106 protein-coding genes, 2 tRNA genes and 3 pseudogenes (2 of these 111 running past the window's edge) are annotated in these 113235 nt (G+C 70.7%); 22 read left to right on the plus strand and 89 right to left on the minus strand.

The window, feature by feature from the left end; translation table 11 throughout:
- The 9 genes and pseudogenes from IE239_RS19615 to IE239_RS19655 form a co-directional block, all read right to left on the minus strand.
- On the minus strand, positions 1-689 hold the 5' portion of the coding sequence (locus IE239_RS19615; RefSeq protein WP_190150675.1) for a GMC oxidoreductase. 1099 nt of this gene lie to the left of the window's left edge; the window shows 689 of its 1788 coding nt (coding positions 1-689); the start codon lies at positions 687-689; the stop codon falls past the left edge of the window.
- 29 nt (positions 690-718) lie between these two features.
- Entirely contained in the window at positions 719-2344 is a 1626-nt protein-coding gene (locus IE239_RS19620) for a succinic semialdehyde dehydrogenase (RefSeq protein ID WP_190150676.1), read from the minus strand.
- A 239-nt stretch (positions 2345-2583) separates the two neighbouring features.
- Positions 2584-3462, minus strand: a pseudogene (locus IE239_RS19625) (serine/threonine-protein kinase); the annotation flags it as partial.
- A 78-nt stretch (positions 3463-3540) separates the two neighbouring features.
- Positions 3541-5206, minus strand: a pseudogene (locus tag IE239_RS19630) (serine/threonine-protein kinase).
- Between the two features lie 50 nt (positions 5207-5256).
- Positions 5257-6897 carry a serine/threonine-protein kinase gene (locus tag IE239_RS19635; RefSeq protein ID WP_190150678.1) on the minus strand — a complete coding sequence of 547 codons (1641 nt, stop codon included), beginning with the start codon at positions 6895-6897 and terminating at the stop codon, positions 5257-5259.
- 76 nt (positions 6898-6973) lie between these two features.
- Positions 6974-8764: a serine/threonine-protein kinase gene (locus IE239_RS19640; protein ID WP_190150768.1), complete on the minus strand. Its 1791-nt coding sequence runs from the start codon at positions 8762-8764 to the stop codon at positions 6974-6976.
- A gap of 159 nt (positions 8765-8923) precedes the next feature.
- Positions 8924-11692, minus strand: a complete 2769-nt coding sequence (locus IE239_RS19645; protein ID WP_229878196.1) for a serine/threonine kinase C-terminal domain-containing protein — start codon at positions 11690-11692, stop codon at positions 8924-8926.
- Positions 11693-11867: 175 nt separating this feature from the next.
- Complete coding sequence (locus IE239_RS19650; protein WP_190150680.1) at positions 11868-14027, minus strand: serine/threonine-protein kinase; 2160 nt, start codon at positions 14025-14027, stop codon at positions 11868-11870.
- 489 nt (positions 14028-14516) lie between these two features.
- A complete protein-coding gene (locus tag IE239_RS19655) occupies positions 14517-16223 on the minus strand; it encodes a glycerol-3-phosphate dehydrogenase/oxidase (RefSeq protein WP_190150681.1) in 1707 nt (568 codons plus the stop codon).
- A gap of 397 nt (positions 16224-16620) precedes the next feature.
- On the opposite strand from IE239_RS19655, the gene IE239_RS19660 reads away from it, so the two are divergent.
- Positions 16621-17829 carry a nucleotide sugar dehydrogenase gene (locus tag IE239_RS19660; RefSeq protein WP_190150682.1) on the plus strand — a complete coding sequence of 403 codons (1209 nt, stop codon included), beginning with the start codon at positions 16621-16623 and terminating at the stop codon, positions 17827-17829.
- A gap of 57 nt (positions 17830-17886) precedes the next feature.
- Here IE239_RS19660 and IE239_RS19665 read toward each other — a convergent pair whose 3' ends face one another.
- The 4 genes from IE239_RS19665 to IE239_RS19680 all read right to left on the minus strand — a co-directional run bounded on the left by IE239_RS19665 (position 17887) and on the right by IE239_RS19680 (position 22387).
- Complete coding sequence (locus IE239_RS19665) at positions 17887-19011, minus strand: GuaB3 family IMP dehydrogenase-related protein (protein WP_190150683.1); 1125 nt, start codon at positions 19009-19011, stop codon at positions 17887-17889.
- 118 nt (positions 19012-19129) lie between these two features.
- Positions 19130-20632 (minus strand): IMP dehydrogenase, encoded by a 1503-nt coding sequence (guaB, locus tag IE239_RS19670; RefSeq protein WP_190150684.1) that lies wholly within the window; start codon positions 20630-20632, stop codon positions 19130-19132.
- Positions 20633-20787: 155 nt separating this feature from the next.
- On the minus strand, positions 20788-21375 hold the full coding sequence (locus tag IE239_RS19675) for a sigma-70 family RNA polymerase sigma factor (protein WP_107448788.1): 588 nt from the start codon (positions 21373-21375) through the stop codon (positions 20788-20790).
- Between the two features lie 400 nt (positions 21376-21775).
- A complete protein-coding gene (locus IE239_RS19680) occupies positions 21776-22387 on the minus strand; it encodes a response regulator transcription factor (protein ID WP_003948568.1) in 612 nt (203 codons plus the stop codon).
- A 380-nt stretch (positions 22388-22767) separates the two neighbouring features.
- Between IE239_RS19680 and IE239_RS19685 the strand changes: the two genes are divergently transcribed.
- On the plus strand, positions 22768-23097 hold the full coding sequence (locus IE239_RS19685) for a WhiB family transcriptional regulator (protein ID WP_109003076.1): 330 nt from the start codon (positions 22768-22770) through the stop codon (positions 23095-23097).
- A gap of 152 nt (positions 23098-23249) precedes the next feature.
- Here the strand turns inward: IE239_RS19685 and IE239_RS19690 are convergent, their stop codons facing one another.
- Entirely contained in the window at positions 23250-24170 is a 921-nt protein-coding gene (locus IE239_RS19690; protein WP_190150685.1) for a LysR family transcriptional regulator, read from the minus strand.
- Positions 24171-24250: 80 nt separating this feature from the next.
- Between IE239_RS19690 and IE239_RS19695 the strand changes: the two genes are divergently transcribed.
- From IE239_RS19695 to IE239_RS19705, 3 genes are all read left to right on the plus strand, one after another.
- Positions 24251-24919 (plus strand): MOSC domain-containing protein, encoded by a 669-nt coding sequence (locus IE239_RS19695; RefSeq protein ID WP_190150686.1) that lies wholly within the window; start codon positions 24251-24253, stop codon positions 24917-24919.
- A gap of 96 nt (positions 24920-25015) precedes the next feature.
- Entirely contained in the window at positions 25016-25789 is a 774-nt protein-coding gene (locus IE239_RS19700; protein WP_190150687.1) for an SDR family NAD(P)-dependent oxidoreductase, read from the plus strand.
- A gap of 89 nt (positions 25790-25878) precedes the next feature.
- Positions 25879-26586, plus strand: coding sequence for an ester cyclase (locus IE239_RS19705; protein ID WP_190150688.1), 708 nt, complete (start codon positions 25879-25881; stop codon positions 26584-26586).
- Positions 26587-26688: 102 nt separating this feature from the next.
- Here IE239_RS19705 and groL read toward each other — a convergent pair whose 3' ends face one another.
- From groL to IE239_RS19725, 4 genes are all read right to left on the minus strand, one after another.
- Positions 26689-28314 carry a chaperonin GroEL gene (groL, locus tag IE239_RS19710; protein ID WP_190150689.1) on the minus strand — a complete coding sequence of 542 codons (1626 nt, stop codon included), beginning with the start codon at positions 28312-28314 and terminating at the stop codon, positions 26689-26691.
- A 112-nt stretch (positions 28315-28426) separates the two neighbouring features.
- The gene (groES, locus tag IE239_RS19715) at positions 28427-28735 is read right to left on the minus strand and encodes a co-chaperone GroES (protein WP_020132158.1); all 309 of its coding nucleotides are present in this window, start codon (positions 28733-28735) and stop codon (positions 28427-28429) included.
- 364 nt (positions 28736-29099) lie between these two features.
- A complete protein-coding gene (locus IE239_RS19720) occupies positions 29100-29897 on the minus strand; it encodes a polysaccharide deacetylase family protein (RefSeq protein ID WP_229878197.1) in 798 nt (265 codons plus the stop codon).
- Positions 29894-30952: a polysaccharide deacetylase family protein gene (locus IE239_RS19725; protein WP_190150691.1), complete on the minus strand. Its 1059-nt coding sequence runs from the start codon at positions 30950-30952 to the stop codon at positions 29894-29896. Before IE239_RS19725 ends, IE239_RS19720 begins: the two co-directional genes overlap by 4 nt.
- Before the next feature lie 183 nt (positions 30953-31135).
- Here IE239_RS19725 and IE239_RS19730 point away from each other — a divergent pair, with 183 nt between their 5' ends.
- Positions 31136-32335: a class I SAM-dependent methyltransferase gene (locus IE239_RS19730; protein WP_190150692.1), complete on the plus strand. Its 1200-nt coding sequence runs from the start codon at positions 31136-31138 to the stop codon at positions 32333-32335.
- On the opposite strand, the gene IE239_RS19735 is transcribed toward IE239_RS19730, so the two are convergent.
- The 4 genes from IE239_RS19735 to IE239_RS19750 all read right to left on the minus strand — a co-directional run bounded on the left by IE239_RS19735 (position 32313) and on the right by IE239_RS19750 (position 37750).
- Positions 32313-34364 carry a cell wall-binding repeat-containing protein gene (locus IE239_RS19735; protein ID WP_229878198.1) on the minus strand — a complete coding sequence of 684 codons (2052 nt, stop codon included), beginning with the start codon at positions 34362-34364 and terminating at the stop codon, positions 32313-32315. The two genes, IE239_RS19730 and IE239_RS19735, sit on opposite strands and share 23 nt — an antisense overlap.
- Before the next feature lie 288 nt (positions 34365-34652).
- Entirely contained in the window at positions 34653-35996 is a 1344-nt protein-coding gene (locus IE239_RS19740) for an RNA polymerase sigma factor (protein ID WP_190150693.1), read from the minus strand.
- A 44-nt stretch (positions 35997-36040) separates the two neighbouring features.
- The gene (locus IE239_RS19745) at positions 36041-36397 is read right to left on the minus strand and encodes a YciI family protein (RefSeq protein ID WP_190150694.1); all 357 of its coding nucleotides are present in this window, start codon (positions 36395-36397) and stop codon (positions 36041-36043) included.
- Between the two features lie 210 nt (positions 36398-36607).
- The gene (locus tag IE239_RS19750) at positions 36608-37750 is read right to left on the minus strand and encodes a LacI family DNA-binding transcriptional regulator (RefSeq protein ID WP_229878199.1); all 1143 of its coding nucleotides are present in this window, start codon (positions 37748-37750) and stop codon (positions 36608-36610) included.
- Positions 37751-37910: 160 nt separating this feature from the next.
- Here IE239_RS19750 and IE239_RS19755 point away from each other — a divergent pair, with 160 nt between their 5' ends.
- Both IE239_RS19755 and IE239_RS19760 read left to right on the plus strand, forming a co-directional pair.
- On the plus strand, positions 37911-40220 hold the full coding sequence (locus IE239_RS19755) for a beta-xylosidase/alpha-l-arabinosidase (RefSeq protein WP_190150695.1): 2310 nt from the start codon (positions 37911-37913) through the stop codon (positions 40218-40220).
- A 151-nt stretch (positions 40221-40371) separates the two neighbouring features.
- Positions 40372-41379, plus strand: a complete 1008-nt coding sequence (locus tag IE239_RS19760; protein ID WP_190150696.1) for a peptidoglycan-binding domain-containing protein — start codon at positions 40372-40374, stop codon at positions 41377-41379.
- A 60-nt stretch (positions 41380-41439) separates the two neighbouring features.
- On the opposite strand, the gene IE239_RS19765 is transcribed toward IE239_RS19760, so the two are convergent.
- The 4 genes from IE239_RS19765 to tsaB are packed head-to-tail and all read right to left on the minus strand — an operon-like array spanning position 41440 to position 44008.
- Positions 41440-41703, minus strand: a complete 264-nt coding sequence (locus IE239_RS19765; protein ID WP_190150697.1) for a hypothetical protein — start codon at positions 41701-41703, stop codon at positions 41440-41442.
- Positions 41704-41713: 10 nt separating this feature from the next.
- Positions 41714-42811 (minus strand): tRNA (adenosine(37)-N6)-threonylcarbamoyltransferase complex transferase subunit TsaD, encoded by a 1098-nt coding sequence (gene tsaD, locus IE239_RS19770; protein WP_190150698.1) that lies wholly within the window; start codon positions 42809-42811, stop codon positions 41714-41716.
- Positions 42804-43313 carry a ribosomal protein S18-alanine N-acetyltransferase gene (gene rimI, locus IE239_RS19775; protein ID WP_190150770.1) on the minus strand — a complete coding sequence of 170 codons (510 nt, stop codon included), beginning with the start codon at positions 43311-43313 and terminating at the stop codon, positions 42804-42806. Before rimI ends, tsaD begins: the two co-directional genes overlap by 8 nt.
- A gap of 41 nt (positions 43314-43354) precedes the next feature.
- Positions 43355-44008: a tRNA (adenosine(37)-N6)-threonylcarbamoyltransferase complex dimerization subunit type 1 TsaB gene (gene tsaB, locus IE239_RS19780; RefSeq protein ID WP_190150699.1), complete on the minus strand. Its 654-nt coding sequence runs from the start codon at positions 44006-44008 to the stop codon at positions 43355-43357.
- A 111-nt stretch (positions 44009-44119) separates the two neighbouring features.
- Between tsaB and IE239_RS19785 the strand changes: the two genes are divergently transcribed.
- Positions 44120-44665 carry a hypothetical protein gene (locus IE239_RS19785; protein WP_190150700.1) on the plus strand — a complete coding sequence of 182 codons (546 nt, stop codon included), beginning with the start codon at positions 44120-44122 and terminating at the stop codon, positions 44663-44665.
- 64 nt (positions 44666-44729) lie between these two features.
- Here IE239_RS19785 and IE239_RS19790 read toward each other — a convergent pair whose 3' ends face one another.
- The 6 genes from IE239_RS19790 to IE239_RS19815 all read right to left on the minus strand — a co-directional run bounded on the left by IE239_RS19790 (position 44730) and on the right by IE239_RS19815 (position 50241).
- A complete protein-coding gene (locus IE239_RS19790) occupies positions 44730-44903 on the minus strand; it encodes a hypothetical protein (protein WP_190150701.1) in 174 nt (57 codons plus the stop codon).
- Between the two features lie 173 nt (positions 44904-45076).
- Entirely contained in the window at positions 45077-45610 is a 534-nt protein-coding gene (tsaE, locus tag IE239_RS19795) for a tRNA (adenosine(37)-N6)-threonylcarbamoyltransferase complex ATPase subunit type 1 TsaE (RefSeq protein WP_190150702.1), read from the minus strand.
- Positions 45576-46850: an alpha/beta fold hydrolase gene (locus IE239_RS19800; RefSeq protein WP_190150703.1), complete on the minus strand. Its 1275-nt coding sequence runs from the start codon at positions 46848-46850 to the stop codon at positions 45576-45578. The genes tsaE and IE239_RS19800 overlap by 35 nt, the downstream gene beginning before the upstream one ends.
- 87 nt (positions 46851-46937) lie before the next feature.
- A complete protein-coding gene (alr, locus tag IE239_RS19805; protein ID WP_190150704.1) occupies positions 46938-48101 on the minus strand; it encodes an alanine racemase in 1164 nt (387 codons plus the stop codon).
- Between the two features lie 204 nt (positions 48102-48305).
- Positions 48306-49760, minus strand: a complete 1455-nt coding sequence (locus IE239_RS19810; protein ID WP_190150705.1) for an NAD(P)H-hydrate dehydratase — start codon at positions 49758-49760, stop codon at positions 48306-48308.
- Between the two features lie 109 nt (positions 49761-49869).
- Positions 49870-50241 (minus strand): holo-ACP synthase, encoded by a 372-nt coding sequence (locus IE239_RS19815; RefSeq protein ID WP_190150706.1) that lies wholly within the window; start codon positions 50239-50241, stop codon positions 49870-49872.
- A 147-nt stretch (positions 50242-50388) separates the two neighbouring features.
- Here IE239_RS19815 and IE239_RS19820 point away from each other — a divergent pair, with 147 nt between their 5' ends.
- Both IE239_RS19820 and IE239_RS19825 read left to right on the plus strand, forming a co-directional pair.
- A complete protein-coding gene (locus IE239_RS19820) occupies positions 50389-51375 on the plus strand; it encodes a hypothetical protein (RefSeq protein WP_190150707.1) in 987 nt (328 codons plus the stop codon).
- The gene (locus IE239_RS19825; RefSeq protein ID WP_190150708.1) at positions 51372-53147 is read left to right on the plus strand and encodes a M16 family metallopeptidase; all 1776 of its coding nucleotides are present in this window, start codon (positions 51372-51374) and stop codon (positions 53145-53147) included. The genes IE239_RS19820 and IE239_RS19825 overlap by 4 nt, the downstream gene beginning before the upstream one ends.
- A 154-nt stretch (positions 53148-53301) precedes the next feature.
- On the opposite strand, the gene glmS is transcribed toward IE239_RS19825, so the two are convergent.
- Positions 53302-55149 carry a glutamine--fructose-6-phosphate transaminase (isomerizing) gene (glmS, locus tag IE239_RS19830; RefSeq protein ID WP_190150709.1) on the minus strand — a complete coding sequence of 616 codons (1848 nt, stop codon included), beginning with the start codon at positions 55147-55149 and terminating at the stop codon, positions 53302-53304.
- A gap of 179 nt (positions 55150-55328) precedes the next feature.
- Here glmS and coaA point away from each other — a divergent pair, with 179 nt between their 5' ends.
- The 4 genes from coaA (at position 55329) to IE239_RS19850 (ending at position 60436) form a co-directional block, all read left to right on the plus strand.
- Positions 55329-56318 (plus strand): type I pantothenate kinase, encoded by a 990-nt coding sequence (gene coaA / locus IE239_RS19835; RefSeq protein WP_373308123.1) that lies wholly within the window; start codon positions 55329-55331, stop codon positions 56316-56318.
- Positions 56319-56403: 85 nt separating this feature from the next.
- The gene (locus tag IE239_RS19840) at positions 56404-56784 is read left to right on the plus strand and encodes an effector-associated constant component EACC1 (protein ID WP_190150710.1); all 381 of its coding nucleotides are present in this window, start codon (positions 56404-56406) and stop codon (positions 56782-56784) included.
- A 6-nt stretch (positions 56785-56790) separates the two neighbouring features.
- Complete coding sequence (locus IE239_RS19845) at positions 56791-59472, plus strand: caspase, EACC1-associated type (RefSeq protein ID WP_190150711.1); 2682 nt, start codon at positions 56791-56793, stop codon at positions 59470-59472.
- A 25-nt stretch (positions 59473-59497) separates the two neighbouring features.
- Positions 59498-60436 (plus strand): DUF389 domain-containing protein, encoded by a 939-nt coding sequence (locus tag IE239_RS19850; RefSeq protein WP_190150712.1) that lies wholly within the window; start codon positions 59498-59500, stop codon positions 60434-60436.
- 236 nt (positions 60437-60672) lie between these two features.
- On the opposite strand, the gene glmM is transcribed toward IE239_RS19850, so the two are convergent.
- The 3 genes from glmM to rplM all read right to left on the minus strand — a co-directional run bounded on the left by glmM (position 60673) and on the right by rplM (position 63356).
- Complete coding sequence (gene glmM, locus IE239_RS19855; protein ID WP_190150713.1) at positions 60673-62031, minus strand: phosphoglucosamine mutase; 1359 nt, start codon at positions 62029-62031, stop codon at positions 60673-60675.
- A 317-nt stretch (positions 62032-62348) separates the two neighbouring features.
- The gene (gene rpsI / locus IE239_RS19860; RefSeq protein WP_190150714.1) at positions 62349-62870 is read right to left on the minus strand and encodes a 30S ribosomal protein S9; all 522 of its coding nucleotides are present in this window, start codon (positions 62868-62870) and stop codon (positions 62349-62351) included.
- Positions 62871-62912: 42 nt separating this feature from the next.
- A complete protein-coding gene (gene rplM, locus IE239_RS19865) occupies positions 62913-63356 on the minus strand; it encodes a 50S ribosomal protein L13 (protein WP_020132189.1) in 444 nt (147 codons plus the stop codon).
- A gap of 436 nt (positions 63357-63792) precedes the next feature.
- Between rplM and IE239_RS19870 the strand changes: the two genes are divergently transcribed.
- Positions 63793-64671 (plus strand): hypothetical protein, encoded by an 879-nt coding sequence (locus IE239_RS19870; RefSeq protein WP_190150715.1) that lies wholly within the window; start codon positions 63793-63795, stop codon positions 64669-64671.
- A 55-nt stretch (positions 64672-64726) separates the two neighbouring features.
- Here the strand turns inward: IE239_RS19870 and truA are convergent, their stop codons facing one another.
- From truA to rpsJ, 32 genes and pseudogenes are all read right to left on the minus strand, one after another.
- The gene (gene truA / locus IE239_RS19875; protein ID WP_190150716.1) at positions 64727-65584 is read right to left on the minus strand and encodes a tRNA pseudouridine(38-40) synthase TruA; all 858 of its coding nucleotides are present in this window, start codon (positions 65582-65584) and stop codon (positions 64727-64729) included.
- 140 nt (positions 65585-65724) lie between these two features.
- Positions 65725-66234 carry a 50S ribosomal protein L17 gene (gene rplQ / locus IE239_RS19880; protein ID WP_190150717.1) on the minus strand — a complete coding sequence of 170 codons (510 nt, stop codon included), beginning with the start codon at positions 66232-66234 and terminating at the stop codon, positions 65725-65727.
- A 202-nt stretch (positions 66235-66436) separates the two neighbouring features.
- Positions 66437-67459, minus strand: coding sequence for a DNA-directed RNA polymerase subunit alpha (locus IE239_RS19885; RefSeq protein WP_003966937.1), 1023 nt, complete (start codon positions 67457-67459; stop codon positions 66437-66439).
- 223 nt (positions 67460-67682) lie between these two features.
- A complete protein-coding gene (gene rpsK, locus IE239_RS19890) occupies positions 67683-68087 on the minus strand; it encodes a 30S ribosomal protein S11 (protein WP_010354218.1) in 405 nt (134 codons plus the stop codon).
- A gap of 70 nt (positions 68088-68157) precedes the next feature.
- Complete coding sequence (gene rpsM / locus IE239_RS19895) at positions 68158-68538, minus strand: 30S ribosomal protein S13 (RefSeq protein ID WP_020132619.1); 381 nt, start codon at positions 68536-68538, stop codon at positions 68158-68160.
- Positions 68539-68757: 219 nt separating this feature from the next.
- Positions 68758-68871, minus strand: a complete 114-nt coding sequence (gene rpmJ, locus IE239_RS19900; protein WP_003998809.1) for a 50S ribosomal protein L36 — start codon at positions 68869-68871, stop codon at positions 68758-68760.
- Between the two features lie 73 nt (positions 68872-68944).
- A complete protein-coding gene (infA, locus tag IE239_RS19905; protein ID WP_003948620.1) occupies positions 68945-69166 on the minus strand; it encodes a translation initiation factor IF-1 in 222 nt (73 codons plus the stop codon).
- 306 nt (positions 69167-69472) lie between these two features.
- Positions 69473-69631 (minus strand): annotated as a pseudogene (locus tag IE239_RS19910) (type I methionyl aminopeptidase); the annotation flags it as partial.
- A gap of 106 nt (positions 69632-69737) precedes the next feature.
- Entirely contained in the window at positions 69738-70574 is an 837-nt protein-coding gene (gene map / locus IE239_RS19915; RefSeq protein ID WP_190150718.1) for a type I methionyl aminopeptidase, read from the minus strand.
- A 370-nt stretch (positions 70575-70944) separates the two neighbouring features.
- Positions 70945-71607: an adenylate kinase gene (locus IE239_RS19920; RefSeq protein WP_190150719.1), complete on the minus strand. Its 663-nt coding sequence runs from the start codon at positions 71605-71607 to the stop codon at positions 70945-70947.
- On the minus strand, positions 71607-72920 hold the full coding sequence (secY, locus tag IE239_RS19925) for a preprotein translocase subunit SecY (protein ID WP_190150720.1): 1314 nt from the start codon (positions 72918-72920) through the stop codon (positions 71607-71609). Before secY ends, IE239_RS19920 begins: the two co-directional genes overlap by 1 nt.
- A 259-nt stretch (positions 72921-73179) precedes the next feature.
- Positions 73180-73635 (minus strand): 50S ribosomal protein L15, encoded by a 456-nt coding sequence (rplO, locus tag IE239_RS19930; RefSeq protein ID WP_190150721.1) that lies wholly within the window; start codon positions 73633-73635, stop codon positions 73180-73182.
- Positions 73636-73637: 2 nt separating this feature from the next.
- A complete protein-coding gene (rpmD, locus tag IE239_RS19935; protein ID WP_060901490.1) occupies positions 73638-73820 on the minus strand; it encodes a 50S ribosomal protein L30 in 183 nt (60 codons plus the stop codon).
- Entirely contained in the window at positions 73820-74428 is a 609-nt protein-coding gene (rpsE, locus tag IE239_RS19940) for a 30S ribosomal protein S5 (protein WP_013001409.1), read from the minus strand. Before rpsE ends, rpmD begins: the two co-directional genes overlap by 1 nt.
- A 41-nt stretch (positions 74429-74469) precedes the next feature.
- The gene (gene rplR, locus IE239_RS19945) at positions 74470-74853 is read right to left on the minus strand and encodes a 50S ribosomal protein L18 (protein WP_079660410.1); all 384 of its coding nucleotides are present in this window, start codon (positions 74851-74853) and stop codon (positions 74470-74472) included.
- Between the two features lie 3 nt (positions 74854-74856).
- Positions 74857-75396 carry a 50S ribosomal protein L6 gene (gene rplF / locus IE239_RS19950; protein ID WP_099969705.1) on the minus strand — a complete coding sequence of 180 codons (540 nt, stop codon included), beginning with the start codon at positions 75394-75396 and terminating at the stop codon, positions 74857-74859.
- Positions 75397-75420: 24 nt separating this feature from the next.
- Positions 75421-75819, minus strand: coding sequence for a 30S ribosomal protein S8 (rpsH, locus tag IE239_RS19955; RefSeq protein ID WP_013001411.1), 399 nt, complete (start codon positions 75817-75819; stop codon positions 75421-75423).
- A gap of 208 nt (positions 75820-76027) precedes the next feature.
- Complete coding sequence (locus IE239_RS19960; RefSeq protein WP_030890724.1) at positions 76028-76213, minus strand: type Z 30S ribosomal protein S14; 186 nt, start codon at positions 76211-76213, stop codon at positions 76028-76030.
- A gap of 5 nt (positions 76214-76218) precedes the next feature.
- The gene (rplE, locus tag IE239_RS19965; protein ID WP_030788262.1) at positions 76219-76776 is read right to left on the minus strand and encodes a 50S ribosomal protein L5; all 558 of its coding nucleotides are present in this window, start codon (positions 76774-76776) and stop codon (positions 76219-76221) included.
- A complete protein-coding gene (gene rplX / locus IE239_RS19970) occupies positions 76776-77099 on the minus strand; it encodes a 50S ribosomal protein L24 (RefSeq protein ID WP_030039760.1) in 324 nt (107 codons plus the stop codon). Before rplX ends, rplE begins: the two co-directional genes overlap by 1 nt.
- Positions 77100-77101: 2 nt before the next feature.
- Positions 77102-77470: a 50S ribosomal protein L14 gene (gene rplN / locus IE239_RS19975; protein ID WP_003998823.1), complete on the minus strand. Its 369-nt coding sequence runs from the start codon at positions 77468-77470 to the stop codon at positions 77102-77104.
- A 239-nt stretch (positions 77471-77709) separates the two neighbouring features.
- Positions 77710-78000: a 30S ribosomal protein S17 gene (gene rpsQ / locus IE239_RS19980; protein WP_069770397.1), complete on the minus strand. Its 291-nt coding sequence runs from the start codon at positions 77998-78000 to the stop codon at positions 77710-77712.
- Positions 78000-78224, minus strand: a complete 225-nt coding sequence (rpmC, locus tag IE239_RS19985) for a 50S ribosomal protein L29 (RefSeq protein ID WP_003998824.1) — start codon at positions 78222-78224, stop codon at positions 78000-78002. Before rpmC ends, rpsQ begins: the two co-directional genes overlap by 1 nt.
- On the minus strand, positions 78224-78643 hold the full coding sequence (rplP, locus tag IE239_RS19990; protein ID WP_006140905.1) for a 50S ribosomal protein L16: 420 nt from the start codon (positions 78641-78643) through the stop codon (positions 78224-78226). Before rplP ends, rpmC begins: the two co-directional genes overlap by 1 nt.
- A gap of 5 nt (positions 78644-78648) precedes the next feature.
- Positions 78649-79485: a 30S ribosomal protein S3 gene (gene rpsC, locus IE239_RS19995; protein WP_057584676.1), complete on the minus strand. Its 837-nt coding sequence runs from the start codon at positions 79483-79485 to the stop codon at positions 78649-78651.
- Positions 79485-79832, minus strand: coding sequence for a 50S ribosomal protein L22 (gene rplV, locus IE239_RS20000; RefSeq protein ID WP_003974262.1), 348 nt, complete (start codon positions 79830-79832; stop codon positions 79485-79487). The genes rpsC and rplV overlap by 1 nt, the downstream gene beginning before the upstream one ends.
- A gap of 41 nt (positions 79833-79873) precedes the next feature.
- Positions 79874-80155 carry a 30S ribosomal protein S19 gene (gene rpsS / locus IE239_RS20005; protein WP_069770399.1) on the minus strand — a complete coding sequence of 94 codons (282 nt, stop codon included), beginning with the start codon at positions 80153-80155 and terminating at the stop codon, positions 79874-79876.
- Between the two features lie 12 nt (positions 80156-80167).
- Entirely contained in the window at positions 80168-81004 is an 837-nt protein-coding gene (rplB, locus tag IE239_RS20010; protein ID WP_007494772.1) for a 50S ribosomal protein L2, read from the minus strand.
- 40 nt (positions 81005-81044) lie between these two features.
- Positions 81045-81464, minus strand: coding sequence for a 50S ribosomal protein L23 (gene rplW / locus IE239_RS20015; RefSeq protein ID WP_057584678.1), 420 nt, complete (start codon positions 81462-81464; stop codon positions 81045-81047).
- Complete coding sequence (rplD, locus tag IE239_RS20020) at positions 81464-82123, minus strand: 50S ribosomal protein L4 (protein ID WP_069770401.1); 660 nt, start codon at positions 82121-82123, stop codon at positions 81464-81466. The genes rplW and rplD overlap by 1 nt, the downstream gene beginning before the upstream one ends.
- Before the next feature lie 8 nt (positions 82124-82131).
- Positions 82132-82776, minus strand: coding sequence for a 50S ribosomal protein L3 (rplC, locus tag IE239_RS20025; RefSeq protein WP_069770402.1), 645 nt, complete (start codon positions 82774-82776; stop codon positions 82132-82134).
- 17 nt (positions 82777-82793) lie between these two features.
- Positions 82794-83102, minus strand: a complete 309-nt coding sequence (gene rpsJ / locus IE239_RS20030) for a 30S ribosomal protein S10 (RefSeq protein ID WP_003948644.1) — start codon at positions 83100-83102, stop codon at positions 82794-82796.
- Positions 83103-84028: 926 nt separating this feature from the next.
- Here rpsJ and IE239_RS20035 point away from each other — a divergent pair.
- From IE239_RS20035 to IE239_RS20045, 3 genes are all read left to right on the plus strand, one after another.
- Positions 84029-84499, plus strand: a complete 471-nt coding sequence (locus IE239_RS20035; RefSeq protein WP_190150722.1) for a hypothetical protein — start codon at positions 84029-84031, stop codon at positions 84497-84499.
- A complete protein-coding gene (locus IE239_RS20040; protein WP_190150723.1) occupies positions 84492-85178 on the plus strand; it encodes a toxin glutamine deamidase domain-containing protein in 687 nt (228 codons plus the stop codon). Before IE239_RS20035 ends, IE239_RS20040 begins: the two co-directional genes overlap by 8 nt.
- 275 nt (positions 85179-85453) lie before the next feature.
- Positions 85454-85921: a hypothetical protein gene (locus IE239_RS20045; RefSeq protein WP_190150724.1), complete on the plus strand. Its 468-nt coding sequence runs from the start codon at positions 85454-85456 to the stop codon at positions 85919-85921.
- Positions 85922-86020: 99 nt separating this feature from the next.
- Here the strand turns inward: IE239_RS20045 and tuf are convergent, their stop codons facing one another.
- The 5 genes from tuf to IE239_RS20070 form a co-directional block, all read right to left on the minus strand.
- On the minus strand, positions 86021-87214 hold the full coding sequence (tuf, locus tag IE239_RS20050; RefSeq protein ID WP_057584687.1) for an elongation factor Tu: 1194 nt from the start codon (positions 87212-87214) through the stop codon (positions 86021-86023).
- Between the two features lie 164 nt (positions 87215-87378).
- Positions 87379-89505 (minus strand): elongation factor G, encoded by a 2127-nt coding sequence (gene fusA / locus IE239_RS20055; protein WP_190150725.1) that lies wholly within the window; start codon positions 89503-89505, stop codon positions 87379-87381.
- Between the two features lie 39 nt (positions 89506-89544).
- Positions 89545-90015 (minus strand): 30S ribosomal protein S7, encoded by a 471-nt coding sequence (rpsG, locus tag IE239_RS20060; RefSeq protein WP_020132641.1) that lies wholly within the window; start codon positions 90013-90015, stop codon positions 89545-89547.
- Positions 90016-90018: 3 nt separating this feature from the next.
- The gene (gene rpsL, locus IE239_RS20065) at positions 90019-90390 is read right to left on the minus strand and encodes a 30S ribosomal protein S12 (RefSeq protein WP_003948652.1); all 372 of its coding nucleotides are present in this window, start codon (positions 90388-90390) and stop codon (positions 90019-90021) included.
- A 256-nt stretch (positions 90391-90646) separates the two neighbouring features.
- Positions 90647-91702 carry a glycosyltransferase family 2 protein gene (locus tag IE239_RS20070; RefSeq protein WP_190150772.1) on the minus strand — a complete coding sequence of 352 codons (1056 nt, stop codon included), beginning with the start codon at positions 91700-91702 and terminating at the stop codon, positions 90647-90649.
- Positions 91703-91899: 197 nt separating this feature from the next.
- On the opposite strand from IE239_RS20070, the gene IE239_RS20075 reads away from it, so the two are divergent.
- Positions 91900-93177, plus strand: coding sequence for a putative hexosyltransferase (locus IE239_RS20075; RefSeq protein ID WP_190150726.1), 1278 nt, complete (start codon positions 91900-91902; stop codon positions 93175-93177).
- Positions 93178-93440: 263 nt separating this feature from the next.
- Here the strand turns inward: IE239_RS20075 and IE239_RS20080 are convergent, their stop codons facing one another.
- The 11 genes from IE239_RS20080 to IE239_RS20130 all read right to left on the minus strand — a co-directional run bounded on the left by IE239_RS20080 (position 93441) and on the right by IE239_RS20130 (position 107766).
- Entirely contained in the window at positions 93441-97340 is a 3900-nt protein-coding gene (locus IE239_RS20080) for a DNA-directed RNA polymerase subunit beta' (protein ID WP_190150727.1), read from the minus strand.
- A gap of 110 nt (positions 97341-97450) precedes the next feature.
- Positions 97451-100936 carry a DNA-directed RNA polymerase subunit beta gene (gene rpoB / locus IE239_RS20085; RefSeq protein WP_190150728.1) on the minus strand — a complete coding sequence of 1162 codons (3486 nt, stop codon included), beginning with the start codon at positions 100934-100936 and terminating at the stop codon, positions 97451-97453.
- Between the two features lie 576 nt (positions 100937-101512).
- A complete protein-coding gene (gene rplL / locus IE239_RS20090) occupies positions 101513-101893 on the minus strand; it encodes a 50S ribosomal protein L7/L12 (protein ID WP_190150729.1) in 381 nt (126 codons plus the stop codon).
- Positions 101894-102018: 125 nt separating this feature from the next.
- Positions 102019-102549 (minus strand): 50S ribosomal protein L10, encoded by a 531-nt coding sequence (gene rplJ, locus IE239_RS20095; RefSeq protein WP_069770411.1) that lies wholly within the window; start codon positions 102547-102549, stop codon positions 102019-102021.
- Positions 102550-102834: 285 nt separating this feature from the next.
- Positions 102835-103662, minus strand: a complete 828-nt coding sequence (locus IE239_RS20100) for an SCO4651 family lipoprotein (RefSeq protein ID WP_190150730.1) — start codon at positions 103660-103662, stop codon at positions 102835-102837.
- A gap of 172 nt (positions 103663-103834) precedes the next feature.
- Entirely contained in the window at positions 103835-104800 is a 966-nt protein-coding gene (locus IE239_RS20105; protein ID WP_190150731.1) for an SCO4651 family lipoprotein, read from the minus strand.
- Positions 104801-104944: 144 nt separating this feature from the next.
- Positions 104945-105670, minus strand: coding sequence for a 50S ribosomal protein L1 (gene rplA, locus IE239_RS20110; RefSeq protein WP_189925263.1), 726 nt, complete (start codon positions 105668-105670; stop codon positions 104945-104947).
- 80 nt (positions 105671-105750) lie between these two features.
- The gene (rplK, locus tag IE239_RS20115) at positions 105751-106185 is read right to left on the minus strand and encodes a 50S ribosomal protein L11 (protein WP_005481290.1); all 435 of its coding nucleotides are present in this window, start codon (positions 106183-106185) and stop codon (positions 105751-105753) included.
- 171 nt (positions 106186-106356) lie between these two features.
- A complete protein-coding gene (nusG, locus tag IE239_RS20120) occupies positions 106357-107211 on the minus strand; it encodes a transcription termination/antitermination protein NusG (RefSeq protein WP_190150732.1) in 855 nt (284 codons plus the stop codon).
- Between the two features lie 80 nt (positions 107212-107291).
- The gene (gene secE / locus IE239_RS20125) at positions 107292-107579 is read right to left on the minus strand and encodes a preprotein translocase subunit SecE (RefSeq protein WP_190150733.1); all 288 of its coding nucleotides are present in this window, start codon (positions 107577-107579) and stop codon (positions 107292-107294) included.
- 114 nt (positions 107580-107693) lie between these two features.
- Positions 107694-107766 (minus strand) — tRNA-Trp (locus tag IE239_RS20130).
- Between the two features lie 260 nt (positions 107767-108026).
- Between IE239_RS20130 and IE239_RS20135 the strand changes: the two genes are divergently transcribed.
- The gene (locus IE239_RS20135; RefSeq protein WP_190150734.1) at positions 108027-109253 is read left to right on the plus strand and encodes a pyridoxal phosphate-dependent aminotransferase; all 1227 of its coding nucleotides are present in this window, start codon (positions 108027-108029) and stop codon (positions 109251-109253) included.
- A 137-nt stretch (positions 109254-109390) separates the two neighbouring features.
- Entirely contained in the window at positions 109391-110422 is a 1032-nt protein-coding gene (locus IE239_RS20140) for an adenosine deaminase (protein WP_190150735.1), read from the plus strand.
- Between the two features lie 140 nt (positions 110423-110562).
- On the opposite strand, the gene IE239_RS20145 is transcribed toward IE239_RS20140, so the two are convergent.
- The 5 genes from IE239_RS20145 to IE239_RS20165 all read right to left on the minus strand — a co-directional run.
- A complete protein-coding gene (locus tag IE239_RS20145) occupies positions 110563-111618 on the minus strand; it encodes a UDP-N-acetylmuramate dehydrogenase (protein WP_190150736.1) in 1056 nt (351 codons plus the stop codon).
- Between the two features lie 245 nt (positions 111619-111863).
- Positions 111864-112292 carry a MaoC family dehydratase gene (locus IE239_RS20150; RefSeq protein WP_190150737.1) on the minus strand — a complete coding sequence of 143 codons (429 nt, stop codon included), beginning with the start codon at positions 112290-112292 and terminating at the stop codon, positions 111864-111866.
- Between the two features lie 8 nt (positions 112293-112300).
- A complete protein-coding gene (locus IE239_RS20155; RefSeq protein ID WP_190150738.1) occupies positions 112301-112783 on the minus strand; it encodes a MaoC family dehydratase N-terminal domain-containing protein in 483 nt (160 codons plus the stop codon).
- A gap of 134 nt (positions 112784-112917) precedes the next feature.
- Positions 112918-113082, minus strand: a complete 165-nt coding sequence (gene rpmG / locus IE239_RS20160; RefSeq protein WP_003948671.1) for a 50S ribosomal protein L33 — start codon at positions 113080-113082, stop codon at positions 112918-112920.
- An 88-nt stretch (positions 113083-113170) separates the two neighbouring features.
- Positions 113171-113235 (minus strand) — tRNA-Met (locus IE239_RS20165) (it continues 8 nt past the right edge of the window).

Raw genomic sequence — 113235 nt, forward strand, 5'->3', positions numbered from 1 at the left:
CCCGCCTTCTCGGCGAGGTGCAGGTAGTTCTCGTTGAGGGTGTTCTTGGCCCCGTGCCGGCAGCCGGTCATGCACTCGCCGCACTCGAGGCAGGCCTTGCGGGCCGGTCCCGCGCCGCCGAAGTAGGGGTCGGCGACCTGCTCCCCCGGCCTGGCCTTCGCCGTGCCGTCGGCGTCCTCGCCGTCGCCGAAGAACACCCCGACCGGCGCCGGATGGAAGGTGTCGCCGACGCCCATCCGTTCCGCGGCCGCCTTCAGATGCACGTCGGAGGGGGTCGTCGTCGGGTTGAGCCGTACGCCCAGCATGCGGCGCGCCTGGTCGTAGTAGGGCGTGAGCTCCTGCTGCCAGTCGGTGATGTCCCGCCACTGGGGGTCGTCGAAGAAGGGCTTCGGCGGGACGTAGAGGGTGTTGGCGTAGTTGAGCGAGCCGCCGCCCACACCCGCGCCGGCCAGGACCATGACGTCGCCCAGCAGATGGATGCGCTGGATGCCGTAGAGGCCGAGCCTGGGGGCCCAGAGGTAGTTCTTCAGGTCCCAGGAGTTCCTGGGGAGCGACTCCGGGGTGAAGCGGCGGCCGGCCTCCAGGACACCGACGGTGTAACCCTTCTCCGTCAGGCGCAGGGCGGTCACGGAACCGCCGAAGCCGGATCCGACGACGATGACGTCGTAGTCGTAGGCGTCCTGGGACACGTGCTCTCCTCGTCGAGAACGGGTGGGATTCAGCGCAACCTCAGTGCCTTCATCACCTTCAGGCTGGTGCTCATGAACCGGGCGTACTTCTCGTCGTCCATGCCGAGGGCGGGCGCCATCGGCAGGAGGCGCTGCTGGGCCACCGTCTGGGCCTCGGTGTATTTGAGGATGCCCTCGGAGCCGTGGCGGCGGCCGAGCCCGGAGTCCTTCATGCCGCCCATCGGGGACTGGACGCTGCCGTAGGCCGAGGCGTAGCCCTCGTTCACGTTCACCGTGCCGGCCCGCACCCGGGAGGCGACCTCCCGGCCGCGGCGGCCGTCCTTCGTCCACACCGACGAGTTCAGGCCGTACGGCGTGGAGTTGGCCAGCTCGATCGCCTCGTCGTCGGTCGCGAAGCGGTAGATCGAGACGACCGGGCCGAAGGTCTCCTCGGTGCACACCGACATCGGCTCCGTGACGCCGTCGAGGATGGTCGGCTCGAAGAAGTACGGGCCGACGTCGGGGCGTGCGACGCCGCCGGCGACGACCTTCGCGCCCTTGGCCACGGCCTCCTCGACGTGCCGGGTCACCGTCTCCAGCTGGCGTTCGCCGACCAGGGAGCCCATGTCGGCGCCGTAGGCCAGCGAGGTGCCGAGGCGCATGGCCCGGGTCCGGGCGGCGAAGCGCTCGACGAAGGCGTCCGCTATCGACTCGTGGACGTACAGCCGCTCGATGGAGATGCAGAGCTGACCGGCCGAGGAGAAGCAGGCGCGCACGGCGCCGGCCGCGGCCTTCTCCACGTCGGCGTCCTCCAGGACCAGCATGGCGTTCTTGCCGCCGAGCTCGAGGGAGACGCCGACGAGCCGGGCGGCGGCGCCCTGGGCGACCTCGCGGCCGGTGCGGGTGGAGCCGGTGAAGGAGACGTAGTCGGCGTGCCGGACGACCTCGGGGCCGACGACGGGACCCTCGCCCAGGACGACCTGGAAGACGTCGGCGGGCAGACCGGCCTCGACGAGCAGGTCACGGGCCCACAGGGCGGTCAGGCAGGTCTCCGTGTCGGGCTTCATGACGACGGCGTTGCCCGCGACGAACGCCGGCAGCGCGTCGCCCACCGACAGCTCCAGCGGGTAGTTCCACGGGGCGATCTGGCCCACGACCCCGCGCGGGTGGCGCAGCTCGGTGACCTTCGTGAGGGTCGGCATGGCCCCGGCGTGCCGCTTGGGGCGCAGATAGGCGGGAGCCTTGCGGCCGTAGTGGCGGGCGGCCACGGCGACGGCCTGCACCTCCTCGTGGGCGTGCAGACGGGCCTTGCCGGTCTCCAGCTGGATGAGGTCGAGCACCTCGGCCTGGCGTTCCAGCACCAGGTCGTGGAAGCGGAGCAGGACGGCGGCGCGTTCCCGGACCGGCGTCTTCGCCCAGACCGTCTGGGCGGCGCGGGCCGACTCGTAGGCCTTGAGTACGTCCTCGGGGGTGGACTCGGGCAGGTCGGCGAGCTTCTCGCCGGTGAACGGCGTGTGGTTGGCCGTCCGGCCCGAGCCGGTCACGCCCTTGGTGAGCTGGGCGACCAGCTCCGGGGTCACCACGTCGGCGGCGGTGCGGACGCCGGTGGGGGTGGGGGCGAGGGGGTTCGTGCCGGTCTTTGCCGGTGCCTTCTCCGGGGCCTGCGAGTCCGTCATGAGGCGCAGGGTATGACGTGCGGAGGACTTTGGGTACCCGCCGGTAATAGAGATTCACCGGCCGCACACATGACGCCAGCGTTCACTGGCAACAAACCCGCTGATCAGGGCATCGGGCCCGGCGCTCACCGGTGATTTCCGCCACGCGCGATCTCCGGACGGTTGTCGTCGGGGGCGGCCCGCGGGCCCTACCTGGACTCCGCGGGGCAGGGCGACGCCGAGCGGTCCAGGTCGGCGCGGGCCGCTTCCAGGGCGGTCGCGGTGTCCTCCGGGGTGGGCCGGTGTTCCGGGTCGCGGCGCAGGAGACCCTGGAGGAGGGGGGCGAGCGGGCCGGCGCGTTCCGGCTCGGGCGGCTCCGCGGCGAAGACCGCGGCGGGCGTGGACTGCGGCGGCGTCCCGTGGAACGGGGAGCGGCCCTCGACGGCCGTGTACAGCAGGACGCCGAGGGACCACAGGTCGGAGGCGGGGCCCGCGCCTCGTCCGGATCTCCGCTCGGGCGCGATGAAGTCCGGGGAGCCGACGCCGTCGCCGGCCGCGGTCCTGGATCCCTCACCCGGGACGTGCGCGATGCCGAAGTCCGTGACGACGACCCGGCCGCGGGGGCGTCCCCGCCCGGGCTGGGCAGGGAGCGGGGGGATGCCGAGCAGCACGTTGGCCGGCTTCAGGTCCCGGTGGACGATGCCGACGGCGTGCGCGGCGCGCAGCGCGCCCAGGACGGCGAGGCCGACCCGCGCGGCCTCGGCGGGGTCGAGCGGGCCGCGCCGCAGCGTCTCGCGCAGGGACTCACCGTCGATCAGCTCCATGACGATCCAGGGCAGCCCGCCCTCGACGTCCGTCCCCTCCTCCATCACCACGTCGTGGATCGTGACGGCACAGGGGTGGTCGACGCGGGCGGCGGCACGGGCCTCCCGCTGGAGGCGGTGGGCCGCGCGACGGTAGGGCTCGTCACCGGGCCTGCCCGGCAACCAGGGCTTTTTGACGGCTACCTGACCGCCTGTCAGCTCATCCCGGCCCCGCCACACGGTGCCGGAGCCGCCGGATCCGATGCGGTCGAGCAGCCGGTAACGGCCGTCCAGTATCCGGCCTTCGGCGTCTCCGGGATCCCCGTCGTTGCTCATGCCTCCATGACTACCACGATCACCGGTCAACTCCCGTCGATTCCAGGGCAGTCAGCAGCGTCCGGAGGGCGGTTCACGCTAGGGCCGGTCGATCTCCAGGTGGTCGATCGCCGTGCGGGCCACCTCACGGCCGCGCGAGGTGAAGTCGCCCTTGCCGGGGTAGCCGACCATCAGCTTGTACATGTCGCCGCCGGTGGACCTGTAGTACAGGATCTCCAGCTCGCGCGGGGCCGGTTGCCGGCTGTCGTCGGTGGTGTACACGACCGTGTTGCCGGCGGCCTTGCGGCCGTGCAAGGTCACGTTGGGGTCCGTGCTGGTCCGCGGTCCCTTCGGCATGTTGAGCCGGTAGCTCCCGGTCTCCTTGAAGTCGCCGTTGTCGGCGTACATCTCGGCCGCCGCGGAGTCCTTGATCTCGTGAGCCGCGTCCTCCGCCCGGCGGTCGACCTGCAGGACGACCGAGATCGCGCCGCTCGGGTCGGTGTAGCTCACCCAGTGCTCGTCGGCGGGGGCCTCCTTGGCGGGTTCGCCGCGCACATAGCCGACGGGCACCGCGAGCGTCGCGGTGACCTCCTTCTCGTGCTCGGTCTTCCACCCGTCCGGGAGCGGTCCGGCGAAGGGGTCGGCGACCACCAGAAACGTCGCAGCCGCCGCGGCCACGACGGCGGCGCCCAGCCCGGTCCACGCCCTGCGGCCCCACCGGCGCCGGGCCCGGGAGCCCGCGGCGAGCGCGACGGGCCGGTCGGCCTGCGGGGCGGGCGGGTTCGCGGCGGCCTCCAGCAGGGCCCGCACCCGGGCGGCCGTCGGGCGGCGCGCCGGGTCCTTCTGCAGCAGCCCGTCGACGACCTCGGCCAGCGCGCCCTGGGCCGCGGCGGGCGGCGCGGGGGCCGCGTGCAGGACCGACTGGAGGGTGGCCGGCGTGTTGCTGCGGCGGAACGGCGAGACGCCCTCGGTCGCCGCGTACAGCACCACGCCCAGGGACCACAGGTCCGCGGCCGGGCCGGGGCGCTGCCCCAGCACCCGCTCGGGGGCGATGTACTCGGGCGAGCCGACGAAGCCGCCGGTGTCGGTCAGACTGGTCTCGCCCTCGATCTGCGCGATGCCGAAGTCGGTGAGGACGATCCGGCCGTGGCGGCCGAGAAGGATGTTGTCCGGCTTGACGTCCCGGTGCAGGACGCCCGCCGCGTGCGCCGCCTCCAGCGCGCCGAGCACCTCCAGGCCGACACGGGCCGCCTCACGCGCGCCGAGCGTGCCCTCCTGGAGGACGTCGCCGAGCGAGCGCCCCGTGCACCAGCTCCATCACGATCCACGGACGTCCGTCCACGACCGCGACGTCGTGCACCTCGACCACGGCCGGATGGTCGAGGCGGGCCGCGGCCCGAGCCTCACGGCGCATCCGCTCGAAGGCGTTGGCGCGTTCGCGTTCCGGAAGCCGGTCGGGCACGCGGGGCTCCTTGACGGCTACCTCGCGGTCCATCGTCTCGTCCTTGGCGCGCCACACCGTGCCCATGCCGCCGTGCCCGAGCTTGGCCAGCAGCCGGTAACGCCCGGCGACGAGCCCCCCGACGCCCGCCTCAGGCAAGACCTCAGGCACCGCCTCCGGCTCCGGCTCGAGCTCCGGCTCCGGCTCCGGCTCCGGTGTGCGGACCACGGGCTGCGGAGGCACGGCCGCCTGCGGGTTCGGTGGTCGCAGAACAAAACTCGTCGTGTCATCGGACTCGTGGCCGACGCCCCCGTGGTGGCTCATGGTCCATCCATATCGCGCCAGGCAGGCCGGATTCCACTGGTGGCGTGCAACTACCGTGTCACGAACGTGTCGACCGCGACGTCGAAGTACTCGCGCGCCTCGCGCACCTTCCCCACCGGCGCCGACACCCACACGTCGTAGAGCCGTCCGCCCTCCTCCCAGCACAGGTCGTACGTGTGCCGGGGACCCTCCGCCGCGCTGAAGCCGTCCCAGGTGAACTGCCAGAGGGCGGCGGGCCGTCCGCTGTGGACCGTCTCGGTGACCTGGCCGTCGTGGTAGCCCGGGTTGGTGTCCGAGCCCTTGGCGGCCGCCCGCTCCATCACGGCGAGCGGGCCGTCCGGCCCCGCGACGGACACCTTCACCCCGAGGCGGAAGACCTGCCCCGGAGACATGAAGAACACCCGCTCCCCCTGCGGCACGCGCGTGAAGTCCTCCGGCACGGCGAGCGCGAACCCGCCCGGGTCGTCGGCCACGCGGTAGCCGGACGGGGCGGACGGCGTGCCGGTCTCCGGGCGGGAGGAAGCCGGCAGCGCGGCGGGGGCGGTGCCGGGGACCGCCGTCGGAGAGGGCCTGGGACTCGCCGACGGGCTCGGCGCGCCGCTCGGGCGCGGCCGGCCCGGCGTGGCGCTCGCCGACGCCGACGCCGCCGAAGCCGAGGCCTTGGGCGCACGCCCCGGGTCGCCGTCCCCGTTGAGCAGCAGCGCCGCCGCCGACACGCCCGCCCCTGCCATGGCGGCCACCAGCAGCGCGGCCACCAGCACCCCGCGCGTGGAACGCTCTTGGGCCGCTGCGTCCGGGCGGGGCAGATCCGCCTGGGTCGGGGTGTAGGCGCTCGGCTCCGGCGGCGGCGTGCGCCCGGTCTCCACGAAGGCGCGCAGCAGCCGTTCCGCCTCCGTCACGCCCAGCCGTCTCTCCGGATCGCGCTCCAGCAGCCCCCGCACGACGGGCAGGAGGGGAGCGGCCTGCGGGGGCGTGCGGATCTCGGCGAACACGACGGCGTGCAGGATGCCGCCCAACGAGTCCCGCCGGAACGGGGATTCGCCGCTCAGCGCCGTGCACAGCAGCGCGCCCAGCGACCACAGGTCGGACTCCGCGCCCGTGCGCGATCCGGACATCCGCTCCGGAGCGGTGTACTCGGGCGAGCCGACGAACGAGCCGGTCTCGGTCAGCGTGGTGGCGCCTGCGATCTGCGCGATCCCGAAGTCGGTGAGGACGACGCGGTCGCTGTCGCGTTCCAGCAGGACGTTCGCGGGTTTGACGTCCCGGTGCAGGACCCCGGCCGTGTGCGCGGCGCACAGCGCGCCGAGCAGGGCGAGGGCGATCCGGGCCGCCTCCTTCGGCTCGAGCGGGCCCTCGGCGGCGATCCGGTCGGCGAGCGAACCTCCGTCGATCAACTCCATCACGATGCAGGGGCGTTCGCCGTCCTCGACGACGTCGTGCACGACGATGATGTGCGGATGGCTGAGCTGGGCGACCGCGCGGGCCTCGCGCAGGACGCGGTCGCGGCGACCGCGCGCCTCCTCGGCGGTGAGCGCGTCGTCCTGGATCAGCTCCTTCACGGCGACACGCCGTCCCAGCAGCTGGTCCGTGGCCCGCCACACGACCCCCATGCCGCCGCGCCCGAGCCTCGCCTCGAGCCGGTAACGGCCCGCGACGACCCGTACGGCGTCCCCGCCCCCCTCGGTCCCCATGGGGCCCATCATGCCCCACCGGAGGCCACGCCTCCGGGGCGTGGTCCGGCCAACTGCCGGGCCCCGCCCGCGGACGCTACGAACCCGGCTCGCGCCAGCTCTGCAGCACCGACCTGAACTGCTTGAGCGTCGCCGCCCAGTCCTTCGCGGGGGAGGACATGTAGACGACGTACTCGGAGCCGTCGCGGGCGACGTACGTCTCCTCGATCGCACGGCGCGGCCCGGGGAACTCGGTGTCCTTCGCCAGCGCGGTCCAGCTGTACTCCCACTCGGAACCGTCGCGGTCGCGGTAGAGGTTCTTCTCCAGGGTGACCCGCTCGTAGTCGACGAGTCGCCCGAGCTGCTGTTCGAGGTCGAGCTGGTGGGCGTAGGGGTCGTCGAAGTCGGGGGACTTGTCGAGGGCGATGCGCACGAAGTGCTCGCCGCCGTCGGGGGTGTAGTCGATCTGCTGGAGATCGCCGTCGTCCTGGTACACCTCCCGCTTCCAGCCCTTGGGCAGCGCGAGCCCGAAGCCCAGCGGGTCGTTGATCTTCTCCCAGGTGTCGGGCGCCGCGCCCTGCCCGCCGGAGGAGCCGGTGGACGTCGGGCTCGGCGAGGCGGACGGCGAGGGCGACGGCGATCCGGACCCGGTGTTCCGCCCCCGGCCCGCGTCCCACTTCTGCAGCCCGATCGCCGTGCCCCCGCCGACCAGCGCGGCCACGACGACCACCAGCGCCGTCGTGCGCAGCCGGCGACGACGACGGGGCGGCCGTCCGTCCGCGGCGGACGGCGGGAACGGCACGGACGGCGTGTACGGCACGGACGGCGTGTACGGCCCCGAGGGCGTGTACGGCCCCGACGGGCCCGGACCGGCGTGCGCGGGGCCCACGACGGTCGGGTGGGTCACGGGATGGACGGACGTCGGCGTCCGGGGCACGGACGGCACGTACGAGGTGGGAGGCGTGGCGGGGGACGTCGGGTGCGCTCCGGAGGGCGGCCCGGCGGGAGGACCTCCCGTGGCCCGGTCCGGCTCCCCGAACCGGGTCGGCACAACGGTCTCCGCCGTTTCGGGGCGCCGTCCGTCGGCGGCCTCGGCCAGAAGGCGCTCGGCCTCCTCGGTGGTGGGGCGCGCGGCCGGGTCCTTGCGCAGCAGGGCGGTGATGACGGGGCCGAGCGGCCCGGCGTGGCGCGGGTCGGCGGCCTCCTCCTCGACGACGGCCTGCATCGTGGTCAGCGGCGAGGTGCGGCGGAACGGCGACCGCCCCTCCGCCGCCGTGTACAGCGTCGCGCCCAGCGCCCACAGGTCGGAGGACGGGCCCGGGTCATGGCCGCGCACCCGCTCGGGGGCCAGGTAGTCGACGGAGCCGACGACCTCTCCGGTGCGCGTGATGGTCGTGTCGCCGTCGATCTGGGCGATGCCGAAGTCGGTGAGGAGGACGCGGCCGTCCTCGGAGAGGAGCACGTTGCCCGGCTTGACGTCACGGTGCAGCACGCCGGCGGAGTGCGCGGCGCGCAGAGCGCGCAGCACCCACAGGCCGATCCGGGCGGCCTCCGCGGGCTCGACGCGCCCGTCCTCCTTGACGGCGTCGGCCAGCGAGCGGCCCTCGACGAGTTCCATCACGATCCATGGACGGCCGTCGTGTTCGAGCACGTCATGAACGGTGACCACGGCGGAGTGGTTGATCCGCGCGGCCGCACGGGCCTCCGCCCGGGTCCGCGCCAGCAGGACCGCCCGGTCGCCCTCCGCAACGTAGAGAGCGGCCGTCAGCTCCTTGATGGCGACCGCCCGGTGCAGCAGCTCGTCGTGGGCACGCCACACCCGGCCCATGCCGCCGCTCCCGATGGCGTCGGCGAGCCGGTAGCGCCCCGCGAGGAGCCGGCCCTGCATCTGATTCACGTTGCCCCGCAATGTTCTTGACAGGGGCCAGAGTAAAGACCGGGCCGCCCGCGCGGAACCACGGGGGTGCCACGGAGACAGCACTGTGACGGTTGTCGCTTCCCGTTCCGCGCGGCAACCCCGAAGCGGCCGGACGGGTCCGGGCGGTCGTCAGCCGGTGTACTGGTAGGTGGCCGACGCCTGCTCGAACAGCCGGGAGACCTCGTCCCGTTCGGCCTCCGGGCCCCGCACCTGAACGATGTGGTACCGCCCGGCGATGAGGATGGCGAGGTTGCGGACGTACAGCTCGCGCCCGCCCGCGCCGGTCCAGGTGAACTGGCCCTCGGCCATGGTCCGGGAGCCCACGGTCGTGGTGCGCAGCCCGGAGGCCGTCGCCCAGCTGGAGTCCCGGTAGGGCTGGAGTTCGCTCTCCTTCTCCCGCTGATAGACCATCGGGTCGTTCCCGCCGGACGACGTGCTGTCGCGTCCCGGAACGACGATCAGCTCGAAGCTCCCGTGCGAGTACACGACCTGGCCGCGGCCGTTCTTCGGCGCGCGGCCCCAGCCGTCGGCCACGGCGATCTGGAAGCCGGCGGCGTCCTTGCGCAGGGTGAAGCCGTCGGCGACGCCCCCGCCGGACCCGCCGGTCTGCGTCTGGGTGGCCTCCGCCGACGAGGAGCCCGAGGCGGGGCCGGAGGGGCCCGGCGAGGTCTGGTCGGGACGGGGTTCGCTGCTCGCGTCGGGGGCCTGGCCGGACGTCGCGCCGGAGGTCCCCGTGCCCCGGGCGTCCGTGCCGGACGCGCCGTCGTCACCCGCCTTGGGCATGAACAGCACGGCGTACGCGACGGCCGCGGCCAGCGCCAGCAGGATCAGCACGAGCAGCGTCCGGCCCAGACTCCGGGGCGAGCCGTCCGTCTCCGGCCGGCCCCGCTTGTGCCGTCCGTGCGTGGCGGGCAGTCCGGCGCGCCGCCGGCGCACCAGCTCGCCCTTGCGGCGCACGATCGGCAGCCGACGAGGGTCCACGGGCGGGGCGGCGACGACATGCGTCCCCGCCTCCGGCTCCGGCGCGGACCGCACCAGCGAGCGCAGCCAGCCCCGCAGCTCCTCGAAGTCGAGTCGCTCGGTGGGGTCCTGACGCAGCAACGACTCCACGACCGGCCGGAGCGGCCCGCATTCCTCGGCGAAGGCGGGCGGTTCGGCGCACACCATCTGCACCAGCTCGGCCGTCGACTCCTCCGGGTACGGGGCATGCCCCTGCACGGCCCGGAAGAGCAGCGCGCCCAGCGCCCACAGATCGGTGGCGGGACCGATCGGCGCGGCCAACTGCCAGTTCTCGTGCACCGGTCCGGCCTGCTCGGGCGCCCACCGCTCGGTGACCGGTCCGACGACGGCCATCCTGGCCTGCCTCGCCCGCTCGGCGGCGAGCGCGGTGCCGGGCCCGCGCCGGGGGCCGCCGCCGGAGGCGCCGGCCGCGAGCTCGTCCCAACGGACCCCGGCCCGCTCCTCGCCCGCCGCGGCACGGCCCGGCCGGCCCTGGTACGGGCCTTGGTGCTGCCCTTGGCCCAGCCCCGGCCCCTGGCCGGGCACGGGGGCCTGGGCGCCGGGGACCTGCGGGCCGGGCACGGGGGTGAGCGAGGCGTGCGACGTCGGGGCAGCGCCCTGCTGCGGAAAACCGGGGGCGTGGGGGGAGTGCAGTGCGGGGGTGTGCGGTCCGGGGGCGTGCGGTCCGGGGCCGGGCACGCCCTGGACTCCGTAGGGGTCGGCGATCCGGCCGGACGGGTCGCCTCCCGCGGTCCCGTGCCCGCCGTCGCCCGGGGTGCGGGCGCCGGGCAGGGCCGCGCGTCCGTTCTGCTGAGCCTCCTGGGCCTCCTGCACCCGCGCCGCCGCCCGGGCCCCGGCGCGGTACGCGGCTATCGCGCCCGCCCGCGCGGCACGGATGTCCCCGCCGGTCTCCGTGGACGCCCTGCGGGCCACCGCCCCGGACGCCCCGCCGCCGGCGGACGGCTCACCCGCCGCCACGGGCAACGCGCCCGTGCCCCGTGCCTCGATGGCAGCCCGCCGAGCCGCCTCGGGATCCACCGCCCCGGCATCGAGTCCGCCGCCGGGTCCGCCCGGTCCGACGGAACCGCGCGGACCTGCCGGACCTGCCGGACCTGCCGGGCCGAAGGCGCCCTGGCCGCCCGGCTGCGACCGGGGCGCGGAAGCCCCTTGCCCCGCATGCGCGTCATGGCCGCCGAAGCCGCTTCCGCCGCTCTCCGCGCCACTTCGGTCCGTGGCGTCCGGCGCGCCCGGCAGCGGGTCCGGGGCCGGCACCGGGTCGTACCCGCACAGCGCCTCTTCCGCCGCGCCGACCGCGAGGCCGCTCAGCATGACCCTCCCGTCGTCGCAGACGAGGACCGTGCGGGCGGTGATGTTGCGGTGCACCCAGCCATGGGCGTGCAGCACCCGCAGTGCCATGAGCACGTCGGAGGCGACCTCGGCGGCCCGGTACGGCGTCAGCGGCTTCTCGGCGAGCAGCGCCGACAGCGGCCGCGCGGCCACCAGTTCGCTCACTATCCACAGCGAGCCGCCCTCGGCGAACACGTCGAAGACCTGGTCGAGCCGAGGGTGGTCGGGAATGCTCGCCGTCGCCTGGGCCGCCTCCATCGCCCGCCGTACGACGGGGTCGGCGGGCCGTCGGGTCCCCGCGCCGGCCCCCGCACCCGTGCCCCGGCCGACGGGTCGCCGGGCGTTGCGCTCGCGTGCCGTGAACCCCTCGGGCAGACCCTCCGCGTCGAGCACCTCGGCCTCGACGACCTCCGGCAACGGCACCTGGCGGACCAGGACTTCCTGCCCGCTGTAGGTGTCGAAGGCGCGGGACTCGGTGAGTTCGTACTCGTCCGAGGGCGGCAACGGCAGGCGGTAGCGGTCGACGAGTACCCGACCCGCGTAGTCGTCCACGTTGCCTCCCCCGGCCGCCCGGTCGGTCAAATCCGTTCGTCCTGCGTGCCGTTACAGCCGGATCCGGCCGTATAGCCGGATGCGTACGGTCCGCAGCCATTCACGATACGTGCCGCAGGCAACCCGCAAAGAGAGGATGCGGGATCTGCCCCCGAACCCGGCCGTCGGGCGACGGCTACTTCTTCGGCATGAAGGTGCCCGTGAGCGTCTTCCACGTGCTCTGCCGCAGTCCGGTCTCCCAGGCGGCGGACTTCGCGGTGTACATCAACGCGTACCCGAGATGGTCGTTCACGACGAACCCGCGGTCGACGGTGCGGTACGCCGTCCCGTCGTCCGTGTAGGTGAACTCCCAGTCGGCCGTGTTCCAGCCGCGGTAGTCCACCTGCACGATGCGGATCTTCTTGTACTGCGAGCGCGTCATGTAGCGCTCCTGGTTCTTCCAGTCGGCGACGGCGTCGCCCTTGGGCGTGGTCGTCCAGGCGATGAGCAGTTTCTGCCCGTCGGGGCCGGTGAAACGGTCGCCCGCGGTGTCCGAGGTCTTGTACTTCCACCCCTCGGGCAGCCCGATCGAGTAGCCCTGGGCGCCCTTGTGCGTCGTCACCGCCTTTCCTTCACCGCCGGGGCTGACGCCGGCCCCGGCGCCTCCGGCCACCGCGGTGTCACCGGGGGCGGAACCGGACCCGGTCGCGGAGGGCGACTTCGACCCGTCCGTGCGGGTCCCGCCGCTCTCGTCCTCCTTGGTGCCGACGTTCGGGCTCCCGGTGGCGACCGTCCCGCCGCCGCCCTTCGCCCCGCTCGTCTTGTCGTCACCGCCGAGCGTGAGGGCCAGCACGGTACCGAGCACCGCGAGCAGCACCACCGCGGCGATGATCACCAGCGTCCGCTTGGGCACCACGTCGGTCAGCGGCGCCCTGGGCACGGGGCGCGGCGGCAGGTCCGGCGGCGTCATGACGGGCCACCCCGAACTCCGCACGGCGCCGCCGCCCTGCGCCCCCGCACCGGAACCCGCGCCGGAAGCGGAACCCACGGCGGAACCCGGTCCCGACGGCGAGGCGGAGACGACGCTCGGCCCGTTCCCGGAGCGGGCCGCCGGCACGGACGCGGACGACGCCGCTGATCCGGCCGCCACCCCCGACACCGGCCCGGACGCCGGCCTGCTCGTCGGCGCCGAGGCCGCTCTGGGCTGGACGGCCGGCGGGACGGCGGCCGAAGCGGCGGCGCCGGAACCCCGGACCGCACCGTCCTTCTGCGCCTCACCCGCGCTCACCGAACCGGAGGCGCCGGTCACGCCCGTCGACTTGGAGCGGGAGGCGGCCGCCGAAGTGGCCGCCCCCGCCGCGACGGCGGCCTTGCGCACGGACCGGAACGCCCCGCGCAGCTTCGGCTCCGCGCCCGAGGAGCTCCCCTTGCCCGCGGAAGCGTCGGGCTGCGCGGGCAGCGGGACGACCTTCGTCGCGTCCGCCGGCTCGGCAGGGCCGGGCTCGGGCGCGTGGAGCACCGCGTCGAGCATCGTCCGCGCACCGGCGTCGTCGAGCCTGCGCGCGGGATCCTTGGTGAGCAGACCGTAGATGACGTCCTTCAGCGGACCCGCGTTCTTCGGCTCCTCCAACTGCTCGGTCATCACGGCCGTGAGCGTGGCGATCGCGGAGCCCTTGTCGTACGGCGGCGAACCCTCGACCGACGCGTACAGCAGACCGCCGAGCGACCACAGGTCGGCCGCCGGCCCCGGCTTGTGCCCACGGGCCCGCTCCGGCGAGATGTACGAGGGCGCTCCGACCAGCATGCCGGTGGAGGTGATCGACGGGTCGCCCTCCACCTGGGCGATGCCGAAGTCGGTGAGCACCACCCGGCCGTCCTCGGCGATCAGCACGTTCGACGGCTTCACGTCGCGGTGCAGGATGCCCTCACGGTGTGCCGACCGCAGCACGTCGAGGATGGCCAGCCCGACCTCCGCCGCCCGCTTCGGCTTGAGCACGCCGTCCTCGCGGATGACCTCGGCGAGCGACTTGCCCTCGACGAGCTCCATCACGATCCACGGCCGGTCGTCCTCCTCGACCACGTCGAAGACCGTCACCGCGCTGTTGTTGCGGATCCGCGCGATGGCCTTGGCCTCGCGCAACGTCCGCGTGATAAGCCGGCGCTTCTCGTCCTCGTCGATGTTCCCCGGGAACCGCAGCTCCTTGACGGCGACCGTGCGTCCGAGGGTCTCATCCTCGGCGCGCCACACCGTCCCCATGCCGCCGCGGCCGAGTACGTCTCCCAGCCGGTACCGCCCGGCGAGGAGACGTGCGCTCTTGTCCTGACGGGGTGTTCCCGCCCGCTCCGCCTCCGACATGCGTCCCCTCATGCAACCCGCCCTGACAGAGCCTTCATTGTCCCTCACCCGACAAGTGCCCCACGCCCCGGGTGCCCCTCATCACCTCCCGGTCACACTCCACAGGTGACGCATTCCGGCCAGAAGGTGCACCACGCCCCGACCGAAGAGAGCGACGAGGAGGGCGAATCCATGACGCCTTGCGCGGCCGGGCCGGGCGGCCGGGTCGCCCTCACGTTCCGGGCGGACCCGACGGCGATCGCCGCGCCTGACCTCGAACCGGCCCTGCCCGCAGCCGAGTTCCGTCCTCGCACCCGTACAACGAGCCGGCCCCGAACAGAGATCCCGGCACGCGACACCCGTTCGAGTGAATCGCTCCGGAGGGAATCCCAGGAATCACCGGCACGGCGTACGACGGAAGCTGGAACGTCCGAGCGCCGAGAGCTCAGAACCTCACAGTGCCAGAGCGTTCAAAGCCCCAGAGCCTCAAGTTGCCAGAGCGTCAGAGCGTCAGAGCGGCACGATGTCCGGGGCGCCCAGGCGCGCCGCGTCCGCCGTCAGGTCGTCGGGCTGGCGCTGGGACTCGCGCTCGGCCTCGACCCGCTTCTCGTAGTGCTCGACCTCGCGTTCGACGCGGCTCTTGTCCCAGCCCAGGACCGGCGCCATCAGCTCGGCCGCCTCCCGGGCGCTGCGGGTGCCCCGGTCGAACGTCTCGATGGAGATGCGCGTACGGCGCGTCAGGACGTCGTCCAGATGCCGCGCACCCTCGTGCGAGGCGGCGTAGACGATCTCGGCGCGCAGGTAGTCGTCGGCGAACTGGAGCGGCTCGCCCAGCGACGGATCCGCGACGATGAGGTCCAGCACCTCCTCCGCCATCGAGCCGAACCGGTTGAGCAGATGCTCGACCCGCACGACGTGCAGACCCGTCCGCGCCGCGATGCGCGCCCGCGCGTTCCACAACACCCGGTAGCCCTCCGCGCCCAGCAGCGGCACGTCCTCCGTGACGCAGTCGGCCACCCGCTGGTCGAGTCCGCGGACCGCCTCGTCGACGGCGTCCTTCGCCATCACCCGGTACGTCGTGTACTTGCCGCCCGCCACGACCACCAGTCCCGGCACCGGGTGCGCGACGGTGTGCTCGCGGGACAGCTTGCTGGTGGCGTCCGACTCGCCGGCCAGCAGCGGCCGCAGGCCCGCGTACACGCCCTCGACGTCGTCCCTGGTCAGCGGTATCGCGAGCACCGAGTTCACATGTTCCAGGAGGTAGTCGATGTCGGCGCTGGAGGCGGCCGGGTGCGCCTTGTCGAGGTCCCAGTCGGTGTCGGTCGTGCCGACGATCCAGTGCCGGCCCCAGGGGATCACGAACAGCACCGACTTCTCGGTGCGCAGGATGAGCCCCGTGGAGGAGCTGATGCGGTCCCGGGGGACCACGAGATGGATGCCCTTGGAGGCGCGGACGTGGAACTGGCCGCGTTCCCCGACCATCGCCTGGGTGTCGTCGGTCCACACGCCGGTGGCGTTGACGATCTGCCGGGCGCGGACCTCGTACTCCCCGCCCGCCTCGACGTCCTGGACCCGCGCGCCGACGACCCGTTCGCCCTCGCGGAGGAAGCCCGTCACCCGCGCGCGGTTGGCCGCCTTGGCCCCGTAGGACACCGCGGTGCGCACCAGGGTGGCGACGAAACGGGCGTCGTCCATCTGGGCGTCGTAGTACTGCAACGCGCCGACCAGCGCGTCCTTCTTCAAGGCGGGTGCGACGCGCAGGGCGTGGCGGCGACTCAGATGACGGTGCGTCGGCAGGCCCCGGCCGTGCCCGCGGGCCATGGACATCGCGTCGTAGAGCGCGACGCCCGACCCTGCGTAGAGCCGCTCCCAGCCCTTGTGCTGGAGGGGGTACAGGAAGGGCACCGGCTTCACGAGGTGCGGAGCGAGCCGCTCCAGCAGCAGGCCGCGCTCCTTGAGCGCCTCCCGCACGAGGGCGAAGTCCAGCATCTCCAGATAGCGCAGACCGCCGTGGACCAGTTTGCTCGACCTGCTCGACGTGCCCGAGGCCCAGTCGCGCGCCTCGACCAGTCCCGTGGACAGGCCGCGCGTCACGGCGTCCAGGGCGGTGCCCGCGCCGACCACGCCGCTGCCCACCACCAGTACGTCCAGCTCGCGCTCGGCCATGGCCGCCAGTGACTCTGCTCGTTGTGCCGGCCCCAGTGTCGCTGTCCTCACCGCTGCCTCCCGCTGTCGGTCGCGCCGGCCGCACCCCGTCAGGGCGAGACCCGGTCCGTAACCCTCATGCCCAAATTCTGACCTTGATGCCCGACATCAGCCACCACACATCCCCAGCCTGTGGACGACCCGCGCCGGACCTGAACCGGCCCGCCGGGAGAACATCCTCCTCACACCGCCGGCCGCAGACGCCGGGCGGGCGGAAAGGAGCGGCAGAGACGGCGGAAACCGCAGGTCCCAGGGGCGGCCCGTCCGGGCGACACGGCCGGGCCAACACGACCGATCAATCCCACATAACGGTCATATTTACTCCTAGTCTGACATTGCGCTCGCCCATCCTGTCCACCGGGCTTGCGCACCTGTCCCACCTCGGTTACTGGGAAGGACGGCATACGTCATGCCCGCAGATCTCGCCGTCATCGGACTCGGCCCGCTCGGCCTGCCCCTGGCCCAGGCCGCCGTCGCCGCCGGCATCCCCACCGTCGGCTACCGCACCGGCCCCGAGGCCGGCTCTCTCAGCCCCGCCGAACTGCGCCGGATGCTCTCGGGGGGTTTCCGGTCCGCCACCGACCCGGCCGAACTGGGGCGGGTGCGGACCGCCGTCATCTGTGCCCCGACCCCGCGCGACGCGGACGGCGGCCTCGACCTGAGCCAGGTGGAAGCCGCCGCCCGAACCCTCGCCGGGCACCTGCGCCCCCACACCACGGTGATCCTGGAGTCGCCGGTGCACCCCGGGGCGACCGAGGCGTTCCTGCGGCCGCTGCTGGAGGAGACGTCGGGTCTGCGCGCGGGCCGCGACTTCCACCTCGCCTACTCCCCCAGCCGGGTCGACCCCGGCAGCCGCGCCTTCACCCCGGCGAACACCCCGAAGGTCATCGGCGGGCTCACCCCCGCCTGCACCGAGTCCGCCGCCGCCTTCTACAGCCGTCTGACCGACAAGGTGGTACGCGCGCGTGGTCTGCGCGAAGCCGAAACGGTGCAGCTCCTGGAGACCAACTTCCGGCACGTCAACATCGCCCTCGTCAACGAGATGGCCGTCCTCTGCCACGACCTGGGCGTCGACCTGTGGGACGTCGTGCGCTGCGCCGAGACCAAACCCTTCGGCTTCGAGGCCTTCCGCCCGGGCCCCGGCGTCGGCGGCCACTCGGTCCCCCTGGACCGCACCGGCCACCCCGGCAGCCCCCTGCGCATGGTCGAACTGGCCCAGCAGGTCAACAGCCGCATGCCCCGCTACGTCGTCCAGCGTGCCGCCGCCCTCCTCAACGAGCACGGCAAATCGGCCCGGGGCGCGCGCGTGCTGCTGCTCGGGGTCACCTACAAGCCCGATCTCGCCGACCAGCAGAACACCCCGGCGCGCGAGATCGCGATCCGCCTCATGGAGCTCGGCGCGGCCGTCAGCTACCACGACCCGCACGTGCCGTCCTGGAGCGTGCTGCACCGCCCGGTGCCCCGCGCCGACTCCCTCTACGAGGCTGCCGCCGACGCCGATCTCACGATCCTGCTCCAGCAGCACCGCACGTACGACCTGCAGGGCCTGTCGGTGAAGGCGCAGCTGCTGCTGGACACCCGGGGAGCCACCCCCACGGGAGCGGCGCACCGTCTGTGAACCGGGGCGCGCACAACGCCCCCGGTTCACAGGGTCAGGTCCTGCGGGTCTCCGGGGCTACCGGCGGTGTACCGAGTCCGCCACCGTGACCTCGACGCGCTGGAACTCCTTGAGCTCGCTGTAGCCGGTGGTGGCCATGGCGCGGCGCAGGGCGCCGAAGAAGTTCATCGAGCCGTCGGGCGTGTGCGAGGGGCCCGTGAGGACCTCCTCGATGGTTCCGACCGTGCCGAGGTCGACCTTCTTGCCGCGCGGCAGCTCCTCGTTGACGGCCTCCATGCCCCAGTGGTGGCCACGCCCCGGCGCGTCGGTGGCGCGGGCGAGCGGGGAGCCCATCATCACCGAGTCGGCGCCGCAGGCGATCGCCTTGGGCAGGTCGCCGGACCAGCCGACGCCGCCGTCCGCGATCACGTGCACATAGCGGCCGCCCGACTCGTCCATGTAGTCGCGGCGGGCCGCGGCCACGTCGGCGACAGCCGTCGCCATCGGCACCTGGATGCCCAGCACGTTGCGCGTGGTGTGCGCCGCGCCGCCGCCGAAGCCGACCAGGACGCCCGCCGCACCCGTGCGCATCAGGTGCAGCGCCGCGGTGTAGGTGGCGCAGCCGCCGACGATCACCGGGACGTCGAGCTCGTAGATGAACTGCTTCAGGTTCAGCGGCTCGTGCGAGCCCGAGACGTGCTCCGCGGAGACGGTCGTGCCGCGGATGACGAAGATGTCCACGCCCGCGTCGACGACGGCCTTGGAGAACTGGGCCGTGCGCTGCGGGGAGAGCGCGGCGGCGGTGACCACGCCCGAGTCGCGCACCTCCTTGAGGCGCTGCCCGATCAGCTCTTCCTTGATGGGGGCGGCGTAGATCTCCTGGAGGCGACGGGTGGCCGCGTCCACGGGCAGGCTCACGATCTCGTCGAGCAGCGGCTGCGGGTCCTCGTGGCGGGTCCACAGGCCTTCGAGGTTCAGTACGCCCAGGCCCCCCAGCTCGCCGATGCGGATCGCGGTGGCCGGGGAGACGACCGAGTCCATGGGAGCCGCCAGGAAGGGCAGCTCGAAGCGGTAGGCGTCGATCTGCCAGGCGATCGAGACCTCCTTCGGGTCCCGCGTACGGCGGCTGGGGACGACGGCGATGTCGTCGAAGGCATACGCCCGGCGGCCGCGCTTGCCGCGCCCGATCTCGATCTCAGTCACGTCTGTGGCCTTTCCCTGATGCGTTCAGCGTCTTCCAGTATCGCCGACAGGTACGACGAGGGCGGCCCCGGATGCCCCGGGACCGCCCTCGTCGCGGTGTCTCACGCGCGCGGAACGCCTACTTGCTGCTGTAGTTCGGCGCCTCGACCGTCATCTGGATGTCGTGCGGGTGGCTCTCCTTGAGGCCCGCGGAAGTGATCCGCACGAAGCGGCCCTTGCTCTCCATCTCCGCGATGGTGGCGGCGCCCACGTAGCCCATCGTCTGGCGCAGACCGCCGACGAGCTGGTGCAGGACGTTGCCGAGCGGGCCGCGGTAGGGCACCTGGCCCTCGATGCCCTCGGGCACGAGCTTGTCGTCGGCCGCGACCTCCGCCTGGAAGTAGCGGTCCTTGGAGTACGACCTGGCCTGGCCGCGCGACTGCATGGCGCCCAGCGAGCCCATGCCGCGGTACGACTTGAACTGCTTGCCGTTGATGAACTGCAGCTCGCCCGGCGACTCCTCGCAGCCCGCGAGAAGGCTGCCCAGCATCACCGTGTCGGCGCCGGCGGCGAGCGCCTTGCCGATGTCGCCGGAGTACTGCAGGCCGCCGTCGCCGATCAGCGGGATGCCCGCCGGGCGGGCGGCGAGGGAGGCCTCGTAGATGGCGGTGACCTGCGGGACGCCGATGCCGGCGACCACGCGCGTGGTGCAGATCGAGCCGGGCCCGACGCCGACCTTGATGCCGTCGACGCCGGCGTCGATCAGGGCCTGGGCGCCGTCACGGGTGGCGACGTTGCCGCCGATCACGTCGACGCGCACGCTCGACTTGATCTTCGACATCCAGCTGAGCGCGTTGCTGTTGTGACCGTGCGAGGTGTCGACGACCAGGAAGTCCACGCCGGCGTCGGCGAGCGCCTGGGCGCGCTCCAGCGCCTCGGGGCTGGCGCCGACCGCGGCGCCGACGAGCAGCCGGCCCTCGGCGTCCTTGGCGGCCAGCGGGTACTTCTCGGCCTTGACGAAGTCCTTGACCGTGATGAGGCCCTTGAGGGCGCCCGACTCGTCGACCAGGGGAAGCTTCTCGATCTTGTGCCGGCGCAGCAGCTCCATGGCCTCGACGCCGGAGATGCCCACCTTGCCGGTGACCAGGGGCATCGGGGTCATGACCTCGCGCACCTGGCGCGAACGGTCGGTCTCGAAGGCCATGTCACGGTTGGTGACGATGCCGAGCAGCTTGCCGCCGCCGTCGGTGACCGGCACACCGCTGATGCGGAACTTGGCGCACAGCGCGTCGGCCTCGGCCAGCGTCGCGTCCGGGTGCACCGTGATCGGGTCGGTGACCATGCCGGACTCGGAGCGCTTCACCAGGTCTACCTGGTTGACCTGGTCCTCGATGGAGAGGTTGCGGTGCAACACGCCGACGCCGCCCTGGCGGGCCATCGCGATCGCCATGCGGGACTCGGTCACCTTGTCCATCGCCGCCGAGAGCAGCGGGATGTTGACCCGGACGTTGCGGGAGATGCGGGACGAGGTGTCGACCGCGTTGGGGAGCACCTCGGATGCGCCCGGCAGCAGCAGCACGTCGTCGTAGGTCAGCCCGAGGGTCGCGAATTTTCCGGGCACTCCGTCGACGTTGGCAGTCATGACACCTTCCCCAAATGGCCTTGATCGGTGCGGATGTCCATGCTAACGGGAAGCGCACCGCCCGAATTCCACGGTCGCGGGTGAGCTCGGGCTTCGTATGTTCGTACGGAAACGGCGGCCGGGCTGTTCAGCGGGGGCGCGGCCACCGGCATTCGTCACTGCTCGGCGAGCGCCCGCAGTCTGCTGAGCGCCCGGTGCTGGGCCACTCGGACCGCTCCGGGTGACATTCCCAACATCTGGCCGGTCTCCTCGGCGGTGAGCCCCACCGCGATGCGCAGCAGGAGCAGTTCACGCTGGTTCTCGGGCAGGTTGGCCATGAGTTTCTTCGCCCACTCGGCGTCGCTGCTGAGGAGAGCGCGCTCCTCGGGGCCGAGCGAGTCGTCCGGCCGTTCGGGCATCTCGTCGGAGGGGACCGCCGTCGAGCCGGGGTGACGCATCGCGGCCCGTTGCAGGTCAGCGACCTTGTGGGCGGCGATGGCGAAGACGAAGGCCTCGAAGGGCCTGCCGGTGTCCCGGTAGCGGGGCAGGGCGAGCAGGACCGCGACGCAGACCTCCTGGGCGAGGTCCTCCACGAAGTGGCGGGCGTCGCCGGGCAGCCGGGACAGCCGGGTGCGGCAGTAACGAAGAGCCAGCGGATGGACGTGGGCCAGCAGGTCGTGGGTGGCCTGCTCGTCGCCGTCCACCGCGCGATGGACGAGTGCCCCGATCGTTCCCACGGCAGCGACCGCCTCGTCATCGCGCATCGGTCCATGGTGCACTGCGGCCGGACCGGCCGTGGCACCGTGCCCTTCGTTGTGCACCGAAGCGTTATGAGCAGGTGCGCCGGCACTCATCCCCTGCGCCCTCCCCTTCCGCTCGACCGACTCGTCCCCGAGGAACTCCACACCTCAAGGATGCGGCATCCGCGGCGAAACAAGCAGCGGGCGCCTGCCGGGACCCTGTGCGGCTCCCGCCCGCCGCGCGGCGCCGGGACATCTCGGCCGGTCCCCGGACCGCCTCTGAGCAGGGAGGTTCGCCCATGAGCCCGCTCTCCTCGATGAATGGCGGATGTCACCCGGAACCGGTGCGATCCGCCGGACGGCCCAGGCCCGTCCTGCCCCGGAACGGTCCGGGGCCGCGGGCCGGGCGGGCGGCGGGGTGGCCCTAGCGGACGAGTCCCCACCGGAAGCCGAGCGCCACCGCGTGCGCGCGGTCCGAGGCGCCGAGCTTCTTGAACAGCCGTCGGGCGTGCGTCTTGACGGTGTCCTCGGAGAGGAACAGCTCACGGCCGATCTCCGCGTTGGAGCGACCGTGGCTCATGCCTTCGAGGACCTGGATCTCCCGCGCGGTGAGCGTGGGGGCCGCGCCCATCTCGGCCGACCGCAGCCGGCGCGGGGCGAGCCGCCAGGTCGGGTCGGCGAGCGCCTGGGTGACGGTCGCGCGCAGCTCCGCGCGCGAGGCGTCCTTGTGCAGATAGCCGCGGGCGCCGGCGGCGACCGCGAGGGCGACGCCGTCGAGGTCCTCGGCGACGGTCAGCATGATGATGCGTGCCCCCGGATCGGCGGACAGCAGCCGCCGTACGGTCTCGACGCCGCCCAGACCGGGCATGCGTACGTCCATCAGAATCAGGTCCGAGCGGTCGGCGCCCCAGCGGCGGAGCACTTCCTCGCCGTTGGCTGCCGTCGTCACGCGCTCGACGCCGGGCACGGTCGCGACCGCGCGGCGGAGCGCCTCTCGGGCAAGCGGGGAGTCGTCGCAGACGAGGACGGAAGTCATGGCCGCCCTCCGCAGCTGATGCGCGTCACCTTGTGCCTCCAGGCTGGTACGAATCGTCACCTGTGCGGTCGACCGTCTCGGACGCCTGCCCGAGCGTTTTGTTTTTCCAACCGCCACCACACTCTCAACGACGGTCACTCGAAAGAGTTACGGGGCCGCGTGCATTCTTCGGCACTCTACGTGAGGAGCCGGACACAGAGCAGTCAGCCACACGGTCCCCCGGGCTTTCCCCATCACCCCCGCCCCGTTTGGCCCTATTTCTTCCCATTCACTGGTGTCTGAGGCTAGATTCGCAATGAGTCATATTTTCATCTCCTTAGATCGTAGTTGTACGGTCGTGGACACCGTATCCGCTCAGAACGGCTACAAGGGGTCACGCAATGGCAGATTTCTCCCGCCTTCCCGGACCGAACGCGGACCTGTGGGACTGGCAGCTCCTGGCTGCCTGCCGCGGAGTGGACAGTTCGCTCTTCTTCCATCCGGAGGGTGAGCGCGGGGCGGCTCGGAGCGCTCGAGAGAACTCGGCCAAGGAGGTCTGCATGAGGTGCCCGGTCCGCGCCCAGTGCGCGGCGCACGCCCTGGCGGTTCGAGAGCCGTACGGGGTGTGGGGCGGGTTGACCGAGGACGAGCGCGAGGAGCTCATGGGAAGGGCGCGCAACCGCCTGGTGTCGGCGTCGTCGGGGGCGAGAGACGCCGCTTCGAACACATGAAGGAACGTTTCTGCGGAGAAAGCGGCCGAAAAGAGGTCGGCCGACCGGGAACGAGCGAATCGGAGGGCGCACGCGAGTGCCCTCCGATTTCTGTGCCCGGGGTCAGCGCCGATTTCTGTGCCCGGGGTCAGCGGCGCGTTCTGTGCCCGGGGTCAGCGCCGCGCCGCGCGTTCCAGGTGCTCCAGCGTCGCCGTCACGGCCGGCACCTGGGCCAGGTCCGGCAGGGTGAGGGCGACGATCTCGCGGCGCACCGCCGGTTCCAGCGCGACCGCTCGGGCGCCCCGGGGCCGCACCGACTCGACGGCGAGCCCGGGCAGGACGGCGACGCCGAGGCCGGCGCCCACCAGGCCGACCACCGCCGGGTAGTCGTCGGTCGCGAAGTCGATACGGGGCGTGAAGCCCGCGCGTTCGCACACCTGCACCAACTGGCCGCGGCAGCGGGGGCAGCCGGCGATCCACGGCTCGGCGGCGAGATCGTCGATGGCGACGGCCTCCACGCGCGCGAGGCGGTGCCGCTCGGGCACGAGGGCGACCAGGCGGTCCGTCAGCAGCGGGCGCACGACCAGGTCGTCCCACTCGCCCTCGCCCGGGCCCGCCGGGGCGCCGTCGCCCGTGGCGCGCTCGTAGCGGAAGGCAAGGGCGATGTCGCAGTCCCCCTCCCGGAGCAGCTCGACCGAGCGCGGCGGCTCGGCCTCCTCCAGGGAGACCCGGGTGCCGGGGTGTGCGGCGCGCAGCGCGGCGAGGGCGGTGGGCACGAGGGTGGAGCTGCCGCTCGGGAAGGAGACCAGACGGACCCGGCCCGCGCGCAGCCCCGCGATCGCGGCGACCTCCTCCTCGGCCGCCGTCAGCCCGGACAGGATCCCGGCCGCGTGCCGGACGAGGGCCTCGCCCGCCTGGGTCAGCCGCGTCTCGCGGCCGCTGCGGACCAGCAGGGGCGTGCCGACGGAGGCCTCCAGGGCCTTCATCTGCTGGCTGACGGCGGGCTGGGTGCAGCCCAGTTCCCGCCCGGCCGCCGAGAAGGAGCCGGTGGCGGCCACGGCGCGCAGCACGCGGAGATGACGGGCCTCGATCATCCGTCGAGCATAAGGGAACCTTGGGCGGCCGGGCGAATAATGCATGGACACTTTGATGTCAGGTCGCCTACCTTGCCGTCATGAGGCTTCTGTCCGTCAACCTGGGCCGCCCGAAGGCCGTTCCGTACACCGGTCAGCCGCAGGGGCTGACCGGTATCGACAAGCGGCCGGTCGAGGGGGCCGTACGGGTCTCGGCACCCGGCCCGAAGGGGGTCGGCGCGAGCGGTCTGGCGGGGGACGCGGTGTGCGAGCTGCGTCATCACGGCGGCGACGACCAGGCGGTGTACGCGGTCGCGCGCGAGGACCTCGACGCGTGGGAGGGCGAGCTGGGGCGCACGCTGGGCAACGGCGTGTTCGGCGAGAACCTCACCACGGCGGGCCTCGACGTGTCGGGCGCGCGGATCGGCGAGCGCTGGCGGATCGGCTCCGACGTGGTGCTGGAGGTGACCGCCGGCCGGATACCGTGCCTGACCTTCCAGGGGCACCTGGGCGAGAAGCAGTGGGTGAAGCGGTTCACGCGGAAGGCGGCGACGGGCGCGTACCTGCGGGTGATCGTTCCCGGCGACGTCCGCGCGGGGGACGCGGTGGAGATCGTCCATGTGCCGGACCACGACGTGACGGCCCGGATGCAGTTCCAGGCCGTCACCACGCACCGGGAGCTGCTGCCCCTGCTGCTCGCGGCCGGTGAGGCCCTGCATTCGGAGACGCTGGCCGCGGCCCGGAAGTACGTGGCGGAGCACGGAGGCTGAGCCGTCCTCACGGAAGGGCCGCTCACGGGGCCTTCACCTTCGGGAGGCCACGTGCAGAGAGCTGATCTCCGCACCGCGGGTCACTAACCTTGCGCCATGACAACGGCTCTGATTACGGGTTCGACCGCGGGCATCGGCGCCGCGTTCGCGCGCAGACTGGCGGCGGACGGGCACGATCTCGTCCTCGTGGCACGGGACACCAAGCGGCTGCGCGAGCAGGCGACCGAGTTGCACGACCGGCACGGCATCGAGGCGGAGGTGCTCACCGCCGACCTCGCCACGGACGAGGGCATCGAGGCGGTGGCCGCCCGGCTCGGGGACCGCAAGAACCCCGTGGACCTGCTGGTCAACAACGCCGGTTTCGGCAACAAGGGCCGCTTCCTCGACGTGTCCATGGCCGACGAGCTGAAGATGCTCAAGGTGCACTGCGAGGCGGTGCTGCGGCTGACGTCCGCGGCGACGGCGGTGATGCGCGAGCGCGGGCGCGGCGGGGTCGTCAACGTGGCGTCCGTGGCGGCGTTCGTGCCGCGCGGGACCTACGGGGCGTCCAAGGCGTGGGTCGTGCAGTTCACGCAGGGCGCGGCGAAGGACCTGGCGGGCAGCGGCGTGCGGCTGATGGCGCTGTGCCCGGGTTTCGTGCGCACCGAGTTCCACGAGCGGGCCGGGATGGGCACGGACAACATCCCGGGCTGGATGTGGCTGGACGCGGACAAGCTGGTCGCGGCGGCGCTGCACGATCTGGCGCGTGGGAAGTCGCTGTCGGTGCCCGACCCGCGCTACAAGGCGCTGATGGGTCTGGTGAAGGTGACGCCCCGGTCGCTGCTGGGCGGGATCAGCTCGAAGACGGGCCGCAGGTACGGGCCGCAGTGACGGGGGCGGCGCTGAACAGGTGACGTGGGCGCTCCGGTGGGAGGATGGGCGGGAGGCGACCGGGACCCAGGGGGGCCGGAGGCGACGTCATGACGTTCGTACAGCTCATCGACTGCAGGACCAGCCGGTTCGACGAGATGGACCGGCTGATGGACACATGGGTCGAGCGGACCCGGGGGAAGCGGACCGCGACCCACGCGGTGGTCGCCAAGGACCGCTCCGACGACTCGCACTTCATCGAGATCGTGGAGTTCCCCTCGTACGAGGAGGCGATGCGCAACTCCAACCTCCCGGAGACCGGCAAGGTCTTCCAGGAACTGGTCGCCCTGTGCGACGAGATGCCGACGTTCACGGATCTCGACGTCGTACGGGACGAGCAGTTGTACGCGCGGACGGCACGGCTGTTCTTCGACACGATCGGCGCGCGCGGCGAGCTGCCGCCGCTCGACGGACTGATCGCCGAGGATTACCACGACCACGATCCGGCCAACCCGCAGGACACCATGGGGATGGACGCGATGCGTCGGGCGATCGAGGAGTGGCGCGGCGGCTTCGACTACGCCTTCACGCTCGAAGACCAGATCGCCCAGGGCGACCGGGTGTGCAACCGCTGGACCTGGCGCGGCGCCCACAAGGGCGACTTCATGGGGATCCCGGCCACCGGCAGGACGGTCACGATGACCGGGACGACGGTCTTCCGGTGCCGGGAGGACGGGAAGATCGTCGAGGCCTGGTGGCAGTACGACCGGCTCGGCCTGATGGATCAGCTGGGGGCGCTGGACGCGCTGGAGCAGTAGCGGGCCGGCGGCCGCGGGAGCGGCGGACGCACGCCGAGGCCCGGCGCCTCTTGTCTGCAGGACGCCGGGCCTCGGTACTGCCGTGGGCAGCGACGTGCTACGTCAGTGGGAGTGACCGTGGCCGTGGCCACCGGCGGCCGGCTCCTCCTCTTCCTTCTTCTCGACGACCAGGGTCTCGGTCGTGAGCAGGAGGGAGGCGATGGAGGCGGCGTTCTCCAGGGCGGAGCGGGTGACCTTGACCGGGTCGATGACGCCGGCCTTGACCAGGTCGCCGTACTCGCCGGTGGCGGCGTTGAAGCCCTGGCCCTTGTCGAGCTCGGCCACCTTGGCGGTGATGACGTAGCCCTCGAGGCCCGCGTTCTCGGCGATCCAGCGCAGCGGCTCGACGACGGCGCGGCGGACGACCGCGACACCCGTGGCCTCGTCACCGGTCTTGCCCAGACCGTCCTCGAGCACCTTGGCGGCGTGGACCAGAGCGGAGCCACCACCGGAGACGATGCCCTCCTCGACCGCGGCGCGGGTCGCGGAGATGGCGTCCTCCAGGCGGTGCTTCTTCTCCTTCAGCTCCACCTCGGTGGCGGCGCCGACCTTGATCACGCACACGCCGCCGGCCAGCTTCGCGAGGCGCTCCTGGAGCTTCTCGCGGTCCCAGTCGGAGTCGGTGTTCTCGATCTCGGCCTTGATCTGGGCGATGCGGCCGACGACGTCCTCGGAGTTGCCGCCGCCGTCGACGAGGGTGGTGTCGTCCTTGGTGACGGTGACGCGGCGGGCGGAGCCGAGCACGTCGACGCCGACCTGGTCGAGCTTGAGGCCGACCTCCTCGGAGATGACGGTGGCGCCGGTGAGGACGGCCATGTCCTGCAGCATCGCCTTGCGACGGTCGCCGAAGCCCGGGGCCTTGACGGCGACCGCGTTGAAGGTGCCGCGGATCTTGTTGACGACGAGGGTGGAGAGCGCCTCGCCCTCCAGGTCCTCGGCGATGATCAGCAGCGGCTTGGAGGAGTTGGTCTGGATGACCTTCTCCAGCAGCGGCAGCAGGTCGGCGATCGAGGAGATCTTGCCCTGGTTGATGAGGATGTAGGGGTCCTCGAGGACGGCCTCCATGCGCTCCTGGTCCGTCACGAAGTACGGGGACAGGTAGCCCTTGTCGAAGGCCATGCCCTCGGTGAAGTCCAGCTCCAGACCGAAGGTGTTGGACTCCTCGACGGTGATGACGCCGTCCTTGCCGACCTTGTCCATCGCCTCGGCGATGAGCTCGCCGACCTGCTGGTCCTGGGCGGACAGCGCGGCGACGGCGGCGATGTCGGACTTCTCGTCGATCGGGCGGGCGGTGGCCAGCAGATCCTCGGAGATGGCCTTGACGGCGGCGTCGATGCCCTTCTTCAGGGCGGCCGGGGAGGCGCCCGCGGCGACGTTCCTCAGGCCCTCGCGGACCAGCGCCTGGGCGAGCACGGTGGCGGTGGTCGTACCGTCGCCCGCGATGTCGTTGGTCTTGGTCGCCACCTCCTTCACCAGCTGCGCGCCGAGGTTCTCGTACGGGTCGTCGAGCTCGACCTCGCGGGCGATCGTGACACCGTCGTTGGTGATGGTGGGGGCGCCGAACTTCTTGTCGATGACGACGTTGCGGCCCTTGGGGCCGATCGTCACCTTGACCGTGTCGGCAAGCTTGTTGACGCCGCGCTCGAGGGCGCGACGGGCGTCCTCGTCGAACTTCAGGATCTTCGCCATGGGAGCGGTTCAGCCCTCTCGGAAAGCGTGGGAGAAACGAACTGCGCCCCCAGCGCCCGGCTGCACAGAGTAGCGGGGGCCAGGGGCGCAGTTCACTGCAAAACTGGGTGAATTACTTCTCGATGATCGCGAGGACGTCGCGAGCCGAGAGGACGAGGTACTCCTCGCCGTTGTACTTCACCTCGGTGCCGCCGTACTTGCTGTACAGGACGACATCGCCGACCTTGACGTCGAGCGGCAGGCGCTCGCCGTTCTCGAAGCGACCCGGGCCCACCGCGAGGACGGCGCCCTCCTGGGGCTTCTCCTTCGCGGTGTCCGGGATGACCAGGCCAGAGGCGGTGGTCTGCTCGGCGTCGAGCGGCTGGACCACGATGCGGTCCTCGAGCGGCTTGATGGCAACCTTGGAGCTGGTGGTCGTCACGATCCGACCTCCCCCTTCGGAGATCTCACGGGGTTAACTGTCTGAGGTGGCGACCAGGTGGATCCGTCGTCGCGGGTGCCGGACCTGCCCGTCGCTGTGTTGGCACTCTCCAGTGGTGAGTGCCAGAGCTGAGACTATGACCGGGATTAGCACTCGGTCAAGCGGAGTGCCAATGCCCGCGGCGCGTCGGCCACATTTCCGGCCCGGGCGAGTGCCCCTGCCGCCCGGCTTCCAGGCGGGCCCGCACCGGGGGCCGGCGGCTCCGGCCCCCGGCTCAGGGCCCCGAGGCGTCCTCGTCCCACACGCCGGACGGGCTGATGCTCCCGAGCCGCACCGCACCGCGCCCACCGAGCCAACCGAGGTCCTACAGGTAGTCCTCCAGGCGGGCCACCGTCAGGCCCTGCTCCTGTACCTGCCGCAGCAGGCGCGTCGTGCGCTCGCGCAGGACCGGGCCCGTCGTCTCGTCCGGGGCGACGGCGATGATGTCGCCCGGGCGCAGGCGGTGGGGACCGTGGGCGCGGGTGAGGCCGGTGGGACCCATCGCGGCGCGCCACAGGACGAGGGCCGTGATGCCGCAGTCGGCGGCGGCCCGCCGGGTGGTGGCGTCGTAGGCGCCGTAGGGCGGGCGGAGGAGACGGGGACGCAGGCCGAAGCGGGAGCGGAGCTTGTCCTGCTGGCCGCAGATCTCGGCGCGCTGGCCGGCGTAGGGCAGACCGCGCAGGACCGGGTGGTCGAGGGTGTGGTTCTGGATGCTCGCGCCGACCGACCGCAGCCGGGCGAAGTGCGCGTACCCCGGGCCGACCACGCTGTCGGTGAGGAACATGCTGACCGGCAGGCGCAGTTCGCGGACCATGTCGACGAAGCGCGGATCGCGTTCGGCGCCGTCGTCGTAGGTGAGGAAGACGACCTTGTCGGTGGTCGGGACGTGGTCGAGGACCGGCGGGAGGCCCGTTCCCGGACTGCCCGGCAGGACACGGGCGGGGTGGGCCGGCGCGGGAGCCGGCGGAGCCGTCAGGCCCCAGCGGCGGTACGGGGCGGGGGCGGACTCGCGCACCTGCGCGGCGGCCTTTCTGCCCAGGCGTTCGATCGGGTCGACGGACTGGGCGCAACCGGTCAGGGTCGCCAGGACCAGCAGGACGGCCGTCAGCCCGCGCGCCCTCACAGGTAGTCCTCCAGCCGGGCCACCGCGTAGCCCTTCGACGTGACCTTGTCCACGAAGCGGCGCACCATGTCGGGCATCGTGCCCTTCCATTCGCCGCGGCCGCGGAAGTGGGTGAGGACGATGTCGCCGGGATGGAGGTCCTGGTCCGACTCCCGGTACTCCCAGTGGTCGACGAAGACCTCCTCGTCCCAGAGCGGGGCGTAGCGCACGCCGCAGGACTTCGCGGCGCGCAGGGTGTCCTGGTCGTAGTTGCCGTACGGCGGCCGGAAGAGGGCGGGACGGTCGCCGTAGCGCTCGCGGAGCACCTCCTGCATGCCGCAGATCTCGCGCTTCTGGCGGGCGTAGGAGAGGGCGGGCAGGTACGGGTGGTGGAGCGTGTGGTTGTTCAGGGTCACCCCCAGGTCCCGCATCTTCTTGAAGTAGCCGTAGTCGTCCTTGATCAGGAAGTTGCTGAGGAACGCGGTGTACGGGATCTTCAGCTCGCTCATCATGCGCAGGAACGCCGGGTCCTTCTCGGCGCCGTCGTCGACGGTGAGGAAGACGACCCTGTCCTCGGTCGGGACCGTGGTGAAGACCGGCGGCAGCCCGAGTTCCTCGTGGTCCGCGACCTCGAATCCCCTGCGGGTGGTGATCTCCGGCTTGCGCGCGGGCGGCGCCGGGGGCGTCAGCGGGACCTTCCGCAGGCCCCAGCGCCGCGCCGCCGCGACCTGAGCCTGCCGGGCGGCGCGGAGCCGGCCGGCGTACGCGTGCAGGGCGCGCGCCGCCGGCGCCTCCGGCGGCGCGGCCTTCTCGGGCTGCTGGCCCGCAGCGGGGCGGAGCGAAGCGCCGCCGCCCCCGCCGCCGCCCCCGGCGCAGCCGGACGCGAGGGCGGTCAGCGCGAGGACGGTGAACGCGCCGAGGATTCCCGTACGCCCGCGGCCGCGTCGGATTCCCGTACGGCCGCCGCCCCGTCGGATTCCCGTACGCCCGCGACCCCGTCGGATTCCCGTACGACCGCACCGGCGCGGCCCCTGAGAACAACCGCGGTTGTCATCATTTTGTACGACAGATCCCATGGCGCCGGATCCTCGCAGCCGTCGTCCCGGAACCCGGACCGACACCGCCGCCGGGCGCCCACCATCCACCGACTGGCCCACACCGACCGCCGCATGCGCCCACCCGGCCGGCGGAGCGCCTTCTCACGGCGGCCGGTGGAGCCCCCCGACCGGCGGGGCGGGCGGCTGGCCGACAATGGCGGGGTGAACGTCCTCGCCCCGCTCCTCACTGCCGAGGGCCGCGCCCTCCTCGACGCGGTGCGCGGCACCGCGCCCGCCGACGAGCTCGCCGTCGCCACCCGGCTGCGCCGCGAGCACCCCGCCGACCTGGTGTCGGCGGCCCTCGGACAGGCGAGGCTGCGGCAGCGGGCGGCGGTGAAGTTCGGGGCCGAGGACGCGGACCGGATGTTCTTCACCCCGAACGGCGTGGAGCAGTCGACGCGGGCGAGCGTCGCCGGCTACCGGGCCGGGCGGATGAGGGCCCTCGGCGTGACCTCCGTGGCCGACCTGTGCTGCGGGATCGGCGGCGACGCGATCGCGCTCGCCCGCGCCGGGATCCGGGTGCTGGCCGTGGACCGGGACCCGGTCACGGCTCAGGCGGCTCGGGCGAACGCCGAGGCGCTGGGGCTGAGCGAACTGATCGAGGTGCGCGAGGCGGACGTCACCGAGGTGGACACCGGCGGCTACGACGCCGTGTTCGTCGATCCGGCGCGCCGGGGCGGACGCGGTCGGGTCTTCGACCCCGAGGGCTACTCGCCGCCGCTGTCCTGGGCGGTCGGCGCCGCCCTCGCCGCGCCCCGCGCCGCCCTGAAGATCGCCCCCGGCGTGCCGCACGAGGCGATCCCGGCCGAGGCCGAGGCCGAGTGGATCTCGGACGGCGGGGACGTGAAGGAGGCGGTGCTGTGGTTCGGGACCGGCGACCCGGGCGCCGTCCGGGCGACCCTGCTGCCGGGGCCGCGGACGCTGCTCGGCAGCGGTCTGCCCGACCCGCGGGTGCGCCCGGTCGGCAGGTACCTGTACGAGCCCGACGGCGCGGTGGTCCGCGCCCATCTGGTCGCCGACGTGGCCCGTGAGGTCGACGGCGGGCTGATCGACGAGACGATCGCCTACGTCACCGCGGATGCCCTGCGCCCCACGCCGTACGCCACCGCCTATGAGATCACCGATCAACTCCCCTTCAACGTGAAGAAGTTGAAGGCCCTGCTACGGGAACGCGGGGTGGGGATCCTGACCGTGAAGAAGCGGGGGTCGGCGGTGGAGCCGGAGGAGCTGCGGAAGAAGGTGCTCACCAAGGGGCAGGGGCCGCACTCGGCGACCGTCTTCCTGACCCGGGTGGCGGGGGCGCCGACGATGCTCGTCGGCGCCCCCGCCGGGCCGGACGTCACTGCCGGTGGAGCGTCCTGAGCGGTGCCAGGTTCGGCTGGACGCCGATCCGGTCGGGACGCTGCACCGCGGCGTCCGAGGCGTCGGCGCCCGCGCCCGCGGCGAGGGCCCGCGCCGACGTGGCCGCCGGGACGAGGCCGTTGTAGTACGGGCGGTACGTGAAGTAGGCGCTGCCCGCGCTCATCGAGGCGCCCGCGGTGTTCAGCTCGGCCTGGGCGAGCGAGCCGGTGCCGCCGAAGCCCACCATCGAGTTGACGGAGGCGCTCTCGCGCACGAGGTAGCTGTTCACCTCGGGCGACAGGGCGGTGGCGCTGCTGCTCCACAGGAGGGGGCCGAAGACGTTCACCGCCGAGGCGGCCGACACGCCGTCGCGCCAGGCGCCGGAGTAGGCGAGGCCGGTCATGTTCGGCGCGGTCCACCAGAACAGGGCGATGGCGACCGAGAGGGACCCGTCCGTGGTGCCCGAGATCGGGTAGTACGAGTACGTCGACGGCCACCGCGGGAAGCTCGTGTGGGTCAGCGCGTACGCCGCCGCCGAACCGACCGGGATGATCATGGTCTTGTCCGGGTTGAGGCTGTTCAGGTACGACTGCACCGAGGCGGTCAGCTTGTTGCCGTTGGTGAGGACGACGCCGGCCGCGCTGGCGGAGCCGTCTGAGCCGGCCGCGGCCGCCGCCGAGAGGGCCGCGCGGTACTCGGTGCCGCCGGCCAGGAAGACGTACTTGGGCGCGGAGGTGATGGTCTTGCTCACCGTCACCGAGGTCGCGTACCGGTCCGCGCCGGTCAGCCGCACGGGGACGTAACCGAGCGCCTTCACCTGGCTGGCGACCGCGTTGTCGAGGACGGACGCGCTGCCGACCAGGTACACGGGCTTGCCCGGCGCCAGCGTCCGCTTCAGTTCGTTCTTCGTCGTCGACGAGAGACCGGTCTTCTGGGTCATCAGCACCGGGCCCTCCTTCCGGCCGGCCAGGGCGGGCGCGGTGACGGCGTAGGCCGGGTCGTCCTGGTTGACCAGCACGGCGGACTTGGCGTTCATCAGGCCGGGCTCGCTGTGGCCGACGGTGTTCCAGGTCCAGCGGGAGGAGGCGGTGGCGGTGAGGTAGGCGTTGGCGCCCCAGACCCGTCCGGTGCTGTTCTTGCGCAGGGGCTGCCAGCTGGGGTTCCCGACACGGCTGCTGTTCGTCGCGTCCGTGACCGGGGTCAGCTCGCCGGTCGCCGTGTCGACGTACTCGACGGTGTGCACGTCGTCGCTGTTCGGCGAGGTGTGGGCGTCGAAGACGATCCGCTTGCCGGTGGGCGACCAGGACGGGGCGGCGTAGCGGCGGGGACCGGTGGTGAGCTGCTTGACGTCGGTGCCGTCGGCCTTCGCCGTGAAGATCTGCGGGTTGCCGTCGGTGTCCTTGCGGACGAACGCCAGCTTCGTCCCGTCCGGGGACCAGGCGGGCTGCTCGGCGTCGGCCAGCGCGAGCTTGACCGTCTTGGCGGCGGCGTCGTAGAGGTACACGCCCGCGGCGGCGTCGCAGCTTCCGGCACGGCGCTCGAACGCGACCAGTCCGTTGACGTTCACGCTCGGCTCGGAGTCGCAGACGGTGGCCGGCTCCAGGTTCGCCGGCAGCAGCGGACCGGGCGCCCAGGAGGCGTCGGAGGGACCGTAGGCGAGCTGGCCGCCGCTGGCGAAGACGACGTAACGGCCGCCGTTCCAGAACGTCAGGTCCTCGTACGGGGCGCTGGAGCGCAGGCCCTGCGCCCACGGCAGGGTGATCTTCTTGGTGCCGTTGGGCAGGACGCTGGAGATCTGGCCCGACACGCTGAGCAGACGGCTGCCGTCGGGCGCCCAGGTGGCGTAGCTCCCCACGTTGGGGACGGAGCTGGTCTTGCCGGTGACGGGGTCGACGAGCAACCCGCCGTCGTTGAGGATCTTGCCTTCGGCGCCCGGCCAGGGCCCCGCGTCGTCGGCGACGGCGCCGGGTGCGGTGGCCAGGGCGCCCGCCGTGGCGAGCACGACCGTGGTGGCGAGCGCCGCGGCGCGGCGGCGCGTGAACAGTCTCAAGTTGTGGACCCCCGGGGATCACGTGATGTCGCATGATGTCGATGGAGCCGCGCGCGGGCCGGGTCGGCGTCGTCCCCCGTCGCCAAAACCGTCGGCCGCACAGTCGTTGCACAGCGGCCGGACCACTCTAGGCCGCCACAGACCCCAAAGGGAACGGATTTACGGCCAACAGACGTTCGACACAGCGGAGTTCACGAGAACTCGCCCGCGTCGCCGGACATCGGCGGGCGTCGGCGGAGTTCCGGGTGCGGGGATTACCGGGTCCCCGGGTTCCGCTCCCGGGTGGCCTCAGGTCCCACGGCAGGCCTCGGCCCGCTCCCTCAGCAGTTCCCGCTCCCGCTGGTTGCCCGTCAGCTCCGCCGCCCGTTCGAACTCGGCCCTCGCCTCCGCCGGCCTGCCCAGGCGCAGCAGCAGGTCGCCGCGGACGCTGGGGAGGAGGTGGTACCCGCGCAGCGCCGGTTCGGTGACGAGCCCGTCGACGATCTCCAGGGCCGGTCCCGGGCCCTCCGTCATCGACACGGCGACGGCGCGGTTGAGTTCGACGATCGGGGACGGCGCCCGGACGGCCAGCAGGCCGTACAGGGTGGCGATGGCCTCCCAGTCGGTGTCCCCGTAAGTGCGGGCGCGGGCGTGGCAGGCGGCCACGGCGGCCTGGAGGGCGTACGGACCGGGAGCGCCCGTGGAAGTGGCGCCGGCCCGGTCGAGGGCCGCGACGCCACGGGCGACGAGCATGCGGTTCCAGCGGCGCCGGTCCTGGTGCTCGAGGAGGACAGGCCTGCCGTCGGCGGCGGTGCGGGCGGCCGTGCGGGAGGCCTGGAACTCCAGCAGGGAGGCCAGAGCGTGCACCTCCGGCTCCTTCGGCATCAGGGCCGCCAGCTGCCGGGCCAGCCGCAGCGCGTCCTCGCACAACGCCGGGCGCAGCCAGTCGTCGCCGGCGGTGGCCGCGTACCCCTCGTTGAAGATCAGGTAGATCACGTCGAGGACCGAGCCGAGACGGGCCTCGCGGTCGGGTCCGTACGGCACCTCGAAGGCGACGTTCCTGGTGGCCAGGGTCTTCTTGGCGCGGACGATGCGCTGGGCCACCGTGGCCTCGGGGACCAGGAACGCGCGGGCGATCTCGGGCGTGCTCAGTCCGCCGAGCAGGCGCAGGGTGAGGGCGATGCGGGCCTCGGCGGACAGCACCGGGTGGCAGGCGGTGAAGACGAGCCTGAGCAGGTCGTCGTCGATGGCGTCGGGATCGGCCGGCTCCTCCGGCAGGACCGCCTCGTCCAGGCTCCGTCCGATCTCCCGGAGCTTGCGTGCGTAGTTCTCCCGGCGCCGGACCAGGTCGACGGCGCGGTGCCGGGCGGCGGCCGTGAGCCAGGCGCCGGGATTGTCCGGCACGCCGTCGCGCGGCCACTGTTCCAGCGCGGCCACCAGCGCGTCCTGCGCCAGTTCCTCCGCGATCCCGACGTCGCGGACGACCCGGGCGACGGCGGCGATGACCCGGGGCGACTCGAGCCGGAACACGGTCTCGATGGCGACGCGGGGATCCGGGGCGACGCGGGCATCCGGGGCGGACCGGGAGTCTGAGGCCGGGCCGCCGTCCGGGGCCGGGGCGGGCGGGGGGTTCGAGGCGGGCTGTTGTTCCACAGCCCCCCATCGAACACCCGCCGGGCCCGCGGACCAAGGAAGGCTCAGCCCTCCGCGATCTCCCGCACCTCGCAGGTCACGGTCCAGAAGTCCTCGTGGACCTTCAGGAACCGCTTCGTCCACTCGATGGCCTCCGCCCGGTCCTTGCACTGCATGATCGCGTAGCCGCCGACGGCCTCCTTGGACTCGGTGAAGGGCCCGTCGGTGACGGAGATCCTGCCGCCCTCGTAGTGCACCCGGGCGCCCTGCGAGGTGGGGGTCAGCCCCTCGGTCTGCAGCATCACACCGGCCTTGGTGATCTCCTCGATCAGCTCTCCCATCCGCTGCATCAGCTCGGGGCTGGGGCCCTCGGCGGGTGCGGCGGCCTCGTCGATCCTCACGAGCGACAGGTAACGGGGCATGGTGACTCCTCCGGTCAGGTGAGCCGGGTCCTTCCCGGCCTCTCACCCCTGCGTCGAACGGGAGCGGCCCGGATCGACACCCTCGCGGTGGAATCTTCGAGAATCCCAGCCGGGTTCTCCGTCGGGAGGTCCTGGAGGATCTCATGGCGCAGCTTTCCGAAAGTTTCGGTCATTCAGCCGATTGACTTCGGTGGAGTCCGGAGGTTCGCGTCACGCCCCGTCGACACGCCGACTTCCGGCCACTCCCCCGCTCTCGGCTTCGCTCGAGCAGGGGCCCCCGTCCCGGACGCCGCCCTCAGCGGCCGGCGGCGCTCCGGTGCTCGTGCGCACCACCAGGCTGGTCGCCAGTTCCACCCGGGTCGCCGTCGGCGCCTCCTGCGACGTCGACCGCGCCAGTTCGAGGACCAGCCGGGCGGCCGCCTCGGCCATCTCCGTCAGCGGCTGCCGCACGGTCGTCAGCGGCGGCCCCACCCAGCGGGCCACCGGCAGATCGTCGAAGCCGACCACGCTGACGTCCTCCGGGATGCGCAGCCCCAGCTCGCGCGCGGCCTCGTAGAAGCCGAGGGCCTGGAGGTCGTTGCCGGCGAAGACGGCGGTGGGCCGGTCGGGGCGGTCGAGGAGCTCGCGGCCGAGGCGGTAGCCGGTCTCGTGATGGAAGTCGCCGGTCTTGATCAGCGAATGGTCGACCGGCAGGCCGGCCGTCTCCAGGGCGGCCCGGTATCCGTCGATCCTGGCGCGGCTGCACATCATCTGCGGCGGCCCGCTGATCGCCCCGATCCGCCGGTGCCCCAGCTCGACCAGGTGCCGGGTCGCGGCGAGGCCGCCCTGCCAGTTGGTCGCCCCGATGGACGGCACGTCGGCGCCCGGGTCACCGGCCGGGTCCATCACCACGAACGGGATGGACCGGCTGGTCAGCAGCGCCCGCTGGGACTCGTCCAGCCCGGACAGCACCAGCACGACGCCGTGCGGGCGGCGGGCGGCGACCTGGTCGGCCCAGGTCCGCCCAGGGGTGAGCCGCCCCGCGCTCTCGCTCAGCACCACGCTCAGCCCGGCGTCCCGGGCCACGTTCTCCACGCCCCGGATGACCTCCATCGCCCAGGCGCTCTCCAGCTCGTGGAAGACCAGGTCGATCAGCGGCGAGCGGGTCGCCTCGGCCCGGCGCCGCCGGTAGCCGTGGGCGCGCAGCAGTTCCTCGACGCGCGTGCGGGTGCCGGGGGCGACGTCGGCCCGGCCGTTGAGGACCTTCGAAACAGTCGGTGCCGATACGCCGGCCTCGCGGGCGATCTCGGCGAGAGTCGCGGTCTGTGTCGGCCGCGCTTCTGTACGCGTTTCCACGGGCTCCGAGGGTGTCATGGCGGCGATCGTATCGCCACGCGACCTCTTGACGAACCTGGTAGGACGCCATAGGTTCCCGGAACATTCGAAGTACATGTCGAAACATTCGTTCAACTTCGTACAGGATCCCCGGATTCGCTGGCCCTCTGGTGGCTCACCGACCTCTGACAGGAGTTTCATGACCACCGCCCCCTGGCGTGACCCCGCCCTGCCCGCCGCCGCCCGCGTCGACGACCTCCTCTCCCGGATGACCCTCGAGGAGAAGACCGCCCAGCTGTACGGCGTGTGGGTGGGCGCCGCGACGGACGGCGGCGGAGTCGCCCCCCACCAGCACGACATGACCGCCGGTCCCGCCGAGGACTTCGACGAGCTGATCACCCGCGGGCTCGGCCAGCTGACCCGGCCCTTCGGCACCGCCCCGGTGGAGCCCGGCCTCGGCGCCCGGGCCCTGGCCCACGCCCAGCGGCAGATCGCCGCGGCGGGCCGCTTCGGCATCCCGGCGGTCGCCCACGAGGAGTGCCTGGCCGGCTTCACCGCCTGGCGGGCCACCGCCTACCCGGTGCCGCTGGCCTGGGGCGCCGCCTTCGACCCGGCGCTGGTGGAGGAGATGGGCCGGGCGATCGGCCGCGACCTGCGCGCGGTCGGCGTCCACCAGGGTCTGGCCCCCGTTCTGGACGTCGTCCGCGACCCGCGCTGGGGACGGGTCGAGGAGACGATCGGCGAGGACCCGTACCTGGTGGGCACGGTCGGCACGGCCTACGTGCGCGGACTCGAGTCGGCCGGGGTCGTCGCCACGCTCAAGCACTTCGCCGGGTACGCCTCCTCGGCGGGGGCCCGCAACCTGGCCCCCGTACGGGCGGGCACCCGGGAGTTCGCGGACGTGACGCTGCCCCCCTTCGAGATGGCGCTGCGCGAGGGCGGCGCCCGCTCGGTGATGGCGGCCTACACCGAGCGCGACGGGGTCCCGGCCTCCGCCGACCCCGAGCTGCTGACCCGTCTGCTGCGGGAGGAGTGGGGCTTCACCGGCACGGTCGTCGCCGACTACTTCGGCATCGGCTTCCTGCAGACCCTGCACCGGGTGGCCGGCACCCCCGCGGAGGCGGCCGGGCTCGCCCTGGCGTCGGGTGTCGACGTCGAGCTGCCCACGGTGAAGTACTACGGCGCGTCGCTGGTCGAGGCCGTCCGGGCGGGCGAGGTCGCGGAGGAGCTGGTGGACCGGGCGGCCCGCCGCGTGCTGCTCCAGAAGTGCGACCTGGGCCTGCTCGACGAGGACTGGCGGCCCGAGACCGCCGAGTCGGTCGACCTGGACACGGCGGCGAACCGCGGGCTGGCCCGCCGGCTGGCGGAGGAGTCGGTGGTGCTGCTGGACAACCCCGACGGGCTGCTCCCCCTCGCCCCCGACACCCGGATCGCGGTGGTCGGCCCGCGGGCGGCGGACGCCCTGGCGATGCTCGGCTGCTACTCCTTCCCCTCCCATGTCCTCCCCCACCACCCCGACGTGGAGACGGGCATCGGGATCCCGACCGTGCTGGAGTCGCTGCGGGCCGAACTGCCCGACGCGAAGGTGACGTTCACGGAGGGCTGCGCGGTCTCCGACCCGGACACGTCCGGCTTCGCCGAGGCCGTCGCGCGCACGGCGGAGGCGGACGTGTGCGTGGCCGTCCTCGGCGACCGGGCCGGACTGTTCGGCCGGGGCACCTCGGGCGAGGGCTGCGACGTGGCCGACCTCGGTCTGCCCGGCGTCCAGGGCGAGCTGCTGGACGGGCTGGTGGCGACGGGCGTCCCGGTCGTCCTAGTCCTGCTCACCGGCCGCCCCTACGCGCTGGGCCGCTGGCACGGGCGGCTGGGAGCGGTGGTGCAGGCGTTCTTCCCCGGCGAGGAGGGCGGTCCGGCGGTGGCGGGAGTGCTGTCGGGCCGGGTCAATCCCTCGGGCCGCCTGCCGGTGAGCGTGCCGCGGGTGCCGGGCGGCCAGCCCTGGACCTACCTCCAGCCGCCGCTGGGCCTGGCGGGCGAGGTCAGCAGCCTGGACCCGACCCCGCTCTACGCCTTCGGCCACGGGCGCACGTACACGGCGTTCGCCTGGGAGGACTTCACCGGCCCCGACGCGGAGATCCCGACGGACGGCTCGTACGACCTGGCCGTCACCGTGCGCAACACCGGCGACCGGGCGGGCACGGAGGTCGTGCAGCTCTATCTGCACGACCCGGTGGCGAGCGTGACCCGTCCCGACGTCCGCCTGATCGGCTACCGCCGGCTGGAGCTGGCGGCGGGCGAGTCGGCGCGGGTCGCGTTCCGCTTCCACGCCGACCTGTCGGCGTTCACCGGCCTCGACGGCCGGCGGATCGTCGAACCAGGGGCGCTGGAGCTGCGGTTGGGGGCGTCCAGCGCGGACGTGCGGGAAGTGGCCCGGGTGCGGCTGACCGGACCGGCGCGCGAGGTGGGCGTCGAGCGGCGGCTGCACTGCGACGTGGAGGTCGCGAGCGACTGAGCTGCGGCTGAGGGGGCCCGTACGGGAGAGGGACCCGTACGGGCCGGGGGACCCGTACGGGCCGGGGGACCCGTACGGGCCGGGGGCATGCGGGAGAAGTCGTGTCGAAGATATGAATAAGATATGAAGCCCATTCGGAGAAGGGCTTCAGGTGAGTCAACCGCCGCGTGGCGCCTGCCCGTTGTGCGGCGCGCACAGGGCCGCGGACGGCGCCCCCGCATGTGTCTGCGCCCGGCTCGCGTCCGACGCCCACCGCAGCGACCGCACGGCACAGGCGGCCGCCGCCGAGGACTTCGATCCGGTGCGGATCCGGCCGTTCGTCGTGCTCGAAGACGACGGGGATCCGCAGGACGGCGCACATCTCGACGCCCATCCCGACGCGCGTCCCGAGAGCCCGGCCGACCCCGGCCCCGCCCCCGCGCCGGCGACGTCACCGGCCCCCGGCGAGCCTCCGTACGCCCGGGACGCCGACGGGCCGGTCGAGTCGGACGGGCCGGGCGAGTCAGGCGGGGCCGACGACGCAGGCGACACAGAGGAAGACGGTGGGTCCGAGGGGCCGGACGCTCCTGACGCGGCGCACCCCGGCCGACGGCTGGGCCGGGTACGGCTGCTGGTTCTCACAGGCGTCCTCGGAACCGCCGTGACCGCGGCCGTGCTCGTCGCGCTCTTCGTGTCCGGCGGCCCCGCGCGGGACGGTTCCTTGAGCGAGGGGGTCCGGGCGCCCGTGCCCGACGTGACGTCCGAGGACGTCACGACGGCCGGACGGCCGTCCGCCCAGGTCTCCCCGACCCAGCCGTCGCCGACCGCCTCCCGCTCCACCGGCCCGTCGGCTTCCGCCTCGGCGAGCCCCTCCCGGTCCGCCGAGCCGTCCCCGACGGCGTCCGCCGGCGCGACCGGCACCGCGCCCCCCGACCCCGGTCCGACGGGGACCGAGCCCCCGGTCCTCCGCCTGGGCGACACCGGCCCCGAGGTCACCGAACTCCAGGCGCGCCTGAGTCAGATCGGCTACTACACCGGTGCGGTCGACGGCGTCTACAGCCGCCAGGTCGCGGCCGCGGTGGGCACGTACCAGTTCACCCGGGTCATCCTCCAGGACGAGTCCGGCGTCTACGGCGCCGCCACCCGGGCCTCCCTGGAAGCGGAGACGGACGAGCCCTGACCGCCGGGCGCCCGGCCGGTGGGTCGCCGCCCGCGCCCGGTCGGGACTCGCCCGTCGCCGTCAGCCCTCGTCCGCCACCGGCTCGAACCGCCACCGGTGCACCGCCCGGGTCACCAGATCCCTTTCGGGCTCGGGCAGTTCGGGGATGCCGGCGTCGTCGTACCCGGCGTCCCACCAGGTGATCACCAGCACCCGGTCCTGCGGGGCCCGGAAGGTCTCCCGGCGCAGCGGCCGCGGCGTCAGCTCCTGCGCCCGCGCCCACGCCAGCAGTTCCCCGCCCCGCCCGGCGGCCGCCCGGGCCTCCCACATCAGCGCGACGCTCACGACGTGATCCTCATGAGTACAGGTTGTCCTTGGCGGTCTCGTGCACATGGTCGTGGTCGTGCGGGCGACCCGGCACATGCGGCTCGGTCACCGGCAGCGAGGAGTCGGCCGACAGGTCCCAGCTCGACGCGGCGCGCCCCCGGGCCACCATCTCCGCGCCCAGCGCCGCCACCATCGCGCCGTTGTCCGTGCACAGCTTGGGGCGCGGCACGCGCAGCCGGATCCCGGCCGCCTCGCAGCGCTCCTGGGCGAGGGCCCGCAGCCGGGAGTTGGCGGCCACGCCGCCGCCGATCATCAGATGGTCGACGCCCTCGTCCTTGCAGGCCCGCACGGCCTTGCGGGTCAGGACGTCCACGACCGCCTCCTGGAAGGAGGCCGCCACGTCCCGCACCGGCACCTCCTCGCCCGCCGTCCGCTTCGCCTCGATCCAGCGGGCGACCGACGTCTTCAGCCCGGAGAAGGAGAAGTCGTACACCGGGTCGCGCGGGCCGGTGAGGCCGCGCGGGAACGCGATGGCCTTCGGGTCTCCCTCGCGCGCGTAGCGGTCGATGACCGGGCCTCCCGGGAAGCCCAGGTTCAGCACCCGGGCGATCTTGTCGAAGGCCTCGCCCGCCGCGTCGTCGATGGTCGCGCCCATGGGACGGACGTCGGCGGTGATGTCGGTGGACAGCAGCAGGGAGGAGTGGCCGCCGGACACCAGCAGGGCCATCGTCGGCTCGGGCAGGGCGCCGTGCTCCAGCTGGTCCACGCAGATGTGCGAGGCGAGGTGGTTCACGCCGTAGAGGGGCTTGCCGAGGGCGTAGGCGTAGGTCTTCGCCGCCGAGACGCCGACCAGCAGCGCGCCGGCGAGGCCGGGACCGGCCGTGACCGCGATGCCGTCGAGGTCCTTCGGGCTCACCCCCGCTTCCTTCAGCGCCCGGTCGATGGTCGGGACCATCGCCTCCAGGTGGGCCCGGGAGGCCACCTCGGGCACGACCCCGCCGAAGCGGGCGTGCTCGTCGACGCTGGAGGCGATCGCGTCCGCCAGCAGGGTCGTGCCGCGCACGACGCCGACGCCGGTCTCGTCGCAGGAGGTCTCGATCCCCAGTACGAGGGGTTCGTCAGCCATTGGTCTCGGTTCCTTGTGTTCCGGCTACGGATGTCGTCGGGTCGGTCAGGCGCATCACCAGGGCGTCCACGTTCCCCGGCTGGTAGTAGCCGCGGCGGAAGCCGATGGCCTCGAAGCCGAAGCGCTCGTAGAGCTTCTGGGCGCGGATGTTGTCGATCCGGCACTCCAGCATGACCTCGGCGCACTCGAACGCGGTCGCCGCGCGCAGCAGTTCCGTCAGCAGCCGGCCGCCGAGGCCGGTGCCCCAGTGGTCGCGGGCGACGGCGATGGTCTGGACGTCGGCGAGGTCCCCGGCTGCGGCCAGACCGGCGTACCCGACGATCCGCTCGCGGGCGCTCTCGTCGCCGTCGTCGTGCCGGTCGACGGCGACGAGGTACCGGCGGGTCGCCTCGGGGCCGCGGGCGTGGGCCAGGTCGGACCAGAACATGCCGCGCGACCAGGCGTCCTCGGGGAAGAGGTCCTTCTCGAGTTCCAGCACGGGCTCGATGTCCCACCAGCGCATCTCGCGCAGCACGGGCTGCCCGGGCGGGTCGACGGTCTCGGTCACTTGGGGGTGACCACCTTGTAGTTCTTCGGCACCTGGGCGTCCGGCCGGCGCAGATACAGCGGGCGCGGGGCCGCGAGCTCCTCGCCCGCGGCCAGCCGCTCGGCGGCGAGACCCGCGAGCGCCGCGGCGGAGACGTGCTCGGGTTCACGCACGTCCGGGAAGGCGTCCGGGTACAGCAGGGCGCCCGCGCCGACGGCGGGCAGCCCCGCCACCTCGTCGGCGATGTCGGCGGGCCGGTCCACGGCGGGGTCCGAGAGCCGTGTCCGGGGGTCGGCGTAGCGGGCCCAGTAGACCTCCTTGCGGCGGGCGTCGGTCGCCACGACGAAGGGTCCTGCCAGGTCGGACGCGTACGCGAGCCCGTCGAGCGTGCACAGGCCGTACACGGGGACGCCGAGCGCGAGCCCGAAGGTGTCGGCGGTCATCAGGCCGACGCGCAGCCCGGTGTAGGGGCCGGGGCCGACTCCGACGACGATCCCGGTGACGGCGTCGAGCCGGAGCCCGGCCCCGGCGAGCAGCCGGTCGACGGCAGGCAGCAGCAGCTCACCGTGCCGGCGCGCGTCCACCTGGGCGGAGGAGGCGACGACGTCCGTGCCGTCGTGCAGCGCGACGGTGACGGCGGGGGTGGCGGTATCCAGAGCGAGCAAGAGCACGCAAACAGCCTACGGCTCCCGTGCCCCGGAAACGGCCGAGCCGGCCGAACGCCCGATCACTGCTAACGTCACCGCGAAACGTGACGTACGGGACAGAAGGGACGGTCGGCGATGCCCAGCAACAGCTCGACGTTCGTGGCCGGCCTCACCGCGGCGGCCCTGGCGACGGTCGGGTTCCTCGCCTTCCAGGCCTCGGCGAGCGCGCCCGCCGATCTGGACGTGCGGGGAAGCGGCGGGGCCCCGGCGAAGAAGGCTCCCGGGGACCGGCGGACTCCGGCCGCGCTGCCCGCCGACTCGGGCACGGGCCGGCGGGTGGTCTACTCCCTGGACGCCGACCGGGTCTGGCTGGTCGGGCCGAACGACGTGGTCACGCGCACGTTCAAGGTCGCGCCGGGCAGCGTGGACCCGCGCCCGGGCAGCTATGTCGTCACCTCCCGCTCGGGCGCCGTCACCGGCACCGACGGCACCCCCGTCGAGCACGTCGTGCGCTTCACCACCGTGCAGGACACGACGATCGGCTTCAGCGCGGCGCTGGACGGCTCGATGCCGGAGCCCGACCCGACGATGAAGACGGGGGGCATCCGGGAGACCGTCGCGGACGGCGCCGCCATGTGGACGTTCGCGACGATCGGACGAGGGGTCGTCGTGGTCCCCTGAGCCGAGCCCTCTGAGTCTCCTGGTCCGTCAGGTCTCTCGGGTCCGTCAGGCTTGCGTGGACGGTTCAGGCGGCCCTGCGGTGTTCGGCCGGGGTTCTCGCCGGCGTCGCAGGATCGGGCGGCCGCGGCGGCGTCGAGACGGCTTTCGCGGCCGCGCAGGAGGCCAGCAGGTCGCGCATCGACACACCGGCGAGCGGAGACGGCGGCGAGGGCCGGGGCGTGGGCTCGGGGACCGGCATGAACGCCTCCTGCGGTTCGGGGGCGGGCGTGGTTAGGTAGACCTAACCACGAGCTCGATACCATGTGACCACGGAGAAGACACCGGACGCAACATCTTGCCGACGTCCTGTCGGAACATTCACGAGGCGGCGCACGGGGGTCCGGGCGGCTTCGCTCGTGAACGTTCCGGAGGTCAGGCCGCCAGCACGCCGAGATCCGCGGCGGCCCACCGCGGCCCGAGACCCGTCACCGTCACCCGGCGCACCTCGTCGGAGGTCTCGCCGACGGCCCGGTGGATGCGGATGTGCAGGCGGTCGTCGGTCAGCTCCTCGACCTTGCCCTCGCCCCACTCCACGACGATCACCGAGTCCGGCAGCGAGACGTCGAGGTCGAGGTCCTCCATCTCGTCGAGCCCGCCGCCCAGGCGGTACGCGTCGACGTGGACGAGCGGCGGTCCGCCGGCGAGCGAGGGGTGCACACGGGCGATCACGAACGTCGGCGAGGTGACCGCGCCCCGGACCCCGAGCCCTTCCCCGAGCCCGCGGGCGAGCGTCGTCTTGCCCGCCCCGAGCTCTCCGCTGAGCATCACGAGATCGCCGGCGCGCAACAGCCGGGCCAGCCGACGGCCCATGTCCCCCATCGCCTCGGGGGAGTCCACGACGATGTCCACGCGGTTGTCCGCCGCCCCGGGCTCAGCCGGGCTGTGCGGTGCTGCTGGTGCTTCCATAACCGTTCACGGTAGCTCCTGCGGGCACCGCGCCCGCGCGGGTGAGCAGGTCGGCGAGCCGGTCGGTGACCACTTCCGGGTGCTCCAGCATCACCAGGTGCCCGGCGTCCGGCACGAGCACCAGTTCCGCGTCCGGCAGCAGGTCGGCGATGGCCTCGCTGTGCTCGCTCGGCGTGACCAGATCCCCGATCCCGGCCAGCACCAGCACCGGCCTCTCCGTGAAGCAGGCGAGCGCCTCGGTCTTGTCGTGATCGGAGAACGCCGGATAGAACTCGGCGACCACGTCGATCGGTGTGCCCTCGATCATCCGCTCGGCGAACCTCGCCACGGCCGGGTCCACGTCCCGCGAGGCGAACGAGTACCGCTTGATGATCCCGGCGAACAGGTCGGCGGTGGCCCGCCGCCCCCTCTCCACCAAGGCCGCCTGCTGCCCGAGGGCCTTCAGCACGCCCGGCAGCACCCGCCGCACGGCGTTCACGCCCGCGACCGGCAGCCCGAAGTTGACCTCGCCGAGCCGCCCGGAGGAGGTGCCGACGAAAGCCGTGGCGACCACACGGTCGCGGATGAACTCGGGGTGCAGCGCGGCCAGGGCCATCACCGTCATCCCGCCCATGGAGTGCCCGACCAGCACGATCGGCCCCTCCGGCACGGCCGCGTCGAGGACGGCCTTGAGATCGCGCCCCAGCTGGTCGATGGTGACCGGCACGCCGTCCTGCGTCTGGGCCCGGCCCCGCTCGGAGCGGCCGTGGCTGCGCTGGTCCCAGTGCACGGTCCGGACGACGCCCCGCAGGGCCGCCCGCTGGTAGTGCCAGGAGTCCTGGTTGAGGCAGTAACCGTGACTGAAGACCACGGTGACGGGGAGCGGGGCCTTGCGCCCGAACAGCCTGCGCCGCCGGTTCGCCGGCCCGCCCTGCGGCTCGGTCTCGTCGACCTCGTAGTAGAGCTCGGTGCCGTCGTCGGCGTACGCCTTGCCCGGGGCGCCGCGGAGCGCGCCGTACGGCCCCGCCGAGTCCAGGGCCAGCCGGGCCTTCGCCCGCATGCCGCGCCCCACGGTCATCCGCTCCAGGGCCACTCCCGCCGCGGCGCCCGCGGCGATCACGCCTATCGCGGCGCCGGCGACGCCGGTCGCCCGCCGCCAGCCCCCGGCCGCCCCCGTGGCGGAGGCGGCGACCACCGCCGTGGCGGCGCTCGCCACCGCCTCCGCGCCGGTCGCCACCACCTCCGCGCTGCTCTCGCCCACGTCCCGCTCCTCCTCGGCCGATGTCCGTCACCTGACTGCCGCTTACCCGTCTCGTTGCGCATTCACCTGAGTCGGGCACCGGACGCGTCATTCATTCACATAGACGCGGGGAACCCGCACCCCGATGCGAGTGACGATCTCGTATCCGATGGTTCCGGCCGCCTGTGCCCAGTCCTGCGCCGTGGGCTCGCCGCGGTCGCCCGGACCGAAGAGGACCGCCTCCGCTCCGGGCTCGGGCTCGTCGCCGCCGAGGTCGACGACGAACTGGTCCATGGCGATGCGTCCGGCGGCCGTCCGCCACTTGCCGCCGACCAGCACCGGGCCCGTGCCGGAGGCGTGCCGCGGAACGCCGTCGGCGTACCCGAGGGGCACCAGCCCCAGGGTCGTCTCCCCCGGGGTCAGGTAGTGGTGACCGTAGCTCACGCCGTGGCCGCCCGGAACGTGCTTCACCAAGGCCAGCGAGGCCGCCAGCGTCATCACCGGGCGCAGCCCGAGATCGGCGGAGGAGCCCAGCTCGGGGCCGGGCGAGACGCCGTACATCGCGATGCCCGGCCGGACGAGGTCGAGGTGGGTCTCCGGGAGCGTGAGCGTGGCCGGGGAGTTGGCGATGTGCCGCACCTCGGGCCGCGCGCCCTCCTTCTCCGCGTGGGCCGCCATCTCGTGGAAGAGGGCGAGCTGGGCGGCGATGGAAGGGTGCCCGGGCTCGTCGGCGCAGGCGAAGTGCGACCACAGGCCGGTGATCCGCAGCAGGCCCTCGCGCTCGGCGCGCAGCGCCTGCGCCACGAGCTCGGGCCAGTCGGCGGGCGGGCAGCCGTTGCGGCCGAGTCCGGTGTCGGCCTTGAGCTGCACCAGGGCCGGCCGTCCGGCGGCGCGGGCCGCCTGCTCGACCTCCCGCAGCGCCCACAGCCCGCTCACGGACACGTCGAGGCCGGCCTCGACCGCCTCCCGCCAGGGGCCGCCCGGCGTCCACAGCCAGCACATGATCCGGACGTCGGCCGGCAGGGCGCCGTCCGCGCGCAGCGCCAGCGCCTCCTCGGGCGTGGCGGCGCCCAGCCAGGTGGCGCCGGCCTCGACGGCCGCGCGGGCGCACGGCAGGGCCCCGTGGCCGTATCCGTCGGCCTTCACCACGGCCATGAACGCCGCACCCGGCGCCGTGGCGCGCAGGGTCCGCACATTGGCCCGCAGCGCGGCCAGGTCGATCTCGGCACGGGCGCGCGACGGGGCTGTGGTCAGGTCGGCAGTCTCACTCATCGCGCCCAGTGTCTCAGAGCGCCCGGACCGCCCTTCAGGTACCGGGCCGCCGCCCCCACCCGTGAACCCGGTCGCCCATCTTCAGCCCGCCCCAGAGCGTGCGGGCGTCGTTCAGCCCGCCCCAGAGCCTGCGTGCGTCGCCGAGGGGTGAGGAACGAGGGGTGAGGACAAAGGGCAGTCCCGCACACCTCACCCCCGTACGCGTCAGTCCCGTAGATCCCGGTCCCGTACGTCCCGCCAGGCCTCGGGGATCGCCGCGGCCACGTCGTGTGCGCCCACCGGTGCGCCGTGGGCCGCGAAGCGCCCGGCCAGGCCGTGCAGATACGCCCCCGCGCTCCCCGCGTCCAGCGCGTTCAGCCCGGCCGCGAGCAGCGAACCCGCGAGTCCCGAGAGGACGTCCCCGCTGCCGGCCGTGGCCAGCCAGGCCGTCCCCGTGGCGTTCACCCGCACCACGCCCGCGCCCCCCGCGTCCGCGACCAGCGTCGTCGAGCCCTTCAGCAGCACGGTCGCCCGGTACCGCGCCGCCAGCTCGCGCGCCGCGGCCAGCCGGGCCCGCTCCACCTCCTCGCGCGTGACGCCCAGCAGCGCGGCCGCCTCCCCGGCGTGCGGCGTCATCAGCGTCGGTGCGGTACGGCCCCGCACCGCGCCGGCGTCCGCCAGCCGCAGCCCGTCTGCGTCCACGAGCACCGGCACGTCGGCGGCCAGCACCTCCGCCACCGTCCCCGCGTCCTCCCCGGCCCCCGGCCCGACGACCCACGCCTGGACCCGCCCGGCCTGCTTCGGCCCCCGGTCGGACACGAGGGTCTCGGGAAACCGCGCGAGGACCGTGTCCCCGGCCGGACCGACGTACCGCACGGCCCCCGCCCCGCCGCGCAGCGCCCCCGCCACGGCCAGCACGGCGGCGCCCGGATAGCGGGCGGACCCGGCGGCGACCCCGACGACGCCCCGCCGGTACTTGTCGCTCTCGCCGCCCGGCGTCGGCAGCAGCGCGGCCACGTCCGCGTGCTGCAGGGCCTCCAGCTCGGGCTCGGCGGGCAGCTCGGCCCCCAGCCCGATGTCGACGAGCCGTACGGACCCCGCGTGCTCCCGGGCGGGATCGACGAGCAGCCCCGGCTTGTGGGTCCCGAACGTGACCGTCAGATCGGCGCGGATCGCGCTCCCGTGGACCTCGCCGGTGTCGGCGTCGACGCCGCTGGGCAGGTCGACGGCGACGACGGCGGGCCCGGCCTCGGCGACGAGGGCGGCCAGCGCGGCCGCCTCCGGCCGCAGCCCGCCCCGGCCGCCGATCCCGACGATCCCGTCGAGCACGAGGTCCGCCCGCCGCACGGCCCCCTCGGCTCCGGCGGGCGCGACCGTGCGTCCGCCGGCGCGCAGCAGGGCCGTCAGCCCGCCGGCGTGCGTGTGGTCCGGCGCCAGCAGCACCGCGGTGACGCCCGCGCCGCGCCGGGAGAGCCGGGCGCCGGCGTACAGGGCGTCGCCCCCGTTGTCCCCGCTGCCGACCAGCAGCACGACCCGTCGCCCGTACACCCGCCCCAGCAGGTCCGCGCAGGCGGCGGCGAGCCCGGCGGCGGCCCGCTGCATGAGCGCCCCTTCCGGGACCCGGGCCATCAGCTCCCGTTCGGCACGACGGACGGTCTCGACACAGTAGGCAGTACGCATACGTCGAGTCTGCCCCGCCCCGCGCCACCACCCCACACGGACGGCACACCCCACGGCCACCGCTCCACACGGACGGCACACCCCACGGCCACCGCTCCACACGGACGGCTCAGCCCTCGGCCACCACCACCGCCGAGGCGACGCCCGCGTCATGACTCAGCGACACATGCCATCCCGTGACCCCGAGTTCGGCCGCCCGCGCGGCGACGCTCCCGCTCACCCGCAGCCGAGGCCGTCCGCTCTCCTCCACGTACACCTCCGCGTCCGTCCACAGCAGCCCGGGCGGAGCCCCCAGCGCCTTGGCGAGCGCCTCCTTCGCCGCGAAGCGCGCCGCCAGCGAGGCGACCCCCCTGCGGCCCCCGCCGGGCAGCAGCAACTCGCTGTCCAGGAACAGCCGTCGGGCGAGCCCCGGCGTGCGTTCCAGCGACGCCGCGAACCGCTCGATCTCGGCCACGTCGATACCGACCCCGATGATGCTCATGCCGAGCACCCTAAGGCCGCGTCGTCACAGCCTGCTGCTAGCCTGCGGCGACTTGATCACGTCACGTCGGAGCACATTTTCACCGCCGCGCGCCCTGGGGGGCCAGCCCGCGCGCGCCGCGGACAGTAACGCCAGGGGGGCGGAGGCATGACCAGCACCACCGACGGCACGACCAGTGTGGGACCGCCGAGTTCTTCGGGGCCGACCTTCGATCCGTACGACAACACACCCGAGCTGGTCCCGCTGCGCACCGCCGCGCAGGCCGGTGACTGGCCGGCCGTGCGGGCCTGGTTCGCGGGGCTCGGCTCGGTCGACGAGCTCGGCACCGCCTCCAGCCTCCTCGCCGACATCGCCGGCGTCGAGAACTTCCTGGAGCGGGCGGCGGCCGAACAGCCCGGCGATCCGCTGCCGCGCGCGCTGCTCGCCGAGCGGTACGTCTACATCGGCTGGGACATCCGCAGCGGCGCCCGCGCCCAGCACGTCTCGCAGGACCAGTTCGCCCAGTTCCACGACTGGCTCCGGCGGGCCGAACAGCTGCTGATCGAGGTGTGCGCCGAGCATCCCGACCACGCGCCCGCGTGGACCGCCCGGCTGATGACCGCGCGCGGACTGCAGCTGGGGCAGGCCGAGGCGCGCCGCCGCTACGACCGGCTGTCCGCGCACCATCCGCACCACTACCGCGCCCAGACCCAGCTGCTGCAGCAGGTGTGCCCGAAGTGGGGCGGCTCCTGGGAGGCGGCGCACGGTTTCGCGCGCGAGTGCGCGACCGCCGCCCCCGACGGTTCGAACTCCGGCGCCCTGGTCGCTCTCGCGCACATCGAGCGCTGGCTGGACCTCGACAGCGGCGAGGACGCGGCGTACATGCGGGGCCTGTCGGTCCGCGACGACCTGCGGCACGCCGCGCAGGTGTCCGTGCTGCACCCCGCTCACCGGCCCGACTGGAACTCGATCGGCGCGCACAACGCGTTCGCGTTCGCCTTCTCGCTCGGCAACCACTGGGCGGACGCGGCCCCGCACTTCGCCTTCCTCGGCGACCGCGCCTCGGAGTCCCCCTGGCACTACCTGCCCGACAAGAAGTCGTCGTTCCTCAAGTGCCGCAAGGCCGCGCTGGACACCCGAGGAGGCGCCCGATGACCACGGACCTGCACAAGCACGACCCCGTCAACAGCACCGACGGCGCCGACAGTGCCGACGGCCTCGCCGCTCTGGACGGCCTGGTCGCGCACACCGTCGTCGACGGCATACCCGCGCTCTACGCCCCCGCCTCCGGCAAGGAGATCACCGCCGGTCTCTTCTTCCGGGTGGGCCGCGCCGACGAGACCCTGGCCACCGCCGGCCTCACCCACCTCGTGGAGCACCTCGCCCTGCACCGCCTGGGCCTGTCCGACCTGCACTACAACGGCGCGACGGCGAACGCCTACACCCTCTTCCACGTGACCGGACGTGAGGAGGAGGTGGTCGAGTACCTCAACGGCGTGTGCGCGGGCCTGCGCGACCTGCCGATGCAGCGGCTGGAGACCGAGAAGGAGATCCTGCGCACCGAGGCGGCCGGCCGCGGCGGCGGCCCCCAGCAGCAGATGCCGCTGTGGCGGTACGGCGCCCAGGGCTACGGCCTGTCCAGCTACACCGAGCTGGGCACCTGGGGCCTCACGCCCGACCAGGTCCGTTCCTGGGCCGAGACCCGCTTCACCAGGGACAACGCGGTGCTGTGGATCACCAGCGACCGCATCCCCGACGGCCTGGACCTCATCCTCCCCGCAGGCTCCCGCTTCCCCGCCCCGGCCGCGACCAGCGCCCTGCCCGTCACGCCCGCGTACATCAGCGGCGACGACGGCCATGTCGTCCTCACCTCGGTGCTGCGCCGCTCCACCGCGGCGAGCGTCTTCGCCGACGTGCTCGGCCGGGCCCTCTTCAAGGACCTGCGCCAGGAGGGCGGCTACTCCTACTCCGCGGAGGCCGACTACAGCCCGCGCGACGCCGACTTCGCCACCCTCACCGCCTACGCCGACGCTCTTCCGCAGAAGCAGGACGCGGTCGTCGGCGGCTTCGTCGACACCCTCGCCCGGCTGCGCGCGGGCCGCATCGAGCAGGCCGAGCTGGACTCTGCGCGCGGCAAGCTCCTCAAGATGTACGACACCCCGGACCTGGGCGCCGCCACCCTGCCCTCGTACGCGCTGAGCCTGCTGCTCGGGCACCGCATCCTCAGCCCCGAGCAGCACAAGGCGGAGCTGAACGCGGTGACCGTCCAGGACCTGCGCGCGGCCGCCGGGGAGGCGTGGAAGAACGCGCTCCTGCAGGTGCCCGGCCGGGGCGTCGACTGGGCGGGGCCGACGCTCGCGCCGCAGCGCTCGACGACCGCCGTCACCGGCACCCGCCACCAGTCCCTGGAGGACGACGACGTCACCCTGGTCATCGGCGCCGAGGGCGTGAGCCTGGTGACCCCGAGGGGCCCGGTCACCGTCCGCTACGACGCCTGCGCGGCGATGACCACCAGGCCCGACGGCTCCCGCGCCCTCACCGGCCACGACGGCTTCTCGGTCACCGTGGAGCCCACCCTCTTCCGAGGCGTGACGCCGGAGCGCATCGCGGCACTCGACGCGGCCGTGCCCCCGCAGGCGAAGGTGCCGATGCCGGCGCGGGAGCCCGACCGCATCCCCCAGCCGCGCAAGCGGGCCTCCGCCCCGCCCTCCGGCGGCCGCTCCACCTGGGGCTGGACCACCGCGCTGTGGCTCGTGGGCCTGCTCGCGGCGGTCTGGGGCCTGCTCTGCGCGGTGATCACGGCCGACGAGGCCTCGGCCGCCGCCCCGGAGTGGGACGCGGTCGCGGGCGTCTGGATCATGGAGCTCCCGCTGGTCTTCGCGGCCTGGAAGGTGTTCACGGCGCGCAGGACGCGCAGGCGGAGCTGACGCGCCCGCCCCGGCCGGGGCGGGCGGCGGGGAGCGGCCCGTCGGCGGGCCGCTCCCCCACAAGCGGCTCACGAACGGCTCACGAGTCGGCTCACGAACGGCTCGTGAGCTGCTCACCGGCGAGCGGCTCACCGGCGGGCGGGCCGCTCACGGACTACTCCACGGTGACGGACTTCGCCAGGTTCCGCGGCTGATCGACCTCGTTGCCCCGCGCGGTCGCCAGCTCGCACGCGAACACCTGCAACGGCACCGTCGCGACCAGCGGCTGCAACAGCACCGGCGTGACGGGGACGCGCACGAGATGGTCGGCGTACGGCGCGACCGTCTCGTCCCCCTCCTCGGCGATCACGATGGTCCGCGCCCCGCGTGCCCGGATCTCCTGGATGTTGGACACGATCTTGTCGTGCAGGACGGACCGTCCGCGCGGCGAGGGCACCACCACCACGACCGGCAGGTCCTCCTCGACGAGGGCGATGGGCCCGTGCTTCAGCTCCCCCGCCGCGAACCCCTCCGCGTGCATGTAGGCGAGCTCCTTCAGCTTGAGCGCCCCCTCCAGCGCGACGGGGTGGCCCACGTGCCGCCCGAGGAACAGCACCGTGTCCTTGCCCGCGAGCGAGCGTGCCAGCTCCCGCACCGGCTCCATCGTCTCCAGCACCCGCTCGACCTCGCCGGGCATCCGCGCGAGGTCCCGCACGACGGCCCGGATCTCGTCCGCCCACTTGGCGCCGCGCACCTGCGCCAGATAGAGGGCGACCAGGTAGCACGCCACCAGCTGCGTCAGGAACGCCTTGGTGGACGCGACGGCCACCTCCGGCCCGGCGTGCGTGTAGAGGACGGCGTCCGACTCGCGCGGGATCGTCGATCCGTTGGTGTTGCAGATGGCGAGCACCTTGGAGCCCTGCTCGCGGGCGTGCCGCAGCGCCATCAGGGTGTCCATGGTCTCGCCGGACTGCGAGACGGCGATGACGAGCGACCGTGAGCCGAGGATGGGATCCCGGTAGCGGAACTCGCTCGCCGGCTCCACCTCGCACGGGATGCGCGCCCAGTGCTCGACGGCGTACTTGGCGATGAGACCCGCGTGGAAGGCCGTGCCGCACGCGACGATGACGACCTTGTCCACCTCCCGCAGCTCGGCGGCCGGGATCCGCACCTCGTCGAGGGTCAGCGCGCCGGAGGCGTCGACGCGGCCCAGCAGCGTGTCGGCGACGGCCTTGGGCTGCTCGGCGATCTCCTTGAGCATGAAGTAGTCGTGACCGCCCTTCTCCGCGGCCGCCGCGTCCCAGTCGACGTGATACGACCGCACGTCGGCCACGGACCCGTCGAAGCCGGTGACCGTCACTCCGTCCCGGCGCAGCTCGACGACCTGGTCCTGCCCCAGCTCGATCGCCGAGCGCGTGTGGGCGATGAAGGCGGCGACGTCCGAGGCGAGGAACGCCTCACCCTCGCCGACGCCCACCACCAGCGGCGAGTTGCGGCGCGCGCCGACCACCACGCCCGGCTCGTCGGCGTGCACCGCTACCAGCGTGAACGCCCCCTCCAGCCGTCGGCACACCAGCCGCATGGCCTCGGCCAGGTCGGCGGTGACCGAGAACTCCTCGGCGAGCAGGTGCGCCACCACCTCGGTGTCGGTCTCGGAGAGCAACTCGTGCCCGCGCTCGGCGAGTTCGGCCCGCAGCACAGCGAAGTTCTCGATGATCCCGTTGTGCACGACGGCGACGCGCCCCGCGTTGTCGAGATGCGGGTGGGCGTTGTCGTCGGTCGGCGCGCCGTGCGTGGCCCACCGGGTGTGCCCGATGCCCGTCGTCCCCGCCGGCAGCGGCCGCTCCGTCAGCTCCTTCTCGAGGTTCAGGAGCTTGCCCGCCTTCTTCGCCGCGGCGAGCCCCCCGTCGGCCGGCACGGCGACGCCCGCCGAGTCGTACCCCCGGTACTCCAGCCGCTTCAGTCCGGCCATGACGACGTCGAGCGCCGAACGAGACCCCACGTATCCCACGATTCCGCACATGCCCGGCAGCGTACGGCGAACCGAGCCCCCGAAAGAGCCTCCACGTGCCCGATTCCGGAAATTCCCGGAGGCTGCCGGCGCCCACGCGGCCACGTCCCCCGGCGTGGAGCCACCCCGCGGAGGCCAGGGCGTGACGGACCCCACCTGTCGCCCCGTTCGAACTCCGTTAACAATGGAGTGTGATCTCCCCGGTCTCCCCGATGCCCCGGAGCGCCCACCGGCACAGGCCGGAGGCGACTCCCTACCTCGACCTCACCCGCAGCGAGTGGAGCGCGCTGCGCGAGAAGACGCCGCTGCCGCTGACGGCCGAGGAGGTCGAGAAGCTGCGCGGCCTCGGCGACGTCATCGACCTCGACGAAGTGCGTGACATCTACCTCCCGCTGTCCCGCCTGCTCAACCTCTACGTCGGCGCGACGGACGGTCTGCGGGGCGCGCTCAACACCTTCCTCGGCGAACAGGGCTCGCAGTCCGGCACCCCGTTCGTGATAGGCGTCGCGGGCTCCGTGGCCGTGGGCAAGTCGACGGTCGCCCGCCTCCTGCAGGCCCTGCTCTCCCGCTGGCCGGAGCACCCCCGCGTGGAACTGGTCACCACGGACGGCTTCCTGCTCCCGACCAGAGAACTCGAAACCCGCGGCCTGATGTCCCGCAAGGGCTTCCCCGAGTCCTACGACCGGCGCGCCCTGACCCGCTTCGTCGCCGACATCAAGGCCGGCAAGTCCGAGGTCACGGCCCCCGTCTACTCCCACCTGATCTACGACATCGTGCCGGACCGCAAGCTCACCGTGCGCCGCCCCGACATCCTCATCGTCGAGGGCCTGAACGTGCTGCAGCCCGCGCTCCCCGGCAAGGACGGCCGCACCCGCGTCGGCCTCGCCGATTACTTCGACTTCAGCGTGTACGTCGACGCGAGCGTCGAGGACATCGAGCGCTGGTATCTCAACCGGTTCCGGAAACTGCGCCGGACCGCCTTCCAGAACCCGGACTCGTACTTCAGGAAGTACACCCAGGTCTCCGAGGAGGAGGCCGTCGACTACGCCCGCGGACTCTGGCGCACCATCAACAAGCCCAACCTGGTGGAGAACATCGCCCCGACCCGCGGCCGCGCCACCCTCGTCGTCCGCAAGGGCCAGGACCACAAGGTACGACGTCTGAGCCTGCGCAAACTCTGACCTTCCGCACTTTCACCGACCCCGCCCCGAGCCCGCCGCACGCCGCTAGAGTTCTCGTTCCGCACGAACGGAACGGGGGCAGGCCATGGGGAACCAGGACACGCTCGTCACGCTGGAGTTCTCGGCACAGGACGCGGACCCGGAGTACGTCGACGAACAACTGCGCCTCCTCATCGACGAGTTGGACGAGCTGGACCTGACCGGCATCGAGCCGGTCACCGTCGGCCCGCCGCCGCCCGGCACGCGCGGCGCGGACGTCGTACAGCTGGGGACGCTGCTGATCGGTCTCGGCGGCGGAGGCGCCCTGCTGCCCGCCCTCATCGGCGTGGTCCAGGACTGGCTGGGCCGCCGGCGCTCCTGCACCGTCCGGATGAAGCTCGGCGACGACGAGATCGAACTGACCGGCGCCTGCGACGACATACAGCAGCGCGCCCTGGAGGAGTTCATCCGCCGCCGGGGAGAGTGAGCCCCGATGGCCCGGCACGCCCTGATCATCGGCAACACCGCTTACGACGACCCGCAGTTCGCCCCGCTCCCGGGGGCGACCGCCGACGCCCACGCGCTCGCGACGGTCCTCGCCGACCCCGCCATCGGCGGCTTCACCGTGGAGACCCTGGTCGACGCGCCCCTGCGCCCTGCGACGCGCGCGCTGGAGGCCTTCTTCACCCGGGCCGCCCGCGACGACCTGCTTCTGCTGCACCTGTCGCTGCACGGCTGGAAGGACCGGGGCGGCCGGCTCCACTTCGCGATGACCGACACCGAACGCGACTTCCCCGGCGCGACCGCCGTCACGGCGCACGCGCTCAGCGGCTGGATGGGGGACAGCCGCTCCCGCCGTATCGTCGTCCTGCTGGACTGCTGCTACAGCGGAGCCTTCACCCTGAACGCGCTGCACCGGCAGCGCGGGACGGGCGCCGTCGACGTCACGGAGCCGTTCGCGGGCCTCGGACGGATCGTCATGACGGCCTCCACCTCGCTGCAGTACGCGCACGAGGCCGAACACGACGTCCGCTACAGCCGCACCCCGGCCAAGCCGTCCGTGTTCACGTCGGCCGTGGTGGCCGGGCTCGGCGACGGCTCCGCGGACCTGGACGGCGACGGCCTGGTCTCGGTGGACGAGCTGTACGACTACGTGCACGAACGGGTGCGCCGGACCATCGCGGACCAGACCCCGACGCTCAGCATGGACAGCGCCCAGGGCACCGTCTATCTGGCCCGCAGCCCACGGCACGGCGACGTCGACAGGCTGACGGAGATGCGCACGGCGGCGCTGGACCCCCAGGCCTGGAAGCGCGTCGGCTCCCTCCATCTGGTCGAGCAGCTGCTCGGCAGCGTCCGCGAACCGAGCCGGGACACGGCCCGTGCCTGCCTGCTCGGCCTGATCGCCGACGCCGACCGCGAGGTCGCCCGCCGCGCACGGCAGCTGTGGCACGAACGCGGCCTCGGCGAGATCCCTGCCGTCCGCCCACCGCGCCCCGCCCGCCCGCCCGTGCCGCACGGGCCCGGATCCGTCCCCGGCCCGGTGGCGGGCATCGACTTCGGCACGACGAACTCGGCGATCGCGCTCTTCGAGGGCGAGGACGTCCGTCTGGTGCCCAACGCCGAGGGAGCCCTGACGACCCCCAGCGTGGTCGCCGTCACCGCGGACGGGCAGATCGTCGTCGGCGCCCCCGCCGCACGTCAGGCGGTCACCAACCCCGACCACACCGTCCGCTCGGTGAAACTCCGGCTGGGCACGGCCTGGAGCATCACCCGGGGCGCCGTGCGGCTGACGGCGGAGGACGTGGCCGAGCTCATCCTGCGCCGGCTGCGCGAGGACGCCGAGGCATGCGCCGGGCGACCGCTGCACGGCGCGGTGCTCACCGTGCCGGCCGACTTCGACCTGGACCAGCGGGCTGCCCTGGTGGAAGCAGCCGGCCGGGCGGGGATCCGTGCCCTGCGAGTCATCAACGAGCCGACGGCGGCGGCGATCACGTACGGCCTCCACCGCATGCAGGGCACCACCGTCCTCGTCTTCGACCTCGGCGGCGGCACCCTCGACGTGTCGCTCATCGAGATCGGCGACGGAGTCGTGGAGGTCAAGGCGACCGGGGGCGACTGCCGCCTAGGCGGCGACGACTGGGACCGCCGCGTCGTCGACTGGCTCCTGCACCGGGTGCGGGAGCGGCACGCACTGGACCTCTCGGCCGACGTGACCGTGATCCAGCGGCTCCGGGAGGCGGCGGAGGCCGCGAAGATCGAGCTGTCCTCCGCGAGCTCCACCACCGTCCGTCTGCCCTACCTCACGTTCATGCTGCACGGTCCCGTGCATCTGGAGGAGACGCTCACCCGCAAGGGTTTCGAGGACATGACACAGGACCTGCTGTTGCGCTGCCGCAGGCCCGTCGAGCAGGCCATGCGCGACGCCGTGATTCCGTGGTCCGAACTGGAGCGGGTGATCCTGACCGGCGGCGCCACCCGGATGCCCGCGATCGGGGACCTGATGAGCAGCCTCACCGGGGGCCGGCAGCCGTACCGGGGTCTCATCCCGGAAGGAATCGTCACCGGAGCCGCCCTGCAGGGCGGAATCCTCAGCGGCGCGGTCCAGGACACCCTGCTCCTCGACGTCACCTCGTCCTCGCTCGGATACGAGGCGGCCGGCGGCGCCGTGGCCCAGATGATCGCGCGCAACACCACCATTCCCACACGGCGCAGAGAGTGGGTCGCGACGAGCGCGCAGAAGCGGCAGACGTTGATCCTGCACGTCGTGGAGGGCGAGAGCACGACGGCCGCGGAATGCCGGAGCCTGGCCGTGCTGGAACTGACCGACCTGGCCGCCCATCCGTCAGGGACCCCGTTGGTCGATGTCCTCTTCGACTTCGACGCCAACGGTCTGCTGACCGTGTCGGCCAGGGAACTGCGCGGCCGGACGAAGGAGCTGCCGATCCGCGTCGCGGAACTGAACCGGGTCCACCGCCAGGCCGGAATGCCGAACGCCACGCCCCGGCAGGAGCGACTCCCCGCCGAGCTGGAGGCCAAGTACTTCACCGGCCGCACCTGGAAGGTCACCGTGGACCGCGCCTCCGTCGCCCGGGCGAACTCCCTGGTGCGCTCCGCCCGATGGCAGACCCTCAAGGAGCTCACCCCCCGCCCCTGGGACCCCCCGGAGTCGTGACCACCGGGCCCGCTACCCTGCCCCCATGCTTCACCTGCGCCTGATCACCCCGTCGGACAGCACCGAGGCCGCGGTCCGGCTGATCGAGCACACCGTCGGCACCACGCACCTCGTCGTCCTGCCGGGAGCCGCCCGCGACCCGGCGGGCGACGTCGTCCTGTGCGACGTGGCGCGCGAAGCGGGGGACGAACTCCTCTCCGGTCTCCAGGAACTGGGCCTGGACAAGACCGGCTCGATCGCCGTGGAGAACATCGACCTGTCGCTCTCCCGGCGCGCCGACGAGGCCGAGGAGGAGGCGCCGGGCGAGGCCGCGGACGCGGTCCTGTGGGAGCACCTCACCGACGCCACCCACGAGGAGTCGACGCTCTCCGTCACCTACCTCATGTTCATCACCCTGGCCACGATGATCGCGGCCTGCGGTGTGGTCCTGGACAACGCGGTGCTCATCGTGGGGGCGATGGCGGTGGGCCCGGAGTTCGGCCCGCTGGCCGGCATCTCCACGTCGATCGTGCAGCGGGCTCCCCGCCTGACCCTGCGCTCGCTGATCGCCCTGCTCACGGGCTTCGCGGTGGCGATAGCGGTGACCGTCGGCTTCAGCCTGTTCATGGACGCGATCGGCCTGTTCAGCAGGGAGCAGCTGGACGCCGACCGCCCCCAGACCGGCTTCGTCTACGCCCCCGACGCCTTCTCCTTCGTCGTCGCCCTGCTGGCGGGCATCGCCGGCACCCTCTCCCTGACGTCGGCGAAGTCCGGCGCCCTGGTGGGCGTCGCCATCTCCGTGACGACGGTCCCGGCAGCCGCGAACGCGGCCGTGGCCCTCAGCTACGGCGACACCCGCCAGACCTGGGGCTCCACGGAACAGCTCCTGCTGAACCTCCTGGGCATCGTCCTGGCGGGCACCCTGACCCTGCTGGCCCAGAAGTGGTTCTGGACCAGGCAACGCCGGTCCATGCAACGCTCGTAGGGGCGCGGGCTCCAGCCGGTCTGCGTCGGTCCAGCGGTCCGCGTCGATGCGCGGATCCGGGGACTCCGCCCGGCGGCCGCGCGGTCCGCGCGACCGGGACCGTCCACCCCCGGCCCGCGGACCTCAGCCACAGACCTCCGTCAGCAGCCCTCCGAGCCAAGCCTTCGCAGCCCGCACGCCCGCAGAAGCCCGACCCGGACCCCGACTCCGGCCCTGCCCCCAACCCGGCCCGTCGGTCAGCCGAGCGCGGACTTCACCGCGTCCGCGAGCCGCCCGGCGACGGCGCGGGCCTGCTCGATGTCGGCCGCCTCGACCATGACCCGCACCAGCGGCTCGGTCCCGGAAGGCCGCAGCAGCACCCGCCCGGTGGCCCCGAGCTCCCGCTCCGCCTCGGCGACGGCGGCCGCGAGCTCGGCCGACTCCCCGACCCGGGACCTGTCGACGTCCGGAACATTGATCAGCACCTGCGGCAGCCGCTCCATCACGGAGGCCAGCTCCCGCAGCGACCGTCCGCTCTGGGCGACGCGAGCCGCCAGCATTAGCCCGGTCAGCGTGCCGTCGCCGGTCGTCGCGTGGTCGAGGATGATCACGTGGCCGGACTGCTCACCGCCCAGCGCGTACCCGTGCTGCTTCATCTCCTCCAGCACGTACCGGTCGCCGACGGCGGCCTGCACCAGCTGGATCCCCTCGCGCTCCATGGCGAGCTTGAAGCCGAGGTTGGACATGACGGTCGCGACAACGGTGTCCGAGCGCAGCACGCCCCGCTCCCGCATGGACAGGGCCAGCACCGCGAGGATCTGGTCGCCGTCGATCTCCCCGCCCGTGTGGTCCACGGCGAGGCACCGGTCCGCGTCGCCGTCGTGCGCGATGCCGAGGTCGGCCCCGTGCTCGATCACCGCGGCCTTGAGCTTGTCCAGGTGGGTCGAGCCGCACCCGTCGTTGATGTTGAGCCCGTCCGGCTCGGCCCCGATGGTCACGATCTCCGCGCCGGCCCGCGTGAACGCCTCGGGCGACACCCGGGCGGCAGCGCCGTGCGCCTCGTCCAGGACGATCTTCAGCCCGTCGAGCCGGTTCGGCAGGACGGCGATGAGGTGGGCGACGTAGCGGTCGAACCCTTCGCCGTACGAACGCACGCGACCGACGCCGCTGCCGGTCGGCCGCTCCCAGGGCGCGCCGGTGCGGTGCTCCTCGTAGACGGACTCGATCCGGTCCTCCAGCTCGTCGGCGAGCTTGTGGCCGCCGCGGGCGAAGAACTTGACCCCGTTGTCCGGCATGGCGTTGTGGCTGGCGGAGAGCATCACGCCGAGGTCCGCGCCGAGCACGCCGGTGAGGTACGCGACGGCGGGGGTCGGCAGCACGCCGACCTTCAGCACGTCCACGCCCGCACTCGCCAGACCGGCCACGACGGCGGCCTCCAGGAACTCCCCGGACGCACGCGGGTCACGTCCGACGACGGCCACCGGTCGGTGCCCCTCGAACGTCCCCGCCTCGGCCAGCACGTGCGCGGCCGCGACCGAGAGGCCGAGCGCCATCTCCGCCGTCAGATCCGCGTTGGCGACACCGCGCACGCCGTCCGTGCCGAAGAGTCGTCCCACTTGTCCTCCTGAGGAAGCGTCAGTTGCAAGAGACCTGCGGGCGCGTCGGGCGGCCCACCGGTCCGCAGCGGCTCCCGCGTTCCGGCACCGCGTTCCGCCGGCGCGCCCAGGCGCCGCAGCGCGGCACCGCATTCAGGCATTTGATGCCCTGAACATCCGATCACACAAGCCTTTGAGCACCTTGTGCCGTTATACGCCCACAGCTGCGAGAAAACGAACGCCCCGGCGACACTGTGGCGTGCCGCCGGGGCGTTCGGAGTACGTACGGTCGAACCGGAACCGGCCCGACCGGGATACGTACGAGCAGGCAGCGAAGCTTAGCGCTTGCTGTACTGCGGGGCCTTGCGGGCCTTCTTGAGACCGGCCTTCTTGCGCTCGACCGCGCGGTCGTCACGCGTGAGGAAGCCGGCCTTTTTGAGGGCGCCGCGGTTGTTGTCGACGTCGGCCTCGTTCAGGGCGCGGGCGACACCGAGACGGAGCGCACCGGCCTGACCCGAGACGCCGCCACCCGAGATACGGGCGATGACGTCGTAGCGGCCCTCGAGCTCGAGGACCTTGAACGGCTCGTTGACTTCCTGCTGGTGCACCTTGTTCGGGAGGTAGTCCTCGAGGGTGCGCCCGTTGATCTTCCACTTCCCGGAGCCCGGAACGATCCGGACGCGGGCGATGGCGTTCTTGCGACGGCCCAGGCCGGCCGCAGGCTGGGCCTCGCCGAAGCGGGAGGCCAGGGACTCCGAGGTGTACTCACCCTCGACGGGGACCTCGGACTCGGTGGTGTAGCTGTCGATGTCGACGAGCTCGGTCTCTTCGAGCGGCTGCTCGGCAGTGGTCTCGGCCACGGTTCTCCTCAGATTCTCTTCAGCTAGGGGGTGTGGCCGGACTTACTGCGCGACCTGGGTGATCTCGAACGGCACGGGCTGCTGCGCCGCGTGCGGGTGCACGTCACCCTTGTAGACCTTCAGCTTCGAGAGCATCTGACGGCCAAGCGTGTTCTTGGGGAGCATGCCCTTGACGGCCTTCTCGACGGCCTTCTCCGGGTTGTTCGCGAGGAGGTCGTCGTAGCGCACGGAGCGCAGACCGCCCGGGTACCCGGAGTGGCGGTAGGCCATCTTCTGGGTCCGCTTGTTGCCGGAGAGGTGCACCTTGTCGGCGTTGATGATGATGACGAAGTCACCGGTGTCGACGTGGGGCGCGTAGATCGGCTTGTGCTTGCCCCGCAGGAGGGACGCGGCAGTGGTGGCGAGACGGCCCAGGACGATGTCCTGAGCGTCGATGACGTGCCACTGGCGCGTCACATCGCCGGGCTTGGGGCTGTACGTACGCACGGTTCGTAGCCTTCGCTTCTTCAGTGAATTGGTCCTGACAAGGTCACCGAAGACGATCACGACAGCCCTGACCGCACTGCGGTGACGCAAACCGCGTGCTGGTCGCTGGTCATCGGCCCGGTGGACCGGTGTAAGGGCCCGTCCCGTGAGAAGAGCAAGCCAATACACAACGAAGAAGCAGAATACCCGTGTCCTGGGGGCCGGGTCAAAACGGGGCCGACCCACGCACGTGAACATGCCATCCTCGCCACGCGAAGACGACCGGAAACCCTCCCCTGGAGTGTCCCGCGCCACACCGCGCCCGTCGGCCTGGGGGAACGCCGTACCAACCACCCGGAGATGTCGTTTTTGCCCGTACTTCCGCCCCGAAGGCCGCGGTCCCTCCCGCCTGTTGAAGCGGAACAGCACCCCCCGGCGCCCGTCTAAGATGCGCCCCATGAGCTATGGGCAGGGGGGACCTCAGTCCCAGTGGGATCCGTGGAAACCGAACTCCCAGCAGCCGTGGGCCACCGGCGATGACGGGCGGACCCCGGACTGGGCCGCGCTCGCCGAGGCCTCCGAGACGCGCAACAAGCGCCGCCGGGTGTTCCTCATAGGCGGCGGCGTGCTCGCCACGCTCGCCGTCGGCACCGCCGTGGCCATGGCCGTGGTCTCGGCGAACGGGAAGAACGAGGCGAACAAGCCGACGTCCTCGCTGCCCGGGGTCGCCGGACTGCCGAGCGCTTCCGGCACCCCGTCCTTCGCGCCGACCAGCGCACCGCCCCCGCTGGACCCCAGGGAGTTCATCGCCAGCAAGGCGAAGGACACCGCTCCCAACGGCCCTGACCTGCTCTTTCCCGGCACCCAGCTCACCATGGGCTCGACCGTGTACAAGAAGGGTCCCAAGGCCGACAGCACCACCTGCGCCACGGGCGCCGCGGGTACCCTGCCCAAGATCCTCACGGCCAACGGCTGCACCCGCGTCATGCGCGTCACCTACACCAAGGACGGCATCGCGGTCACGGTGGGGGTGGCCGTCTTCGACACCGAGGCCCAGGCCCTCAAGGTCAAGAGCCAGGCCGCTGACAACAAGAGCATCGTCAAGGCCCTCGACGGCGGGAACGTCAAGGCGTTCTGCAACGGCGCGATCTGCCGCTCCACGACCAACTCCTACGGCCGGTACGCCTACTTCACGCTGACGGGCTTCACCGACGGCAAGGACGTGACGACGAAGGACACGGCTGTCTTCACCGCCGGCGACGATCTGTCCAAGTTCGCCTTCCAGCAGATCCGCCGCCGCGGCGAGGCCCAGGCGTCCGCGGCCTCCGCCGGCTGACCGCCCCGGGCCCCCCGCGGGGCCCCGCCCTCGGGCCCCGCGCCGGCGGGCGAGGTCAGCAGCACCCCGCCCCGGGCAGCGTCCGCCTGTTGCGCGCCTCCTTGTTGCGCGCGGCGAGCAGCTCGTCGGCCGGGTAGCCGACCTCCTCCAGCGTCAGCCCGTGCGGCCGCACGACGTGCACGGCCGAGTCCCGGACGCCCGCGGCGAGCACCTTGCCGGGCCACTCGGCCCCCCGGTGCCCGTCCCCCACGAACAGCAGCGCCCCGATCAGCGAGCGCACCATGTTGTGGCAGAAGGCGTCGGCGCGGACGGTGGCGGTGATGATCCCGTCGGCCCCCTTGACCAGGCTCAGCTGCTGAAGCGTGCGGATCGTGGTCGCCCCCTCCCGCTTCTTGCAGTACGCGGCGAAGTCGTGCTCCCCGAGGAGCCGCTCCGCGGCCTCGTTCATGGCGTCCACGTCGAGCGGCCAGTCGTGCCACAGGACGTGTCCGCGCAGCAGCGGATCGACCCCGCCGGGGTTGTCGGTGACCCGGTACGCGTACCGGCGCCAGACCGCCGAGAACCGCGCGTTGAAGCCGTGCGGCGCCTCCCGCAGCGCCCACACCCGCACATCCCGCGGCAGCCGCCCGGCGAGCCGCTTCAGCAGTTTCCCGTGGTGCTCGCGCCAGACCTCCTCCGGCAGATCGACGTGGGCGACCTGCCCGCGCGCGTGCACCCCGGCGTCGGTCCGTCCGGCCACGGTCAGCTCGTACGTCGTCCCCCCGGACCGCGTGACGGTCCGCAGCGCGTCCTCGATCTCCCCCTGCACGGTCCGCCGTCCCCCGGCCTGCTTGGCCCACCCGGAGAACCCGGAACCGTCGTAGGACAGGTCCAGCCGCACCCGGACGAACCCGGGCTGTACTTCGTCACTCACTCCTGGATCCTCTCAGCAACACGAAAGCGGGTCCGTCCCCCGAAGGGAACGGACCCGCAATCGCCCTGAAGGGGGCGGGGAACCGCGCGACGGACCACGACGAATCCGCGGCCGCGATCGCACAGCCCCCGGGAGAACGCTTACGCGTCCTTGGACTCCTCGGCCGCCGCCTCGGTCTCCTCGGCCTTGGCCGTGTCGACCTTGGTCTCCTCGGCGACCGGAGCAGCCTCGACGTCCTTCGCGGCACGCTTCGTCGCGGCCTCGGCCTCGCCGGTCGCCTGCTGCGCGACCGTCAGCGCCTCGACCAGCTCGATGACGGCCATGGGCGCGTTGTCGCCACGACGGTTACCGATCTTGGTGATGCGGGTGTAGCCACCGGGGCGGTTCTCGTAGCGCGGGCCGATCTCGGTGAAGAGCGTGTGCACGATGCTCTTGTCCGTGATGACCTGGAGCACCTGACGGCGGTTGTGAAGGTCGCCCTTCTTCGCCTTGGTGACCAGACGCTCTGCGTACGGGCGCAGCTTGCGCGCCTTCGCCTCGGTGGTGGTGATGCGGCCGTGCTCGAACAGCGCCTTCGCCAGGTTCGCGAGGAGGAGCTTCTCGTGCGCAGCGCTGCCGCCCATACGGGCGCCCTTGGTGGGCCTCGGCATGGTGTTTCTCCTAGGTGTCTGCCCCGGCCGTATCAGGTACCGGGGTCAGTATCCGAGCAGGCGGTCGCCTGTCGGAGATCCGGGCGCCTTTCTCAGCGCGCCCGGAGGACCCGCGCCCCGCGAGGCGCGGGAACCGCTCGACCAGCCACAACGGTCTCGCGGTCGGGTCCCGGCCGTCCTGCGAAGCGATCTCGCGGAACGACTAGTACTGCTCGGTCTCCACGAAGCCCGCGTCCGCGTCGTCGTCGGCGCCGAAGGCGTCGGCGGCGGCGGTCGGGTCGAATCCGGGCGGGCTGTCCTTGAGGGCCAGGCCCATGCCGGCCAGCTTCGCCTTGACCTCGTCGATCGACTTCGCACCGAAGTTGCGGATGTCGAGCAGGTCGGCCTCGGAACGCGCCACGAGCTCACCCACGGAGTGGATGCCCTCGCGCTTGAGGCAGTTGTACGACCGAACGGTGAGCTCCAGCTCCTCGATCGGCAGCGCCAGATCGGCGGCCAGGGCCGCGTCCGTCGGGGACGGACCCATGTCGATGCCCTCGGCGTCGATGTTCAGCTCACGGGCGAGACCGAACAGCTCGACCAGCGTCTTACCGGCGGAGGCCATGGCGTCACGGGGACGCATCGCCTGCTTGGTCTCGACGTCGACGATCAGCTTGTCGAAGTCGGTGCGCTGCTCGACACGCGTGGCCTCGACCTTGTACGTGACCTTGAGAACCGGCGAGTAGATGGAGTCGACCGGGATACGGCCGATCTCCTGGCCCACCTGCTTGTTCTGCACGGCGGAGACGTAGCCGCGACCGCGCTCGACGGTCAGCTCCATCTCCAGCTTGCCCTTGCCGTTGAGCGTGGCGAGGACGAGGTCGGGGTTGTGCACCTCGACACCGGCCGGGGGCGCGATGTCGGCGGCGGTGACCAGACCCGGGCCCTGCTTGCGCAGGTACATCACGACCGGCTCGTCGTGCTCCGAGGAGACGACCAGCTGCTTGATGTTGAGGATCAGGTCGGTGACGTCCTCCTTGACGCCCGGCACGGTGGTGAACTCGTGCAGGACGCCGTCGATGCGGATGCTGGTGACAGCAGCGCCGGGGATCGACGACAGGAGGGTGCGGCGGAGGGAGTTGCCGAGGGTGTAGCCGAAGCCCGGCTCCAGCGGCTCGATGACGAACCGGGAGCGGAACTCGTCGACGACCTCTTCGGTCAACGAGGGACGCTGAGCGATCAGCATGTGGAGATCCTTCAGTCAGGGGCACCCACTATTTGATGCCCTGATATGTGACAAGGGTACGGGCGGTACGACTCGCAAGAGCCGTACCGCCCGAAAACCTCAGCCCGACGAGCGGCCGTGCGTCAGACGCGGCGGCGCTTCGGCGGACGGCAGCCGTGCTGCGACATGCAGGGGACGACCCCCACACCCCCAGCAGGAAGCCGGGCCGCCGTGAGCCCGTGCGTCAGACGCGGCGGCGCTTGGGCGGACGGCAGCCGTTGTGCGGGGTCGGCGTGACGTCCTGGATCGAGCCGACCTCGAGGCCGGTGGCCTGCAGGGAACGGATAGCGGTCTCACGACCGGCGCCCGGGCCCTTGACGAAGACGTCGACCTTGCGCATGCCGTGCTCCTGCGCGCGACGGGCAGCCGACTCGGCGGCCATCTGCGCGGCGAACGGCGTGGACTTGCGCGAGCCCTTGAAACCGACGTGGCCGGCGGAGGCCCACGAGATCACGTTTCCGGCCGGGTCCGTGATGGACACGATCGTGTTGTTGAACGTGCTCTTGATGTGCGCCTGGCCGTGAGCGACGTTCTTCTTTTCCTTGCGGCGCACCTTCTTGGCAGCGCCCTGACGACCCTTGGGGGGCATCTACAAACTCCTACGGGGAGGTGGTCGGTCCTACAGCGAAGACCGCTGATGAAGCGTTGTCCGCTGAGGACTACTTCTTGCCCGGCTTCTTCTTGCCGGCGATGGCGCGACGCGGGCCCTTGCGGGTACGAGCGTTCGTGCTGGTGCGCTGACCGCGGACCGGCAGACCACGACGGTGACGGAGACCCTGGTAGCAGCCGATCTCCACCTTGCGGCGGATGTCGGCCTGGATCTCGCGACGAAGGTCACCCTCGGTCTTGATGTTGGCGTCCACGTACTCGCGGATCGCGACGAGCTGCTCCTCGGAGAGGTCGCGAACGCGGGTGTTCGGGTCGACGCCGGTCGCAGCCAGCGTCTCCTGGGAAAGGGTCCGGCCGATGCCGAACACGTAGGTGAGGGCGACCTCCACACGCTTTTCGCGCGGGATGTCGACACCGGAAACGCGTGCCATTCAATGGCTCCAGTTGATCCTCGGAGGTCTTCCGCAGGACCGACCCCCAGCCGCCGTCCTCTTCTGTCGGACAGAAGACTTGGTACGGACTGGGTCCCCGGCCTCCGAACCGGGGGTGTCGGACGGGACAACCCGTCCGGGCCCTGCGTATGAACAAATTCAGCTCGCGTCGCGCGAAGTCTCTGCGATATCGGTGCAGAGGGTGTGATCCGTGTGCGGTCAGCCCTGGCGCTGCTTGTGGCGCGGGTTCTCGCAAATGACCATGACCCGCCCATGACGGCGGATCACCCTGCACTTGTCGCAGATCTTCTTGACGCTCGGCTTGACCTTCATTGGGTGAGGTTCTCCGGGTCAGTTGCCAACAGCCCCGAACGCCCGAGAGGGCGCACGAAGGTACGGGCAAGATCTACTTGTACCGGTAGACGATCCGGCCGCGCGTCAGGTCGTACGGAGACAGCTCCACCACGACCCGGTCGTCAGGGAGGATACGGATGTAGTGCATACGCATCTTGCCGCTGATGTGCGCCAGGACCTGGTGGCCGTTCTGGAGCTCGACCTTGAACATGGCGTTCGGCAGAGACTCGACGACAGTGCCCTCGATCTCGATGGCACCTTGCTTCTTGGCCACGCTTCGCCCTTCGAATCGACTACCTTGATCGGCTCCCCCGCCTTTTCCCTTACGGGCGCATGCGGACATGCGGGTGCACGAGAGCCGACGAGTCAGTCTACGCCAGCCCTAGCTGAAACACGAATCGAGAAGTCTGCCCCACAGGGGAGATCCTTAAGCGACCGCACGGTCCGGCGCCTCGGCCGGGCCCGACGCGCGAGCGCAGCCGGCGGGAACACACGCACGGAGACGGCGGGGACGGGCCGAGAGACCGAGCCTCAGCCCAGCGGGGTCAGGAGGGCCGTCCAGCCGCCCCCACGGGCCCCCTCAGCCCAACGGATCCGGTGCGGACGCGACCCCGTGCTCGGCCAACTTCGCCCTGCCACCGTCCACGGACGTGAGCACCAACGGCCCCTCCTCCGTCAACGCCACCGAATGCTCCCAGTGCGACGACCACGTCCCGTCGGTCGTGATGACCGTCCACTCGACCCACCCCCGACGCCCCTCTCGCGGGCTCGGCGCCCAGGGCGCCTCACAGGCTTCGAGCGGCTGCGCCGGCCTCCGACCGGCATCCCCGCCCCCACGGGCCCCCTCAGCCAAACGGATCCGGTGCGGACGCGACCCCGTGCTCGGCCAACTTCGCCCTGCCACCGTCCACGGACGTGAGCACCAACGGCCCCTCCTCCGTCAACGCCACCGAATGCTCCCAGTGCGACGACCACGTCCCGTCGGTCGTGATGACCGTCCACTCGTCCTCCAGGACCGCGGTCCGTGGAGTGCCGAGGGAGACCATCGGCTCGATGGCGAGGCAGAACCCGGGCACGAGCTTGGGCCCCTTGCCCCGTCGGCGGTCGACGTAGTTCAGCAGGTGCGGGTCCATGTGCATCTCGGTGCCGATGCCGTGACCGCCGTAGTCCTCGATGATGCCGTAGCGGCCGCCGCCGGGCTTCGGCTGGCGGCGGATGTACGTCTCGATGGCCCGCGACACGTCCACCAGGCGGTTGCCGAGCTTCATGGCCGCGATGCCGGCCCACATCGACTCCTCCGTCACCCGGGAGAGCTCGACCAGCTCCGGGGCGTGTCCGGAGCCGACGAAGGCGGTGTACGCCGCGTCGCCGTGCCAGCCGTCCACGATCGCGCCGCAGTCGATCGAGATGATGTCGCCGTCCTTGAGGACGACCTCGTCGGAGGGGATGCCGTGGACGACGACGTCGTTCACGGACGTGCAGATCGTGGCCGGGAAGCCGCCGTACCCCAGGAAGTTCGACTTAGCGCCGTTCTCCGCGAGGACCTTGCGGGCGACCTCGTCCAGGTCTCTCGTCGTCGCCCCCGGAACCGCCGCTTCCCTGGTGGCCGCGTGGATGGCGGCGACGACAAGGCCCGCCGCCCGCATCTTGGCGATCTGCTCGGGGGTCTTGATCTGCACCATGACGGTTTGCGCCTCCTGGGCCACTGGTATCGCGGCACACCAGAATACGCGTACGCACAGACGTGCACCGAAGCAGCAGACCTGCCCCCGGGCCGGTAAAGCCCCGGTCGACAGAGGCCGCCGGCCAAGCCGACCCCGTCGCCGGGACTCGATGTCCGCGGGGCCGGGCTCTCCCCGGGGGCCGCGGAGACGACGCGGCCACCGCCGTTCCCCCGCCCCGTCGCCCTGCGCGACGGCTGCCGCGGCCCCGTCGGTCAGGATCTCGGCATGTCCACCAGCAGGCAGCCGGGCGAAGGGCCCAGGGATCGCAGAAGCCCCCGCCGTCCACCTGGGGAACGACGGGGGCCTGCTTGCGGAACCGCGAACGCCTCTACTTGCCGGCCTCGTCACGCTGAAGCGCCTCCATGGCGCGAGCAGTGACCTCCTCGACCTTGCCGAGCGCGGAGATGGTCACGACCAGCCCCTGCGCCTTGTAGTAGTCGATGATCGGCTCGGTCTGCGTGTGGTAGACCTCCAGCCGCGTCCGGACCGTCTCCTCGGAGTCGTCGTCCCGCTGGTACAGCTGACCGGCGCAGACGTCGCAGACTCCGTCTTCCTTCGGCGGGCTGTAGGTGGCGTGGAACACGTGGCTGGAGTCCTTGCGGCAGATGCGCCTCCCGGCGATCCGCTTGACGACCTCTTCCTCGGGGACTTCGAGGTCCAGCACCGCGTCCAGCTTCATGCTCTCGGACCGCAGGACCTCGTCGAGCGCCTCCGCCTGGGACACGTTGCGCGGAAAGCCGTCCAGCAGGAATCCGCCCTCCGCGTCCGGCTGCTCCATGCGGTCCTTGGCCATCCCGATGGTGACCTCGTCCGGCACCAGGTTGCCCGCGTCCATGTAGGACTTCGCGAGCTTGCCGAGTTCCGTCTGCCGGCTGATGTTGGCCCGGAACAGGTCGCCCGTGGAGATGTGCGGGATCGACAGGTTCTTGGCCAGGAACGCGGCCTGCGTTCCCTTTCCGGCGCCAGGCGGCCCGACAAGGACGATACGCATCAGCGGAGGAACCCTTCGTAATTGCGCTGCTGGAGCTGGCTCTCGATCTGCTTCACCGTTTCGAGACCGACACCCACGATGATCAGGATGCTGGTACCACCGAACGGGAAGTTCTGGCTTGCCCCGAAGCCAACCAACGCCATCGTCGGTACAAGAGCGATAAGACCCAGATACAGCGAACCCGGCCAGGTGATCCGGTTGAGCACGTACGACAGGTACTCAGCGGTCGGTCGGCCAGCCCGGATGCCCGGGATGAAGCCACCATACTTCTTCATGTTGTCGGCGACTTCCTCGGGGTTGAAGGAGATCGCCACGTAGAAGAACGCGAAGAAAACGATCAGCAAGAAGTACATGCTGATGTAGATCGGGTGGTCGCCCTTGGTCAGGTTCGTCTCGATCCAGGTCTTCCAGCCGGACTGTCCGCTGGAGAACTGGGCGACCAGGGCCGGGATGTAGAGCAGCGACGAGGCGAAGATGACCGGGATCACACCGGCCTGGTTCACCTTCAGCGGGATGTACGTCGACGTGCCGCCGTAGGACCGGCGGCCGATCATGCGCTTCGCGTACTGCACGGGGACCCGGCGCTGGGCCTGCTCGACGAAGACCACCAGACCGACCATGACCAGGCCGACCAGGATGACGGTGCCGAACTCGATCCAGCCGTCCGCCAGCGTGCCCTGCTTCTTGATGGCCCACAGCGCGGAGGGGAACGTCGCGGCGATCGAGATGAACATCAGGATCGACATGCCGTTGCCGATGCCGCGGTCGGTGATGAGCTCACCGAGCCACATGACCATGGCCGTGCCGGCGGTCATGCAGATGACCATGGTGATGGTGGTGAAGATCGCCTGGTCCGGGACGATGCTCGAAGCGACGGAGCAACCGGAGAAGAGGGCGCCGCTGCGGGCGGTGGCCACCAGGCCGGTGCCCTGCAGAATGGCGAGCGCCACGGTGAGGTAGCGGGTGTACTGCGTGATCTTCGCGGTACCGGCCTGGCCCTCCTTCTTCAGGGCTTCCAGGCGCGGGATGACCACGGTCAGCAGCTGAAGGATGATGCTCGCCGTGATGTACGGCATGATGCCCAGCGCGAAGATGGTGATCTGCAGCAGCGCGCCGCCGCTGAACATGTTCACCAGACCGAAGAGGCCCTGGTTGCCGGACGCCTCGTCCACACACCGCTGAACGGACGTGTAGTCGACACCGGGGATCGGGATGTGCGTCCCGACCCGGTAGATCACGATGATCCCGAGCGTGAAGAGGAGCTTCTTGCGCAGGTCGGGCGTCCTGAACGCCCGGGCGAACGCGGTGAGCACGGTGCCTCCTGCGACCCCCGCGCATCTGCGTCAAGGGTGACGGTCTTGAGGGGCCAATAAGAAACGACGACTTACGACAACGACATGAGTAACGGTCGACTGCCGCTCAAGGTGCCCCCTTGGGAGAACCTTGTGAAAGTGGGCAGTGCTGGTCACCATACCCGCGACACACCTGCCCTAGGAACGACCAACCGGGGATACCCCATTTGTGGGGTATCCCCGGTCGGGATCGTTCACGTCATCAAGACACCTGAAACGGTCAGATGAGCTCGGTGACAGTACCGCCGGCGGCGGTGATCTTCTCCTTGGCGGAGCCGGAGACGGCGTCGACCGTCACCTGCAGAGCCACGGAGATCTCGCCCTGGCCGAGGACCTTGACGAGGCTGTTCTTGCGAACGGCGCCCTTGGCGACGAGCCCCTCGACGGTGACCTCGCCACCCTCCGGGTACAGCGCGGCCAGCTTGTCGAGGTTCACGACCTGGAACTCGGTCTTGAACGGGTTCTTGAAGCCCTTCAGCTTCGGAAGACGCATGTGGAGGGGCATCTGCCCACCCTCGAAGCGCTCCGGAACCTGGTAGCGGGCCTTCGTGCCCTTGGTACCACGACCGGCCGTCTTACCCTTCGACGCCTCACCACGACCCACACGGGTCTTGGCGGTCTTGGCGCCCGGGGCGGGACGGAGGTTGTGGATCTTGAGCGGGTTGCTTTCCGCCATGATCAGTCGACCTCCTCGACCGTCACGAGGTGGCGGACGGTGTGCACCATTCCGCGGAACTCGGGGCGGTCCTCCTTGACGACCACGTCGTTCAGGCGCTTGAGCCCGAGCGAACGCAGGGTGTCACGGTGGTTCTGCTTGCTGCCGATGTACGACTTCGTCTGGGTGATCCGGAGCTGTGCCATTACGCAGCACCAGCCCCGGCACGCGCACGAAGCAGAGCCGCGGGAGCGACGTCCTCGAGGGGCAGACCGCGGCGGGCCGCGATCTCCTCGGGACGCTGCAGGCCCTTCAGGGCCTCCACGGTCGCGTGCACGATGTTGATCGCGTTCGACGAACCGAGCGACTTCGACAGGATGTCGTGAACGCCGGCGCACTCGAGCACGGCACGCACCGGGCCACCGGCGATGACGCCGGTACCGGGGGAAGCAGGCTTGAGCAGGACGACGCCCGCGGCCTTCTCGCCCGTGATCGGGTGCGGGATGGTGCCCTGGATGCGCGGGACCTTGAAGAAGTGCTTCTTGGCCTCCTCAACACCCTTGGCGATGGCGGCCGGCACCTCCTTGGCCTTGCCGTATCCGACACCCACGGTGCCGTCACCGTCGCCCACCACGACCAGCGCGGTGAAGCTGAAGCGACGACCACCCTTCACAACCTTGGCGACACGGTTGATCGCGACGACGCGCTCAACGTACGCGGTCTTCTCGGCGGCAGCAGCGCCGCCGTCACGGCCCTTCCGGTCCCGCCGCTCGCCGCCACCGGCACCGCCACCGCGGCGCTGGGGTCCAGCCATTGGAATTACCTCTCTCTGTTTCCGCTAGCTACGGAACCGGCTCAGAACTTGAGCCCGGCCTCGCGGGCGGCGTCCGCCAGGGCGGCAATGCGCCCGGCGTACTGGTTACCACCACGGTCGAACACGACTGCCTCGACACCGGCGGCCTTGGCGCGCTCGGCGACCAGGGCGCCGACCTGCTTCGCCTGGGCGGACTTGTCGCCCTCGGCGCCGCGGATCGAGGTGTCGAGCGTGGAGGCCGAAGCCACGGTGTGGCCCTTGAGGTCGTCGATCACCTGCGCCACGATGTGGCGGTTGGAGCGGGTAACGACCAGACGCGGACGCTCCGCCGTACCCGAGATCCGCTTGCGGATCCGGATGTGACGGCGCTTGATCGCGGCGCGCTTGTAGGCGTCGCCCTTCAGGATCTTCTGCCCGTATGCCATGGCTTACTTACCCGCCTTTCCGACCTTGCGGCGGATGACTTCGCCCTCGTACTTGACACCCTTGGCCTTGTACGGGTCGGGCTTGCGCAGCTTGCGGATGTTGGCCGCAACCTCGCCGACCTTCTGCTTGTCGATGCCCTCGACCTGGAAGCGGGTCGGGGTCTCCACCTTGAAGGTGATGCCCTCGGGCGCCTCGACGGTGATCGGGTGGCTGTAACCGAGCGCGAACTCGAGGTTCGAGCCCTTCGCGGTCACGCGGTAACCGACACCACTGATCTCGAGCTTCTTCACGTAACCCTGGGTCACGCCGGTGATCATGTTCGCCACCAGCGTGCGGGACAGGCCGTGCAGGGCCTTGCTCTGACGCTCGTCGTTGGGGCGGGTGACGTTCAGGACGCCGTCCTCACCCTTGGCGATCTCGATCGGCGCGACGACGGTGTGGGTCAGCGATCCCTTGGGACCCTTGACCGAGACCGTCTGGCCGTCGATGGTGACGTCCACGCCGGCGGGAACCGTGATGGGGAGCTTGCCAATGCGCGACATAGCTGTTTCCTCCGTTCCCTTCCGCTACCAGACGTAGGCGAGAACTTCTCCGCCTACGCCCTTCTTGCCGGCCTGCTTGTCGGTGAGGAGACCGTGCGACGTGGAGATGATCGCCACGCCGAGGCCGCCCAGCACCTTGGGCAGGGAGGTGGACTTCGCGTAAACCCGGAGACCGGGCTTGGAGATCCGCTTGATGCCCGCGATGGAGCGCTCACGGTTCGGGCCGAACTTCAGCTCGAGAACGAGGTTCTTGCCGACCTCGGCGTCCTCGACCTTCCAGCCCGTGATGAAGCCCTCCTGCTGGAGGATCTCCGCGATGTGAGACTTGATCTTCGATGCCGGCATCGTCACGGAGTCGTGGTACGCCGAGTTCGCGTTCCGCAGACGCGTAAGCATGTCTGCGATCGGATCAGTCATGGTCATGAATTGGCCTGTGGCCTCTCTCGCCGGGGTTTCCTGGTGCGCCATCCCTCTCCCCGATCCGAGACGGGACGGGTGCGGCGCGGTGGACCTACGGCGTAGTAAGTCGTACGGGCGTCAGGCGCCCAACCCTCCCAGCCTACGGCATGGAAGGACGGGCACCTGACACGCCCATTGCTTACCGAGAGCCTCTGGAACCCTGTTTAGGGGTTTACCAGGAGCTCTTGGTCACGCCCGGCAGCTCGCCGCGGTGAGCCATCTCACGAAGGCACACACGGCAGAGGCCGAACTTGCGGTACACGGAGTGCGGACGACCGCAGCGCTGGCAGCGGTTGTAAGCGCGCACAGCGAACTTGGGCTTGCGAGCAGCCTTAGCGATCAGAGCCTTCTTCGCCATCTCGCTCACGCCTCCTTGAAGGGGAAGCCGAGGTGACGAAGGAGCGCGCGGCCCTCAGCGTCGTTGGTCGCCGTGGTGACCACGGTGATGTCCATACCCCGGACACGGTCGATCTTGTCCTGGTCGATCTCGTGGAACATGACCTGCTCCGTGAGACCGAAGGTGTAGTTGCCACGGCCGTCGAACTGCTTGGGGGACAGACCGCGGAAGTCGCGGATGCGCGGGAGCGCCAGCGACAGGGTGCGGTCCAGGAACTCCCACATGCGGTCGCCACGAAGCGTGACGTGGGCGCCGATCGGCTGACCCTCGCGCAGCTTGAACTGCGCGATGGACTTGCGGGCCTTGGTGACGGCCGGCTTCTGACCGGTGATCGTGGTGAGGTCGCGGATGGCGCCCTCGATCAGCTTGGAGTCGCGGGCGGCGTCGCCCACACCCATGTTGACCACGATCTTGACGAGGCCGGGGATCTGCATGACGTTCTCGTAGGAGAACTCCTCACGCAGCTTGCCCGCGATCTCCTCGCGGTACTTCGTCTTGAGACGCGGAGTGGTGGTGGTAGCCATCAGATGTCCTCACCCGTCCGCTTGGCAACGCGGATCTTGTTGCCCTCGTCGTCGAAGCGGTAACCGACGCGCGTGACGACCTTGTTGCCGTCCTTCTCCACGACCAGCTGAACGTTGGACACGTGGATCGGGGCCTCGGTGGTCACGATGCCGCCGGCCTGCGAGCCCTTGGCCGTCGGACCGGCCTTCGTGTGCTTCTTGACCCGGTTGACACCCTCGACCAGGACGCGGTCCTCACGGGGGAAGGCCGCGATGACCTTGCCCTGCTTGCCCTTGTCCTTACCGGTGATGACCTGGACCAGGTCGCCCTTCTTGATCTTCATGCTTACAGCACCTCCGGAGCCAGCGAGATGATCTTCATGAACTTCTTCTCGCGCAGCTCGCGCCCGACCGGGCCGAAGATGCGGGTGCCGCGAGGGTCGCCGTCGTTCTTCAGAATGACGGCGGCGTTCTCGTCGAAGCGGATGTACGAGCCGTCCGGACGGCGGCGCTCCTTGACGGTGCGAACGATGACCGCCTTGACGACGTCACCCTTCTTCACGTTGCCACCGGGGATCGCGTCCTTGACGGTGGCGACGATGACGTCACCGATGCCCGCGTAGCGGCGACCGGAGCCACCGAGCACACGGATGCAAAGGATTTCCTTCGCACCAGTGTTGTCGGCGACACGCAGTCGCGACTCCTGCTGGATCACGTCTATCTCCTGGATGTCTGCCGGTTCCCGGCGGGACCGCGGAACGCTCCGCGGTCCCGCCGAGCCTGGCGGAACTGTCCTGCGGATGGGCCCCGCAGGAATTACATGTGCCGCTCGGCGAGCAGCGCGGCGTCAGTGACTCACGCTGCTCGGCCGGTTCACGGGCGGGTGAGCGCCCGATGTCCTGCGCTCACCCACCGAAGCGGCGGTTCAGTTCTGCGGTTCAAGCCCCGCAGGGACTACTTGGCCTTCTCGAGGATCTCGACGACGCGCCAGCGCTTCGTCGCGGACAGCGGCCGGGTCTCCGCGAGGAGGACACGGTCGCCGACACCCGCGGCGTTCTGCTCGTCGTGAGCCTTGAGCTTGTTCGTACGGCGGATGACCTTGCCGTACAGCGCGTGCTTCACACGGTCCTCGACGGCGACGACGACGGTCTTGTCCATCTTGTCGCTGACGACCAGACCCTCACGGGTCTTACGGAAGCCGCGGGCCTCGGTCGTGGTGTTCTCGGTCACGTTGCTCTCGCTCATCAGGCGCTCTCCACCGTCTCGATGCCCAGCTCGCGCTCACGCATCAGGGTGTAGATCCGCGCGATGTCCTTACGGACGGCCTTGAGCCGACCGTGGTTCTCGAGCTGACCCGTCGCCGCCTGGAAGCGGAGGTTGAACAGCTCTTCCTTGGCTTCGCGGAGCTTCGCCAGAAGCTCCTCGTCACCCAGTTCGCGCAGCTCGGACGCCTTGGTACCGGCCGACATCACGCTTCACCTGCCTCGCGCTTGACGATCCGGCACTTCATCGGCAGCTTGTGAGCGGCGCGAGTCAGGGCCTCACGGGCGATCTTCTCGTTGGGGTAGGACAGCTCGAACATGACCCGTCCCGGGTGCACGTTCGCGATCCACCACTCCGGAGAACCCTTACCGGAACCCATGCGGGTCTCGGCAGGCTTCTTCGTGAGCGGGCGGTCCGGGTAGATGTTGATCCAGACCTTGCCGCCACGCTTGATGTGGCGGGTCATCGCGATACGGGCCGCCTCGATCTGGCGGTTGGTCACGTACGCCGGCGTGAGGGCCTGAATGCCGTACTCGCCGAACGAGACCGTCGTACCGCCCTTGGCCTGACCACGGCGCTTCGGGTGGTGCTGCTTGCGGTGCTTGACCCTACGGGGGATCAGCATGTCGGTCAGGCCTCCGTTCCGGTGCTCTCAGCCGGAGCGGCAGCCGCCGGAGCCTCGGCCTTGGGGGCCTCGGCAGCGGGAGCCTGCTGCGGCTTACGACCGCGACCGCCGCGCTCGCCACCACGGCCACCACGGGCCGGGCGGTCGGCGCCGCCGCCGCCACGGGCCGGGCGGTTGCCGGCGCGGGCAGCGGCGTTCTCGGCGCGGACCTCGGCGATGTTCTTGACGTCGCCCTTGTAGATCCAGACCTTCACGCCGATGCGGCCGAAGGTCGTCTTGGCCTCGAAGAAGCCGTAGTCCACGTTCGCGCGGAGCGTGTGCAGGGGCACACGGCCCTCGCGGTAGAACTCCGAGCGGGACATCTCGGCGCCGCCGAGGCGGCCACCGCACTGGATCTTGATGCCCTTGGCGCCGGCCTTCATCGCCGACTGCATGCTCTTACGCATGGCGCGACGGAAGGAGACGCGGGAGGAGAGCTGCTCGGCGACGGCCTGGGCCACCAGCTGAGCGTCGACCTCGGGGTTCTTGACCTCGAGGATGTTCAGCTGGACCTGCTTCTTGGTCAGCTTCTCCAGGTCGCCGCGGATACGGTCGGCCTCGGCGCCGCGGCGGCCGATGACGATGCCCGGACGCGCGGTGTGGATGTCGACGCGGACGCGGTCACGGGTGCGCTCGATCTCCACCTTCGAGATGCCGGCGCGCTCCATGCCGGACGTCATCATCCGACGGATGGCGACGTCTTCTCCGACGTATTCCTTGTACGACTTGTCGGCGTACCAGCGGGACTTGAAGTCCGTGGTGATGCCGAGCCGGAACCCATGCGGGTTAACCTTCTGGCCCATTACCGGGTCCCTTCCTTGCTGCTGACGACCACGGTGATGTGGCTGGTCCGCTTGCGGATCCGGTAGGCGCGGCCCTGGGCGCGCGGACGGAACCGCTTCAGGGTCGGGCCCTCGTCGACGTAGGCCTCGGAGATGAAGAGGCTGTCTGCGTCAGTGTGGTCGTAGTTGTGCGCGGCGTTGGCGATGGCGCTGTCCAGCACCTTGCCGACCGGCACGCTCGCGGCCTGCGGGGCGAAACGCAGGACCGCCTGAGCCTCCGTGGCGTCCATGCCACGGATAAGGTCCACCACCCGGCGGGCCTTCATGGGCGTGACGCGGATGTACCGCGCCTGGGCCCTGGCTTCCATGGTTGTCCTTCCAGTGTCTGTCATGGTCATTCCACCCCGCGTTAGCGGCGCTTCGACTTCCGGTCGTCCTTGACGTGACCCCGGAAGGTGCGCGTCGGCGAGAACTCGCCGAGCTTGTGGCCGACCATCGACTCGGTGACAAACACCGGAATGTGGGTCTTGCCGTTGTGCACCGCGATCGTGTGGCCCAGCATGCTGGGAATGATCATCGAGCGACGGGACCAGGTCTTGATGACGTTCTTGGAACCGGCTTCGTTCTGGGCGTCCACCTTCTTCACGAGGTGGTCGTCGACGAAGGGCCCCTTCTTGAGACTGCGCGGCATCTAAACCCGCTCCTAGCGCTTCTTGTTCGTCTTGCGGCGGCGGACGATGTACTTGTTCGAAGCCTTCTTCGGCGAACGAGTACGACCCTCCTTCTGACCCCAGGGGCTGACCGGGTGGCGACCACCGGAGGTCTTGCCCTCACCACCACCGTGGGGGTGGTCAACCGGGTTCATCGCCACACCGCGAACGGTCGGGCGGACGCCCAGCCAGCGCTTGCGGCCGGCCTTGCCCCAGTTGATGTTGCTCTGCTCGGCGTTGCCGACCTCGCCGACCGTGGCGCGGCAGCGCTGGTCGACCAGGCGGATCTCACCGGACGGCATGCGGAGGTGGGCCATCGAGCCCTCCTTCGCGAGCAGCTGCACGGAGGCGCCGGCGGAACGGGCGAACTTGGCGCCGCCACCGGGACGGAGCTCGATCGCGTGGATCGTGGTACCGACCGGGATGTTGCGGAGCGCCAGGTTGTTGCCCGGCTTGATGTCGGCCCCGGGACCGTTCTCGACGCGGTCGCCCTGCTGCAGGTTGCGCGGGGCGAGGATGTAGCGCTTCTCGCCGTCCGCGTAGTGCAGCAGCGCGATGCGCGCGGTGCGGTTGGGGTCGTACTCGATGTGCGCGACCTTCGCCGGCACGCCGTCCTTGTCGTGACGACGGAAGTCGATCACTCGGTAGGCGCGCTTGTGTCCGCCACCCTGGTGGCGAACGGTCACACGACCGGCGTTGTTACGGCCGCCCTTGCTGTGCAGCGGGCGGACCAGCGACTTCTCCGGCGTGGACCGCGTGACCTCGACGAAGTCGGCGACGCTGGAGCCACGACGGCCCGGCGTAGTCGGCTTGTACTTGCGGATTCCCATTATTCAGTCCTCGTCCGATATCGGACGATCCGGACCGCCCTCAGGCGGTCGGACCGCCGAAGATGTCGATACGGTCGCCCTCAGCAAGGGTCACGATCGCTCGCTTCGTGCCGGCGCGCTGACCGAAACCGGTCTTGGTGCGCTTGCGCTTGCCGATGCGGTTGATCGTGTTGACCCCGGTGACCTTGACCGAGAAGACCGCCTGGACGGCCTGCTTGATCTGGGTCTTGTTGGCGTTCGGGTCGACGATGAACGTGTACTTGTTCTCGTCGAGGAGCGCGTAGCTCTTCTCCGACACGACCGGCTTCAGCAGGACGTCACGGGGGTCCGTGTACGCCTTGCTGGGCGCGGTGACGACGGTGTTCTTGCCCTCGGCCTCGTGGCGCTTCGCCTTGGCGACGCGCGCGGCCTTGGCGGCCTTGGCCGCCTTGGAGGCGATGCTCGGGTGACGCGTAGCCATCAGGCGTCACTCCCTTCGGTGTCGTTGGCCTTGTTCGGGCCGGACACGAAGGACTCAAGAGCGGCCTGGGTGAAGACCACGTCGTCCGAGACGATCACGTCGTACGTGTTCAGCTGGCCCGGCTCCAGGATGTGCACCTGGGGCAGGTTGCGGGCGGACAGCCACGCGGCCTCGTCGGCGCGGTCGACGACCAGGAGCAGGTTCTTGCGCTCCGAGATCTTGCCGAACAGCGAGCGAGCGGCCTTCGTGGAGGGGGTCTCACCCTCGATCACGCCGGAGACGACGTGAATGCGGTTGTGGCGGGCCCGGTCGGTGAGGGCGTGACGCAGAGCGGCAGCCTTCATCTTCTTGGGGGTCCGCTGCGAGTAGTCACGCGGCTGCGGGCCGTGGACGACGCCACCGCCGGCGAACTGCGGCGCGCGGGTCGAGCCCTGGCGCGCACGGCCGGTGCCCTTCTGACGGTAAGGCTTCTTACCGCCACCGCGAACCTCGCCGCGGGTCTTGGTCTTGTGGGTGCCCTGACGGGCAGCCGCGTTCTGCGCGACGACGACCTGGTGGATCAGCGGGATGCTGATCTTCTCCACGCCGAAGATCTCCGCGGGGAGCTCGACGCTACCGGTCTTCTCGCCTGCAGGCGAAAGGATGTCAACAGTGCTCATCGGTTACCTCAGGCCCCCTTGGCCGCGGTGCGGACCAGGACGAGGCCGCCGTTCGGACCGGGGACGGCGCCCTTGATGAGCAGCAGACCCTTCTCCGCGTCAACGGCGTGGACGGTCAGGTTCTGGGTGGTGACACGCTCGTTGCCCATGCGACCCGCCATGCGGAGGCCCTTGAACACGCGGCCCGGGGTGGCGCAGCCACCGATGGAACCGGGCGAGCGGTGCTTGCGCTGGGTGCCGTGACCGGCGCCGAGGCCCTTGAAGTTGTGACGCTTCATGACACCGGCGAAGCCCTTGCCCTTGCTCTTGCCGGTCACGTCGACCTTCACGCCGGCCTCGAAGACCTCGGCGGTGATTTCCTGACCGAGCGTGTACTCGGCGGCATCGGCCGTCCGGATCTCGACGAGGTGGCGACGGGGCGTGACGTCGGCCTTGGCGAAGTGGCCCTTGAGGGGCTTGTTCACCTTGCGCGGGTCGATCTCGCCGAAGGCGATCTGGACCGACTCGTAGCCGTCACTGTCGTTCGTACGGACCTGGGTCACGACGTTGGGGCCGGCCTTGACGACGGTGACCGGAACAACACGGTTGTTCTCGTCCCACACCTGCGTCATGCCGAGCTTCTCGCCCAGGATGCCCTTGATCTGCTTAGCCATTCTCAGATCACCAGCCCTCAGAGCTTGATCTCGATGTCGACACCGGCCGGGAGGTCGAGTCGCATCAGAGAGTCAACGGTCTTGGGGGTCGGGTCGAGAATGTCGATCAGGCGCTTGTGCGTGCGCATCTCGAAGTGCTCGCGCGAGTCCTTGTACTTGTGCGGCGACTTGATGACGCAGTACACGTTCTTCTCAGTGGGCAGCGGCACCGGGCCCGCGACCGACGCACCAGTACGCGTCACCGTCTCGACGATCTTCTTCGCCGAGCTGTCGATGACCTCGTGGTCGTAGGCCTTGAGCCGGATGCGGATCTTCTGTCCCGCCATGGCTACTCAGTAGTCCTGTCTCTTCTAACGCTCTGGAACCAGATGGTCCGTTCACTTCGTTCTCCGACCCACGCGGTCGGGTGTGTCGCGCTCTCGGCCGACATGGATGCCCCTTGTTCGAACATCCCTGCTGGGAAAGCACGGCCCTTCCGGAACCGCAAGCCGAGGACGAAAGGTCCACCGGGTGCCTGGTCGGCGCCGCACTGACACTTCCCGAAAGATTCCCGTACGTCCGCCCCAGCGCTGCCATCAGGCAGTTAGGGCGACGAGTACTGTGGGACTCGCTTCCGGTCCTCCCGGCGGGAGGCGCGCAGCATCAACACTCGACCGAGCAACCCCGCTAGTCTGCCATATGGGGCAGGTGCCTGGCCAATCGAGCCGGAGACAATACCCCGGACGTGACGCAGGTCAAACGCAGGGTGTGGAGAGTGTGTGCGGGCGAGGTGACCGCCCACCCCGGCCGCGTCGTCCGCAGGGACTTTCCCGCCACAATCGTCGGTGTGTCCCCACCAGGATCAGGACCGGTCGGGATCCGCGGCCGCCGACCGAGCCGTTCCACGATCTCGGCGCCGACGCGACCAGGTCGACCGGGCATTCGCCGGCAGTCCGATTCCGGAGGATGTCGTGGTGGCACGGGGCACCTGAACCGGCCACGTCGAATCGATGAGATCGGGGGCCTCGTCGGCCGGAATGTCACCGACCCGGGCTGCACGTCGAGTTCTCCCGGAAACCATCCGGTGCCGAGTTTCGAGGGGAAGGTGGAGGGACGCGATTCTGCGGTTGCGCGTACCCGAAGGAACGCACGGCGCATGGATCGAGAAGGTCGGCGATTTCGGGGTGAGCGAGCAGGGATTCGTTGCTCGGCCGGGGCCCGGGTGACAAAGTCACCCGGGCCTTCAAGGACGAAAACGGTCAGTATCGAATGTATGGCGAAGAGCAGCCCGGAAGCCAGGAAACGGATGCACAGGGAACCGCAGCCGAGGAACGATCCCCGCTTCGAGGCCGACGTGGTGTTCACGGTGACGGGAGGGCCGCCGCGTCCCGCCCGCCGCACGGGCAGCCCGGGCCGGTGCCCGGCGGTGGCCGACGCCGACGACCGGGTGATCGGCTACGTGTGTGCCGACGACAAGGACGAGGCCGGGAGCGTCGGGCTCCGCAGCGACGCGAGCCCGGCGGCGCACAACGAGTTCGGCATGTGGGGCGACCGACTGCGCGACGCCGTAAGGCGAGGCATCGCCCCCACCCAGGCCCGCGCCGAACTCACCGGAGCCGCCGGCCGGCCGGGAGCCTGGTCCCGCGGCGTCGAACACCGTGAGCGGATGCGCGCGATGGCCGCTCCCCGGGACACGGGCCTGACCTCGCACCGCTCCCGTGGCGACGGTGGCACCCGTGGCTGACCTCACAGACCCGGCACGGCGGGCGGCGGCCTGGCTCCGGCTCACCTACGGCGATCTCGTCGAGCCGGCCACGACACACCCGGTGCACGAGACGGACACGGCCTGGATGCTGTCCTGCCGGGCGCTGCCCCAGCCCGGATATCCGCGTACGCCGATGCTGGCGGCCTCGGTCGTGGTCCCCAAGGACGGTTCCTCCCCCTTCCACCCGGCCCCCGCCGACCCGCTCGCCGATCTGGCCCCGCCCGCCTCCCCCGCGGAGGCGGCGGACCGGGCCCAGGGCCAGCCGCGCCGCATCAACGTTCGCGGCCGCGTCGTCGCCCTCCATGCGGCTCTCTGCGGCGCCCCCGCCTGCCCCCTGCCCTGGCGCCCCTCCGACGAGGCGCCCGGCTGGGTGGCCCGCCTGAAGCGCCGCTACTTCACCGACTTCGTCCGCACCCCGGCCGACACCTGGGACGACGTGATCAAGGCGATGTCGGAGACCGGCCCGGAGACCCGGGGCGTGATCTGGCTGCGCCGCGAGATCGGCGGCCACGAGGCGACGGGCAACCTCCTCTACGCCCACAACAACAACCGCAGGGTGGTGTTCCTCGACGCCGTGACCTCGTCCCTGGCCCGCCTGGACACATCCCACGTCCGCGAACTGACCCTGCTTCGCGCTCTGCCCACCCGGCCGGGATGACACCGTCGACACCGGGGCGGACGACGGGCGGTACACGGTCCGGATACGTGTCCGGGGCCGGGTCCGTGTCCGTTTCCGTGTCTCACCGAACAGTCCCGTCCGGGCACATCGCCGACTGGACGATCTCCACCGAAGGGCTGCCCCTGCACGGCTGCGCCTGAACGCGCAGGGTTGACCAGCCCCTCGTCGGCCGCCCGCCCGGCGTTCCACGACACTTCACCTGACGACAACGTCAGCACACGTCAGCAGACGACTTCGACGATTCGAGTGAGCTCATGAGCGACAACGTCCTCTCGGTGATTCCGACCGACCCACGCTGGCAGCCGGACGAGGCCGCGGCCGACCGCGCCGCCGCACTGCTGACCCGTCTCGTCCCCGAGGACGACACCGGCCTGGAGACGGAGATCGAGGTCGACTGGTACGACGCCGTCATGGCCGTCGACTGCGGCGAGTACCTGGAGCGGATCGGCTGCCCCCGGTGCGGAGCGACCGTCTCCGACGTCTGGTACGGCGATCTCCTGGACGCGCACGGCGACGACGGCTTCGTCACCCTCGATGTGGAGGTTCCCTGCTGTGGGGCGGCCACCGCGCTGGACGCCCTGGAGTACGACCGGCCCTGCGGCTTCGCGCAATTCGAGATCGCCGTCTGGAATCCGGACCGGGAGCCGCTCGACGAGGGCGAGTTGGCCGATCTCGGCAAGGCGCTCGGGCATCCCGTGCGGCAGATCCTCGCGCGCATCTGAGCCCGCCCGGACACGACGAGAGGGCCCGTACGACCGGAGTCGTACGGGCCCTCCCGGGTGCTCAGCTCAGGCTGGAGCTACCAGGTCGAACAACAGGACTTACTTGTTGATCTTGGTGACCTGGCCGGCGCCGACCGTCCGGCCACCCTCACGGATGGCGAACTTCAGGCCCTCTTCCATGGCGACGGGCTGGATGAGCTCCACCTTCATCTCGGTGTTGTCACCCGGCATGACCATCTCGGTGCCCTCGGGGAGGGTCACGACGCCGGTCACGTCCGTCGTACGGAAGTAGAACTGCGGACGGTAGTTGTTGAAGAAGGGGGTGTGACGGCCACCCTCGTCCTTCGACAGGATGTAGGCCTGGGCCTCGAACTCGGTGTGCGGGGTGACCGAGCCCGGCTTGATGATGACCTGGCCGCGCTCGACGTCCTCGCGCTTGATGCCACGGAGCAGCAGACCGACGTTCTCACCGGCCTGGCCCTCGTCGAGCAGCTTGCGGAACATCTCGATACCGGTGACCGTGGTGGTGGTCTTGTCCTGCTTGATGCCGATGATGTCAACGGTCTCGTTGACCTTCAGGACACCGCGCTCGATACGGCCGGTGACGACCGTACCGCGACCGGTGATCGTGAAGACGTCCTCGACGGGCATGAGGAACGGCTTGTCGACGTCACGCTCGGGGGTCGGGATGGACTCGTCGACCGCCGCCATGAGCTCCAGGACGGTCTTCGCCCACTCCGGGTCGCCCTCGAGCGCCTTGAGCGCCGAGACCTTGACGACCGGCAGGTCGTCGCCCGGGAACTCGTACTCGGAGAGGAGCTCACGGACCTCGAGCTCGACGAGCTCCAGGATCTCCTCGTCGTCCACCATGTCGGCCTTGTTCAGGGCGACGACGATGTACGGCACGCCGACCTGGCGGGCCAGGAGCACGTGCTCCTTGGTCTGCGGCATCGGGCCGTCGGTGGCGGCGACCACGAGGATGGCGCCGTCCATCTGCGCCGCACCCGTGATCATGTTCTTGATGTAGTCCGCGTGACCGGGGCAGTCGACGTGGGCGTAGTGACGCGTCTCGGTCTGGTACTCGACGTGCGCGATCGAGATCGTGATACCGCGCTGACGCTCCTCAGGAGCCTTGTCGATCTGGTCGAAGGCCGAGGCCTCGTTCAGGTCCGGGTACGCGTCGTGCAGCACCTTGGTAATGGCGGCCGTGAGGGTCGTCTTACCGTGGTCGATGTGACCGATGGTGCCGATGTTGACGTGCGGCTTAGTCCGCTCGAACTTCGCCTTCGCCACGGGGGTCCTCCTGGGAGTGGTTCTGGAACGCCTTGCTTCATCGGCGCCAGGTGATCTTTGCTGTCAAATCCCGGGCCCGGGGCAAACACCCACGATCCTTGACGAATGCGGGTGGTTGCCCCAGAGGCTCCGGAGTCAAGCCTAAAGCGTGCGAACGCGGTGCGTTACTCGCCCTTGGCCTTCGCGATGATCTCCTCGGCGACGTTCCGGGGAACCTCGGCGTAGGAGTCGAACTGCATCGAGTAGCTCGCGCGACCCGACGTCTTGCTGCGGAGGTCGCCGACGTAGCCGAACATCTCCGACAGGGGCACCAGGCCCTTGACGACGCGGGCACCGGCCCGCTCCTCCATGGCCTGGATCTGACCACGGCGGGAGTTGATGTCGCCGATGACCTCACCCATGTAGTCCTCGGGCGTGGTGACCTCGACGGCCATCATCGGCTCGAGCAGCACGGGGCTGGCCTTGCGGGCGGCCTCCTTGAAGGCCTGCGAACCGGCGATCTTGAACGCGAGCTCGGAGGAGTCCACCTCGTGGTAGCCACCGTCGAGCAGGGTGACGCGCACGCCGGTCATCTCGTAACCGGCGAGGATGCCGAACTGCATGGCCTCCTGCGCACCGGCGTCGACCGAAGGGATGTACTCCTTCGGGATACGACCACCGGTCACCTTGTTCACGAACTCGTACGAGGCGTCGCCGCCCTCGATCGGCTCGATCGCGATCTGCACCTTGGCGAACTGGCCGGTGCCGCCGGTCTGCTTCTTGTGCGTGTAGTCGACCCGGTCGACCGCCTTGCGGATGGTCTCGCGGTAGGCGACCTGCGGCTTGCCGACGTTGGCCTCGACCTTGAACTCACGGCGCATACGGTCGACCAGCACCTCGAGGTGCAGTTCGCCCATGCCGCCGATGATGGTCTGGCCGGTCTCCTCGTCCGAGTGGACCTGGAACGACGGGTCCTCCTCGGCCAGGCGCTGGATCGCGATGCCCAGCTTCTCCTGGTCGCCCTTCGACTTGGGCTCGATGGCGACCTGGATGACCGGAGCCGGGAAGTCCATGGACTCCAGGATCACGGGCGCCTTGTCGTCGCACAGCGTCTCGCCGGTCGTGGTCTGCTTCAGACCCATGACGGCGACGATGTCGCCGGCGCCGACCGCCTCGATCTCCTCACGCTTGTTCGCGTGCATGCGGTAGATCTTGCCGATGCGCTCCTTCTTGCCCTTGACGGAGTTCAGCACGGCAGTGCCGGACACCAGGCGGCCCGAGTAGACCCGGACGAAGGTGAGCTTGCCGAGGTGCGGGTCGCTCATGATCTTGAACGCGAGCGCCGACAGCGGCTCGTCCTCGGACGGCTTGCGCTTGACGACCAGCTCCGGGTCCTTCACGTCGTGGCCTTCGATGGCCTCGACGTCCAGGGGGGAGGGGAGGTAGCGCACGACCGCGTCGAGCAGGGGCTGGACGCCCTTGTTCTTGAACGCGGTACCGCAGAACACGGGGGTGACCGTGACGCCGTCGGACTTGCCGGACGCGATGGTGATACGACGGATCGCGGCGTACAGCTGCTCCACGGAAGGCTCCTGGCCCTCCAGGTACAGCTCCATGATCTCGTCGTCGTTCTCGGCGACGGTCTCGACGAGCTTGCCGCGGTACTCCTCGGCAGCCTCGGTGTGGGTGGCCGGGATGTCGACGACGTCGTACATCTCGCCCTTCTCCGCCTCGGCGGACCACACGAAGGCCTTCATCGTGACCAGGTCGACGACGCCCTTGAAGTCGGCCTCGGCACCGATCGGGAGCTGCATCACGATCGGCGTCGCACCCAGGCGGCTGCTGATCATGTCGACACAGCGGTGGAACTCGGCACCGGTCCGGTCGAGCTTGTTGACGAAGCAGATACGCGGCACGCCGTAGCGGTCCGCCTGACGCCAGACGGTCTCGGACTGGGGCTCGACACCCGCGACGCCGTCGAACACCGTCACCGCACCGTCGAGCACGCGCAGCGAACGCTCCACCTCGACGGTGAAGTCGACGTGGCCCGGGGTGTCGATGATGTTGATGGTGTGGTCGACGTCGTCCAGCGGCCAGTGACAGGTGGTGGCAGCAGAGGTGATCGTGATGCCACGCTCCTGCTCCTGCTCCATCCAGTCCATGGTCGCGGCGCCGTCGTGGACCTCACCGATCTTGTAGGAGACGCCGGTGTAGAACAGGATCCGCTCGGTGGTGGTCGTCTTGCCCGCGTCGATGTGGGCCATGATCCCGATGTTGCGGACCTTGGCCAGGTCAAGTGAAGTGGTAGCCATAAGGCTTCAGTCTTCTCTCGGTCTCGATGTGGGTAGCGACTACCAGCGGTAGTGCGCGAAGGCCTTGTTGGACTCGGCCATCTTGTGGGTGTCCTCGCGCTTCTTCACAGCGGCGCCGAGGCCGTTGGACGCGTCGAGAAGCTCGTTGAGCAGGCGCTCGGTCATGGTCTTCTCGCGACGGGCGCGGGAGTAGCCGACGAGCCAGCGCAGCGCCAGGGTGCTCGCGCGGCCGGGCTTGACCTCGATCGGGACCTGGTAGGTCGCGCCACCGACACGGCGGGACTTGACCTCGATGGTCGGCTTGATGTTCTCGAGAGCGCGCTTCAGCGTGATGACCGGGTCGTTGCCGGTCTTCTCGCGCAGGCCCTCCATGGCGCCGTAGACGATGCGCTCGGCGGTGGAGCGCTTGCCGTTCAGCAGCACCTTGTTGATGAGCGACGTGACAAGAGGAGAACCGTAGACCGGGTCGATGATGACCGGGCGCTTCGGGGCAGGGCCCTTACGAGGCATTGTTTACTTCTCCTTCTTGGCGCCGTAGCGGCTGCGGGCCTGCTTGCGGTTCTTGACACCCTGGGTGTCGAGGGAACCGCGGATGATCTTGTAGCGAACACCGGGCAGGTCCTTCACACGGCCACCACGCACGAGCACGATGGAGTGCTCCTGCAGGTTGTGTCCCTCACCCGGAATGTAAGCGGTGACCTCGATCCCGCTGGTCAGACGCACACGCGCGACCTTACGCAGGGCCGAGTTCGGCTTCTTCGGGGTGGTCGTGAACACACGCGTGCAGACGCCGCGACGCTGGGGCGAACCCTCGAGTGCGGGCGTCTTGTTCTTCTCGACCTTGTCCTGCCGGCCCTTACGGACCAGCTGCTGGATCGTAGGCACTACTTCTCCGGTTTCTGTGTGCCGAATGGTGAAGCTAACCTGGAACTTCTCCGACCCACGCGGTCGGGTGTGTCGGACCCGCGGACTTCCGCCGCGAGGCAGAAGAAGGCGCGGATCGCGGTGGCCACTGCTTGAGGCCCGCATGCGGCTGAAGACACGCACGAGGGCCAGGGCACACCCCAGGCACAAGGTCTGAGCGTACCTAGCGCATCCACTCCGGTCAAAACAGAACCCCCGCCGTCGACACGCCGGGGGTTCAGGAACGCTGCCCGAGCCTTTGCGCCGGCGGGGCCGGGGAGTCCGCGTCGCCCGCCGGGGCCGCCGCCGGAAGCGGCCCGCCCGGGTCCGCCGTCATCGCCGCCGTCCCCGGCGTCCCCGCGGTCGTGGTCGCGGTCGCGGTCGCGGTGCCCGACGTGGCCGCCGTGTCGTGGCCGACGAAATACGTCGGACGGTTCTGCACGGCCGTGTAGATACGGCCCACGTACTCGCCCAGCAGACCCACGCAGACCAGCTGGACCGCGCCGATGAAGAGCACGCCGATGAACAGGGACGTCCAGCCCGGAACGGTGTGCTGGAAGGCGTGCGCGCTCAGCGTGTAGACCATCAGCCCGAGGCAGACCAGGAACGCGACACCGCCCAGCCAGGTGGCGATGCGCAGCGGCGCCGCCGAGAACCCCGTGACGCTGTCCACGGCCAGCCGGATCATCCGGCCCAGGGGGTACTTGCTCTGGCCCGCCGGCCGCGGGGCGCGCTCGTAGGTGACCTCGCCGCTGGGAAAGCCCAGCCAGGGCACGAGGAGCCGGTAGACGCGCTGCTGGTCCGGCAGCGCCTTCAGGGCGTCCACCGCGGCCCTGCTCAGCAGCCGGAAGTCACCGGCCTGGGCCGGCACGGACGGGCCCGCCAGGCGGCGCACGAGGCGGTAGTACAGGCCCGCCGTCCACCGCTTGAAGCCGGTGTCGCTCGCCCGGTCGGCCCGGATGCCGTACACGATGTCGAGGTGGTCGGCACGGGCCAGCACGAGCATGTCGGGGATCTTCTCGGGCGGGTCCTGCAGATCGGCGTCGATACTGACGACATAGGCTCCGACGGCCCGGTCGAGGCCGGCGGTGAGGGCGGCCTGGTGACCGGAGTTACGGCGCAGACCGATGACCCGCAGCTCCGGCCAGCCGAGCCGGAAGGCGTCCAGGAGTGCGGCCGTGCGGTCCGTGCTGCCGTCGTCGACGGCGACGACCTCGTACGGGACGCCGAGGCCGGCGAGGACCGGGCGCAACCGGTTGACCAGTGCGGGAAGGACTTCTTCCTCGTTGTACATGGGTATGACGACCGACAAGACGGTCGCCGCGGCCGTGGTCGTCGGCGCTTCGGACACCCGTCCTCCCCCCACCTGTGGCGCACATGTGCGACTCTGTTGCGATCTTATGACCGCACTCTGATGACCGAACGTCACGATCATCCGGACCACCGCGCCGCCCCCGGGTGTCCGGCGATCGGCCGAGGGGGACCCCAGCCATGAGCACGGCTTCCAGCGACACGGCGACGGACCCGGCCGTGCCCGACGGGCCGACGGAGGCGTCGCGGCGACTGCGCCGCCCCACCCTGCCCGACGGGGTACGACCGTACCTTGCCCCGCTGCTCCTCTACGGCGTCACCAAGCTCGTGGGACTGACCGTGTTCGTCGGCCTCCTCGACGCGGCCGACGAGTACCAGAAGAAGAACCCGCGCTTCGGCGGCGGCGCGCACTGGTGGGACGTGCTCGCCACCTGGGACGGCTGGTGGTACCTCCAGGTCGCCGAGAAGGGTTACGATCCCGGCCCGCTGGTGCCGCTGGAGCCCGGCGGGCTGTTCACCGTCCAGCAGAACTCCGTCGCCTTCTTCCCCCTCTATCCGGGCCTGATCCGGGGCGTGTCCGAGATCACCGGCCTCGGCCTGTACGGCTCGGCGATGGCGGTCTCGGTCCTGGCCTCCTTCGTCGCGGCCGCCGGTGTGTACGCGGTGATCTCGACGCTGGCCGGCGCGCGGGCCGGCACGATCGCCGCCGGCCTGTGGGCGCTGGTGCCCGGTGCGGGCGTGGAGTGGGCGGTCTACTCGGAGTCGGTGTTCGTCGCCATCGCCGCCTGGTGCTGCTACTGCGTCATGAAGCGCCACTGGGTGGCCGCGGGACTGCTCGCGTTCCTGGCCGGGCTCAACCGGCCGACCTCCGCCGCGCTCATCGGCGCGGTCGGGCTCGCCGCGATCGTCACCCTCGCCCGGCCGCAGAGCAGACGCGAGCACGGTGTCGCCGGGCCGGTGTACGCCATGATCGCCGCACCGCTGGGCCTGCTCACCTATGTCACCTGGGTCGGCCTCGCCGCGGGCGATCTCACCGCGTACTTCACGCTCCAGCGCGAGGGCTGGGCGCACTACTTCGACTTCGGCGCGTACACCCTGGACGTGCTGGGCAACACGGCGATCGGGCGCCACGACTACCTGTTCGCGTTCTCCGTGCCCGACCTGCTGGCCGTCCAGCTGGTCCTGGCGCTGCCCTTCCTGATCGCGCTGATGCTGCGCAGGAAGCCGCCGCTGGTGCTGGTCGCGTACACCCTGGCCAGCGTCGTCGCCGTCCTGGGGACCCAGCAGATGTTCGGCAACACGGGCCGCTACCTGCTCCCGGTCTTCCCGCTCCTCCTGGCTCCGGCGGCGGCGATGAGCCGGCTGAAGTGGCCGAGCCTGACGGTGTTCTTCGCCACCGCGGCCGTCGCCTCGGGCTGGTACGCCCACTTCGTCATCTTCGAACTGGGAATCCCGTAACCGCTCGGGGCGACGGAAGCGCACGTCCGCCCGCAGACAGCCGCCACCGACACCGCCGGCAGCCGCCACCGCCGGCCCGCCACCGCGCTCGGTCGTGGTGCGTCCGGGCGGCCTGCGCGCCTCTCGCACGAGCCCGGGCACTCGTAGCCGTGGCCGTGCCCGCAGCCCGGTAGAACGCCGGGCAGGCACTGTCCCGGACACGCCGAAGGGCGGTCCCCCGTGGAACACGGGGAGACCGCCCTTCAGTACGTCAGACGCACGCCTTACTGGTTGTACGGACCGTAGTCGTAGTCCTCCAGCGGAACGGCCTGGCCGGAGCCCGTGCCGAACGGCGAGTAGTCGATGTCGTCGTAGCCGACGGCCGAGTACATCGCGGCCTTGGCCTCCTCGGTCGGCTCGACCCGGATGTTGCGGTAGCGGGACAGACCCGTACCGGCCGGGATGAGCTTACCGATGATGACGTTCTCCTTGAGGCCGATCAGGGAGTCGGACTTGGCGTTGATCGCCGCGTCCGTCAGGACCCTGGTCGTCTCCTGGAAGGACGCCGCCGACAGCCAGGACTCCGTGGCCAGCGAGGCCTTGGTGATACCCATGAGCTGCGGACGACCGGAGGCCGGGTGACCGCCCTCCTGCACCACACGACGGTTCTCGACCTCGAACTTCGAGCGCTCGACGAGCTCGCCGGGCAGCAGCTCGGCGTCGCCGGACTCGATGATCGTCACACGGCGCAGCATCTGCCGGATGATGATCTCGATGTGCTTGTCGTGGATCGACACGCCCTGCGAGTTGTACACCTTCTGGACCTCGCCGACCAGGTGGACCTGGACGGCACGCTGACCCAGGATGCGCAGCACGTCGTGCGGGTTGGTGGCGCCCACGGTGAGCTTCTGGCCCACCTCGACGTGCTCGCCCTCGCTGACCAGGAGACGGGCGCGCTTCGAGATCGGGAACGCCGTCTCGTCGCTGCCGTCGTCCGGCGTGATGACGATCTTCTTCGTCTTCTCGGTCTCCTCGATCCGCACGCGGCCGGAGGCCTCGGAGATCGGGGCGACACCCTTCGGGGTACGGGCCTCGAAGAGCTCGACGACACGCGGCAGACCCTGCGTGATGTCGTCACCGGCCACACCACCGGTGTGGAAGGTACGCATCGTCAGCTGGGTGCCGGGCTCACCGATGGACTGGGCGGCGATGATGCCGACCGCCTCACCGATGTCGACCAGCTTGCCGGTGGCCAGCGAACGGCCGTAGCACATGGCGCACGTGCCGACCTGCGACTCACAGGTCAGGATCGAGCGGGTCTTGACCTCCTCGACGCCGTGGCGCACGAGCTGGTCGATGAGCACGTCACCCAGGTCCACGTTGGCCGGCGCGATCACCTTGCCGTCGATGACGACGTCCTCGGCGAGCATGCGGGCGTAGACGCTGGTCTCGACGTCGTCCGTCTTGCGCAGGACGCCGTCCTCGCCGCGGACGGCGATCTTCAGCTTCAGACCGCGCTCGGTGCCGCAGTCCTCCTCGCGGATGATGACGTCCTGCGAGACGTCCACCAGACGACGGGTCAGGTAACCCGAGTCGGCGGTACGCAGGGCGGTGTCCGCCAGACCCTTACGGGCGCCGTGCGTGGAGATGAAGTACTCCAGCACGGACAGGCCCTCACGGAAGGAGGCCTTGATCGGACGCGGGATGGTCTCGTTCTTCGCGTTCGACACCAGACCGCGCATACCCGCGATCTGCCGCATCTGCATCATGTTTCCTCGGGCGCCCGAGTCGACCATCATGAAGATGGGGTTGGTCTTGGGGAAGTTCGCGTTCATCGCCTCGGCGACCTCGTTGGTCGCCTTGGTCCAGATCGCGATGAGCTCCTGCGTGCGCTCTTCCTTGGTGATCAGACCGCGCTCGTACTGCTTCTGGACCTTCTCGTCCTGCGCCTCGTAACCCTTGACGATCTCCTTCTTCGCCTCGGGGACGACGACGTCGGAGATGGCCACGGTGACACCGGAACGGGTCGCCCAGTAGAAGCCGGCCGCCTTCAGGTTGTCGAGCGTCGCCGCCACGATGACCTTGGGGTAGCGCTCGGCCAGGTCGTTGACGATCTCGGAGAGCTGCTTCTTGCCCACCGAGTAGTCGACGAACGGGTAGTCCTCGGGCAGCAGCTCGTTGAAGAGCGCGCGGCCCAGGGTCGTCCGCAGCCGGAAGGTGTCACCCTGCTGCCACTCGGGCTCGCCCTCCTCCCGCGCCGGCGGCGTCCAGCCACGCGGCGGGATGGTGCCCACCGGGAAGCGGATGTCGATCGGCGACTGCAGCGCGAGCTCACCGGCGTCGAACGCCATGATCGCCTCGGCCGAGGAGCCGAAGGACCGGCCCTCGCCCTTGGTGTCGCGCAGCTCGCCGTCGGTGGTGAGGAAGAACAGACCGAGGACCATGTCCTGGGTCGGCATCGTCACCGGACGGCCGTCGGCGGGCTTGAGGATGTTGTTCGAGGACAGCATCAGGATGCGGGCCTCGGCCTGCGCCTCCGCGGAGAGCGGCAGGTGGACGGCCATCTGGTCACCGTCGAAGTCCGCGTTGAACGCGGTGCAGACGAGCGGGTGGATCTGGATGGCCTTGCCCTCGACCAGCTGCGGCTCGAAGGCCTGGATGCCGAGGCGGTGCAGGGTGGGAGCACGGTTCAGCAGAACCGGGTGCTCGGCGATGACCTCTTCGAGGACGTCGTACACGACCGTGCGGCCGCGCTCCACCATGCGCTTGGCGCTCTTGATGTTCTGCGCGTGGTTGAGGTCCACGAGCCGCTTCATCACGAACGGCTTGAACAGCTCCAGCGCCATCGCCTTCGGCAGACCGCACTGGTGCAGCTTCAGCTGCGGACCGACGACGATCACGGAACGCGCGGAGTAGTCCACACGCTTGCCGAGCAGGTTCTGACGGAAGCGGCCCTGCTTGCCCTTGAGCATGTCGGACAGCGACTTCAGCGGACGGTTGCCGGGGCCCGTGACCGGGCGACCACGACGGCCGTTGTCGAAGAGCGCGTCGACGGCCTCCTGGAGCATGCGCTTCTCGTTGTTCACGATGATCTCGGGCGCGCCGAGGTCGAGAAGCCGCTTCAGACGGTTGTTGCGGTTGATCACACGGCGGTACAGGTCGTTCAGGTCGGAGGTCGCGAAGCGGCCACCGTCCAGCTGCACCATCGGGCGGAGGTCCGGCGGGATGACCGGCACGCAGTCGAGCACCATGCCCTTGGGGCTGTTGCTGGTCTGCAGGAACGCGGAGACGACCTTGAGGCGCTTGAGCGCACGGGTCTTCTTCTGGCCCTTGCCGGTGCGGATGATCTCGCGGAGGCGCTCGGCCTCCTCGTCGAGGTCGAAGGACTCCAGGCGCTTCTGCAGCGCCGCGGCGCCCATCGAACCGTCGAAGTACGTGCCGAAGCGGTCACGCAGCTCGCGGTAGAGGAGCTCGTCGCCCTCGAGGTCCTGGACCTTGAGGTTCTTGAACCGGGTCCACACCTCGTCGAGACGGTCGATCTCGCGCTGCGCGCGGTCGCGCAGCTGCTTCATCTCGCGCTCGGCGCCTTCGCGCACCTTGCGGCGCACGTCGGCCTTGGCGCCCTCGGCCTCCAGCTCGGCCAGGTCGGTCTCGAGCTTCTTGGCGCGGGCCTCCAGGTCGGAGTCGCGACGGTTCTCGATCTGCTGACGCTCGACGGAGACGTGCGCCTCCAGCGAGGGCAGGTCCCGCGTGCGGCGCTCGTCGTCGACGAACGTGATCATGTACGCCGCGAAGTAGATGACCTTCTCGAGGTCCTTGGGAGCCAGGTCGAGCAGGTAGCCCAGACGGCTCGGGACGCCCTTGAAGTACCAGATGTGGGTGACGGGGGCGGCCAGTTCGATGTGGCCCATCCGCTCACGACGCACCTTGGCGCGGGTCACCTCGACGCCGCAGCGCTCACAGATGATGCCCTTGAAGCGGACGCGCTTGTACTTGCCGCAGTAGCACTCCCAGTCCCGGGTCGGACCGAAGATCTTCTCGCAGAAGAGTCCGTCCTTTTCGGGCTTGAGCGTGCGGTAGTTGATGGTCTCGGGCTTCTTGACCTCGCCGTGGCTCCACTGACGGATGTCGTCAGCGGTAGCCAGACCGATCCGGAGCTCGTCGAAGAAGTTGACGTCGAGCACTATGCGTCAATCCCTCTCAGGGTTGTAAGTCTTGGGGTCTGATACGGGGGTCCCGGGGCCGGCCGGAGGTTCAGGGATCTTCATCGCCGAACCTCCGGACCGGACTCCCGTCAGACCTCTTCGACGCTGCTCGGCTCGCGCCGGGACAGGTCGATGCCGAGCTCCTCCGCCGCGCGGAAGACGTCCTCGTCGGTGTCACGCATCTCGATGGACATACCGTCGCTGGACAGCACCTCCACGTTCAGGCAGAGAGACTGCATCTCCTTGATGAGCACCTTGAAGGACTCGGGGATGCCGGGCTCAGGGATGTTCTCGCCCTTGACGATGGCCTCGTAGACCTTCACGCGGCCGGTGACGTCGTCGGACTTGATGGTCAGGAGCTCCTGGAGGGCGTACGCGGCGCCGTATGCCTCCAGCGCCCACACCTCCATCTCACCGAAGCGCTGACCGCCGAACTGCGCCTTACCGCCCAGCGGCTGCTGGGTGATCATCGAGTACGGGCCGGTCGAACGGGCGTGCAGCTTGTCGTCGACCAGGTGGTGCAGCTTCAGGATGTACATGTACCCGATGGAGATCGGGTCCGGGAACGGCTCACCGGAGCGGCCGTCGAACAGCCTCGCCTTGCCGGTCGGCTGCACCATGCGCTCGCCGTCGCGGTTCGGGATGGTGTGCTGCAGCAGACCCGCGAGCTCGTCCTCACGGGCGCCGTCGAACACCGGGGTGGCGACGTTGGTGCCCGGGGCGACCTGGTCGGCGCCGATGACCTGCAGGCGCTGCGCCCAGTCCTCGCCGAGCCCGGAGACGTCCCAGCCGCGGCTGGCGAGCCAGCCGAGGTGGATCTCCAGCACCTGTCCCGGGTTCATTCGGGACGGCACGCCCAGCGGGTTGAGGATGATGTCGACCGGGGTCCCGTCCTCGAGGAACGGCATGTCCTCGATGGGCAGGATCTTGGAGATGACACCCTTGTTGCCGTGACGGCCGGCGAGCTTGTCACCGTCCGTGATCTTGCGCTTCTGCGCCACGTAGACGCGAACCAGCTGGTTCACGCCCGGCGGCAGCTCGTCGCCTTCCTCACGGTCGAAGACGCGGACGCCGATGACCTTGCCGATCTCGCCGTGCGGCACCTTCAGCGAGGTGTCACGGACCTCACGGGCCTTCTCGCCGAAGATCGCGCGCAGCAGGCGCTCCTCCGGGGTCAGCTCGGTCTCGCCCTTGGGCGTGACCTTGCCGACCAGGATGTCGCCGGCCACGACCTCGGCGCCGATGCGGATGATGCCGCGCTCGTCGAGGTCGGCGAGGACCTCCTCGGAGACGTTCGGGATGTCTCGGGTGATCTCCTCGGGGCCGAGCTTGGTGTCACGGGCGTCGACCTCGTGCTCCTCGATGTGGATCGAGGAGAGGACGTCGTCCTGCACGAGGCGCTGCGACAGGATGATCGCGTCCTCGTAGTTGTGACCCTCCCACGGCATGAACGCCACGAGCAGGTTCTTGCCCAGCGCCATCTCGCCGTTCTCGGTGGCCGGGCCGTCGGCGAGGACCTGACCGGTGATGATCCGGTCGCCCTCGTTGACGATGACCTTCTGGTTGACCGAGGTGCCCTGGTTGGAGCGCGAGAACTTGGCCAGGCGGTACGTGATGTACGTGCCGTCGTCGTTGGTCGTGGTGATGTAGTCCGCGGAGACCTCCTGGACCACACCGTCCTTCTCGGCCTTGACCACGTCGCCGGCGTCGACGGCGGAGCGGTACTCCATGCCGGTGCCGACGAGCGGGGACTCGCTCTTGATGAGCGGCACGGCCTGACGCATCATGTTCGCGCCCATGAGGGCACGGTTGGCGTCGTCGTGCTCGAGGAACGGGATCATGGCGGTCGCGACCGACACCATCTGGCGCGGCGAGACGTCCATGTAGTCCACGTCGTCACCGGGGACGTAGTCGACCTCGCCGCCACGACGGCGGACCAGGACGCGGTTCTCGGTGAAGCGCATGTCGTCGTCGAGCGTGGCGTTGGCCTGCGCGATGACGAAGCGGTCTTCCTCGTCGGCCGTCAGGTAGTCGACCTCGTCGGTGACGACACCGTCGGTGACCCGGCGGTAGGGCGTCTCCACGAAGCCGAACGCGTTGACCCGGCCGTAGGAGGCGAGCGAACCGATCAGACCGATGTTCGGGCCTTCGGGCGTCTCGATCGGGCACATGCGTCCGTAGTGGGACGGGTGCACGTCACGGACCTCGAAGCCGGCCCGCTCACGGGAGAGACCACCCGGACCGAGCGCCGACAGACGGCGCTTGTGGGTGAGCCCCGACAGCGGGTTGTTCTGGTCCATGAACTGCGACAGCTGGCTGGTGCCGAAGAACTCCTTGATGGAGGCGACGACCGGCCGGATGTTGATCAGGGTCTGCGGCGTGATCGCCTCGACGTCCTGAGTCGTCATCCGCTCGCGGACGACACGCTCCATACGCGCCAGACCCGTGCGGACCTGGTTCTGGATGAGCTCGCCGACGCTGCGCAGACGACGGTTGCCGAAGTGGTCGATGTCGTCGGTCTCGACGACGATCGTCGTGCCGTTGTCCGCGGCCGTCTCGGTCTCGCCGGCGTGCAGCTTCACCAGGTACTTGATCGTCGAGATGACGTCCTCGACGGTCAGGACGCCCGCGTCGAGCGGCGCCTCCGCACCCAGCTTCTTGTTGACCTTGTAGCGGCCGACCTTCGCGAGGTCGTAGCGCTTGGGGTTGAAGTAGAGGTTCTCGAGCAGCGTCTGCGCGGCCTCACGCGTGGGGGGCTCGCCCGGACGCAGCTTGCGGTAGATGTCCAGCAGCGCGTCGTCCTGGCCCTGGGTGTGGTCCTTCTCCAGGGTGGCGCGCATGGACTCGTACTCGCCGAACTCCTCGAGGATCCGCTCGGTGGTCCAGCCGAGAGCCTTCAGGAGAACGGTGACGGACTGCTTGCGCTTGCGGTCGATGCGGACACCGACCATGTCGCGCTTGTCGATCTCCATCTCCAGCCAGGCGCCCCGAGAGGGGATGATCTTGGCGGAGAAGATGTCCTTGTCGGACGTCTTGTCGATGGAGGAGTCGAAGTAGACACCCGGCGAACGGACCAGCTGCGACACCACGACACGCTCGGTGCCGTTGATGACGAAGGTGCCCTTGTTCGTCATGAGCGGGAAGTCGCCCATGAAGACCGTCTGGGACTTGATCTCGCCGGTCTCGTTGTTCGTGAACTCGGCCGTCACGAAGAGCGGGGCCGCGTACGTGAAGTCACGGTCCTTGCACTCGTCGATGCTGTTCTTCGGCGGCTCGAAACGGTGGTCGCGGAAAGTCAGCGACATCGACCCGGAGAAGTCCTCGATCGGGGAGATCTCCTCGAAGATCTCCTCCAGACCCGACTTCGTGGGGACGTCCTGACCGGACTCCAGAGCCGCCTCGACCCGACTCTGCCAGGCGGTGTTCCCGAGCAGCCAGTCAAAGCTCTCGGTCTGCAGCGCGAGCAGGTTGGGAACCTCGAGGGGCTCCTTGATCTTTGCAAAGGAGATGCGCAGCGGGGCGGTGCTGGCGGCGTTGTTCGTATTCGCGGTCGAGGCGTTGCGCGAGGCGGCCAAGAGGGGGTCCTTCCGAGGGCTCGGACTCACTACGCGCGTACCGGCCCCTCTCTCGCGCACGGAGACGGACAGTTCCCGATCTGGCAGATGGCCAGGTGGGAGACGTCTGATCGTCCGGGTTCAAGGGAGGGCATGCCCCTGGTGACGGGCAGGGGACAGCTAACAGGCAGCGCAAAGGGTCAGTGTAGCCAGTTGGCACACTGATGTCCAGTGCGGGTTATTCGCGACCCTCGTGGTTCTCAACGCCCTCTGTCCGGTAGCCCTCAACGCACGGTGATACTGCCCTCTTCGTCGCCGATCCATGCCTCGGATTCGGATCGTTGTGACGACGCGTCCTGAGAATTGCGCGCTGCGTGCGGTTCGTCAAGGCCCCCCTGCGCGAACCGGGGCGCTCGGAGACACGACGAAGATCACCATACCCCCCGCTCAGAGGGGTGCAAGGTAACCGTGGCCGCACCCCAGGGAACGACGAAGAGCGACCACCCAGATGGATGATCGCTCTTCGGTGCGTGGGCGTTACAGCCCCCGGAGGGGAAGTTTCAGCCTGCGCTCGCGGCCGTCTCCGGCCGCGGGGTGTTACTTGACCTCGACCGAGGCGCCGGCGGCCTTGAGGGACTCGGCAGCCTTGTCCGCGGCCTCCTTGGCGACCTTCTCGAGAACGGGCTTCGGAGCGCCGTCCACGAGGTCCTTGGCCTCCTTCAGACCCAGGGAGGTCAGCTCGCGCACGACCTTGATGACCTGGATCTTCTTCTCGCCGGCGCCGGTGAGGATGACGTCGAACTCGTCCTGCTCCTCAACGGCCTCGACCGGGGCGCCCGGGGCGGCGGGGCCGGCGACGGCGACCGCGGCGGCGGCGGTGACGTCGAACTTCTCCTCGAACGCCTTCACGAACTCGGAGAGCTGGATGAGGGTCATGCCCTCGAACTCGGCGAGCAGTTCGTCCTGGGTGAGAGCCATGACGGCTTTCCTTCCACTAATTCGGCTGGTGCCGGTATGTACATGTCTGGCGGGCGTACGTTCGGCCCGCTACGACCGCTGCTTCAGGCGGGCTGCCTCAGGCGGCGGTCATTTCGGGAGCCGAATTACTCGGCACCGCCCTGCTCGGCCTGCTTGGCACGAAGAGCGTCCACGGTGCGGACGAGCTTCGAGGGAAGCGCCTGGAAGAGCTGAGCAGCCTGAGTCTGCTTACCCTTGAAGGCACCCGCCAGCTTGCTGAGCAGAACCTCGCGGGACTCGAGGTCCGCAAGCTTCTTGATCTCGTCGGCGGACAGCGCCTTGCCGTCAAGGACACCGCCCTTGATGACGAGGTTCGGGTTGTCCTTGGCGAAGTCACGAAGACCCTTCGCCGACTCCACCGGGTCACCGGTGATGAAGGCGACCGCCGTCGGACCGTTGAAAAGGTCGTCCAGCGTGTTGATCCCGGCCTCGTTGGCCGCAATCTTGGTCAGCGTGTTCTTCACCACGGCGTACTGGGCGTTCTCACCGAGCGAACGACGCAGCGTCTTGAGCTGCGCCACGGTGAGACCCCGGTACTCGGTCAGCACGGCGGCGTTCGAGCTGCGGAACGACTCCGTCAGCTCGGCTACCGCGGCAGCCTTGTCGGGCCTTGCCATGAGCGTCGGCCTCCTTCCGGGTGATGAGGACCGCTCAGAAGGGGCTGTGACAGACGAAACGCCCCGGCGCAGGCGCACGGGGCGTAGCTCGACCGCAAGAATTCCGTGGGAGGATTTCTCTCGGGAGCACATCCACTGACACCTGCGCGGGTCGTCCGCATTGCAGCGGATCCTTCGGCCACCGCCCCCTCCTGCGAGAGAACGGCAACGACCAGCGGTCTTTGGCTTCTCGTGGAGAGTACGTGAACCGGTCGCCGTCAAGCAAATCCGCCCGTACGGACCACCTCAGCGGCCGGCCTTCCCCAGCTCCTCGGCCAGGTCCACGGTGTCCGAGGCCGGCGGGGCCTTCACGGTCACGGGCTTGCCGAAGTCGGTGAACGTGAGGGTGAGGTCGAGCCGGCCGTGCCGCCCGAAGCCCTGCATGCGCAGCTGCCGGGTGCGGTCCTGGGCATCGGTCCACAGGTCCATGGTGAGTTCGTCGACGCCCAGCTTCTCGTACTGGGCGAGGCTCTTCTCCGTCCGCTGCCGGACGGTCGCCCCGTCGTCCTTGTACGAGGCGCGGATGGCGTCGACGGTGGCGGTGCCGGTGTAGTGGGCGGTGCTGACGCCCCCGACGGTCTCGACGCCCGCCTTCTTCAGGTCGTCGGCGGCGGCGAGGAAACCGCTCTCGTGGGAGGGGTTGTCGCGGACCCGGTCCGCCATCGTGCCCGTGCCGGCCCCGAGACCGCGCGCGGCGCCGGATCTGCCCGGCGCGCCGAACCTGATCCAGTGCTTGCCGCCCTGGCCGGGCTGGTCGGAGCCCACGTACAGCGCCCCTCCGACCAGCCGGAACTCTCCGGTGCCGCGGGCGGGCCCGCTGAGCACGGTGGACTTCAGGCTCATCGCCGGCGGCTTGACGCCGATCGCCGCCTCGCCCTTGATCCGGCCCTCCTCCGGCGTCCGGCCGGTCATCCGGTAGCGCAGGGAGACGGGCTCCTCCGCCTTCCGGGCGGCCCGGGTGACGGCGGCCGCGGCCGCCGGGTCGCCCCCACCCCCGCTCTCGGCGCCGCCCACCGCCGCGCACCCGGTGACGAGCAGCGCGGACAGCCCGAGGACACCCACGGAAGACCTCATTCAACTTCCCCCAGAAACCCGGACCGCGGCACCCGCGGAGAGAACCCGCACAGAGGATCCATGCAGGGGGCCCGCACAGAGGATCCATGCAGAGAACACCCACAGGGAGCGCACGGTCGCATCACAGCAAGACCGTGAAGGTATCCCAGGGGGGCGGTGGGGGTCCTGTGGATTACGAGCCGCTCCCCGCCCCCTGGCCTTCTGCCCCCTGCTGCCGGACCAGCTCCGTGAAGTCCGTGGTGTCGGCCGCCGGGGGGACCTTCGCCGAGACCTCGGTGCCGTAGTCGGTGTAGTAGGCGGTCTGGGTGTAGCCGCCCTGCGTCGTCTGGCCCCGCTCCACCTTCTTGACCAGCAGGTCCCGGTCGTCGACCCAGATGTCGACCGTCTCGGTGGTCACGCCGGCCTGTTCCAGCGTCTTCCTCAGGTCGTCGAGCTGGCTGCGGCTGAGGTTGGAGTTCCGCCCGGCGAGGTCGGCCACCTCGACCGTCCCCGCGTAGTGCGTGGTGTTCCGGCCCCGCACCTTCTCCGTGCCGACCTGGCGCACGTCCCCCGAGGCCAGCAGCAGCTTGACCGACTGGTTGGGGGTGGTGTGGGTCATCTGGTCCTTCAGATACGCGCCGGAGCCGCCGCCGAGGCTCTTCAGGTCGTCGTACGCGTACTTGATCCAGTGCCTGCCGCCGGTCTGCCGTGCGAAGGCGTCGCCCATCCTGGCGTAGTACGCGTCGGGCAGATAGCGGGCCTGCATCGACGTCGTGCCCAGCTGGCGCATCGTGTCGGCGACGGTGCCGCCGGTGTACGTGATGGTGAGGGCGCCGGTGAGACCGTCGTCCCAGCCGAGGGCGCCGTCGGCGGTCATCGACATCAGGGAGCCGATGGTCGTGCTGGACTCGACCCTCGCCGAGTCTGCGCCGTCGGTGGACTTCTCTGCGGTGCGCAGGGCCGCGACCGGACTGAGCCGGGGGCCGCCCTCCCCGCCGCCCCCGCCGGCGCCTCTGGTCTCCCTCGACTCCGCGGACCCCCCGGAGCCCCTGGCGTCGCGGGAGCCGTCGGATCCGTCGGAGCCGCAGGCCGTCACCCCCGCGAACAGCACCACGGCAACGATCGACAGCCCCGCCCGGCGCACGGTCGCCCGCTTCATTCGCTCACCCCCCAGATTCCCGTCACTGCACGTTAACTCACGGCACTGACACCCGTACGGGAAAGCGACGTACGGCAAAAGGGACGAGCCCCGCGCCTCGAAAGGCTGCGGGGCTCGTCACCGACTGAGGGTGAGCTGTCAGGCTCAGACCGCGGCCGGGTCCTCCTCGACGAGGAGGTTGCGGGTGCGGTTCGGGTCGACCTGGATGCCGGGGCCGATCGTGGTGCTGATCGCGGCCTTCTTGATGTAACGACCCTTGGCGGCGGACGGCTTCAGACGGAGGATCTCCTCCAGCGCCGCGCCGTAGTTCTCCACCAGCTTCTCGTCGTCGAAGGACGACTTGCCGATGATGAAGTGCAGGTTCGAGTGCTTGTCGACGCGGAACTCGATCTTGCCGCCCTTGATCTCGGTGACGGCCTTGGCCACGTCGGGGGTGACGGTGCCGGTCTTCGGGTTCGGCATCAGACCACGCGGACCGAGCACGCGGCCGAGGCGGCCGACCTTGCCCATGAGGTCCGGGGTGGCGACGACGGCGTCGAAGTCCAGACGGCCCTTCGCGACCTCGTCGATCAGTTCGTCGGAGCCGACGATGTCGGCGCCCGCGGCCTCTGCGGCCGCAGCACGGTCACCGGTCGCGAAGACCAGGACCCGGGCGGTCTTGCCGGTGCCGTGCGGCAGGTTCACGGTGCCACGGACCATCTGGTCGGCCTTGCGCGGGTCGACGCCCAGGCGGAAGGCGACCTCGACGGTGCCGTCGAACTTGCTCGTGGAGGTCTCCTTGGCGAGACGGACGGCCTCGAGCGGGGCGTAGAGCTTCTCCCGGTCGATCTTGGCGTCCGCAGCGCGGAGAGACTTGCTGCGCTTGCTCACTACTGCTCCTGGTGATTCTGAGGAGTCGTGGTCCGGGCCGAGCAGGCCCTTCCACACTTCTGCTGGTACGGGGGGTGAGGTCAGCCCTCGACGGTGATGCCCATGGAACGGGCGGTGCCGGCGATGATCTTCGACGCGGCGTCCAGGTCGTTGGCGTTCAGGTCGGGCAGCTTGGTCGTGGCGATCTCACGGACCTGCGCCTCGGTGATCTTGGCGACCTTGGTCTTGTGCGGCTCGCCCGAGCCCTTCTCGACACCCGCGGCCTTGAGGATCATCTTCGCGGCCGGCGGCGTCTTGGTGACGAAGGTGAAGGAGCGGTCCTCGTAGACCGTGATCTCCACCGGGATCACCCAGCCACGCTGCGACTCGGTCGCGGCGTTGTAGGCCTTGCAGAACTCCATGATGTTGACGCCGTGCTGGCCGAGCGCGGGGCCGACCGGCGGGGCCGGGTTCGCCGCACCGGCGTTGATCTGGAGCTTGATGAGCCCCGTGACCTTCTTCTTCTTGGGAGGCATTGCTCTCTCCGGGTCCTAGTGAGAGTTTTTTCAGCCGTCCGGTCCGGATGATCCGGATGGAGGCATACCGCACAACGATAACGGGTATCCATGCGCGGCCAAAAACCGAGCAGGTCAGGCGAGCTGTGACAGCCCGCCTGACCTGTTCGGAGGCGTGGGTTCCAGAAGGAGCTAGTTCTTCTGGATCTGGTCGAAGCTCAGCTCGACCGGGGTCTCGCGGCCGAAGATCTCGACGAGACCCTTGACCTTCTTCGAGTCCGCGTTGATCTCGTTGATCGTGGCCTGCAGCGTCGCGAACGGGCCGTCGGTGACGGTGACCGAGTCGCCCACCTCGAAGTCCAGCACCTGGACCTCGACCTTGCGGGCCGGAGCCGGCTTGCCCTCGGCCTCGGCGGCCTCACGGGCGGCCTTCTCCTCGGCCTCCGGCGCGAGCATCTTGACGATCTCGTCCAGGGTCAGCGGGTACGGGTCGTAGGCGTTGCCCACGAAGCCGGTCACACCAGGGGTGTTGCGGACGACGCCCCAGGACTCGTTCGTCAGGTCCATGCGCACCAGGACGTAGCCCGGGAGCTTGTTCTGACGGATGGTCTTGCGCTCGCCGTTCTTGATCTGCGCGACCTCTTCCTGCGGCACCTCGGCCTGGAAGATGAAGTCCTCGACGTTCAGCGAGACGGCGCGCTGCTCCAGGTTGGTCTTCACGCGGTTCTCGTAACCGGCGTACGTGTGGATGACGTACCACTCGCCGGGGAGGGTGCGCAGCTCCTCGCGCAGGGCGGCGACGGGGTCGACAGGCTCGGCCGGCTCTTCTTCCTCGGCCTCGGCCACGTCGAGGGGAGCCTCGTCGGCTTCCTCGTCGTCGGCGTTCTCGGCGTCCTCGTCCTCGACGTGGAGCGCGGCTTCCTCGGCGGGCTCGCCCGCTTCGGCCTCGGCAGCCTCGAACTCGTCCAGGCCCTCGTCCGCGCCCTCGACGATGTCGAGCTCGTCGTCCACGGACTCGACGTCCTCGTTCAGGTTCTGGTCAGACACGGTGGCTGCTTCTTCCTGGATACATAGGGGTGGAACATGCGAAAGGGGCGCCGGATACCTCGGCGCCCTTCGCTCTTGGATCAGCCGAAGACGTACTTGGCGGCGTGGCTGAGTCCATAGTCAATCACGGTCACCAGGCCGATCATGACGACGACGAAGACGATCACCACGGTCGTGTACGTCGTCAGTTGGTTGCGCGTCGGCCATACGACCTTGCGGAGTTCCGCGATGATCTGGCGGTAGAAGATCGCGAGGCGCTTCAGCGGGCCCTTCTTGGCCCGCTTACCGCCCTTGCGGGCCTTCTTCTTCGCCTCAGGCGCCTCGTCCTGGGCATCAGGCGTGTCGATGGAGCCCACGGCGTCTGCCATTCGTCCTCACCTGTTCCCGGGTCGTGGCCGTGCCGCGCCCGGTGTGAGCCGCACGGCGAGTGCATTGCTGTACGTACATGCGCTGCGCACACATCCTGGTGACGGAGTGTGTAGCAGGGCCGGAGGGACTTGAACCCCCAACCGCTGGTTTTGGAGACCAGTGCTCTACCAATTGAGCTACGACCCTTTGTGTGTCCCCCAACGTACCGCATCCGACCGGGTGCTCGGTGTGCACCTGGGGGGCGCGGCTGTCGAAGGCCAACGACGTGTGAGTGTACGTGGTCTTGAGCGCCTCGTCGAACGTAATGGGCCTGCGGATACCTCTTCGGCGGAAGATCGCCCAGGAGGAGAAGCGAATCCGGACGGATGTTCAGGCCTTTGCCCGTACATGTTCAGTAGGTGAAACCCGTGTGCCGGGGTGGTTTCCGGTCTGAAACCATGGGACGCATGAGCGCTGCAACCCCTCCCACCGAGCGCCGGGTCTCCGCCCGCGTCGGCGCGATCTCCGAGTCCGCCACCCTCGCCGTGGACGCCAAGGCCAAGGCCCTGAAGGCCGCCGGGCGGCCGGTGATCGGCTTCGGCGCCGGCGAGCCCGACTTCCCGACCCCGGACTACATCGTCGAGGCGGCCGTCGAGGCCTGCAAGAACCCGAAGTACCACCGGTACACGCCGGCCGGCGGTCTGCCCGAACTGAAGGCCGCCATCGCCGCCAAGACGCTGCGCGACTCCGGCTACGAGGTCGACGCCTCGCAGATCCTCGTCACCAACGGCGGCAAGCAGGCCATCTACGAGGCCTTCGCGGCGATCCTCGACCCGGGCGACGAGGTCATCGTCCCGGCGCCGTACTGGACGACGTACCCGGAGTCGATCCGGCTGGCCGGCGGCGTCCCCGTGGACGTCGTGGCCGACGAGACCACCGGCTACCGGGTCTCCGTCGAGCAGCTGGAGGCGGCGCGCACCGAGAAGACGAAGGTCGTGCTCTTCGTCTCCCCGTCGAACCCGACCGGCGCGGTCTACAGCGCCGAGGACGCCGAGGCGATCGGCCGCTGGGCCGTCGAGCACGGCCTGTGGGTGATGACGGACGAGATCTACGAGCACCTCGTCTACGGCGACGCGACGTTCACCTCGCTGCCGGCGGTCGTCCCCGAGCTGCGCGACAAGTGCGTCGTCGTCAACGGCGTCGCCAAGACGTATGCGATGACCGGCTGGCGGGTGGGCTGGATCATCGGCCCCAAGGACGTCGTCAAGGCCGCGACGAACCTGCAGTCGCACGCCACCTCCAACGTCTCCAACGTGGCGCAGGTCGCCGCGCTGGCCGCCGTCTCCGGGGACCTGTCGGCCGTGGAGAAGATGCGCGAGGCGTTCGACCGGCGCCGCAAGACGATCGTGCGCATGCTCAACGAGATCGACGGCGTGCTCTGCCCGGAGCCCGAGGGCGCGTTCTACGCGTACCCGTCCGTGAAGGCGCTGCTCGGCAAGGAGATCCGCGGGAAGCGTCCACAGGACACGGTCGAGCTGGCCGCGCTCATCCTGGAGGAGGCCGAGGTCGCGGTGGTGCCGGGCGAGGCTTTCGGCACCCCGGGGTACCTGCGCCTGTCGTACGCGCTGGGCGACGAGGACCTCGTCGAGGGCGTGAGCCGCATCCAGAAGCTGCTGGCGGAGGCCAGGGACTGAACAGCCGCGCAGCCTGCTCACGCGAGCGGCGCGAACGGGCCGTCTCCTTCGGGAGGCGGCCCGCTGCCGTGTGCGAGCAAGACCACGTTCGGGGAATCGGCTACCCGGACGACACCCGCGTACGGCAGGATTCCTGGATGGAGCGCGTACGTGATGTCTCTGAACTGCCGAAAGCCCATCTGCACCTGCACTTCACCGGTTCGATGCGGCCCACCACCGTGCTGGAACTGGCCGACAAGCACGGCGTGCGCCTGCCCGAGGCGCTGACCGAGGCGCTGACGAGCGGGGAACCGCCGAAGCTGCGGGCGACCGACGAGCGGGGCTGGTTCCGCTTCCAGCGTCTGTACGACGCGGCGCGTTCCTGCCTGCGGGAGCCGGAGGACATACAGCGGCTGGTGCGGGAGGCGGCGGAGGAGGACCTGAAGGACGGCTCGGGCTGGCTGGAGATCCAGGTCGACCCGACGTCGTACGCCCCCCGCCTGGGCGGGCTGATCCCGGCGCTGGAGGTCATCCTCGACGCGGTGGAGACGACCTCGCGCGAGACCGGGCTCGGGATGCGGGTGCTGGTCGCGGCGAACCGGATGAAGCACCCGCTGGACGCGCGGACCCTGGCCCGGCTGGCCGTGCGCTACGCCGACCGCGGGGTGATCGGCTTCGGGCTGTCGAACGACGAACGCCGGGGCATGGCGCGGGACTTCGACCGGGCGTTCGCGATCGCGCGGGACGCCGGGCTGCTGTCCGCCCCGCACGGCGGCGAGCTGACCGGTCCGTCGTCCGTCCGGGACTGCCTGGACGACCTGCACGCCGACCGCCTGGGGCACGGGGTGCGGGCGGCCGAGGACCCCCGGCTGCTGAGGAAGCTCGCCGAGCGGGGCGTGACCTGTGAGGTCTGCCCCGCGTCGAACGTGGCTCTCGGGGTGTACGAGAAGCCGGAGGACGTGCCGCTGCGGACCCTCTTCGACGCCGGGGTGCCGATGGCCCTGGGCGCCGACGACCCGCTGCTGTTCGGTTCGCGCCTGGCGGCCCAGTACGACATCGCCCGCGACCACCACGCCTTCACGGACGAGGAGTTGGCCGAACTGGCCCGGCAGTCGGTACGGGGTTCGGCGGCGCCGGAGGACGTACGGCAGAAGCTGCTGGCAGGCGTGGACGACTGGCTGGCGTCCTGAGAGCCGACCCACCGACGCCTCGGGCCGGCTGGAGAGGTCCCGGGCCGGCCCCGGTGGCCGGCCCGGCCCGGCCCGGGAAGGGGGAAGGCGGGGGTGAGGGTGGCTTGCCGGCGGAGGGCCGGACAGGGGGCGGACGGGCCCTACAGCTCGACGCCCACCATCACGGGCTCGTTGACCAGGGTGATGCCGAAGGCCTCACGCACCCCGGCGACCACCTCACGGGCCAGCGCCAGCAGATCGTCCGCGGTGGCCGCACCGCGGTTGGTGAGGGCGAGGGTGTGCTTCGTGGAGATGCGGGCGGGTCCGCTGCCGTATCCCTTGGTGAAGCCCGCCTTGTCGATCAGCCAGGCCGCGGAGGTCTTGGTGTGTCCCTGCCCCGCCGGGTAGGCAGGGGGCTCCACCGACTCGCCGAGCCGTTCCCGCACACGCGCGTGGAACACGGCGAAGTCGGCCTCGGTGAGGATCGGGTTGGTGAAGAACGAGCCGGCCGACCAGGTGTCGTGGTCCTCCGCGTCCAGGACCATGCCCTTCCCGGCACGCAGCTTCAGCACGGTCTCGCGGGCGTCGGCGAGTGGCACGCGGTCCCCGGGCTCGACCCCCAGCGCGCGTGCCGTCTCGGCGTACTTCAGCGGTGCCGACAGCCCGTCCGCGTCCTCCAGCTCGAAGCGGACGCGCAGCACGACGTACCGCTCGGGGTCGGCTTTGAAGCGGCTGTGACGGTAGGAGAAGGCGCACTCCGCTCCGGCGAGCACGACCGTCTCGCCCGCCCGGCGGTCGTAGGCGACGACCTCGGCGATCGTCGAGGAGACCTCCTGGCCGTACGCCCCGACGTTCTGGATCGGGGTGGCGCCCGCCGAGCCGGGGATTCCGGCCAGGCACTCGACGCCGGCGAGCCCGGCCTCCACGGTGCGGGCGACGGCGTCGGTCCACACCTCTCCGGCGGCCAGTTCGAGCCGTGTCCCGACGAGTTCACAGCCGCGCGTGGCGATCCGCAGGGCGGTGCCCGGAAAACCCTTGTCGCCGATGACGAGGTTCGAGCCGCCGCCGACGATCAGCAGCGGCGTGCCGTCGGCGTCGGCCTCGCGCACGGCGGCGACCACCTCGGCGTCGGTCGTCGCGGTCACCAGCCTGGCGGCGGGACCGCCCAGCCGGAAGGTGGTCAGCGGGGCGAGCGGGGCGTCATGGAGTTCCTGCACGCGCCCAGCCTACGAGACGGGACGGACGCGAGTCCGGCCAGGCGTCGGCCGCCGACCGCCCGCTGCCCACCGCCGGTGCCGAGGGCCTGCGGCCGGACCGGCGGCCTTCGGGAAGGGGCCGGACCGGCAGCCTTCGGGAAGGGGGCGACGCCGGGAGGACGCCGGGAACGCGTGAGGGGCGTCCCCGGAACCCAAGAACCGCCCGGGACGACGCCCCTCACGGCAGCGCCCGCTGCCGGCCGTCCTCAGGCCAGTCGTACGACGGCCCGGGACATCCCGAGGACCTTCAGCCCTGCGCTGGTCACCGTCAGGTCGACCCGCACGGTGTTGTCGTCGAGCTTGGCGCCGACCTTGCCGGTCACCTCGATGACCGCGCCCCGGTCGTCGTTCGGGACCACGACGGGCTTGGTGAAGCGGACGCCGTAGTCCACGAGCGCGCCCGGGTCGCCGGTCCAGTCGGTGACGACGCGGATCGCCTCGGCCATGGTGAACATGCCGTGCGCGATGACGTCCGGCAGGCCCACCTCCTTGGCGAACTTCTCGTTCCAGTGGATGGGGTTGAAGTCCCCGGACGCCCCCGCGTACTGCACGAGCGTGGCGCGGTTCACGGGGAAGGACTGGGCCGGCAGTTCGGTGCCGACCTCGACGTCGTCGTAAGCGATCTTCGCCGTCATCGGATTCCTCACGCCTTTCCGTCGGCCTGCGCCACGGCTTCCGCCGGCTCCGCCGCGCGGGCGACGAGCTTGGTCCAGGCGGTCACCACGTGCTCACCGGCCTCGTCGTGCACCTCGCCGCGAATGTCCAGGATGTCGTTGCCCGCCATGGACTTCACGGCCTCGATGGTCGAGGTGACCGTGAGCCGGTCACCGGCGCGCACCGGGCGCCGGTAGGCGAACTTCTGGTCTCCGTGCACCACACGGCTGTAGTCCAGGCCCAGCTGAGGGTCCTGGACGACCTGTCCGGCCGCCTTGAAGGTGATCGAGAACACGAAGGTCGGCGGCGCGATGACATCCGGATGGCCGAGAGCCTTGGCGGCGTCCGGGTCGGTGTACGCCGGATGGGCGTCCCCGACGGCTTCGGCGAACTCGCGGATCTTCTCCCGGCCGACCTCATAGGGGTCGGTGGGCGGGTAGGTCCGCCCGACGAAGGACTGGTCGAGCGCCATGGGCGTCGGCACCTCCTGATTCGCTCTGCGCCGCTGCTCTGGAACCGCGTCGCTCTACTGACTGGTACTGGTCGCTCAACGACGCGAGGCCGCCCCCGATCACTCGGGGACGGCCTCGCATACGAGCCTGATTTCTATCGCGTTTCGCGGTGCGCGGTGTGCGCGTTGCAACGCGGGCAGTGCTTCTTCATCTCCAGTCGGTCCGGGTTGTTACGCCGGTTCTTCTTGGTGATGTAGTTCCGCTCCTTGCACTCCACGCAGGCCAGCGTGATCTTCGGGCGGACGTCGGTGGCAGCCACAGGAGTGCTCCTTGACGAACGGATGGGACGATTAACGCATAGAAGAGTAGCCGATCGAAGGACCGACCCCACAATCGGCTACTGTCAGTAGCGGTGACCGGACTTGAACCGGTGACACAGCGATTATGAGCCGCTTGCTCTACCGACTGAGCT

The organism is Streptomyces humidus, from assembly GCF_014649655.1.
GTDB lineage: Bacteria > Actinomycetota > Actinomycetes > Streptomycetales > Streptomycetaceae > Streptomyces > Streptomyces humidus.

What these genes read in the sequence shown, in the direction of transcription:
- IE239_RS19620 (WP_190150676.1), bottom strand. Translation starts at nt 2,344, where the DNA reads ATGACGGACTCGCAGGCCCCGGAGAAGGCACCGGCAAAGACCGGCACG.
- IE239_RS19635 (WP_190150678.1), bottom strand. Translation starts at nt 6,897, where the DNA reads ATGGGGACCGAGGGGGGCGGGGACGCCGTACGGGTCGTCGCGGGCCGT.
- IE239_RS19640 (WP_190150768.1), bottom strand. Translation starts at nt 8,764, where the DNA reads ATGCAGGGCCGGCTCCTCGCGGGGCGCTACCGGCTCGCCGACGCCATC.
- IE239_RS19650 (WP_190150680.1), bottom strand. Translation starts at nt 14,027, where the DNA reads ATGTCGGAGGCGGAGCGGGCGGGAACACCCCGTCAGGACAAGAGCGCA.
- IE239_RS19660 (WP_190150682.1), top strand. Translation starts at nt 16,621, where the DNA reads ATGCCCGCAGATCTCGCCGTCATCGGACTCGGCCCGCTCGGCCTGCCC.
- guaB (WP_190150684.1), bottom strand. Translation starts at nt 20,632, where the DNA reads ATGACTGCCAACGTCGACGGAGTGCCCGGAAAATTCGCGACCCTCGGG.
- IE239_RS19675 (WP_107448788.1), bottom strand. Translation starts at nt 21,375, where the DNA reads ATGCGCGATGACGAGGCGGTCGCTGCCGTGGGAACGATCGGGGCACTC.
- IE239_RS19680 (WP_003948568.1), bottom strand. Translation starts at nt 22,387, where the DNA reads ATGACTTCCGTCCTCGTCTGCGACGACTCCCCGCTTGCCCGAGAGGCG.
- IE239_RS19685 (WP_109003076.1), top strand. Translation starts at nt 22,768, where the DNA reads ATGGCAGATTTCTCCCGCCTTCCCGGACCGAACGCGGACCTGTGGGAC.
- IE239_RS19690 (WP_190150685.1), bottom strand. Translation starts at nt 24,170, where the DNA reads ATGATCGAGGCCCGTCATCTCCGCGTGCTGCGCGCCGTGGCCGCCACC.
- IE239_RS19695 (WP_190150686.1), top strand. Translation starts at nt 24,251, where the DNA reads ATGAGGCTTCTGTCCGTCAACCTGGGCCGCCCGAAGGCCGTTCCGTAC.
- IE239_RS19700 (WP_190150687.1), top strand. Translation starts at nt 25,016, where the DNA reads ATGACAACGGCTCTGATTACGGGTTCGACCGCGGGCATCGGCGCCGCG.
- IE239_RS19705 (WP_190150688.1), top strand. Translation starts at nt 25,879, where the DNA reads ATGACGTTCGTACAGCTCATCGACTGCAGGACCAGCCGGTTCGACGAG.
- groL (WP_190150689.1), bottom strand. Translation starts at nt 28,314, where the DNA reads ATGGCGAAGATCCTGAAGTTCGACGAGGACGCCCGTCGCGCCCTCGAG.
- IE239_RS19725 (WP_190150691.1), bottom strand. Translation starts at nt 30,952, where the DNA reads ATGGGATCTGTCGTACAAAATGATGACAACCGCGGTTGTTCTCAGGGG.
- IE239_RS19745 (WP_190150694.1), bottom strand. Translation starts at nt 36,397, where the DNA reads ATGCCCCGTTACCTGTCGCTCGTGAGGATCGACGAGGCCGCCGCACCC.
- IE239_RS19750 (WP_229878199.1), bottom strand. Translation starts at nt 37,750, where the DNA reads ATGACACCCTCGGAGCCCGTGGAAACGCGTACAGAAGCGCGGCCGACA.
- IE239_RS19755 (WP_190150695.1), top strand. Translation starts at nt 37,911, where the DNA reads ATGACCACCGCCCCCTGGCGTGACCCCGCCCTGCCCGCCGCCGCCCGC.
- tsaD (WP_190150698.1), bottom strand. Translation starts at nt 42,811, where the DNA reads ATGGCTGACGAACCCCTCGTACTGGGGATCGAGACCTCCTGCGACGAG.
- rimI (WP_190150770.1), bottom strand. Translation starts at nt 43,313, where the DNA reads ATGCGCTGGTGGGACATCGAGCCCGTGCTGGAACTCGAGAAGGACCTC.
- IE239_RS19785 (WP_190150700.1), top strand. Translation starts at nt 44,120, where the DNA reads ATGCCCAGCAACAGCTCGACGTTCGTGGCCGGCCTCACCGCGGCGGCC.
- IE239_RS19790 (WP_190150701.1), bottom strand. Translation starts at nt 44,903, where the DNA reads ATGCCGGTCCCCGAGCCCACGCCCCGGCCCTCGCCGCCGTCTCCGCTC.
- tsaE (WP_190150702.1), bottom strand. Translation starts at nt 45,610, where the DNA reads ATGGAAGCACCAGCAGCACCGCACAGCCCGGCTGAGCCCGGGGCGGCG.
- alr (WP_190150704.1), bottom strand. Translation starts at nt 48,101, where the DNA reads ATGAGTGAGACTGCCGACCTGACCACAGCCCCGTCGCGCGCCCGTGCC.
- IE239_RS19810 (WP_190150705.1), bottom strand. Translation starts at nt 49,760, where the DNA reads ATGCGTACTGCCTACTGTGTCGAGACCGTCCGTCGTGCCGAACGGGAG.
- IE239_RS19815 (WP_190150706.1), bottom strand. Translation starts at nt 50,241, where the DNA reads ATGAGCATCATCGGGGTCGGTATCGACGTGGCCGAGATCGAGCGGTTC.
- IE239_RS19820 (WP_190150707.1), top strand. Translation starts at nt 50,389, where the DNA reads ATGACCAGCACCACCGACGGCACGACCAGTGTGGGACCGCCGAGTTCT.
- IE239_RS19825 (WP_190150708.1), top strand. Translation starts at nt 51,372, where the DNA reads ATGACCACGGACCTGCACAAGCACGACCCCGTCAACAGCACCGACGGC.
- glmS (WP_190150709.1), bottom strand. Translation starts at nt 55,149, where the DNA reads ATGTGCGGAATCGTGGGATACGTGGGGTCTCGTTCGGCGCTCGACGTC.
- IE239_RS19840 (WP_190150710.1), top strand. Translation starts at nt 56,404, where the DNA reads ATGGGGAACCAGGACACGCTCGTCACGCTGGAGTTCTCGGCACAGGAC.
- IE239_RS19845 (WP_190150711.1), top strand. Translation starts at nt 56,791, where the DNA reads ATGGCCCGGCACGCCCTGATCATCGGCAACACCGCTTACGACGACCCG.
- IE239_RS19850 (WP_190150712.1), top strand. Translation starts at nt 59,498, where the DNA reads ATGCTTCACCTGCGCCTGATCACCCCGTCGGACAGCACCGAGGCCGCG.
- IE239_RS19870 (WP_190150715.1), top strand. Translation starts at nt 63,793, where the DNA reads ATGAGCTATGGGCAGGGGGGACCTCAGTCCCAGTGGGATCCGTGGAAA.
- rplQ (WP_190150717.1), bottom strand. Translation starts at nt 66,234, where the DNA reads ATGCCGAGGCCCACCAAGGGCGCCCGTATGGGCGGCAGCGCTGCGCAC.
- IE239_RS19885 (WP_003966937.1), bottom strand. Translation starts at nt 67,459, where the DNA reads ATGCTGATCGCTCAGCGTCCCTCGTTGACCGAAGAGGTCGTCGACGAG.
- rpsK (WP_010354218.1), bottom strand. Translation starts at nt 68,087, where the DNA reads ATGCCCCCCAAGGGTCGTCAGGGCGCTGCCAAGAAGGTGCGCCGCAAG.
- rpsM (WP_020132619.1), bottom strand. Translation starts at nt 68,538, where the DNA reads ATGGCACGCGTTTCCGGTGTCGACATCCCGCGCGAAAAGCGTGTGGAG.
- rpmJ (WP_003998809.1), bottom strand. Translation starts at nt 68,871, where the DNA reads ATGAAGGTCAAGCCGAGCGTCAAGAAGATCTGCGACAAGTGCAGGGTG.
- map (WP_190150718.1), bottom strand. Translation starts at nt 70,574, where the DNA reads ATGGTGCAGATCAAGACCCCCGAGCAGATCGCCAAGATGCGGGCGGCG.
- IE239_RS19920 (WP_190150719.1), bottom strand. Translation starts at nt 71,607, where the DNA reads ATGCGTATCGTCCTTGTCGGGCCGCCTGGCGCCGGAAAGGGAACGCAG.
- rplO (WP_190150721.1), bottom strand. Translation starts at nt 73,635, where the DNA reads ATGGCGGAAAGCAACCCGCTCAAGATCCACAACCTCCGTCCCGCCCCG.
- rpmD (WP_060901490.1), bottom strand. Translation starts at nt 73,820, where the DNA reads ATGGCACAGCTCCGGATCACCCAGACGAAGTCGTACATCGGCAGCAAG.
- rpsE (WP_013001409.1), bottom strand. Translation starts at nt 74,428, where the DNA reads ATGGCTGGACCCCAGCGCCGCGGTGGCGGTGCCGGTGGCGGCGAGCGG.
- rplR (WP_079660410.1), bottom strand. Translation starts at nt 74,853, where the DNA reads ATGGCATACGGGCAGAAGATCCTGAAGGGCGACGCCTACAAGCGCGCC.
- rplF (WP_099969705.1), bottom strand. Translation starts at nt 75,396, where the DNA reads ATGTCGCGCATTGGCAAGCTCCCCATCACGGTTCCCGCCGGCGTGGAC.
- rpsH (WP_013001411.1), bottom strand. Translation starts at nt 75,819, where the DNA reads ATGACCATGACTGATCCGATCGCAGACATGCTTACGCGTCTGCGGAAC.
- IE239_RS19960 (WP_030890724.1), bottom strand. Translation starts at nt 76,213, where the DNA reads ATGGCGAAGAAGGCTCTGATCGCTAAGGCTGCTCGCAAGCCCAAGTTC.
- rplE (WP_030788262.1), bottom strand. Translation starts at nt 76,776, where the DNA reads ATGGCTACCACCACCACTCCGCGTCTCAAGACGAAGTACCGCGAGGAG.
- rplX (WP_030039760.1), bottom strand. Translation starts at nt 77,099, where the DNA reads ATGAAGATCAAGAAGGGCGACCTGGTCCAGGTCATCACCGGTAAGGAC.
- rpsQ (WP_069770397.1), bottom strand. Translation starts at nt 78,000, where the DNA reads ATGAGCGAGAGCAACGTGACCGAGAACACCACGACCGAGGCCCGCGGC.
- rpmC (WP_003998824.1), bottom strand. Translation starts at nt 78,224, where the DNA reads ATGTCGGCCGGTACCAAGGCGTCCGAGCTGCGCGAACTGGGTGACGAG.
- rplP (WP_006140905.1), bottom strand. Translation starts at nt 78,643, where the DNA reads ATGCTGATCCCCCGTAGGGTCAAGCACCGCAAGCAGCACCACCCGAAG.
- rpsC (WP_057584676.1), bottom strand. Translation starts at nt 79,485, where the DNA reads ATGGGCCAGAAGGTTAACCCGCATGGGTTCCGGCTCGGCATCACCACG.
- rplV (WP_003974262.1), bottom strand. Translation starts at nt 79,832, where the DNA reads ATGGAAGCCAGGGCCCAGGCGCGGTACATCCGCGTCACGCCCATGAAG.
- rpsS (WP_069770399.1), bottom strand. Translation starts at nt 80,155, where the DNA reads ATGCCGCGCAGTCTCAAGAAGGGGCCCTTCGTCGACGACCACCTCGTG.
- rplB (WP_007494772.1), bottom strand. Translation starts at nt 81,004, where the DNA reads ATGGGAATCCGCAAGTACAAGCCGACTACGCCGGGCCGTCGTGGCTCC.
- rplW (WP_057584678.1), bottom strand. Translation starts at nt 81,464, where the DNA reads ATGGCTACGCGTCACCCGAGCATCGCCTCCAAGGCGGCCAAGGCCGCC.
- rplD (WP_069770401.1), bottom strand. Translation starts at nt 82,123, where the DNA reads ATGAGCACTGTTGACATCCTTTCGCCTGCAGGCGAGAAGACCGGTAGC.
- rplC (WP_069770402.1), bottom strand. Translation starts at nt 82,776, where the DNA reads ATGGCTAAGCAGATCAAGGGCATCCTGGGCGAGAAGCTCGGCATGACG.
- rpsJ (WP_003948644.1), bottom strand. Translation starts at nt 83,102, where the DNA reads ATGGCGGGACAGAAGATCCGCATCCGGCTCAAGGCCTACGACCACGAG.
- IE239_RS20035 (WP_190150722.1), top strand. Translation starts at nt 84,029, where the DNA reads ATGGCGAAGAGCAGCCCGGAAGCCAGGAAACGGATGCACAGGGAACCG.
- IE239_RS20045 (WP_190150724.1), top strand. Translation starts at nt 85,454, where the DNA reads ATGAGCGACAACGTCCTCTCGGTGATTCCGACCGACCCACGCTGGCAG.
- fusA (WP_190150725.1), bottom strand. Translation starts at nt 89,505, where the DNA reads ATGGCTACCACTTCACTTGACCTGGCCAAGGTCCGCAACATCGGGATC.
- rpsG (WP_020132641.1), bottom strand. Translation starts at nt 90,015, where the DNA reads ATGCCTCGTAAGGGCCCTGCCCCGAAGCGCCCGGTCATCATCGACCCG.
- IE239_RS20070 (WP_190150772.1), bottom strand. Translation starts at nt 91,702, where the DNA reads ATGTACAACGAGGAAGAAGTCCTTCCCGCACTGGTCAACCGGTTGCGC.
- IE239_RS20075 (WP_190150726.1), top strand. Translation starts at nt 91,900, where the DNA reads ATGAGCACGGCTTCCAGCGACACGGCGACGGACCCGGCCGTGCCCGAC.
- rplL (WP_190150729.1), bottom strand. Translation starts at nt 101,893, where the DNA reads ATGGCTCTCACCCAGGACGAACTGCTCGCCGAGTTCGAGGGCATGACC.
- rplJ (WP_069770411.1), bottom strand. Translation starts at nt 102,549, where the DNA reads ATGGCAAGGCCCGACAAGGCTGCCGCGGTAGCCGAGCTGACGGAGTCG.
- IE239_RS20100 (WP_190150730.1), bottom strand. Translation starts at nt 103,662, where the DNA reads ATGAGGTCTTCCGTGGGTGTCCTCGGGCTGTCCGCGCTGCTCGTCACC.
- IE239_RS20105 (WP_190150731.1), bottom strand. Translation starts at nt 104,800, where the DNA reads ATGAAGCGGGCGACCGTGCGCCGGGCGGGGCTGTCGATCGTTGCCGTG.
- rplK (WP_005481290.1), bottom strand. Translation starts at nt 106,185, where the DNA reads ATGCCTCCCAAGAAGAAGAAGGTCACGGGGCTCATCAAGCTCCAGATC.
- secE (WP_190150733.1), bottom strand. Translation starts at nt 107,579, where the DNA reads ATGGCAGACGCCGTGGGCTCCATCGACACGCCTGATGCCCAGGACGAG.
- IE239_RS20135 (WP_190150734.1), top strand. Translation starts at nt 108,027, where the DNA reads ATGAGCGCTGCAACCCCTCCCACCGAGCGCCGGGTCTCCGCCCGCGTC.
- IE239_RS20140 (WP_190150735.1), top strand. Translation starts at nt 109,391, where the DNA reads ATGGAGCGCGTACGTGATGTCTCTGAACTGCCGAAAGCCCATCTGCAC.
- IE239_RS20150 (WP_190150737.1), bottom strand. Translation starts at nt 112,292, where the DNA reads ATGACGGCGAAGATCGCTTACGACGACGTCGAGGTCGGCACCGAACTG.
- IE239_RS20155 (WP_190150738.1), bottom strand. Translation starts at nt 112,783, where the DNA reads ATGGCGCTCGACCAGTCCTTCGTCGGGCGGACCTACCCGCCCACCGAC.